Source organism: Pseudocolwellia antarctica (assembly GCF_049933045.1).
Classification (GTDB): domain Bacteria; phylum Pseudomonadota; class Gammaproteobacteria; order Enterobacterales; family Alteromonadaceae; genus Pseudocolwellia.
Genome location: NZ_CP187926.1, coordinates 576,714 through 692,056, shown reverse-complemented (window position 1 = coordinate 692,056; position 115,343 = coordinate 576,714). Strand labels below are relative to the sequence as shown.

General features: G+C 35.9%; 98 protein-coding genes, 1 tRNA gene and 1 other RNA gene (1 of these 100 only partly in view). 44 read left to right on the top strand and 56 right to left on the bottom strand.

Annotated elements, in window-relative coordinates; genetic code table 11:
- The 8 genes from ACPUVN_RS03040 to ACPUVN_RS03005 form a co-directional block, all read left to right on the top strand.
- Nucleotides 1-780 carry the 3' portion of an MFS transporter gene (locus ACPUVN_RS03040; RefSeq protein WP_426358073.1) on the top strand. 747 nt of this gene lie to the left of the window's left edge, so only the last 780 of its 1,527 coding nucleotides appear in the window; its start codon lies beyond the left edge, outside the window; its stop codon occupies nt 778-780.
- A 76-nt stretch (nt 781-856) separates the two neighbouring features.
- Nucleotides 857-1,861: a LacI family DNA-binding transcriptional regulator gene (locus tag ACPUVN_RS03035; protein WP_426358074.1), complete on the top strand. Its 1,005-nt coding sequence runs from the start codon at nt 857-859 to the stop codon at nt 1,859-1,861.
- Between the two features lie 237 nt (nt 1,862-2,098).
- Nucleotides 2,099-2,386, top strand: coding sequence for a SemiSWEET family sugar transporter (locus tag ACPUVN_RS03030; protein ID WP_426358075.1), 288 nt, complete (start codon nt 2,099-2,101; stop codon nt 2,384-2,386).
- 345 nt (nt 2,387-2,731) lie between these two features.
- Complete coding sequence (locus ACPUVN_RS03025) at nt 2,732-3,895, top strand: serine hydrolase domain-containing protein (protein WP_426369942.1); 1,164 nt, start codon at nt 2,732-2,734, stop codon at nt 3,893-3,895.
- Between the two features lie 292 nt (nt 3,896-4,187).
- The gene (locus ACPUVN_RS03020) at nt 4,188-4,673 is read left to right on the top strand and encodes a hotdog fold domain-containing protein (RefSeq protein WP_426358077.1); all 486 of its coding nucleotides are present in this window, start codon (nt 4,188-4,190) and stop codon (nt 4,671-4,673) included.
- Nucleotides 4,674-4,904: 231 nt separating this feature from the next.
- The gene (locus ACPUVN_RS03015; RefSeq protein ID WP_426369941.1) at nt 4,905-5,324 is read left to right on the top strand and encodes a hypothetical protein; all 420 of its coding nucleotides are present in this window, start codon (nt 4,905-4,907) and stop codon (nt 5,322-5,324) included.
- 314 nt (nt 5,325-5,638) lie between these two features.
- A complete protein-coding gene (gene zigA / locus ACPUVN_RS03010) occupies nt 5,639-6,814 on the top strand; it encodes a zinc metallochaperone GTPase ZigA (protein ID WP_426370545.1) in 1,176 nt (391 codons plus the stop codon).
- Nucleotides 6,811-7,491 (top strand): DUF1826 domain-containing protein, encoded by a 681-nt coding sequence (locus ACPUVN_RS03005; protein ID WP_426369940.1) that lies wholly within the window; start codon nt 6,811-6,813, stop codon nt 7,489-7,491. Before zigA ends, ACPUVN_RS03005 begins: the two co-directional genes overlap by 4 nt.
- Nucleotides 7,492-7,607: 116 nt before the next feature.
- Here the strand turns inward: ACPUVN_RS03005 and ACPUVN_RS03000 are convergent, their stop codons facing one another.
- Nucleotides 7,608-8,300 carry a glutathione S-transferase gene (locus ACPUVN_RS03000; RefSeq protein WP_426358081.1) on the bottom strand — a complete coding sequence of 231 codons (693 nt, stop codon included), beginning with the start codon at nt 8,298-8,300 and terminating at the stop codon, nt 7,608-7,610.
- Between the two features lie 203 nt (nt 8,301-8,503).
- On the opposite strand from ACPUVN_RS03000, the gene ACPUVN_RS02995 reads away from it, so the two are divergent.
- Complete coding sequence (locus tag ACPUVN_RS02995) at nt 8,504-10,810, top strand: peptidase U32 family protein (protein WP_426369939.1); 2,307 nt, start codon at nt 8,504-8,506, stop codon at nt 10,808-10,810.
- Nucleotides 10,811-10,888: 78 nt separating this feature from the next.
- On the opposite strand, the gene ACPUVN_RS02990 is transcribed toward ACPUVN_RS02995, so the two are convergent.
- Complete coding sequence (locus tag ACPUVN_RS02990; protein ID WP_426369938.1) at nt 10,889-12,094, bottom strand: SMP-30/gluconolactonase/LRE family protein; 1,206 nt, start codon at nt 12,092-12,094, stop codon at nt 10,889-10,891.
- A gap of 500 nt (nt 12,095-12,594) precedes the next feature.
- Between ACPUVN_RS02990 and ACPUVN_RS02985 the strand changes: the two genes are divergently transcribed.
- Together ACPUVN_RS02985 and ACPUVN_RS02980 are read left to right on the top strand one after the other, a co-directional pair.
- Nucleotides 12,595-13,323 (top strand): cupin domain-containing protein, encoded by a 729-nt coding sequence (locus ACPUVN_RS02985; protein ID WP_426369937.1) that lies wholly within the window; start codon nt 12,595-12,597, stop codon nt 13,321-13,323.
- A gap of 367 nt (nt 13,324-13,690) precedes the next feature.
- Entirely contained in the window at nt 13,691-16,171 is a 2,481-nt protein-coding gene (locus ACPUVN_RS02980; RefSeq protein WP_426369936.1) for an SIR2 family protein, read from the top strand.
- A 432-nt stretch (nt 16,172-16,603) separates the two neighbouring features.
- Here the strand turns inward: ACPUVN_RS02980 and ACPUVN_RS02975 are convergent, their stop codons facing one another.
- From ACPUVN_RS02975 to ACPUVN_RS02960, 4 genes are all read right to left on the bottom strand, one after another.
- The gene (locus ACPUVN_RS02975; protein ID WP_426369935.1) at nt 16,604-17,935 is read right to left on the bottom strand and encodes a metallophosphoesterase; all 1,332 of its coding nucleotides are present in this window, start codon (nt 17,933-17,935) and stop codon (nt 16,604-16,606) included.
- 80 nt (nt 17,936-18,015) lie between these two features.
- Complete coding sequence (locus ACPUVN_RS02970) at nt 18,016-20,811, bottom strand: TonB-dependent receptor (protein WP_426369934.1); 2,796 nt, start codon at nt 20,809-20,811, stop codon at nt 18,016-18,018.
- A 496-nt stretch (nt 20,812-21,307) separates the two neighbouring features.
- Nucleotides 21,308-23,017 (bottom strand): nitrilase-related carbon-nitrogen hydrolase, encoded by a 1,710-nt coding sequence (locus ACPUVN_RS02965; RefSeq protein ID WP_426358090.1) that lies wholly within the window; start codon nt 23,015-23,017, stop codon nt 21,308-21,310.
- Nucleotides 23,018-23,237: 220 nt separating this feature from the next.
- Nucleotides 23,238-24,518 carry a hypothetical protein gene (locus ACPUVN_RS02960; RefSeq protein ID WP_426358091.1) on the bottom strand — a complete coding sequence of 427 codons (1,281 nt, stop codon included), beginning with the start codon at nt 24,516-24,518 and terminating at the stop codon, nt 23,238-23,240.
- 498 nt (nt 24,519-25,016) lie between these two features.
- On the opposite strand from ACPUVN_RS02960, the gene ACPUVN_RS02955 reads away from it, so the two are divergent.
- Both ACPUVN_RS02955 and ACPUVN_RS02950 read left to right on the top strand, forming a co-directional pair.
- Nucleotides 25,017-25,991, top strand: coding sequence for a hypothetical protein (locus tag ACPUVN_RS02955; protein ID WP_426358092.1), 975 nt, complete (start codon nt 25,017-25,019; stop codon nt 25,989-25,991).
- Nucleotides 25,992-26,078: 87 nt separating this feature from the next.
- Entirely contained in the window at nt 26,079-27,005 is a 927-nt protein-coding gene (locus tag ACPUVN_RS02950) for a hypothetical protein (RefSeq protein WP_426369933.1), read from the top strand.
- Nucleotides 27,006-27,224: 219 nt separating this feature from the next.
- On the opposite strand, the gene ACPUVN_RS02945 is transcribed toward ACPUVN_RS02950, so the two are convergent.
- Together ACPUVN_RS02945 and ACPUVN_RS02940 are read right to left on the bottom strand one after the other, a co-directional pair.
- A complete protein-coding gene (locus ACPUVN_RS02945; protein ID WP_426358094.1) occupies nt 27,225-27,620 on the bottom strand; it encodes an ACT domain-containing protein in 396 nt (131 codons plus the stop codon).
- Nucleotides 27,621-27,951: 331 nt separating this feature from the next.
- Nucleotides 27,952-29,400, bottom strand: coding sequence for a S8 family serine peptidase (locus ACPUVN_RS02940; RefSeq protein WP_426369932.1), 1,449 nt, complete (start codon nt 29,398-29,400; stop codon nt 27,952-27,954).
- Between the two features lie 120 nt (nt 29,401-29,520).
- Between ACPUVN_RS02940 and ACPUVN_RS02935 the strand changes: the two genes are divergently transcribed.
- The 3 genes from ACPUVN_RS02935 to ACPUVN_RS02925 are packed head-to-tail and all read left to right on the top strand — an operon-like array spanning nt 29,521 to nt 31,404.
- Entirely contained in the window at nt 29,521-30,009 is a 489-nt protein-coding gene (locus ACPUVN_RS02935; RefSeq protein WP_426358096.1) for an RNA polymerase sigma factor, read from the top strand.
- Nucleotides 30,006-30,839, top strand: a complete 834-nt coding sequence (locus ACPUVN_RS02930) for an anti-sigma factor family protein (RefSeq protein WP_426358097.1) — start codon at nt 30,006-30,008, stop codon at nt 30,837-30,839. The genes ACPUVN_RS02935 and ACPUVN_RS02930 overlap by 4 nt, the downstream gene beginning before the upstream one ends.
- Nucleotides 30,840-30,882: 43 nt before the next feature.
- Nucleotides 30,883-31,404 carry a CC0125/CC1285 family lipoprotein gene (locus ACPUVN_RS02925; protein ID WP_426358098.1) on the top strand — a complete coding sequence of 174 codons (522 nt, stop codon included), beginning with the start codon at nt 30,883-30,885 and terminating at the stop codon, nt 31,402-31,404.
- A gap of 193 nt (nt 31,405-31,597) precedes the next feature.
- Here ACPUVN_RS02925 and ACPUVN_RS02920 read toward each other — a convergent pair whose 3' ends face one another.
- Both ACPUVN_RS02920 and ACPUVN_RS02915 read right to left on the bottom strand, forming a co-directional pair.
- A complete protein-coding gene (locus tag ACPUVN_RS02920; RefSeq protein WP_426369931.1) occupies nt 31,598-33,208 on the bottom strand; it encodes an FAD-dependent oxidoreductase in 1,611 nt (536 codons plus the stop codon).
- Nucleotides 33,209-33,549: 341 nt separating this feature from the next.
- Nucleotides 33,550-37,095, bottom strand: a complete 3,546-nt coding sequence (locus tag ACPUVN_RS02915; RefSeq protein ID WP_426369930.1) for an acyl-[ACP]--phospholipid O-acyltransferase — start codon at nt 37,093-37,095, stop codon at nt 33,550-33,552.
- 201 nt (nt 37,096-37,296) lie between these two features.
- Between ACPUVN_RS02915 and ACPUVN_RS02910 the strand changes: the two genes are divergently transcribed.
- Nucleotides 37,297-38,037 carry a helix-turn-helix domain-containing protein gene (locus ACPUVN_RS02910; protein ID WP_426369929.1) on the top strand — a complete coding sequence of 247 codons (741 nt, stop codon included), beginning with the start codon at nt 37,297-37,299 and terminating at the stop codon, nt 38,035-38,037.
- Between the two features lie 303 nt (nt 38,038-38,340).
- On the opposite strand, the gene ACPUVN_RS02905 is transcribed toward ACPUVN_RS02910, so the two are convergent.
- The 12 genes from ACPUVN_RS02905 to trmJ form a co-directional block, all read right to left on the bottom strand.
- Nucleotides 38,341-38,883 (bottom strand): hypothetical protein, encoded by a 543-nt coding sequence (locus ACPUVN_RS02905; RefSeq protein WP_426369928.1) that lies wholly within the window; start codon nt 38,881-38,883, stop codon nt 38,341-38,343.
- 749 nt (nt 38,884-39,632) lie between these two features.
- Nucleotides 39,633-40,184, bottom strand: coding sequence for a hypothetical protein (locus ACPUVN_RS02900; RefSeq protein ID WP_426369927.1), 552 nt, complete (start codon nt 40,182-40,184; stop codon nt 39,633-39,635).
- The gene (locus ACPUVN_RS02895; RefSeq protein WP_426369926.1) at nt 40,177-40,728 is read right to left on the bottom strand and encodes a hypothetical protein; all 552 of its coding nucleotides are present in this window, start codon (nt 40,726-40,728) and stop codon (nt 40,177-40,179) included. Before ACPUVN_RS02895 ends, ACPUVN_RS02900 begins: the two co-directional genes overlap by 8 nt.
- 123 nt (nt 40,729-40,851) lie before the next feature.
- The gene (gene fdx, locus ACPUVN_RS02890; RefSeq protein ID WP_426358103.1) at nt 40,852-41,190 is read right to left on the bottom strand and encodes an ISC system 2Fe-2S type ferredoxin; all 339 of its coding nucleotides are present in this window, start codon (nt 41,188-41,190) and stop codon (nt 40,852-40,854) included.
- 6 nt (nt 41,191-41,196) lie between these two features.
- Nucleotides 41,197-43,071, bottom strand: coding sequence for a Fe-S protein assembly chaperone HscA (gene hscA, locus ACPUVN_RS02885; protein ID WP_426358104.1), 1,875 nt, complete (start codon nt 43,069-43,071; stop codon nt 41,197-41,199).
- A gap of 14 nt (nt 43,072-43,085) precedes the next feature.
- Nucleotides 43,086-43,613, bottom strand: coding sequence for a co-chaperone HscB (hscB, locus tag ACPUVN_RS02880; RefSeq protein WP_426369925.1), 528 nt, complete (start codon nt 43,611-43,613; stop codon nt 43,086-43,088).
- Nucleotides 43,614-43,640: 27 nt separating this feature from the next.
- Nucleotides 43,641-43,964 (bottom strand): iron-sulfur cluster assembly protein IscA, encoded by a 324-nt coding sequence (iscA, locus tag ACPUVN_RS02875; RefSeq protein ID WP_426358106.1) that lies wholly within the window; start codon nt 43,962-43,964, stop codon nt 43,641-43,643.
- Nucleotides 43,965-43,980: 16 nt separating this feature from the next.
- Nucleotides 43,981-44,361 carry a Fe-S cluster assembly scaffold IscU gene (iscU, locus tag ACPUVN_RS02870; RefSeq protein WP_426358107.1) on the bottom strand — a complete coding sequence of 127 codons (381 nt, stop codon included), beginning with the start codon at nt 44,359-44,361 and terminating at the stop codon, nt 43,981-43,983.
- Nucleotides 44,362-44,460: 99 nt separating this feature from the next.
- Nucleotides 44,461-45,675: an IscS subfamily cysteine desulfurase gene (locus ACPUVN_RS02865; RefSeq protein ID WP_426358108.1), complete on the bottom strand. Its 1,215-nt coding sequence runs from the start codon at nt 45,673-45,675 to the stop codon at nt 44,461-44,463.
- Nucleotides 45,676-45,711: 36 nt separating this feature from the next.
- Entirely contained in the window at nt 45,712-46,224 is a 513-nt protein-coding gene (gene iscR, locus ACPUVN_RS02860; RefSeq protein WP_426358109.1) for a Fe-S cluster assembly transcriptional regulator IscR, read from the bottom strand.
- Nucleotides 46,225-46,403: 179 nt separating this feature from the next.
- Nucleotides 46,404-47,213: a serine O-acetyltransferase gene (cysE, locus tag ACPUVN_RS02855; RefSeq protein ID WP_426358110.1), complete on the bottom strand. Its 810-nt coding sequence runs from the start codon at nt 47,211-47,213 to the stop codon at nt 46,404-46,406.
- A gap of 35 nt (nt 47,214-47,248) precedes the next feature.
- Entirely contained in the window at nt 47,249-48,004 is a 756-nt protein-coding gene (trmJ, locus tag ACPUVN_RS02850) for a tRNA (cytosine(32)/uridine(32)-2'-O)-methyltransferase TrmJ (protein WP_426360582.1), read from the bottom strand.
- A gap of 489 nt (nt 48,005-48,493) precedes the next feature.
- Here trmJ and suhB point away from each other — a divergent pair, with 489 nt between their 5' ends.
- On the top strand, nt 48,494-49,297 hold the full coding sequence (gene suhB / locus ACPUVN_RS02845) for an inositol-1-monophosphatase (RefSeq protein WP_426358111.1): 804 nt from the start codon (nt 48,494-48,496) through the stop codon (nt 49,295-49,297).
- A gap of 125 nt (nt 49,298-49,422) precedes the next feature.
- Here the strand turns inward: suhB and ACPUVN_RS02840 are convergent, their stop codons facing one another.
- The 6 genes from ACPUVN_RS02840 to ACPUVN_RS02815 form a co-directional block, all read right to left on the bottom strand.
- Nucleotides 49,423-50,736 carry a tetratricopeptide repeat protein gene (locus ACPUVN_RS02840; protein WP_426358112.1) on the bottom strand — a complete coding sequence of 438 codons (1,314 nt, stop codon included), beginning with the start codon at nt 50,734-50,736 and terminating at the stop codon, nt 49,423-49,425.
- A 9-nt stretch (nt 50,737-50,745) separates the two neighbouring features.
- The gene (locus ACPUVN_RS02835; RefSeq protein WP_426360583.1) at nt 50,746-51,363 is read right to left on the bottom strand and encodes an energy transducer TonB; all 618 of its coding nucleotides are present in this window, start codon (nt 51,361-51,363) and stop codon (nt 50,746-50,748) included.
- Between the two features lie 5 nt (nt 51,364-51,368).
- Nucleotides 51,369-51,782: an ExbD/TolR family protein gene (locus tag ACPUVN_RS02830; RefSeq protein WP_426358113.1), complete on the bottom strand. Its 414-nt coding sequence runs from the start codon at nt 51,780-51,782 to the stop codon at nt 51,369-51,371.
- A gap of 126 nt (nt 51,783-51,908) precedes the next feature.
- Nucleotides 51,909-52,436: a MotA/TolQ/ExbB proton channel family protein gene (locus tag ACPUVN_RS02825; protein ID WP_426358114.1), complete on the bottom strand. Its 528-nt coding sequence runs from the start codon at nt 52,434-52,436 to the stop codon at nt 51,909-51,911.
- A gap of 3 nt (nt 52,437-52,439) precedes the next feature.
- Nucleotides 52,440-53,825, bottom strand: a complete 1,386-nt coding sequence (locus ACPUVN_RS02820) for a MotA/TolQ/ExbB proton channel family protein (RefSeq protein WP_426369924.1) — start codon at nt 53,823-53,825, stop codon at nt 52,440-52,442.
- Nucleotides 53,826-53,848: 23 nt separating this feature from the next.
- Nucleotides 53,849-54,637, bottom strand: coding sequence for a DUF3450 domain-containing protein (locus ACPUVN_RS02815; RefSeq protein WP_426358116.1), 789 nt, complete (start codon nt 54,635-54,637; stop codon nt 53,849-53,851).
- Nucleotides 54,638-54,939: 302 nt separating this feature from the next.
- On the opposite strand from ACPUVN_RS02815, the gene ACPUVN_RS02810 reads away from it, so the two are divergent.
- The 4 genes from ACPUVN_RS02810 (at nt 54,940) to ACPUVN_RS02795 (ending at nt 58,422) form a co-directional block, all read left to right on the top strand.
- The gene (locus ACPUVN_RS02810; RefSeq protein ID WP_426369923.1) at nt 54,940-55,590 is read left to right on the top strand and encodes a sulfotransferase; all 651 of its coding nucleotides are present in this window, start codon (nt 54,940-54,942) and stop codon (nt 55,588-55,590) included.
- 35 nt (nt 55,591-55,625) lie between these two features.
- Nucleotides 55,626-56,363 carry a dienelactone hydrolase family protein gene (locus ACPUVN_RS02805; protein WP_426369922.1) on the top strand — a complete coding sequence of 246 codons (738 nt, stop codon included), beginning with the start codon at nt 55,626-55,628 and terminating at the stop codon, nt 56,361-56,363.
- A gap of 144 nt (nt 56,364-56,507) precedes the next feature.
- Entirely contained in the window at nt 56,508-57,548 is a 1,041-nt protein-coding gene (locus tag ACPUVN_RS02800; RefSeq protein WP_426358119.1) for a LysM peptidoglycan-binding domain-containing protein, read from the top strand.
- Nucleotides 57,549-57,558: 10 nt separating this feature from the next.
- Entirely contained in the window at nt 57,559-58,422 is an 864-nt protein-coding gene (locus ACPUVN_RS02795) for a hypothetical protein (RefSeq protein ID WP_426369921.1), read from the top strand.
- A gap of 89 nt (nt 58,423-58,511) precedes the next feature.
- On the opposite strand, the gene ACPUVN_RS02790 is transcribed toward ACPUVN_RS02795, so the two are convergent.
- From ACPUVN_RS02790 to ACPUVN_RS02765, 6 genes are all read right to left on the bottom strand, one after another.
- Nucleotides 58,512-59,432: a patatin-like phospholipase family protein gene (locus tag ACPUVN_RS02790; protein ID WP_426369920.1), complete on the bottom strand. Its 921-nt coding sequence runs from the start codon at nt 59,430-59,432 to the stop codon at nt 58,512-58,514.
- Between the two features lie 495 nt (nt 59,433-59,927).
- Nucleotides 59,928-63,896 (bottom strand): EAL domain-containing protein, encoded by a 3,969-nt coding sequence (locus ACPUVN_RS02785; protein WP_426358122.1) that lies wholly within the window; start codon nt 63,894-63,896, stop codon nt 59,928-59,930.
- 375 nt (nt 63,897-64,271) lie between these two features.
- Nucleotides 64,272-66,977, bottom strand: coding sequence for a TonB-dependent receptor plug domain-containing protein (locus ACPUVN_RS02780; RefSeq protein WP_426358123.1), 2,706 nt, complete (start codon nt 66,975-66,977; stop codon nt 64,272-64,274).
- Between the two features lie 73 nt (nt 66,978-67,050).
- Nucleotides 67,051-68,718: a hypothetical protein gene (locus ACPUVN_RS02775; protein ID WP_426358124.1), complete on the bottom strand. Its 1,668-nt coding sequence runs from the start codon at nt 68,716-68,718 to the stop codon at nt 67,051-67,053.
- Nucleotides 68,719-68,947: 229 nt separating this feature from the next.
- Nucleotides 68,948-70,639, bottom strand: coding sequence for a tetratricopeptide repeat-containing sulfotransferase family protein (locus ACPUVN_RS02770; RefSeq protein WP_426369919.1), 1,692 nt, complete (start codon nt 70,637-70,639; stop codon nt 68,948-68,950).
- A gap of 141 nt (nt 70,640-70,780) precedes the next feature.
- Complete coding sequence (locus ACPUVN_RS02765; protein WP_426369918.1) at nt 70,781-73,222, bottom strand: TonB-dependent receptor; 2,442 nt, start codon at nt 73,220-73,222, stop codon at nt 70,781-70,783.
- 258 nt (nt 73,223-73,480) lie between these two features.
- On the opposite strand from ACPUVN_RS02765, the gene ACPUVN_RS02760 reads away from it, so the two are divergent.
- A complete protein-coding gene (locus ACPUVN_RS02760) occupies nt 73,481-74,713 on the top strand; it encodes an HD-GYP domain-containing protein (RefSeq protein WP_426369917.1) in 1,233 nt (410 codons plus the stop codon).
- Nucleotides 74,714-74,846: 133 nt separating this feature from the next.
- Here ACPUVN_RS02760 and secF read toward each other — a convergent pair whose 3' ends face one another.
- The 5 genes from secF to queA all read right to left on the bottom strand — a co-directional run bounded on the left by secF (nt 74,847) and on the right by queA (nt 80,445).
- Nucleotides 74,847-75,794 carry a protein translocase subunit SecF gene (gene secF / locus ACPUVN_RS02755; protein WP_426358128.1) on the bottom strand — a complete coding sequence of 316 codons (948 nt, stop codon included), beginning with the start codon at nt 75,792-75,794 and terminating at the stop codon, nt 74,847-74,849.
- A 19-nt stretch (nt 75,795-75,813) separates the two neighbouring features.
- Nucleotides 75,814-77,661, bottom strand: a complete 1,848-nt coding sequence (secD, locus tag ACPUVN_RS02750; RefSeq protein ID WP_426360584.1) for a protein translocase subunit SecD — start codon at nt 77,659-77,661, stop codon at nt 75,814-75,816.
- A 123-nt stretch (nt 77,662-77,784) separates the two neighbouring features.
- Entirely contained in the window at nt 77,785-78,120 is a 336-nt protein-coding gene (yajC, locus tag ACPUVN_RS02745) for a preprotein translocase subunit YajC (protein ID WP_426358129.1), read from the bottom strand.
- A 67-nt stretch (nt 78,121-78,187) separates the two neighbouring features.
- Nucleotides 78,188-79,333, bottom strand: coding sequence for a tRNA guanosine(34) transglycosylase Tgt (gene tgt, locus ACPUVN_RS02740; protein WP_426358130.1), 1,146 nt, complete (start codon nt 79,331-79,333; stop codon nt 78,188-78,190).
- A gap of 65 nt (nt 79,334-79,398) precedes the next feature.
- Complete coding sequence (gene queA / locus ACPUVN_RS02735) at nt 79,399-80,445, bottom strand: tRNA preQ1(34) S-adenosylmethionine ribosyltransferase-isomerase QueA (RefSeq protein WP_426369916.1); 1,047 nt, start codon at nt 80,443-80,445, stop codon at nt 79,399-79,401.
- 453 nt (nt 80,446-80,898) lie between these two features.
- Between queA and ACPUVN_RS02730 the strand changes: the two genes are divergently transcribed.
- From ACPUVN_RS02730 to rimI, 3 genes are all read left to right on the top strand, one after another.
- Nucleotides 80,899-80,975 (top strand) — tRNA-Trp (locus ACPUVN_RS02730).
- Between the two features lie 136 nt (nt 80,976-81,111).
- Nucleotides 81,112-81,498, top strand: coding sequence for a DNA polymerase III subunit psi (locus ACPUVN_RS02725; RefSeq protein WP_426369915.1), 387 nt, complete (start codon nt 81,112-81,114; stop codon nt 81,496-81,498).
- Nucleotides 81,498-81,944 carry a ribosomal protein S18-alanine N-acetyltransferase gene (rimI, locus tag ACPUVN_RS02720; RefSeq protein WP_426358133.1) on the top strand — a complete coding sequence of 149 codons (447 nt, stop codon included), beginning with the start codon at nt 81,498-81,500 and terminating at the stop codon, nt 81,942-81,944. Before ACPUVN_RS02725 ends, rimI begins: the two co-directional genes overlap by 1 nt.
- A 144-nt stretch (nt 81,945-82,088) precedes the next feature.
- On the opposite strand, the gene ACPUVN_RS02715 is transcribed toward rimI, so the two are convergent.
- From ACPUVN_RS02715 to ACPUVN_RS02695, 5 genes are all read right to left on the bottom strand, one after another.
- Complete coding sequence (locus tag ACPUVN_RS02715; protein WP_426369914.1) at nt 82,089-82,664, bottom strand: hypothetical protein; 576 nt, start codon at nt 82,662-82,664, stop codon at nt 82,089-82,091.
- A 313-nt stretch (nt 82,665-82,977) separates the two neighbouring features.
- Nucleotides 82,978-84,225, bottom strand: coding sequence for a UbiH/UbiF/VisC/COQ6 family ubiquinone biosynthesis hydroxylase (locus ACPUVN_RS02710; RefSeq protein WP_426369913.1), 1,248 nt, complete (start codon nt 84,223-84,225; stop codon nt 82,978-82,980).
- 102 nt (nt 84,226-84,327) lie between these two features.
- Nucleotides 84,328-85,707, bottom strand: a complete 1,380-nt coding sequence (gene ubiH / locus ACPUVN_RS02705; RefSeq protein ID WP_426369912.1) for a 2-octaprenyl-6-methoxyphenyl hydroxylase — start codon at nt 85,705-85,707, stop codon at nt 84,328-84,330.
- Between the two features lie 68 nt (nt 85,708-85,775).
- Entirely contained in the window at nt 85,776-87,140 is a 1,365-nt protein-coding gene (locus ACPUVN_RS02700; protein ID WP_426369911.1) for an aminopeptidase P N-terminal domain-containing protein, read from the bottom strand.
- An 8-nt stretch (nt 87,141-87,148) separates the two neighbouring features.
- Nucleotides 87,149-87,718: a UPF0149 family protein gene (locus ACPUVN_RS02695; protein WP_426358140.1), complete on the bottom strand. Its 570-nt coding sequence runs from the start codon at nt 87,716-87,718 to the stop codon at nt 87,149-87,151.
- A 242-nt stretch (nt 87,719-87,960) separates the two neighbouring features.
- On the opposite strand from ACPUVN_RS02695, the gene ACPUVN_RS02690 reads away from it, so the two are divergent.
- From ACPUVN_RS02690 to ruvX, 9 genes are all read left to right on the top strand, one after another.
- The gene (locus ACPUVN_RS02690) at nt 87,961-88,272 is read left to right on the top strand and encodes a cell division protein ZapA (protein ID WP_426358141.1); all 312 of its coding nucleotides are present in this window, start codon (nt 87,961-87,963) and stop codon (nt 88,270-88,272) included.
- Between the two features lie 124 nt (nt 88,273-88,396).
- Nucleotides 88,397-88,579, top strand: a non-coding RNA gene (gene ssrS / locus ACPUVN_RS02685) — 6S RNA.
- 189 nt (nt 88,580-88,768) lie between these two features.
- Nucleotides 88,769-89,542 carry a glutamate racemase gene (gene murI / locus ACPUVN_RS02680; RefSeq protein WP_426369910.1) on the top strand — a complete coding sequence of 258 codons (774 nt, stop codon included), beginning with the start codon at nt 88,769-88,771 and terminating at the stop codon, nt 89,540-89,542.
- A 506-nt stretch (nt 89,543-90,048) separates the two neighbouring features.
- Nucleotides 90,049-91,163 (top strand): IS3 family transposase gene (locus tag ACPUVN_RS02675; RefSeq protein WP_426369909.1). Its coding sequence is split into 2 segments (ribosomal slippage): nt 90,049-90,301 and nt 90,301-91,163, totalling 1,116 coding nucleotides; the frame shifts between segments, so codons are not numbered across the junction.
- Nucleotides 91,164-91,443: 280 nt separating this feature from the next.
- The gene (gene metK, locus ACPUVN_RS02670) at nt 91,444-92,631 is read left to right on the top strand and encodes a methionine adenosyltransferase (RefSeq protein WP_426358143.1); all 1,188 of its coding nucleotides are present in this window, start codon (nt 91,444-91,446) and stop codon (nt 92,629-92,631) included.
- A 549-nt stretch (nt 92,632-93,180) separates the two neighbouring features.
- Nucleotides 93,181-93,942, top strand: a complete 762-nt coding sequence (rsmE, locus tag ACPUVN_RS02665) for a 16S rRNA (uracil(1498)-N(3))-methyltransferase (RefSeq protein ID WP_426358144.1) — start codon at nt 93,181-93,183, stop codon at nt 93,940-93,942.
- 33 nt (nt 93,943-93,975) lie between these two features.
- Nucleotides 93,976-94,929, top strand: a complete 954-nt coding sequence (gshB, locus tag ACPUVN_RS02660; protein ID WP_426358145.1) for a glutathione synthase — start codon at nt 93,976-93,978, stop codon at nt 94,927-94,929.
- A gap of 60 nt (nt 94,930-94,989) precedes the next feature.
- Complete coding sequence (locus tag ACPUVN_RS02655; protein WP_426358146.1) at nt 94,990-95,544, top strand: YqgE/AlgH family protein; 555 nt, start codon at nt 94,990-94,992, stop codon at nt 95,542-95,544.
- Between the two features lie 68 nt (nt 95,545-95,612).
- Complete coding sequence (ruvX, locus tag ACPUVN_RS02650) at nt 95,613-96,053, top strand: Holliday junction resolvase RuvX (RefSeq protein WP_426369908.1); 441 nt, start codon at nt 95,613-95,615, stop codon at nt 96,051-96,053.
- A gap of 144 nt (nt 96,054-96,197) precedes the next feature.
- Here the strand turns inward: ruvX and ACPUVN_RS02645 are convergent, their stop codons facing one another.
- Both ACPUVN_RS02645 and ACPUVN_RS02640 read right to left on the bottom strand, forming a co-directional pair.
- Complete coding sequence (locus ACPUVN_RS02645; protein WP_426358148.1) at nt 96,198-97,331, bottom strand: PilT/PilU family type 4a pilus ATPase; 1,134 nt, start codon at nt 97,329-97,331, stop codon at nt 96,198-96,200.
- A gap of 25 nt (nt 97,332-97,356) precedes the next feature.
- Nucleotides 97,357-98,403, bottom strand: a complete 1,047-nt coding sequence (locus tag ACPUVN_RS02640) for a type IV pilus twitching motility protein PilT (RefSeq protein ID WP_426358149.1) — start codon at nt 98,401-98,403, stop codon at nt 97,357-97,359.
- 84 nt (nt 98,404-98,487) lie between these two features.
- On the opposite strand from ACPUVN_RS02640, the gene ACPUVN_RS02635 reads away from it, so the two are divergent.
- The 4 genes from ACPUVN_RS02635 to ACPUVN_RS02620 all read left to right on the top strand — a co-directional run bounded on the left by ACPUVN_RS02635 (nt 98,488) and on the right by ACPUVN_RS02620 (nt 101,208).
- On the top strand, nt 98,488-99,162 hold the full coding sequence (locus ACPUVN_RS02635; RefSeq protein WP_426358150.1) for a YggS family pyridoxal phosphate-dependent enzyme: 675 nt from the start codon (nt 98,488-98,490) through the stop codon (nt 99,160-99,162).
- A 101-nt stretch (nt 99,163-99,263) separates the two neighbouring features.
- Complete coding sequence (gene proC / locus ACPUVN_RS02630) at nt 99,264-100,076, top strand: pyrroline-5-carboxylate reductase (RefSeq protein ID WP_426369907.1); 813 nt, start codon at nt 99,264-99,266, stop codon at nt 100,074-100,076.
- An 81-nt stretch (nt 100,077-100,157) separates the two neighbouring features.
- Nucleotides 100,158-100,706 (top strand): YggT family protein, encoded by a 549-nt coding sequence (locus ACPUVN_RS02625; protein WP_426358152.1) that lies wholly within the window; start codon nt 100,158-100,160, stop codon nt 100,704-100,706.
- Between the two features lie 64 nt (nt 100,707-100,770).
- Nucleotides 100,771-101,208 (top strand): DUF4426 domain-containing protein, encoded by a 438-nt coding sequence (locus ACPUVN_RS02620; protein ID WP_426358153.1) that lies wholly within the window; start codon nt 100,771-100,773, stop codon nt 101,206-101,208.
- 112 nt (nt 101,209-101,320) lie between these two features.
- On the opposite strand, the gene ACPUVN_RS02615 is transcribed toward ACPUVN_RS02620, so the two are convergent.
- Nucleotides 101,321-102,232 (bottom strand): EamA family transporter, encoded by a 912-nt coding sequence (locus tag ACPUVN_RS02615; protein WP_426358154.1) that lies wholly within the window; start codon nt 102,230-102,232, stop codon nt 101,321-101,323.
- 274 nt (nt 102,233-102,506) lie between these two features.
- Between ACPUVN_RS02615 and ACPUVN_RS02610 the strand changes: the two genes are divergently transcribed.
- From ACPUVN_RS02610 to ACPUVN_RS02590, 5 genes are all read left to right on the top strand, one after another.
- Nucleotides 102,507-103,103, top strand: coding sequence for an XTP/dITP diphosphatase (locus ACPUVN_RS02610; protein ID WP_426358155.1), 597 nt, complete (start codon nt 102,507-102,509; stop codon nt 103,101-103,103).
- 61 nt (nt 103,104-103,164) lie between these two features.
- Nucleotides 103,165-104,337 (top strand): radical SAM family heme chaperone HemW, encoded by a 1,173-nt coding sequence (gene hemW / locus ACPUVN_RS02605; RefSeq protein WP_426369906.1) that lies wholly within the window; start codon nt 103,165-103,167, stop codon nt 104,335-104,337.
- A 116-nt stretch (nt 104,338-104,453) separates the two neighbouring features.
- On the top strand, nt 104,454-104,927 hold the full coding sequence (gene tadA / locus ACPUVN_RS02600) for a tRNA adenosine(34) deaminase TadA (protein WP_426360585.1): 474 nt from the start codon (nt 104,454-104,456) through the stop codon (nt 104,925-104,927).
- A gap of 343 nt (nt 104,928-105,270) precedes the next feature.
- Complete coding sequence (locus tag ACPUVN_RS02595; protein WP_426369905.1) at nt 105,271-106,821, top strand: methyl-accepting chemotaxis protein; 1,551 nt, start codon at nt 105,271-105,273, stop codon at nt 106,819-106,821.
- Nucleotides 106,822-107,017: 196 nt separating this feature from the next.
- Entirely contained in the window at nt 107,018-107,506 is a 489-nt protein-coding gene (locus tag ACPUVN_RS02590) for a DUF2569 domain-containing protein (protein WP_426358158.1), read from the top strand.
- 83 nt (nt 107,507-107,589) lie between these two features.
- Here ACPUVN_RS02590 and ACPUVN_RS02585 read toward each other — a convergent pair whose 3' ends face one another.
- From ACPUVN_RS02585 to ACPUVN_RS02545, 9 genes are all read right to left on the bottom strand, one after another.
- On the bottom strand, nt 107,590-108,096 hold the full coding sequence (locus ACPUVN_RS02585) for a PepSY domain-containing protein (RefSeq protein WP_426358159.1): 507 nt from the start codon (nt 108,094-108,096) through the stop codon (nt 107,590-107,592).
- Between the two features lie 94 nt (nt 108,097-108,190).
- Nucleotides 108,191-110,332: a TonB-dependent receptor gene (locus ACPUVN_RS02580; RefSeq protein ID WP_426358160.1), complete on the bottom strand. Its 2,142-nt coding sequence runs from the start codon at nt 110,330-110,332 to the stop codon at nt 108,191-108,193.
- Nucleotides 110,333-110,371: 39 nt separating this feature from the next.
- Nucleotides 110,372-110,809, bottom strand: a complete 438-nt coding sequence (locus tag ACPUVN_RS02575) for a ubiquinol-cytochrome c reductase iron-sulfur subunit (protein WP_426358161.1) — start codon at nt 110,807-110,809, stop codon at nt 110,372-110,374.
- Nucleotides 110,802-111,311, bottom strand: a complete 510-nt coding sequence (locus ACPUVN_RS02570; protein ID WP_426369904.1) for a hypothetical protein — start codon at nt 111,309-111,311, stop codon at nt 110,802-110,804. Before ACPUVN_RS02570 ends, ACPUVN_RS02575 begins: the two co-directional genes overlap by 8 nt.
- A gap of 51 nt (nt 111,312-111,362) precedes the next feature.
- Nucleotides 111,363-112,256 carry an FAD:protein FMN transferase gene (locus ACPUVN_RS02565; RefSeq protein WP_426358163.1) on the bottom strand — a complete coding sequence of 298 codons (894 nt, stop codon included), beginning with the start codon at nt 112,254-112,256 and terminating at the stop codon, nt 111,363-111,365.
- Nucleotides 112,253-112,792, bottom strand: coding sequence for an FMN-binding protein (locus ACPUVN_RS02560; protein WP_426358164.1), 540 nt, complete (start codon nt 112,790-112,792; stop codon nt 112,253-112,255). The genes ACPUVN_RS02565 and ACPUVN_RS02560 overlap by 4 nt, the downstream gene beginning before the upstream one ends.
- 116 nt (nt 112,793-112,908) lie before the next feature.
- Entirely contained in the window at nt 112,909-113,910 is a 1,002-nt protein-coding gene (locus ACPUVN_RS02555) for a DUF6662 family protein (RefSeq protein ID WP_426358165.1), read from the bottom strand.
- A gap of 320 nt (nt 113,911-114,230) precedes the next feature.
- Complete coding sequence (locus ACPUVN_RS02550; RefSeq protein ID WP_426358166.1) at nt 114,231-114,530, bottom strand: S24 family peptidase; 300 nt, start codon at nt 114,528-114,530, stop codon at nt 114,231-114,233.
- 224 nt (nt 114,531-114,754) lie between these two features.
- The gene (locus tag ACPUVN_RS02545) at nt 114,755-115,225 is read right to left on the bottom strand and encodes a hypothetical protein (protein WP_426358167.1); all 471 of its coding nucleotides are present in this window, start codon (nt 115,223-115,225) and stop codon (nt 114,755-114,757) included.
- Between the last annotated feature and the right edge of the window lie 118 nt (nt 115,226-115,343).

Below are 115,343 nucleotides of genomic sequence, written 5' to 3'. Positions count from 1 at the left end.
TTATTCTTTGTTTTTGTTATGTTGGTTATGGGTATATTTATTAAAAAACTCGTCAAAAAATCACCTGACGATATGACAGGCACGCAACGTGACATGGTTGATTTATTAACCAATAAACCTTGGTTGATCCTGTTAGGTATGGGCTTTTTAACAATGATGTTTAATGGTATTAAATATGGCGTTATCGCTTATTACTTTAAATACCATGTGGGTAACGAACTTATGGCTGGTCAGTACTTTGTTGCCTTGTTGGTTGTTTCTATTCTTGGTGCTTTAGCTACAGAACACCTATCTAAATGGCTCGGTAAAAAGAAGTTATTCATTATTTCTCTTTTACTTAGCGGTATCTTAACCTCAGCATTTTATTGGGTTCCTCAAGGTAATATTACCGCCATTTTTGTATTAGGTTGTTCTGCTGAATTTTTTGCTGCCATTATGCCAACCTTATTTTTTACTATGTTAGGCGATTCAGCTGATTATTCTGAATGGAAAAACAAACGTAGAGCAACAGGTTTAATATATTCTGCGGGTACTTTTGTGCAAAAAACAGGCGGCGGTTTTGCAGGAGCTTTAGTATTAGTTGTATTAGGAAGTTATGGCTACAACGGTATGGATGTATCAACCATAGATCAATCATTGCCAGGCATGCAATTATTAATGAGTTGGATACCTGCTGCTTTTGCTTTTATTGCCGCTGCGCTTATGTGTTTCTATCCTTTATCAAGTGAACATAATAAATTGATTTGCGCTGATTTAATTAATAGAAGAACTAATACCTAAATATAATATACAATAATGACTTCAATCAAAATAATGATAAAATTAACCATTATTAATTAGAAGACTATGGAATAACATGGCGACGATTTACCAAGTTTCTGACCTTGCAGGCGTATCGCTAGCAACGGTATCACGCGTACTTAACAAAAATGCACGCGTTAGCGACAAAACACGCGACAAAGTTTTAGCCGCTATGGAAGAGCTTGGCTATCGACCTAATTCAATAGCGCAATCACTCGCGTCAAATCGCTCAAATAGTGTAGGAATACTTGTATCTGAACTCGACGGACCTATTTATGGTCAAATGATGGCAGGCATAGAATCTGAGTTAAGAACAGCTGGTAAACACGCCATCATCACTACAGGTTACAGTGAAGAAGAAAAAGAAAAAGATGGTATCGAATTCTTATTAAGTAGAAATTGCGATGCCTTAATTCTTCATGCAGAAGCTGTTTCCGATGAATACTTAATCGAGTTAAGCAAAGGCAAAGTGCCTATTTACTTAGTAAGTCGCTATGTTAAAGAACTTAAAAGTAACTGTATAAGTATCGACAACCGTCTTGGTGGTTACTTAGCAACTAAGATTGTTTTAGAGCAAGGACATAAAGATGTTGCCTACATATCCGGTCGCCTGAACAAACCAGATACAGTTAACCGTTTAATAGGCCATAAAAAAGCACTTGCTGAAGAAAATATCGAATTTGATGAACAACTCTCTTTTGTGGGTGACTACAGTGAAACAGGCGGAATGGCTGGCTTAAAATATTTCATTGATAATAAACTCAACTTTTCAGCTTTAGTTTGTGCAAATGATGAAATGGCATCTGGTGCCATGAAATATGCTCGAGAGCATGGATATAACTTACCTGAAGACCTATCAATCGTTGGTTTCGATAACGTGAGTTTCGCAAATTATCTCTACCCTAAATTAACCACTATTGATAACCCAACTAATGAGATGGGAAAAATGGCGGCTAAATTAGTGTTAAAAACAGTTTATAAGCAAAAAACTTTAAAGACTCATAATATCTTTGAGCCTAAAGTTATTATGCGAAAGTCTGTTATTAAGCATGAGGCTTAAATCTTAACAATTAACTATAAAAGTTAATCATACAATTTTACCATCACAGTAAATATTGAGCGTCTTTAGTTCAGATACTTCTGTTCAATCAACAAGTCGCTCAGCCTATCTATATCATCATCTAAAACCATAGAATTGAATAAATTTAAGAGAGAAAAAACATAAAAAAGCATTAAATTTTAGCGTAGAATGCAGCCAATTTAATTAACCCTCATCCGAAATCATTCGGAGGACACCATGACAAGCATTGAAACTTTAGGATTCGTATCCGCATTTTTAACCACTATTTCATTTTTACCTCAAACAATTCAGGTAATTAAAACACGCGATACTTCATCTCTCTCACTTGCTATGTATAGTATTTTTACTGTTGGTGTGGCTTTTTGGTTGGTTTACGGAATAATCATAGGCGATAAAGCGGTAATCATTGCTAATTTGATCACCTTTGTTTTATCAGCGGTTATTCTATCAATGAAAATATATAACGATGTGAAGTTGAAGCGCAAGAAAGAAGTTTCTAGTTAACCCCTTTTACTCTAAAGAAGATAATAAGATTAAATGACCATATTCTTTAGAGTTAGGCTTAGCATTTCGTCTCTATTTATCTGTATTAATAAAAACCAACACTCAACACCTCTATAGAAAACCACAAAAACAATATACAATATTCAACTTGTACTGATATTTTCTTTAATTATTAAGTAATACCGTTACCATTAATAAATCGACTTATTTTATAGCAAGTAGATATTGCTATAAAAATCCCTTATAAGTATTCGGTTGAAATCTTTAGTTATGATCATCTAGCTAATGGTTTGTTTTGGTATAAAAGTATTTACTTAATAGCTGTTTACTTGAAAGGTTCTTTGTATGTTTTATCGATTAATCATCGTTTTACTTTGTTTTCTTCCTCTTATTTCTACTGCGCAAAGCATTACAGAAATAACGAAAACCTTTGCTAAAAAAGCCACATACGAACTAAAAAAACACAATATTCCTGGGGCTGCTTTTGTTGTTATTAAAGATGACAAGATCATTGCATTAAAAACCATTGGCTATACCGACAAAAATAAAACTCAAAAAATTAATAAAGATACCGTTTTCCGATTAGCTTCAGTGTCTAAACCTTTTGCAGCAACCATTACCACCATGTTAGCGCAAGAAAAAGTATTAAACTTGTCTGAACCTATCACCAAATACATACCTAATTTTGAGTTGGCTCAAAAAGGATCTGCAGCGAAAATACAACTAAAACATATTCTTAGTCACTCAAGTGGTTTAATGCCAAATGCTTACGATAACCTACTCCATGAAAATTGGAGTATGGAAAAAATCATAAGTCGATTTGACCGTGTAACGCCTATTTGTAAACCTGACGTATGTTACGGCTATCAAAATATCGCTTACGGTTTTTTGCAGTTTGCCATCGAGAAAAGCCAACCAAAAGATTATGTAACCTTAATGAGAGAGCGAGTTTTTCTGCCATTAAAAATGGATAATGCTTCAGTAGGTTACAATGCGTTTATCAACAACAAAAATACCGCTAAACCTCACGTACTAATCAAAAGTAGACGTACCAATAAAAAAGACAGCAAAGGAAAGTACATAAAAGAAAATGTTTGGTACCCGGTAAAAGTCGAGCCAGACTACTACAAAGTAGCGCCAGCAGCCGGCATAAACGCTAGTATTACTGATTTAGCCAAATGGGTTAGCGCTAATATGGGTAATAACCCTGATGTATTATCTCCGCATTTACTTGAAGAATTAACAACCCCAAGAATTAGAACTAAAAAAGATATTAAGCGTAGGTACTGGAAAGAAAGTTTAAAAGACGCTCATTACGGCTACGGTTGGCGCATATATCAATTTGAAGACAGCCCTATTATTTATCATTCAGGCTGGGTTAAAGGCTTTCGTGCTGACATAGGTTACTCGCCAGAGCATAAAGTCGGTTTTGCAATGTTAATGAATGCCGAATCAAACTTAATTAATAAATTGTCTCACGATTTTTGGAAGGCTGTTCATAAAGGTTAAGTCAGAACCAATATAAATAATGCGCTTTATTTAATTCAAGTATTAATCTAAGTCGCATTTACCTTAATTAGCTTATCAGCCGGTAAGCTAATTAAGTTTTACGTTCGCCATTACTAGCCTACACCTCAAGCTTGGTCGTCATCTCCCCCTTTTTAAACAGGCTGATAACTTACCTTCCTAAGTTAACAATTCAACTATACTTAAGTTTTTGACTTATCTTTAATATCAGTCCAAACTGACACTAACAATAACTCATTAGACCAGTTAACCTTAGTGAATATTAGGAAAAGAAATGTCGTATAAACCTTCAAAAAGTCTCATGTTAAAACTTTGGAAAATATTTGGTAATTTCGCCTTAGGTCGATGGTTCGTAGGTAAAGCTTTATGTTTTACAGTCCCTTACTTTGGCACTATAAAACCGAAACTTATTATCGTTAAGCCAGGTCATATTGAACTCACTATAAAGAAACGTCGTGCTGTTCATAATCATCTAAAATCAGTACATGCTATCGCGATGTGTAATGCAGCAGAGCTTTCTGCGGGTGTTCTTATAGACATTTCGTTAACCAGTGATTTCCGCTGGATCCCGATAGGTATGACAGTGCAATACTTAAAAATAGCTAAAACCGATCTGCGCATAATATGTAAAGTGGGTGATTACCATTGGAATGAAGCACAAGATGTTATTCTCCCTGTGGATGTTTACGACACAAATCACAATAAGGTTTTTCATGCAGACATTACGATGCGAATTACTCCTAGGCTTACAGCAGAATAAAAAACACAAAAGGTAGACGCATTAAGCTTCTGCCTTTTTCCTTTAAATTTCATCACAATACTTCGTTAACGTTAAACGATTTCAAATACCCTCAGCAATAATTCTTCCTAACAATTATATAAATATTGAGACATAATAAGTGCTTAACCGTAATTAAGTCTGAGTTATGTAAACCAGACTCATTATTAACTAACTATTCAACGTGGCTAATTAAGTAATAAGGATTTTTATATGAAAGGTGCTGGTGGTACTTCAGGTGGTTTAGGTCATTTTTTTATTGGCTTAGTAATGATGTGTGGTGGCTTTTATATGTTATTAAACGCGATTAAAGTCACTTCAAGTTTTGGAATGGGAATGGGGTTATACAGGTTCTCAGCAGGTGGCAGTGGTTTTAGCATAACTAGCGGCATGATCATGATACCTTTCATTTTTGGTGTTGGGCTTATCTTTTATAACAGCAGAAATATTTTAGGTTGGATCTTAAGCATAGGTTCTATCAGCGGACTTATTTTTGGCGTTATCTCTTCAATTCGCTTCTCTTTTAGAAGCATGAGTTCATTTGATTTGATAGTTATATTGGTTTTAGCGGTTGGTGGCTTAGGTTTATTCTTACGATCTTTAAAAGCACTCGACCAAAAGTACCCTGAATAACACTTGGTCATACTCAATAACCTCTATTTAAATTCCAACAGCCCTATTCTTTATCTATGTTGAATACGGCTGTCATCCCTCTTCTTTTGTATACCCACTAAAACTTAGCTACAACTCTATCTTCTAGCTTTATCCTTCAGCTTTACTCTTTAGCTTTTCTCTTCAAATAAGAATCAAATAAACAGGTAACATTTCTAAGCTTTTATCTTCCAGAGTTAAATTTTAAATGATGGACTAGCACACCAAAGTGTTATGTTATAACATAACACTTATAATAAAATAGAGATGTTGTAACATGCTTCAAAAGAAATTACCTGTCAGGCTTCCTAGGTGCAGGAAAAACAACCGTATTAAGTCACATTTTAAACAACCGTCAAGGTAAGAAAGTTGCGGTTATTGTTAATGATATGAGTGAAATAAACATTGACGCAGCAACCATTAAAAATGATGTTTCATTAAACCGTAGTGATGAAAAACTGGTAGAAATGAGTAACGGTTGCATATGTTGTACGCTGCGTGAAGATCTTCTAATCGAAGTTAACAAACTCGCAAAAGATGGTCGTTTTGATTATCTCGTTATTGAATCTACTGGGATTTCTGAACCACTACCTGTAGCAGAAACCTTTACCTTTGCCGATGAAGATGGCATTTCATTATCAGATATCGCCTCGTTAGACACCATGGTGACTGTTGTAGATGCAGTAAACTTTTTAAAAGACTATGACGAAGCTCAGTATTTACAAGACACTAAAGAGTCTCTAGGTGAAGAAGAAGAGCGCAGCGTAGCCGACTTATTAGTTGATCAAGTAGAGTTTGCAGACGTTATTCTGATTAGCAAAACCGATCTGGTTAAGCCTGCTGATACAGAAAGACTTGCAGCCATTCTAAAAGTACTTAACACTCATGCTAAAATTATTCCAATATCTTCAGGTGAAGTAGATGTTAACGCTGTACTCAACACAGGTTTTTTTAATTTTGAACGCGCCGAGCAAGCACCTGGCTGGTTAAAAGAAATGCGTGGCGAGCACGTTCCTGAAACAGAAGAATACGGAATTAGCAGCTTCAACTACATAGAGCGTAAACCTTTTGATCCTGAAAAGTTTTATCACTTCCTTCATAACACAGAGCAATTCGGCAAACTCATCCGTTCAAAAGGATATTTCTGGTTGGCAACACGACCTCAATTTTGTGGTCAATGGAGCCAAGCTGGAGGAATAGCACGTTATGGTTTCTCTGGTATGTTTTGGAAAGCTGTACCAAAAAACAGTTGGCCTACCGACGAAGAATCTCTTAATGAAATCAACAAACAATGGGTTGAACCCTTTGGTGATATGCGACAAGAGCTCGTTTTTATCGGACAGAATTTAGATAAAAATAAATTAATCTCAGCCCTAGATAACTGCTTACTGTCAGAAGGTGAGTTATTACAAGGCAATAAATATTGGGCAACGTTAAACGACCCTTTTCCTGAATGGGAGGAAAATGTATGAATGCAGTAGTAAATATTAATGAAAATGAAATAACAGACGTGATATCTCGTCAATCAAGTGCAGCTAAAGATGCCAATGTGTTTACCAATATTTATCGAGAAGACACTAATATTGTTGTTTGGCAGCGCGACGTTTCTAGCGAACTAAACACCGCTGTTAATCATTTTTTAAAAAATCATTCAAAAAAAACAGCCATACTTGCTGTAACACCTGAAAGTACTCGTAAAGTTCTTTGTGATACTTTTGGTGAATCAAATATGATGACAGCTTTAAGTGATGACATTACGTTATTAGTTGATATGTTTTGTTGTTTATTTGATCTTGAATGCGCAGGCTTAAGATTAACAGTTCTTGATCGTGCTATGTGCCCTCGCTTCCATGTTGACCGTATTCCTTGTCGTTTAGTCACTACCTACCAAGGTATCGCAACTGAGTGGTTGAATCATAACGTGATAGACCGAAGTAAATTAGGCGCAGGTAACGGAGGAAAAAGCGACGAAGAGTCAGGGCTTTTTAAAAATGTTAAAGATATCAATCGACTCTCTGAAGGAGATGTTGCATTACTTAAAGGTGAAAACTGGGATGACACTCAAGGTGCAGGTTTAGTTCATCGCTCACCTGCAGTAACAGCAGGTGAATGTCGATTATTATTAACTCTCGACTTTATCTCTGATTAAACTACCGATTTACCAAAACTATGCCTTGTACTAATTTATATAACCTTAGCTCGATTTATATAGGTCGAGGCATAACTTAATCAATCTCTTACCCACAAACATACCAAGCATTCAAACTATTTAACTTGAGTTGGCAAACCTAATAAAATCTCTTCTTTTGTTTCTAACCACAACGGATGTTTAGCCATTACTTTAGTAAACATAGGGCTTTGCAGATATTTATTTAGCCATTGTTTTACTTTCGGATAAGGCGATTGCAAATACCATTGGCGCTCAACTCGCGCAAACTGTCGAATAAAAGGCAGTAAAGCAATATCAGCTAAACTTTCCTTTGCGCCAAATAAAAAACCTTCTGATAAATGCTCACTTACAGCCAAACGTTGCTCTAACATTTGAATATACTTTTCACACTCTTCTCGGCATTCAGCTACATTGTTTTCTTTGTAACGCTTGGCACATTTGTAAGCTTCTAAAGCCACTTTAAACTCATGATCAAATACATGAATAAGATTCAGCATATCCGTTAAGCCATCATCACTTTTACTTTGCAGTAAATCATCAGGATCTGTTTCATTTAATGCCCACAGCATTACATCTAAACTTTCATCTATTACTTCTTTGTTAGGTAATACTAAAACAGGAACCGTTGCCTTAGCTGACGCCGCTATCATCTCATCAGGTTTATTACTTAACACAAGATCACGCAGTAATACGGGCTGCTTAGCTTTATAAATGGCGATACGAGCTCGCATCGCATAAGGACAATTTCTTAACGAATAAAGAATCGGATAGGTTTTTTTCTGAGTCATATAATGGCAGGCACTTAAGATAAATAAATGGGATTAATCAATACCTAGCTATATTGACACACTTATTTAAATAACTACATTTGTAATGAAATTCAATGTTTACACATTTTGCGCACTTTAACGGTATTCATCTGTCGAATAAGTGCGTAAAATCCCACCTTTAAAAATTTAACTGCCTTATACATGGCTAAAGTTGTAGAGAAATGAGTCCAAAAATTGAATTATTAGCGCCAGGTGGCGACATAGATGCAATAAAAGCCGCGATTATTGCGGGTGCAGATGCCGTTTACTGTGGTTTAGATACCTTTAATGCGCGAAACCGTGCTGCTAATATTTCGTTTGATGAACTTGTTGGCTGTATTCGACTGGCTCATCAGTACGAATGCCAAATATTTCTTACGTTAAATATCATCATTCTAGAACGTGAATTTAAATCGCTAGCTAAATTATTAACCAAGCTTGCAAACACCACACTCGATGGCGTTATCGTGCAAGATTTAGGTTTACTGTACGTGTTAAATAAGCACTTCCCTACTCTTGATATTCACGCTTCTACACAGTTAACAACTCATAATATTGGTCAAATCCCTTTCCTTAAAAAGTTAGGTTCTTCACGAGTTAATTTATCAAGAGAATTAAACTTAAGAGAAATTACCGCCATTACTGAAGTAAGTCGTGAAGAAGAAGTACTGACCGAAGTATTTGTGCACGGTTCTTTATGTGTCGCTTTCTCAGGTTTATGTTACTCAACATCAGCAAGTGTGGGCAATTCAGGTAACCGTGGCAGATGTAGTCAAGCATGTCGCGAAGAATACAAACCGACTGAATCAGGTAATAAATTCCCGTTAAATATAAAAGACAACTCAGCCTTCTTCGACTTACCTGCGTTAATAGATGCAGGTGTGCATTCGTTTAAAGTTGAAGGGCGTATTAAAGGCGCAAGTTACGTACACACAGTTATCGATAGTTTCCGTAAACAAATTGATGGTTTTGTAGAAACAGGTGAATTACTAGAAGACGGCGAACGTCTTTATAAAGTATTTAACCGCGACTTTTCAAACGCCTTTTTACGAGGTGATCTAAATCAGTCGATGTTTATCGAAAACCCGCGTGATAACTCTAAATATCATGCTATTGATAAAAGTAACGCTATTTCAGTTGTTCAAATACATGAAGTTGAGCAGAACTTAAGTAATGAAAAAGAAGAAATAAATACGTCTGTTTTCGACAAAATCAAACACCTAAGTATTGATAAACAACCGCTATCGTTAACCTTTAGTGGTAGCGCTGGTAGCCCATTAACCCTTAGTGTTAAAACTCAAGGTTATGGTGAAGGTAAAGCCATAACTGAAGATCAAAGCTTTGAACTTACATCAAATAACAGCTTAGTTGCTAGCGATAAAAACTGCATTGACGCTGATGCCATTGAAAAGCGTTTCAAAGGTTTTAACAACGCACACTTTAATTTAATTGAGTTAAATTGTGACGCGGTTGAAAACAACTTAAGTATTCCGTTTAAAGATTTAACAGCCCTTAAAAACGAATTATCGTTAATACTTAATGACAACTCTCCAGTTCATCCTGAAGTTATTTTACCTAAATTAACCCGTCATCCTAAACAAGAAGATCCTGCCGTTAAAGCTAAGCTATCACTTCTTATTTCAGATGAAACAGATATTAATTTAAGTAACGTAACCGATGCTGATATTTACTTTAAATTACCTGATGCTTACAAACGTGGTTGTACAAAATACGTAGGATTTTTCAAAGAGAATCCAACCTTAATACCATGGTTCCCGTCAGTATTAATTGGTAAAGATTACGATGCGGCGCTTAACATTTTAGAGCAAGTAAAACCTAAGCTTATCGTAACCAACAATACCGGTATTGCTAACCGAGCTTTTGAGTTAGGTATTAGATGGATCGCGGGTCCTTTCTTAAATACCACTAACTCTTATGCGCTATTAGCCATGAAAGAGTCGTTTGATTGTGAAGGTGCATTTATTTCTAACGAGATTAATCATCAGCAAATGAAAACCATTGCTCGCCCTGAAAACTTCAAATTGTTTTACAGTATTTATCACCCTATTTTGTTAATGACTAGTCGTCAGTGTTTCTTCCAACAAAGTGTAGGTTGTGAAAAGCCACGTATAGATAACGGTTGTATGCTGTCGTGCGACAAGTCGACTAGCATCACCAATCTTAAAGGTGTTTCATTTGCTATTGATAAACAATTAGCGGGTTACCCAAGTATTTATAACAACGACCAGTTTTTGAATATTGATATTATTAACGACTTAGCACCGTTATTTGATGGCTTTATGATCGACCTAACAAACATAGGCGCAGGCGATAAAGAGTCGCCTGATAAAGCCGTACTTATTGAACAATTTGAGCAATTGCTGAAGAAAGACCAAAGTAATGATCCTGAGCAACAAATAAAAATCAAAACCGTACTTGATAAATTAGTACCAGAACAAACTAACGTGCAGTACTACAACGGACTTTAATTCGTGATTAACGCATAAAGGGGCTTAAAGTTTAACTTTTAAGCCCCTTTTTATATCTAAAGATAAGTGAAATATAACTTAAAAAGGAAAGCCTTTTACATTTAGCTCTGCTGAGTAAATTCCAGCTTGTAAACAAACCTCTTCACCACATAAACGAGGTTTTTCTCCGTCCATAGGCGCTGTAAGCCCAGTTACAAATAAAGTTTTCCCGTCACTGCCACCAAAAGCAATGTTAGTAACAATATGAATACTGTCTACGTTTAACGTTCCCACTTCTTTTTGAGCATTATCAAGTATCACAACCACTTGCCCATCTTTTCTGTCAGCCAGTTCTCGCGTAGTTGTAACATATATATTGCCGCTACAATCTTTACCTAGCCCATCAATAGGTGTGTTTAACAATTGCTTAGGCTGAGACACTTCCCCCTTGTTTAAGCTAAATACCCACAAGCCTTGCAAACCACCAACAATCAGCTTTTGTTGATCAAGAGACAACATAATACCATTGGGCTTATCAGCCAGAGCTGGAACAAGTTCAGTAACCGCAATCGCATTAACTTTGCCGTCTGCTGTCACTCGATAAATTCGTTGCCCTGCTTCAGTAGATCCTGCTTTTCCACCACCCTGCACCGTCGCTAGGTCAACATTTGACGGTATATTCCAATTTGGATCAGTAAAATAAATCGTGTCATCGTCAGCAAGTGTTAAATCATTTGGCGAGTTAAAACGTTTATTTTGATAACCACTAACAATCGGCGTTATCTGCTTAGTTTTCCAATCAATCTTTGAAATAGAACCGTCAAGATGACGTGTCGCGATTAATTCCCCTTTGCTATTTAGGGCTAAACCATTGGTACCTGCAATCGTGTCATCCAGCCAAACTTCAGGTTTACTACCCGGAACCCAGTGCCAAATAGTGGTTTGGTTTGTTAATTTAAAACCTTTTTCATCAGGTTGGTGTGCGCCCATATTTGTGTAATACAAAGCGCCATCATGCCAAACTGGACCTTCAACATTATTAGCACCTTGATACATTAATGGAATATTATCTACACGAGTTAAGTTTACATCGGTTAAATCTAGCTGTTCATTTTCAGAACCAGCAGGACAATATAATTCATTTAACTTTGTAGTCGCTAGTGACTTTGTCTTACTTGAACTAGCTGAACTACTTGAGTTAGCTGAATTTTCAATAACACCATCTGCACACGATGCCAAAAACAAACTCGTACTTAAAGCCGCAATAAGTGTGAATTTTTTAGATTTACTTTGTTTAATTAACATTAAAAAACCTTGAGGTTTGTTCATAATAAAATTAGTGATTAACTTAATAGCTATCATAGCTTAAATTATAAAAGACTAAAAAGCCGATCACTCAAGTATTTATGCCAACGACCAGTTTTTGAATATTGATACGGTTAATGATTTAGCAAGATTGTTTAATGGCTTTATGATTGACCCAACAAACATTGGCGCAGGAGACAAAGAGTCACCTGATAAACTTGCATAATTAAGCCATTTGAATAACAACTTAAGAAAGACGAAAATAAGAATCCAGAGCAACAAATACAAACTAAAATGGTAGTTAAACAGTTAGTTCAACAACAAATTAACGTTTAGTATTACAATGGACTTTAATAACCTTGTATATATTTTTCCTAGTAGGCTTATCCCCAGCTTCATAAAATAGTATTAGGCATTTTTTAACATGTATAAACTAGCTGAATATTAATTCATTAAACTAGATTTACAGCATTTATTCATAACACTATTAAGTACAAGCTATGCCAAACATAAAGATAGTCAAATTAAGTCAAACTTCAACAGCCATTGATGATATGACTGATGAACTTAAAGTAGCTAAATCGAACGTATCAAAAGCACATAAGAATACACATTGCTACTATGAAGATGATTCAATAGGACTTTATGTGGGGGTTTCTGGAGCTAACAGCTTAATAGAATGTGATACAACTCATACCTTTAATGAATTTATAAGCATCATCGAAGGTGTTGCTGAAATAAAAAATAATAAAACTGGTTTAGTAGAAACGGTTACGGCGGGCGAAAGCTTTGTTATACCTAAAGGCTACGATTACCAATGGCATCAAAGCGATAACTTACGTAAGTTTCATCTCATTTATAAGCCACAAAATGAGCCTGAAAACTCAAACTACACAAGTCTTGTTTATTTCAATGAACATAACATAAATGAGAATAGCTCAGTTCCTTGGCAAGCGACGTCTGATGGCCATAATAAAAAAGTACTTTATCAAAACCCCAGTCAAACCTTTACGTCAGGTATATGGCAAAGCAAAGGCTTTGATACAGGTTTTATCACCTTTCCATACAATGAATTTATGACCATCAAGCAAGGCAATCTGACTTGTACTGACACTTCGGGTATTGAACATAAAGTCAGTTCAGGCGAAGCCCTCTTTATCCCGAAAGGCACTCGTTGCTCATGGTTGGCAACAGAAGATATAACTATTTATTTTGCGCAAATAAAATAGCTGTTAAGTAACCATAAAAAGCCTGCGCTAGAGTTAAGTACTTAACTTTATCTGTAGTAGATGAAACTTAAACAGACATTTTGGGCTGTCAGATTTTAATCTAAACTGACAGTCGTAAAAGCCACCAAAGCGGTCATTCATCATTTAATTTTTAATATTCACTTTGTGCGCTAAGCGGAAGCTAGTAGTGATGTTCACAAATACTCTAATCATAGCTATAGAGCGTAAATAACCTCAGCAAACCATCAGGTCAAATCTAAATGTGTGGTCAAAATGACATTACTCCTGCAATAGATATATATGTATTGATATTAACTCTATTATATAGGAGACTATTTTACATATATTATTGATAATTGGTGTAAATATGGACTTAGGTAATGGAGTTTCAGTTGGTTCGTTATCTTTACCTGAAGTTGATTTAATAAAACTTCAAAGTAGATTACAGACAGGAAATGCGATCCTTTTTACTGGCGCAGGTTTTTCGTTAGGAACAGAAAACACATTAGGTAAAGAACCACCACTAGCTAAAGGTTTATCAAAGAAAATATCTAAACTTGCAGGTATCGATGAAGATGAAGATTTAAAATATACTGCAAATGTATACCTTAAATATAATTCAAACCCTTCACCTTTATTGAGCTTACTAAAAGATAACTTTATATTAAAAAGTGTTTCTGATTATCATAAAACGATCGTATCAAACGGTTGGAAACGTTTCTATACAACTAATTATGATAATTCAATTGAGTTAGCTGGCCATCAAAGTGGCATAAGGGTTGAGTCAGTAGACTTAACTTACACTACAAGTGACTTTGTGAAAAATGATAATTTATGTATCCATTTAAATGGCTTTATAGATAAAGCTGTGGTGGATGATTTAAAAGATAAAATTAAATTATCTAATTCTTCTTACTTATCACCTGACTCTTTTCTTGATTCAAATTGGCGTACTATATTCAAACGCGACTTGGAAACAAGTAGTGCAATAATATTTGCAGGGTATTCTTTATATGATTTTGATGTACAAAAATTATTATTTGAATTACCTCATTTAAAGGATAAAACATACTTTATTACGCATGAAGGTGCTTCACATAAAGATACATTTGAAATATCTCAATTTGGACACGTGTTACCAATAGGTATTGATAAATTTGCAGATATTATATCTAAAATCGAGAGGGACAGTACAGAATTAACTTTAATGCCAGAACCTGAAGCATTTATATTGAAAACTATATCCAGTGTAGATGATTTAGTTGAAGCGGATACAACAAAGTTGCTTTTATATGGTGATTATAAGCAAGCTCAAATAGATACTGCAATTAGTAAGAATTTTACGATCCCATATATCTTTAATAGAAAGGCCATTGATGAAGCTTCATCCTTACTGTTTAAAAATAAAAATGTATTTATTCATAGTGACCTTGGGAATGGAAAAACTGTATTTTTAGACATACTCGCATCATATTTAACTACAAACGGGACTAAAACTTATATTCTTGAAAATGATGAGGCTGATTACTTACAAGATATAGATATTATTTCAAAAATGAGGGGGGATTTTGTTTTAATTATCGATAATTATACGAAATACGAAAATATTTTAAACTATTATTCATCAATTAAGCCAGATAATATCACCCTGTTATTATCTGATAGAAATGCTGAAAGTTTAAGGTTAACTTCTGATCTTGAAAAGTTAGAAATAAAGATTCATGCGATAGGTCTAGATTTATTAAATGACACCGAAATTGATGACTTAATCAATATTATTAACGATCAAGGTTCTTGGAGTGAGTTTACGGGATTATCTCATTCTAAGAAACACTTGAAAATTAAAAACAGTTACAATAGCCAGTTATCAGGTGTTTTACTGGGACTATTAAAAAGCCCTCAAATATCACAAAAAATTACTGAATTGACTGTTAGTATATTTGAGAATCCTCCTTTTAAAAGGACTCTTTTTTCTATAGCAATATGCGATATTTTAGGAGTTAACAAAAAATCAGACATCATTTCTGATATGGCAGGAAATGATGCTATATATGATATTGATTTTAGAACAGATACTTCTTTTAAAAGTTTTTACCGATTTTCCTCAAACGATAGCCAAATTGAAACACGATCTAGTTTACTTTCATTATTTCTTATAAATTATTGCTTTAGTGAAACATATGTGAAAAATGAATGTTTACGAATCGTATCAGATTTTATAGACACACATGGTTCTGATATTGTTAAGATTAAAATATATAAATCACTTTTAAGATACCATGTAATTGAAAAATTAATGCCACACAAAAAGGCCACGATTAATAATTATTATATGGAGATTAAGAGGGAAGTCAGTAGATTAACAGAACACCCACATTATTGGGTTCAATATGCAATGTGCAAACTAGAATATAATGATGAGGTTTTATCACAGCGTTTTTTAGATAATGCTTACGAACTCGCAGCAAAAAGAAAAAGTTATCACACTGATAATATTGATACTCAGCAAGCTCGATTGTTCATTATCATGTGTTTAAAAACTAAAGACGCTTTAGAAGCGTATAATTATTTTTCTAAGACAAATACGTTGTTATCATCTTTACCAAATGATGGATTTAAATTTAGACAAGTGATCTCATATGGGGAGATTTATGATAAAAAATATAATTACTTCTCTAAAAGACAAAAAGTAGAATTTGAATATGCTTGTAATGCATTATCTGAAATAATATTCAAAATGAATGAAGAAGATATTCATATAATCAAAAGAGGGGATTATGTCGTAAAAGCTGAAGAAATCCTTATAAAGATAACTACAGAAATCAAAGATGCTCGCATAAAAAAATAAGACTAATTTTTATTTTTAAATTAAATAGTGCCCCGTTTGTATAATAAGCTAATGTTTTACACGATGATTTTAGTCCATAAACTTAGGCTTCTTTGTGGCGATAGTGACGGTTAGTTCCTATCTAGTTATGGGGCGAAAGCGAGATATAAAATAGTGTTTGTTAAGCTAATTATTATAGGTCGGCTTTGTGACCTCAGTTAATGTTCTGAGATGAAACTCCACTGGTTGCAATGAGCTTAAACCCGACTTTCAGTCGATGATAAATTCTTGGCTAATATCCTTCTAAATATGATCAAGGATTCACAAAAGCCAATGTCAGCTTTCGATTGAAAGCTGACATTAGTAATTGAAAAAAACCAGTTTATGACCGTCTGACACACTTAGTTAAACTCTGATATTTCAATATGTCAGATTAAGTTTTAACTGTCACACTTAATCTGTTCGCTTTTTAAAACTAAAGCTTTCTTCATTTACGACTTTACCTGATTGATCTCTTGGCGTTGTAAAGTAATCAACATTTAAGCTATCGTTTTCATTATCTAAAGTGATATGAGCAAATCCCCATACAAAACTTTTAGACCATACTAAATCGTATTCTGGGTAGCGCTTTTCTTGCCACTGAGAAAACGGCGTGTGTTTACCACGCATTTTAGATGCTGCACCACTTATAATTAATGGTAATGGTGGCTTATCAGCGTGTCCGTAAACAGAACAATCATCAGTAAGTAGTTCTAAGTCATGTTCATGCCCTGCAATATAGGCATCAGCATTTTCACATAATGTCGGCATAATGAGTTCACGTAATACATGACCTTCGCTGTATTTAGTACCACCAATAGACCAAAGAATATGATGGCCATAAACCACTTTCCATTTAGCTGTTGAATTTTCTAAGCCGTGTTTCAACCATGCTAATTGTGTAAGGTTTTCACCTTTTACTGGGTTTTCGTGAGGTTCTGCATATTCAAGCTCACCTTTCTTTTGTAGTTTTGCTTGTTCAAGCTCCATTTCACTACCATCAGCATTTAACGGTACTTCGTAAATTGGCTGAGCTGAAAGTAACATGTTGGTGTCGAGTACAAAAAACTCAACATCGTTGCCCTGCTCTCCTACTTTATATTGGTAGTAACCTTTTTCACCTAAGTAAAAATTAGGTTGGTTTTTCATCCATTCGGTTTGTAACGCTACGCCTTTACGTGATGATTTCCAGTCATGATTACCTAAAGCTGAATAAATCATAATGTCGTTATTGTTATCAATAAGCGGTTGTAACGGTTTTAAAATAAGATCGTCCATACGCTTTTGATCGTCTTTACCGTCATTAGCGTCAGCGCCGTCAGGGTAAATGTTATCGCCAAGCTGAATAGCAAACTCACAAGGGCGTAGCATACATACTTCAGCCATAGCTAAACCAACAACGCCAGCACCTGTGTCTTCTGTTGCTGTTTCGGTGTTTGGGTAAATGTAGATAGGTGCGTGATCAAACTCTTCAATTGGACGAAAATCTTCAAGCCAATCTTCGCGTTCTTTTTCAATAAACTCTTCTTTGTTTCTCGGCTTTTTAATGTGTTTGATTTTTGGGTAGTCAGGATGATAACCGCCATCGCCAAAAGCTAAAAACGAGATGTTTACAGACTTACCTGATGATGATTTATCGCTTAAGTCAGCTTGAGTTGTTTGCTTATCAGTTGTTGATAACTGACTACAAGCCATAGCACCACAAGCCATTAAAATTGAAGTATATAAAGTAAAGTTATGTTTCATATTATTTATCCGAAAAAACGTACTGCAATAAAATTATTACAGTACGTTTGATTTAAGTATTTAATTTAAATGAGTTATATCTAGAATGATGTGATAGATACACCTAACTCAAATGTTCTACCGTATTGTTCATACTGATAGTTATATTGTTTATTACCGTGATATAAGTAAAGCGCTTCATCGGTAAGGTTACTCGCATTAAAGTAAAACTGTATATTATCTGAATAATGATATTTACTGCTGAAATCGATTTGTGTGTGGTCGCCTTCATAAACCGCAATGTCATTGTCTTCAAATTGGAAAGTTTTACTCTTATAACTCGCACTTAATCGTGTGCTAAAGCTATTATTTTCAAAACCAATCATTAAGTTACCAATAGTGTCTGACTGATTAGGTAGTTTGTCATCTGCATCAACAAATGTTCCGTTAGCACCTAATAATAAACCTGAATCAAAAGTTTTATTCCAAGCTAATTCTACGCCTGTTAATGAAGCACTTCCGCCATTTACCGATTGAATAACTTCTTCAAACCCGTCCCACTGACCATTGTCTTGCACTTCGCTTTCAATAATAAAGTTGTCGATATCTTTATAAAATAAGCCAGCTGATAAAACACCGATATGTCCAGGGTAGTATTCAACTGAAAAATCTAAGTTTTGTGATTCGTAAGGGTCTAAATCTGGGTTTCCTACTTCAGCTTTACGTTCTATTTCAACGACACCGTCATCAAGGCTAGACTCAGTTTCAATTAATTGAAATGCTGCTGAATCACCAAAAGTTGGTCGTGCAATGGTTTGCGTGTATGCAAAGCGCATTAATAGTTTTTCGCTAGCGTTATATTTAACGTTTAAGCTAGGCAGTAAGTAATCGTAGTCTTTTGAAACGTTCCAAGTAGAAATGTCTACAATTTCAGTATCTGTTACTTCGTCAGCAATTAGCTCAACCTTGTTGCCTGATGTTTCAAAACTTGTATCTTCGTAGCGTAAACCAGCAACAATTTGCCATTTTTCAATGTCTAACGTTACCATGGCATAAAGGGCTAAAACATCTTCTTTACTCTTGTATGTATTGCCTTGGCTTTCAATGTCAGACTCTAATGAATTTAATTCAAAGTTTGATTTATTGGCATTAACATAATCAGCTAAACCATCGCGTGACAAACCTTCGCCAAAGTTACCTAAACTGTAATCCACTTCGCCTGTGCTAAATGCGTCAGCGGTTACATCGTCAAATCCACCATCATAAATACTCGTATTTACATCATTGAATTTTTCACGGCTACGGTATTTTCCACCAAACTTAAATGCGCCATTGTAATTATTCCAAACAAAGTCTTTGGTAATATCAAGTTTAAAGCTGGTTTCTTCGTCTTCAGTTAGGTTGTTTGCATAAAGCACTTCATCTAGTTCGAAGTTAGCTAAATTTTGAGCATCTGCTGATTGTGTTAATTGCGGAATTTCGCCTGACGATAAGTAACCTAAAGCAAAGTCTTCGCCTGCAAAAGTAATATCAAGACGATCAGGCTCTTCTTCTGTCGATTTTGAATACCCTAGTTGATACTCAACAAACAAGTCGCCTAATTGATTTTCACCACCGGTAACAACCGAAAGTATTTCTTGGCTTTCGTATCTGTCTTTTGTATCGCGTTCCATCTCTGCATCAATATATTGTGCAGAATTATCCGTTAATGAGGTTAAATCAACTGCGCCTTTATCAAACTTATATTGATTACGTAAACGGTATTCATCATCAGAGAACTTGCTGTAGAAGCTGCGTAAGTAGTATTTGTCTGTTGGCGTTACGTGTAAATCTAAGTTTAAAGCGGCACCAAATCTTTCACGCTCAATTTTGTATGAGCGTTGTTCAATTTCTTCAGCGCCAAATATTTCTACGTCGCCACCCGTTGCTGCATCTTCAACTTCGATATCACTCCAGCCACCATCGGTTTCAGAGTTTTCTGAACCGAATTCACGCTTGAACCAAGACAATGCACCCGCAACACCTAATTGACTACCACCATCAAGAACAAATACATCTGAAAAGCTACCTGAAACTTTAGGGCTTGCTTCACTTACTTGCTCATTATATGAACCTTGAACATTCAAGCTGTACGAGCGCCCTTCTCGGTCAAATGCACTTAAGCTTTTTACTTCAATTGAACCACCAACGGCATTAGCGTCCATGTCTGAAGTTACGGTTTTGCTCACTTCTAAACTTGAAATCAGTTCACTAGGAATAACATCCATTGCTACACTTCGTACACCAGCTTCAGGCGATGGAACGTTAAGACCGTTAATGGTTACGTTGTTTAAGTTAGGATCGATACCGCGAATCGCTACAAAGCGTCCTTCGCCTTGGTCACGTTGAATCGATAAACCCGGTAAACGTTGTAACGCTTCAGCAGCATTTTGATCAGGTAATTGTCCAATAGAGTCAGCACTAACAACAGAAACTAAACGGTTAGCATTTTTCTGTTGGTTTAACGCACCTGCTTGACCTGCTCGTTGACCATAAACAATCACGTTAGCCATGCTTCGAGTGTCAGCACCAATTACATAATTTTTTGTTTGTTGTGATTCAGCAGTTACTACCAAAGTTTTACGTACTTCAGGTACGCCAATATAGCGAATAACTAGCGTGTATTTACCTTCGGGAAGGTTATCAAAATGAAACGAACCATCTCGCTTACTTACCGTAGTTAAATTTAATTCTTCAATTTTGATTTGAGCGCCTTCAAAGTAAACGCTATTTTGTGAGTCTGTTATACGACCTGAAACATCGGTTTCTGCTAGTGAATCAAGTGACGTGAAAGCTAATGCACTGATTAAAGCGGTATTGAGTAATGTTAACTTACCTAGTGAGGACTGCTTTTTCATGTTTTCTCTCGTTATTTTATGTTTTTTATAAAAGTGCATAGTTAACTTTTTAGCTATATGCATTTAATTTATTATTTTAATGGCGCTACCATAAACGAGAAAAATGACATTAATATTTCAGAGATAAGACAATGTAATAAAATGTTTTTAAATGATGAAAAAACCAGATAATACAAGTTGGAGAGTTTTAGGGAGCTTATAAAGGTATTTAGGATGGTGTTGGAAATTAACATTAGAAGTTTCTAAAGCCACCAACAAGTAAGGATAAGCAGCTGAAATATAATTATAAATAATTATTCTCATAAAAAACGTAGTTCAATATTTATGTTCTTTAATCATTTAAAAAACTAAAACTCGTTTTTAATGTAGTTGATGAACTTATAAAAATACTAACAATGAATGAGCTGTTTAAGCATTAAAATGAGAGATTTAGATTATTCATAAATTTAGCTTCTGTTATAAATTTATGAATAAAATAAGTAAGAAGCTTTACCGTCTATTTTTCGCAAGCCGCTCTAGGATGAATAAGAGATTTAGTGATTTTACCATGCTGATGCTTAACCAAAGGTTGATTAATATAACCAGAAAATTTACGCGAATTATGAGCTGTACTAAGATGAGAATTTAAAGCTTCACGACTGAGTAAATCAGCGACCAAACCTGTCGACTTTTGTGGCTTAACTTTCTTTTTATTTTGATTCTGGTTTTTAGTATTTGTGTTGACGGTAGCAACTTCTTTACTGGCAAAGTCTTTCTCGCGACTAGACGCCACAATACAAATCCTATGCTCTGCAGCTCTCGACAACAAACTAAACTCAACTTCACTCGGCTCTTGAATATCAAAAGGCACTAACAATAGATGCACTTTATTTAGAACGGCAACATTTACTATTTCAGCTATGTTTGCATCGTCTGCCGTTAATATTGCCAGTGTTATATTACCTTGCTCTAACGATAATTCTATTATGTTTAATTTGTTACCTAATGGCGTCCATTTATAACGTTCACAAAAATGTAATTGCTGCTGAGTGGCAAATGCACCTTGTTCGCTAATAATCACACCTTGGTGAGAACCATCAATAATTAAGCTTGTGCATACATATTGATGCGGTCTTAGTTCTGCACTCACACGTTCTATAATTTGCTGACTTATCACTTCAAGTTCAGCTAACTGTTTAGGATCATGAGTAATAATTTTATCTTCAATAAAGAACAATTCAGGTAATTGAATAATATCACTTAGGTTATTTTCAATATAAAAACATACATCTTCGATCGCTTGCTCAGTCGTTTTATAAGTAGCAAACAAAGCGACATTAACAGTTTCTGGCACTGTGTTTTCAGGTTCAGTGACGCTTACTGAGTTATCAGTAAAACCAGTAGAAATAGACTGTTGATAAAGTTCAGGACGACGTTGTTTGAAGATGTCGCTACCATCTGGACGAAGTTTGTTATTACCTTTGTCTTCTTCTATTTGAACAGTATTAAAAAGGATATCAGCAAAGGTAAAACCTTCTTCATTGTGATCTAACTTAGCCAGTATTTTACCGTTTGGTGAGATTATTTGACTTTGACCTACGCCATTAAAATGTTGTTCTGGAATAGAGTTTTCAGCTTGTAGACCCTCATCAACAAGCGGTCCTATTTGATTAGACAACGCTAAAAACACTTTATTTTCACAAGCTCTAGTAGGAGCGTGAATATTACTTTGATCTAACGAAAATGAACGATGGGAATAACATAATAATTCAGCACCCGCTAAAGCTAAACTTCGAGCTGGTTCAAACGTTAGAATATCGTCATTAGCTAAAAGCCCAAGCTTTGCTTGCGGTGTAGTTAAAATTTCAGTTCCCTGTTCAATAAGCTCTCCAGATGGTGAGATTAAACAAGAAGTACCGCTGTGCTTAAGTTTGTCAACTGTATCAGCTAAGTTTACATCATCAACTTGGCTTGGCTGTAAGTTAAGGTGAGCAACTAAATAACATTCATGCTGCTTAGCTTGCTCAGATAAAGCTTGAACAAAGGCACTTTCGTGCTCGCTCAGTTGTTTATCATTTTGGTCAATCACTTGCTGAGTATTACAAAAGGCAGGAAGTACAATAACATCAGGTTTACAGCTTGCAGCTTGAGTGATTATTCGAATACAAGTCGCTAGATTTTCTTCGATATTTAACGACGTGGCATACTGCGTAACGGCTACTCGCATGATTTATTTTTTCCGTGCTACAAGTGATTTGAAAGTAATAATTTAAAAACAGAGTGTTTTATTCGTCGATTATAATAGTAAAAAGCGACTTAGCGGAGATTTTTATTTGTAACGGAGCAGAAGTTTATTGTGAATTTTTGAACGCATATAAGCGCATGTAAAAAATGGAACCTTTGTTATGTGCTTAATCGACATAACAAAGGTAATAACCAGTTTAAAACTAACCGAAAATAGCGCGCATCAAGCCAATAGCTTGCTCAACACTTTTGCCGGCTTTAACTTGATTGATCAAAGTATCACGTTTGCCTTGCATGTATTCAGGAAGATCTTCAGCGACAAGTGCTTTGTCTACCAACATTTCAGCCGTTTCTTTACCGCGTCTTTTAGGTGCAGCTTTAGATTTTGTAGAAGCATTGTTAGCTTTATCTTTTGCACGAACATAGTTTGAGTTTGCAGCTAGATCGACATCTGCAAATAGAAATAAATCGATTAATACTGCACGATTTTTCCATATGGCATGTTTACGACTGCCTTCACTTTTCTCTTCACTAACGCCTGCTTCGGCACTAACTTCATCACTTTCTGATGCCGTTGTTTCCACCTCAACTTTAGAAGAAGTCTCAACAATCGCTGGCTCTTCTTGATTCCACCAAGCAAAAGTACGTAATGTACCAATAGCGTCATTCCAGTATGAAGTAAAGTCAGTATTCTTAAATTTGGCAATAGATAAACCCTGACACATAATATCAATTTTATTGTTGTTTAATGCAATAAATTGATCAGGTCTGCGCATAGCCAACAAACGTGTTGCAGCAGCTAATGGTGGGGTATTGCTCTGTGGTTTGTCAGGTGTGTATTCAGCAAAAATCGCTTTATATGCTTCAACAAACTTTTGGTATTGGTCGTCGTTCACATCACCCGTTAATGGGATATGAGCTAATGCCGCATCAAACTTCTCAGGTGATTGCTCTAGTAATATATGAAAAACTTTTGCACCTTTCGTGCTAGCAAACCATTCAACATCGAAGTTATAAACACTGTAGTCGTGATCACTAGTGTGTTTACCAGCAAAGACTAAGCGGTCTTCAATCGGTAATTCAGCTAACGGTTGTTCACGAAGCGTATCAACATAGTTTAACAAACGTAAACGTTCATCTAATGCATGTAGAGTATTTTGTTGTTCAACAAAGCCTAAAAATATTGGCCATGGCGCTATACGAGCCATTTTGAATTGGCTAGTGGTAAAGCCTGTTTCTAATACACCTTGAAGTTTTTTTAATGGTACAAGCTGTTCATCTTCCATTAAGTCCATATTCAGGTCATCGCGGCATAAGCGAATTAACTCGCCACACCAACCTAAAAAGTCATCGGGTCTATTTTCAACTTTAACCGCCATTAAGTTTAAACTTAGCGGTGGAACATATTTGAGAAAGTTTTGATAAATCTGATTTTCAGCTTCAGACAAAGACATATTTACAGGTAAAGACAGCAGTTTTTTCATTAAATTTTATAAACTCTAATTTGTGAATATCGCCAGCATTTATTAACTCATAAAAACCGAAAACGGCGCGGAAAACCGCGCATGATACGCTGTTATTAAAGCATTGCAATCAATAGTCGGTAATATAAGGTTTTTAAATTAAGCATGAAGTTTTTTTATACAATAGTAACAGTATAGTCCTTCTAGCTACTTTAATGTCGATTTAACTAAAACAAATTTAAGATATAAATAAAGTAAAAGTGCTCATCACTTCACAAGCAAACACGTTAACAGGTAGCTATTAAGGTAAAAACGTTGATATAAACTCAATTATTTCTAAAGTATTCCGTTATTCCTTATAAAACCTAAAAATAAAAACAATTAAATTTCCCTTTATAAACAACAAATTAAAAAAATATAAATAAAACGTGAAATTAATCAAAATAATTTGGAATAAACCGCCTTCATCAATCGTTACCTTAGTGAACTTACTAAAAAATACTCTTTAAGGAAATAATTATGATGAACTTAACTAAAACGGCTTTATACATTTCATGTGCATTAGCAACATCAGCATTCGCAAACACAGAAGCAAACATCGCTTTTTCTACAAATTCGAATGCTCAAGTTGAATATGAAGCTGAGCAAGCAAGTGTAGAAACATCATCAAATACACAAACAACGGCAAGTGCATCATCAGGGCAAGAAGCATCAACACAAGCTGAACAATCGGCTGAAACAGAAAGTGATGCGACAGTCGCTTCAAACGCTAATACTTCAAACACCGAAGCTTCAAATGCTAGCGATTCAGAAACAAGTACAGAATCAAATGCTGAAGAAGTAGAACCTGAGTCAGAAGAAAACACAAACACAGCAAGTACGGATACTGAAAGTAGCAGCGAAACGAATAGCGATACAAGCAGCGAAGCTTCAATGTCGGTTGATACAGCACTGTTTACTGACACGCTAACTAAAACAGGTGAGCAGCTACAAACTAAGTTAGATGAAAGCCAAACAATGATACAAGAAACATTGGTTTCTGGCGTAACTACGGGCATAGCAACAGGCCAAAATTTAGTCACCAGTAGCGGCGAACAAATCAACCTTGCAGTAACCAATAGTACCCAGCAAGCATTAGCGGTAAGTAATGATTTATCATCAAGTGTGGAACAAACCACTAGCGTTATTGTTGAACAAGCGATTGATAATACGGTGAACGCGAATCTTGCTGGAGAGTTATTAAGTAGCACTGAGGCTATTACAAATGCTGAAGTAGGTAATGTAATAACTGAAACAATTAGCTCGACAATTGGCTCAACTATCAGTTCTGCAATCAATACCACTGCTGAGCAAAGTGTAAATAGCAGCATTAACCAAACTGTTGAACAAAGTGTTACTAACAACGTATCTGAGCAAATAAATACTGCGGTAGCTCTAACGGTTGATAATTCGATAGACAACGCGATTAACGCAAGTTCTGGCTTAGGTATTTAATCTCTCAAATTAAAGTAAGGCGAGTCCCCTCTCGCCCTTTCTTTACCTTTCTTATTCTAATTAATGCAACATTTGTGGATCATCAAGATGAAAAAACTTAATCAACCTTTAATCATTAGTACATTACTCGTATCAGCCATAGCAAGTGCAGTACATGCCGATGCAGTTGATGTTACATGGGAAGTTAATACGGGTATTAAGCATGACGATACCTTAACCATTGCCGAGCTTGATCAAGTAAGCGAGCAATCGGATGTTGCATTAACTTTACAAGGCGAAGCTAAAGTAAAGTGGCAAATTTCAGATAAGTTAACCTTAAAATCTAACTTGAGTTACCAAATAAATGATTATCAAACTTATGATACTTATGACCTGAACTTAGCAAAAGTCGCGTTTGATTTAGATTATCGTTTAGCAGATTCAACCATAGGCACAAGTTACTATTTTGTAGATGCTAAACTCAATAAAGAAGATTTTTTACAGTTTAGTCAAAACAGTGTTTATTGGTCGAAGTTATATGACCAACGTTATTTGTTACGTTTTTCAACTGATTACAAAAGAAAGGAATTTGCTAACTTATCGGACCGCGATGCGACAAGCTTTGGTGTGAGTAATCAGCACTTTTTCTTTTTCAATCAAGCTAAAAGCTTTGTCTCGCTAAACTTAAATATCGATAATGAAAACGCTAACGACAACCAGTTTGATTATAGAGGCTTAGGTGTTCGTGCTTTATATTCACATAGTTTTGTTGGTTGGGATCATGATCAACAAATACAGTTTGGTTGGCAGTTTAATAAACGAGATTATGAAACAACAATCAACGACGATTCTGAAACTAACCTAGGATTACAACGTAAAGATAAAAGCCAAGTGGTAGACGCACAATGGATATTTGAAATAACACCAAGCTGGTCGTTAAATACAAAAATAGAACATGGTAATTATCAATCAACAATTGAATCATTAAATTATGACGAAACCATTACCTCTTTATCGATAAAAGGCACTTTCTAAGACTCATCGATGATTTGCTGACTTAAATAAAAAAGCCCAAATAGAGAACTCTTAATCTATTTGGGTTAGTTCGTTATTCAACCATAATTTATCATTACTGTTTCTATTTTCAATGTTCAAAAGAAAGCACTAAACGGTTAATTATCTTTTAGTTATTTCGAACAATAAATTATTCCTAACAACAGATCATCTCTAGCAATCGGTTATTCTGCACAAACCTTAACGAGCAAACTCACCTAAGGCTTTAATAGCTAATTCAGCTTTTTCTGCTTGAACAAAAATATGGTCATGGTAATACGCAGCAATAACATTCGCGCTGATACCTTTTTCCGCTAGCTTAGTAGACACAGCAGCAGTTAAACCCACAGCATCTAAGCTTGAGTGAATAGTTAACGTAATACCCTTAAATACAGATTCAAAAGGTAGTTGATGCGCAACAGCAGCTTCTTTAGTTACAACAAGCGTTAAGCCTTCTGTTTCACGAAACGTTGCTAAAGGAGACAATGCTTGATAGTCGTTATATTCGCCTTTTACAGTGCAAAATACATATTCACCGGGAATAAGTGCTGGTGACATTGATTCTAGTAGTTTGTCTAAATTAGTTTCACCGATCATTGATGTGTCCTTTTAAGTTCTCGTTATAAGCTTGTATTTAAGTCAAATATTACTTGAGGGATTATAATAAGCATTAAAATTAGAAATAGTAAGTAAAGTAATGATTTTATTAAAGGAAAATCATTAAGTGTAATTTGATTAATCCCTTTATTTTTAGCAGAATTTATACAGTCATATAAGAAAGTTATTACCGAATAAAAAAGATAGATAACTCCAACAAGCCAAAAACATAAAACTAGATAATACAAAGCGATCGAATATTGTTCTTCTTTCAACTTATTCCCTCTTAAATAAAAATAACATAGTAATAATAAACCTATCTCCTATTTCACTAACTACCAATACGACCGTTGCCAAATAGCGTATCGTAGCCTTTATCACCTAGATCTAAGGCTTGAGTATTAAGTAAATCTAAATAGTTTGCTGATATTTTTTCTGCCTGGTATTTTGCGCAAGCTGTGTAAGCTGTTATCACTGGAGCTGCCATTGATGTTCCACTCTCAAAACCAAAGTCACCTGATAAACGTGCGGTTTTCACTGAAACACCACGTGCAGAAAAATCGACATAATCGCCACGATTAGCCCACCGATATAATCTATTTTTGTCATCTACCGCAGTAACACCAATCACGTTTTTATAAGCCGCTGGATACAATGGTGGTGAATGCGGTCCATCATTTCCAACTGCCGCAACAATCGCAATGTTTTTAGTTAAAGCGATATTAATAACATTCGCTAAAATTGTATTGTCTGGTCCTGCTAAGCTCATATTAATGACGCTAACTTCTTGGCTTAATAACCAGTTTATACCTGATACTAAGTTAAATAAATTTGCGCCTTGGCTAAAATCGTTTTGTCCATAAAACACTTCTGCGGCAAATAATTTAGCATGAGGTAATAATGCGGGCACTTCAGCTGAGTTACTGACTAACAAAGCCGAAACAGCTGTACCGTGAGCTTTAGGCGCTGCTAAGTTTTCATCAATAAAACGTTGACGAGTTATGGTTTTATTCTTAAATACGGGATGCTGAATATCAATCACTGTGTCTACTATGCCAATAGAAAGTGGCGCTAAACATGCTGCGTTATCAAGTATTTCATCAACCCTACTTTCGTCATTAAGGTTTTCAATTTTATCTGCTTCTCTATCGGCAAGTGATGCTGAAGTTGCTTGGCTTATGTTTGCATCTTGAGACTTACTTTGCGTTTGATAAACATAATCACGAGCTAATTTTTTATGTAACGACTTAGGTAATATCGAGGCTAGTTGCTCTGTATTATCGAATGATGGTTTAACTTTAAATTGCACTAAAGTTAATGTTAAAGCATTGAAGTTTTTGGTGCTAATTAGCTCAATAGCATTATTATTGACAAGTTGTTGTAGCTGCTTCAATTCATCTTCGGAAGTCATCACCAGCCATTGATGCTCTATCGCGCGCCAGCCATTTTCTACTTCAACTTCTCTAAATAATGTATTGCCTGCAGTATCTAAAATATTAATAGATTCAGTTAAACTACCCACAGGAGCGATTAACGAGCTGACCTCTCCTTCAGGTAAATGTGTTAATAATTGTTCAAGATCGACTAATGACTGTGTTTTATTTTTTATTCTATCAACTCGGTTATTGATGATATCGGTTTGGCGATTGATAATACTGTCGTTCAAGATTGAATTTTCTATAGTTGACAGTTGTTTACCCAATAAGCCATTCGCCATAAGCGAGGTAGAAAATGTTATACTGAGTAAAAATCCCCATGCGGCTTTGGTGAAACTTTTCATTATTTTTCCTATAAAAAACGAGGGCTGTACTAATTAAACGTATTAGAATAAAAATAATTCCAAAAACTTGGGAATAAACTTCATTGTCATTCGTCTACTCAGTATAACAGGAGAGATTAAATGAAAAATCAGATAATAGCTTTAGTACCAATGATACGACGATTCGCGTATTCGTTAACAGGTAATCAACATGATGCAGACGATTTACTGCAAAATACAATTGAACGCATATTAACAAAAGGCGTGCCTGCAAATGTAGAATTAAATAAATGGATGTTTCGAGTATGCCGTAACTTATGGATTGATGAATACAGATCACGCAAGGTTAAACAAACGGCAGCAGAGTCTCCAGAGTTAACAGAAAACCAAATAGTGAATGAAGAAAAACAACAAAATGATAAAATTAGTTTACAGCAAGTGAATAATGCGATGGATGTATTACCTCACGAGCAACGTTCAATTTTGTCGTTAGTCGCTATTCAGGGCATGTCGTATAAAGAAGTATCTGAAACACTAGAAATTCCCATAGGTACGGTAATGAGTCGATTATCTAGAGCACGAATTAGTTTAAGCCAATGTTTAAATAACAGTACAGGAGTAATGGCATGAATAACCCAACAATAAGCGATGAGGTTTTATCTGCCTTTTTAGATGCCGAATTACCTGAGCAACAAATGGAGCAGATCCGAGAAGCATTACTTGAGGATGACAACTTAGCGAACCGTTTAGCTGACTTGGCTATGGTTGATGAAGTTATAGCGACTAAATATGATGAAATTAATCAGCAACCTTTACCTGCTGCTATTAACGAATTATTAGCAGCGATACCAGAAGAAAAAGCTTCGGTAACCGCGATACAAGCTGCTGAGAATTTTTCAGAAAATACTGCAAGCCAACCAGATTTAAATACTACGCATAGCTCAGAAAGTAAAAGTAATGTCGTTAGCCTTTGGCAACGTACCAAAAACTCAACCAATAAGCCTTTTGCTTTAGCGGCGAGTATAGCTGTTGCAGCAGGACTGTTTGCTACTATTTTTAGTCAAACAAACAATTTATCAGGCGATAACTGGCAAGAAGTTGCTCAAATATTAGAGCAGAAAACTAGTGGCAATGAACAAACATTAGCGAATGGTAAAACCATAAAAACTCAACTTACTTTTAATAATCAGCAAGGCAACTTTTGTCGCCAATATGATGTGAGTAGTGAAAAAGATATTGAACGTAATATCGCCTGTCGTGTTAATCAGGAATGGGAATTAGCTTTAACAGTTATCGAACAAAAAGCCGTCCAAAAAGCAGAGCAAGAACAAGCGAAACAAAACTATCAAACCGCTACCTCAAATAGCATGTTGCGAGATCAAATTGACAACATGGCTGCAGGTGACTTTTTAGATAAACAACAAGAACAGCAAGTAATTAATAATCGTTGGGCAAAGTAACGATAAAGGCTTACTCTAACCTAGGTTAAATGAGGAAAATATTATGAAAAAAATAATTATATTAGCAACACTTATCGGTTTTTTAGCGGCTTGTTCATCAAGCCCAGAATATCGAGCAGCCAAAAATAATGGTTACGGTTATCAAGAAAGTATTCTAAACCAAGACAAGATACGTGTGCACTTTAAAACCCGCGACGACAACAAGCTAAAAGCCATTGATTACACCTTTTTACGTGCAGCTGAATTAACCATACGTGAAGGCTACGATTGGTTTGTAGTAACCAATCGCGATGTGTTAATTGACGGCAAAAACCAACCACGCACTACAGTTCATACAGGTATAGGTACAAGTCGCGATTGTGGTTTATACGGCTGTAGAAACGAACCAAGCACTCAATTAGGTATAGGCATTAACTTAAGTGATCGGGGTCAAGACATCGAAAGTATTTTAGAAATAAAGCTAGGAAAAGGTGTTCGACCTGAAGCACAAGATAGCTACGAAGCGCGTGAACTTATTACCAACATGGAAGCTAAGTATCAACTAAACGCAGAAACGAAAAAGTAAGTCTATTTTAAATTGAGTTAATCATCAGTAACATAAATGGCTGATGAATCTTATAAATGAATAAAGGGTAATAACGTTATGGTGAGTTTAGATCATAAGGTTACTACCCTTTTTTGTACTAAGCTTTTTAGCCTTACACTTTTTAGTACAGGCTTTTTAATATTAGACTTTTAACTTTTCAAATCTTATTTTTTTATTCTTTTGTTATTAAACAACGACCTCTTGGCTCATTACCCTCGTGAAGTACTGTGTCAGAATGTAAAAACTTTGCCGCCTCAGCTGAGTCTTTAACTTTAATAGTACTGCGTTCTAGCATTTCTGATTCAAAACCGTTGAGCATACTTTCTCTTATACCAACCTCTCGCCATTGAGATAAAGGTCGACATTCTTTTGTTACGCCTCTAGCTAATGCTAGTGCATCGAGTAAAGCTTGGTTTGCTCCTTGTCCTTTAAAGGGGCTCATGGGATGTGCGGCATCGCCAATAAGAGTAACTTGGTCATTTTTTTGTAGTAATTCGGGAGTAAGTAGTTTTCGATCATACACAGGGTAACCAGAAACCTGTTCCGCTAATGTATCTGTTAATATTTGAGGAATGGGGTAATGCCACTGACATCGACTAATCGCTTCATCTTTAAGTGCCTGAGGACCTTTAGCACTCAACACTTTGGCTTCTTCTTCATTCATAGGGAAACTAAGTTGCCACATAACCGAGTCAGACGAATAAGGCATAACGTAAATGCGTTCATTACCATTAGCTGTTTGAAAAACCGTAGCGGAGTCGAGTAATGAACCGTTACTACCTTCAGAGCATACTTTATCTATAGCTTCTAAAGGACAAATACCTAAAATAACAATGCAGCCTAAATAACATAAAGGAGCAGCTTCCTCTCCTATCAATAATTTACGCACCGAACTACGAATACCGTCGGCACCTACAATAAGATCTGCAGTCGCATGTTTTATCTCATTACCTACTTGAAAGCTCAAACCTATGCTTTCATTTTTGTTACCGTTTACATTTCCACTTTTATCTACATTCTTACCTACACTCTTATCTACACTCTTATCTACACTCTTATCTACATTATCAGTTCGATTAAAGTCTATTAACTGATGTTCCCACTTGATAGAACTATGTAAGACTTCGCTACGTAGTGGATCAGCTAATTGATTAACTAACTGATCGCCTAATGGATCACCTAACTGATCGCCTAACTGCTCAAGCAGCGCCAAACGCAACGACTGCCTAGCTATATGTATATTAGTGCGTTTTGCTAGAGACTTATCTCCCGACGATAGCCATTTTCTACTGCCCCACTCACCTATTACTTTTCCGTCAGTGGTATGTACTAAATGGCGAGTTGAAATAATCCCTTCTTTTAACGAAAATATTCCTAAACCTTCAATCGCTCTACTCGCCTGTTGCAGAGTAAGTCCGTAACCCTGAGAACGTGCTTCAAAGTTACTATCACGTTCATAAAGCGTAAACGGAATGCCACGATGTAAACAAGCTACTGCCAGAGCAACTCCGCCTATACCTCCACCAATAATAGCAACATGGGGATATCTTTCATCTACCAACACTTTTTCAGCACAAGCATCCAAGCCAGAGCCTTTGCAAATAACACAATTGTCTAAGTGACCTTTAGGGCGAACAGGAGGTATACCTTCAGCGTTGTTTTTTTCAAATTCTTCTAACTCTCGTTGGTAACGAAGTTTAGCTTTTTTACGAATTCTTTTACTTTTTTTGCCGCTGCCTTGGCAGTTAGAACAAGTAGTCCAATGATCTTCTTCTTTTTTCATATTTGTTACTTGCTCATTTTATGGCTTATTGATGGTTGCTTATTTATGGTCGATTATTACTTGGTTAGCTTTGATTCCTCTTCATAAGAAAAATATAAGGAGGAAATAAATAGGTGATGATTATATCGTGTATTACTTATGATAAGAATACTATTAGAACAAGGTAAAACTGTTCCTACTACTTTACTAAATTTATACTTTATTACGCCCTTTCTCCTTTATCATTTTCTCTTAACGAAATAAAAAGGGTAATAACATCGCTGTTATTACCCTTACTTTAAAACACTGTTTAACTAAATAAAAAACTAAGTCATCAACACCTGACTTTTAACTACTTTTGTTTAAGCGTTATTTTCTGTTGATGATGCAAGTTTTACAGCTAACTTTTTAGCACCTGCGAAATCACTTTTACCGCTGCCAAGTTTAGGTAACTCATCAACTTGGTAAATATCAGAAGGCAACATAAGTGCGTTGACTTGTTGGCTAATGAGCATATCTTTTAGCGCTTTTAGATCTATAGCGATGTTAGATAACAGCACAATACGTTCACCTTTTTTAGCATCAGGCAAATTTACAGCTAAAATTTCTACGGCTTCATTTGTGTCAGGGTTCTCGTTATCTGAGTTAGCTTTACTTGAACCCGCTATATCTAAATTATTAAGATTTAAAGCGGTTAATGAAGTGCATACAGCATCTTCAACCGCCGTTAAACTCACCATTTCACCGCCTACTTTGGCAAAACGCGAATAACGATCAACAATTGATAAAAAACCATCGCAATCTAAATAACCTTTATCACCCGTTTTGTACCAACGGCGTCCATCAAGCTCAACAATCACTTCTTTCGTTTTAGCTTCATCTTTCAAATACCCTGACATTACTTGATTACCTGATATTAAAATTAATCCACTTTCACCAGCAGGTAAACTTTCTAAGCTAATAGGGTCAACAATACGAAATGCACAACCTGGTAATGGCATACCTACCGTACCGGGTTTATTACCCTGCTGAACACGCCAATCATTTTGATCAAGCTGATCAGGCATATTTACACTAGCAACAGGAGTCGTTTCAGTTGCGCCATAACCTTCATAAATATCTACATTAAACTTCGCTTTAAACTCACTACGAACCGTTTCAGGTAGTTTTTCAGCACCCGCAACAACGGTACGTAAGCTCTCTAACATTAAGGGCTGTACTTTTTTATTGCGCGTATAAAGTCTTAAAAATGTAGCTGTTGCACACAGTAAAGTTGCTTTATATTTTGAAACTGCTTTTGAGATATTTAATACATCTGTAGGGTCTGGATGACATACAACAGGTACGCCTTCAATAAGTGGTAAGAAGGTAGTTACGGTTAAGCCAAATGAATGAAATGGCGGTAACGAGCCCATAACAACTTCATCTTCACGTGTTCTTAGTACATCACTAATTTGTTTGATATTAGCTATGAAATTATGATGACTTAACATCACGCCTTTAGGAGTGCCCTCACTACCGCTTGAAAATAAAATAGCGGCATTGTCGTTCAGTGAAACTTTTTTACCGAATAAAAAATGAAATACAGTTACTGGCAATAAATAAGTCGCAAACAGTACAGAAACAAAGCGAACTTTAGATATTTGTGTTTTCAATTCTTCTAAATACACTACATTTACATTTTTCAGCATCGCTTCAACATCAATGTTTTTTGATGTTAGTTTTTGTACAAATTTCTTCGATGTAAAAACAGTTTTAATTTCTGCATTTTCAATACCTTTTTGTACTGAACTTACGCTCGTGGTGTAGTTTAAATTAACCGTTGTTTTACCTTTTAATAATACCGCCATATTGGTGATAACCGCAGCTGAACTAGCGGGTAGCATAAGACCGATATTCTGACTCTTATCCATAGCCGCTATTTTGCTCGCGAATAAAGTAGTAGCTACAACTAACTTACGATTTGAGAACACTTGACTGTTACTATCAATAACCGAAACATCGCTTTTATGTTTAAATGCCGTGCGTAACCAAGTTAGCGCTAAAGGATCAGCTTTTGACGTTTGTAGATCCCATGCGTCATACGACAATTCAAATACTTCATGCTTTAAAACATTCGCAGGTGTGTTCATCGGTAAAGGGTTACCAAAAGTTATTGATATGTTTCTGCGAAAACCATTACCTGTATTCTTTTGTAATTTTTTACTATTAGCTCGTGATAAACGACTGCCCCATAACCCATGTAAATAGAAAGGTACAATAACGCCATCAACATCATCAACCACACGCTCAAAGCCTGTTCTAAATACACCTAACGAACCTGTTCTGCTAATAGCGCCTTCTGGAAACAAGCAAACCACATCACCATTCTTTAAGGCTTGATTTACTGCATCTAATGAACCTTTACTGTTTCCTGAGCTGATTGGAATACAGCCAAAAAACTTCATTAATGGTTTTAAATACCATAGGTTATAAATACTACGTAGCATGACAAAGCGCACTTTTCGTGGGCAAACCATTTGTAATAAGATGCCATCAATCCAACTAATATGATTACCTAATAGTAGTAAACCTTTACTTTCAGGTAAGTTATCGAAACCTAATACATCAATTCTATATTTACGATTTAATACCAGCGCCGCTAAAATGGTGATTAAAGAATGAGGTAATTGATAAACTGTATATACCGCACCAGCAAGCGAAATCATCATCAGTAAATAGAAAATATTAACGCTACTAAGTCCCAAACTAACCAGCACAATGGTGCCAATTAAAAAGCTTAACATCGTCACGTTTTGTACTAAGTTATTACCCGCTAAAACAGTACCTAATTCATTTTCATTTGCGTGATATTGCATTAGGGAATTTAGTGGCACAATTAACAATCCACCTGCAACACCTAATCCCAAAAACATTGCAGCCATTGTGTAAGCTGAGGTTAATCCAGCAACACCACCTAAAAGCAATGCAAAGCCAATCGCGGCAATAGGGATAAGCCCTAATTCGATATGATTTTTAGAAATACGTGCTGCCCACAAAGAACCAATAACAATACCAATGCCTGTAGAGCCTAAAATGGCTTGAATGATAAGTGTATTTTCAATCGCTAAGGTTTCTTTTGCGAACGCAGGAAGCGTCGCTAGCATGACTTGTGAAACAGCCCAAAATAGTGATAAACCGACAATAGATAACCAAACCTCACGCTTTTCAAAAATAGTTTTAAAGTTCGCCTTAAGGTAGATACCTTTTAGGTAATCGTCTTTTACAAATACTTTATTATCGTCACGTTCTTTAGTGTTTTCTAACTGACGAGAGAACAACCATTCAACGATAGATAACGCAACAAATACCCAACCTAATACAACAACACTCTGCATAATGGTGGAGGTACTATCTAGCTCAGCATCTATTAATAAGTATTCGAAAAAGGCTGAAAAAACAAAAGTACTGGCAAGAATAGAAACAATAGTGATGGCCTGTACAAGCGCATTACCTTCCGCTAATTTTTTCACGCCAATCAGCTCTTTTAAATAACCATATTTAGCAGGTGAATAAATAGCAGATTGAATACCCATAACAAACGTTAAAGCAAAAGCCGCGATAAACCAGCCTTGCGAATAACATAGGGTAATTAATAACGTAGCGATAATTGCAAAAATCGCACTATTACGCATTATTTGTGGTTTAGGATATTTATCGGCAAGAAAGCCAGCAGGAGTAAACAGGAGAATAAAAGGTAATAAAATTAATCCATTAACTACAGCAGTTAGTATTATTTGTATGTCACCGTCGTACATTTTAAACACGGTGTTTTGAATAATAATTTTATGCCCTAAATCTACAAATGCGTTTATAAATACCATCGCTAAATAAGCGAAAAAGCCTTTATAACTAAATAATTGCTTCATTTTCTTCCCTAAAAGTTTGTAATAAGTAACGCTAGCATGCAGATGATTACTTTATTTTGCTACCACTACATTAATTGTCGCGTTATATTAGCTAAAGGGTATCGTTAAGTAATACCAAACACGAGTTTTATGTGATTATTATTAAAAACATCATGAAAGATTAACACGCGAATCGCTTATTAAAGAAGAAGTAAAACGGTTATGGCTCAAACAAGCGCACTACTTAAAGCACTAAAAAAAGAATTAAAAGCCAATGGCTTAACTTATGGTGATGTTGCAAAACATTTAGATTTAGCTCAAGCGAGTATTAAACGATTATTCTCAGAAGAAAATATTTCTTTAGCTCGCCTTGATCAAATATGCCAGATGATGAATTTAGAGATATCAGACTTGGTAAAAACCATGAGTGAACGGCAAGGACACTTACAACAATTAAGCGTTGAACAAGAGCAAGAAATTACCAAAGACATTAATTTATTGCTGATCACTATTTGCGTACTTAACAAATGGACAATGTCAGAGATAATGGATCATTACCAAATGCTTGAAACGGAATGTATTCAAAAACTAGCACTGTTAGATAAACTGAAAATTATCGACTTATTACCAGGTAATCGCATTAAGTTATTAGTAGATAGCAACTTTGGTTGGCGTGAAAATGGACCTATTCAACGGTTCTTTCAACAAACGATTGGTAATGAATATTTTAATAGCCAGTTTGAGCATAATGATGAAATATTATTAGTGCTAAACGGTATGTTATCAAACCAAAGTAATGGTGAATTTCAACGAAAAATTAAGCGCTTAGCGCGTGAATTCGAATTGTTAAACCAAGAAGATACTAACCTGAACCTTAAAGACCGACACGGTGTAACCGCTGTATTAGCTATTAGAGGTTGGCGTTATGGATTATTTGAGCATTTACGAAGTCAAGAAAAGTAAAAAAGACTCAATAATATGCACACAAGATAATTAACTTTTAAGTCTTTGAGCTTCATTATAAAAGAGTAAATATATGAAAATAAGTATCAAAGTATTTACGCGCTAGAAAGCTTAACAACACTAATCATGCTGAAGTTATCTTGTATATCAAAGCACATTTTAAAAAGGGTAATAACATTGCTGTTATTACCCTTTTACTTATTCAATAGGCTTGAAATCAGTTAGTGATTTTCAGACACCGTATTGAGAGATTACTCACTTTAGGACAAATAATGATGTTAACTACTACATTCTCATTTTGACCTATTTATTTAGTTTTTCATTATTTTGAAAAACATATACTTGTAACCAACGACCTTGCTTACTAACTTTGCACTGATAACCTAAGTCTGAACATAGATTAAAGTCAAGATCATGATCTCCATGTTTTAAATCAAAAATATAATAGCTAAACGCATATTCAGGTTTTCTTACTTTTGATATTACAAAAGTAACCATATTAGAATTGCCCTGTTGATTGATACCAACGTCAATGATGCCGAGAGAATATGCTAATTTTTCTAATTGAAATTGAGGCTCATTTTCAGCGGCTCTCCCCTCATTAGCTTCTGCCTCTGATATGTTGTTTTTCATATACAGATAAGCTTGATAATCTTCAGCACTAATGAGTGATTGCTGAGACTGGATTAAAAACTCACTAAATTGATTAAGTTCCGCTTCATGCTCTGTAATTAATGATGTGGCATCACTTTTAGCTTTAGAGATAAGTTCTTGCTTTTCTTCAGTATAATTATTACTACATGCACTTAAAAAAAGGCTAATACAAAAAACAAATAGTTTATTCATTAACAGCCTTAATAGATGACCATCGTGTATAAGGTTTGGGATATGTTGTTTTAATAATAAAACCATCTTTAGATAATATGTACAGAGGTATCGAAGTATTGCCAAAACTGTATCTGCCATACATATGACTTTGACTATTCCATTTTTTCATTCTTAATATTACTTCACTCGATCTCAACATAGTAGCAATAACCTTAGAAGTTAAGTATTTTTTGATTGCCAATTTTTGTAATAATCGAGCGATAATTTCCCATAGAGCCATCACTTGGATAACTCATAGGTGCTTGACCATTTAAAAGTGCTTGGCTATGTTTGGAAATAAAAAGTGTGTTTTAATGTCATCACTAAAAAATATATAAGCATCTATTTGATAGACATAACTAGCCACATCAGTCTGAAGTTGATCTACATTTACTCTTTGATATAAGGATAAGACAAGTTATTTCTTTGTAGTACGCTGTAAATTTCCCACTGCGCTAAGACGTTAGAAATAAATAGTATCCCTATAATAGACAGCAAGCGTTTTTTTTATTACTAAGGAATTTTATTTCTTTAATATACTTGTTTACTCTAAAGTATGAAATTATACCTTTTCTTGTACTTTACAAAAAAGGGTAAAAACATCACTGTTATTACCCTTTTACTTATTCAATATGCTAGAAATCGATTAGTGATTTTCAGACACCGTATTGAGAGCTTATTCACTTTAGGACAAATAATAATGTTAACTACTACATTCTCATTTTGACCTATTTATCTAGTTTTTCATTATTTTGAAAAACATATACTTGTAACCAACGACCTTGCTTACTAACTTTGCAATGTTTACCTAAATCTGAACAAAGGTTAAAATCCATACCATAATTACCATTGTCGCCATGCTTTAAATCAATAAGAAAGTAGCTAAATGCAAATTCAGGGTTTCTTACTTTAGATATTTCGAAAGTAACCAAGTTAGAATCTCCCCATTTATTGATGCTGGCGTAAATTATATCGAGAGAATATGCTAATTTTTCTAATTGAAATTGAGGCTCATTTTCAGCGGTTCTTCCCTCATTAGCTTCTGCTTCAGATATGTTATTTTTCATATACAGATAAGCTTGATAATCTTCAATACTAATGAATGATTGCTGAGATTGGATTAAAAACTCACTAAATTGATTAAGTTCCGCTTCATGCTCTGTAATTAATGATGTGGCATCACTTTTAGCTTTAGAGATAAGTTCTTGCTTTTCCTCAGCATAATCATTGCTACATGCACTTAAAAAAAGGCTAATACAAAAAATAAATAATTTATTCATTAACAGCCTCAATAGATGACCATCGTGTATAAGATTTGGCATATGTTGTTTTAATAATAAAACCATCTTTAGATAATATATACAGAGGTACCGAGATGTTGCCAATACTATATCTGCCGTACATATGACTTTGGCTATTCCAACGTTTCATTTTAAATATTACTTCGCTCAATCTCAACGTTGTTGCAATTACTTTCGAGGTTAAATACTTTTGATCTCCAACAGTTGTTATAAACGAGCGATGATTTCCCATAGAGCCATCGCCAGGATCACTCATAGGTGCTTGACCATTTAAAAATGCTTGTTCTGGATCTGGAAATAAAAAGTGTGTTTTAATTTCATCACTAAAAAATGTATGATCATCTATTTGATAAACATAACTAGCGACATCAGTTTGCTTATGACCTACATTTGCTCCTTGATGCAAAGATAAGGTAAGTTGTTTTTTTGCGGCACGTAGTAAATCTCTCACTGCGCCAAGACGTTCGAGATAAATAGTATCTTTGTAATAGATACCAATCGTTTTTGTTTTTTCTTCAGACATTTTATTCCTTTAATATGCTTGTTTACTCTAAAGTATAAAATTATACCTTGCTTTTACTTTACAAAAAAGGGTAATAACATTTCTGTTATTACCCTTTTATTTATTCAATATGTTCGAAATCAGTTAGTGATTTTCAGACACCATATTTACTGTGTATTTTGGAATTTCAACAACAAGGTCGATATCACCAACAATAGCCTGACAACCAAGGCGTGAATCTGGTTCTAAGCCCCATGCTCTATCAAGCATATCTTCTTCAAGCTCGTCGCTTTCTTCGATTGAGTCGAAACCTTCACGAATGATGATATGACAAGTTGTACACGCACATACTTTTTCACACGCGTGTTCAATTCCAATATCGTTTTTTAAAGCGACGTTAAGTACGCTTTCGCCTGGTTCAGCTTCTAATACTGCGCCTTCTGGGCATAGATCTTCGTTAGGTAAAAATATAATTTTTGGCATGTGACACTAAACCTCGTCTACTGAATGACCTGCTAATGCTGTTTTGATGGATGAATCCATACGTCTTTCAGCGAAAATAGCAGTGCTTTCGTTTAATTTTTCAATAGCTGATTCAATATCGTCAGCTACATCTGATTGTATAATTTTGTTTAAAGCAGTGATGGCTTCATTAATAACATTAGCTTCATCTTCGCTTAATAGATTACCATCTGCAGCAACTGCTGACTGAACTGATTCTATTACGCGAGCAGCTTCAACTTGTTGTTCTTTCACCATACGAGCTTCTATGTCTTGTTGAGCATTACTCATAGAGGCTTTTAGCATAGAAGCTATTTGATGCTCTTCTAGTCCAAATGAAGGCTTAACTTCGATGCTTGATTCTACACCTGTAGATTTTTCCATTGCTGATACTTGTAACAAGCCATCGGCATCAACTTTGAAGGTTACACGAATATGTGCAGCGCCTGCTGTCATTGCTGGAATACCACGTAGTTCAAAACGTGCTAACGATCTACAGTCTTCTACTAATTCACGCTCACCTTGTAAAACATGAACAGCCATTGCTGTTTGTCCATCTTTAAAGGTGGTAAATTCTTGTGCTTTTGCTACAGGAATTGTGGTGTTTCTTGGGATAACTTTTTCAACCAATCCGCCCATGGTTTCTAAACCAAGTGACAGTGGAATTACATCAAGTAACAGCATATCACTATCAGGTTTATTACCTGCAAGAATATCTGCTTGAATAGCTGCGCCTATAGCAACAACCTTATCAGGGTCGATTGACGTAAGTGGTGTTTTCTTGAAGTACTTTTCTACTTCTTCACGCACTAAAGGTACTCTTGTTGAACCACCAACCATAACAACTTCAAGTACTTCTTCTGTTGTTATTTCAGCATCTTTCAAAGTTCTTTTACAAGCACGAAGTGTTTTATTCACTAAGCTTGAGATTAAACCATTAAAAGTTTCTTTAGTTAAAGTGCCTTGCCATTGCTCACCGTTTTCTAACACTAGGTTGATATCGGTTGAATCACTTTGACTTAATTGTTCTTTAGCATTACATGCTTGTTGAGACAGCTGACGCTCTAATTTACGTGATAAAGGTCGGCTAAGCTGTGCTTGCTCAATAAGGTGGTCTACTAAAGTCACGTCGAAATCATCGCCGCCCAAAGCTGCATCACCACCCGTAGCTAATACTTCAAATACGCCTTTATTTAAACGTAATACTGAAATATCAAACGTACCGCCACCAAGGTCATATACTGCGATAACACCTTGTTGTTTGCCTTCATGCTTAGTATCTAAACCATAAGCAACCGCTGCTGCTGTAGGTTCGTTTAATAAGCGTAATACTTTTACGTCTGCTAATTTAGCAGCGTCTTTAGTACTTTGACGTTGTGCATCATCAAAATGAGCAGGTACTGTAATTACAACACCTTTAAGCTCTCCGCCTAATGCACTTTCAGCACGAGCTACTAATGTTTTAAGTATTTCGGCTGAGGCTTGAACTGGGTTGATTTGTCCAAGACGTGTTTTTATTTCTGGATGATTATCATCACCACAAAAGTCATAAGGTAATGACGGATATTTTGATTGAATGTCACTTAACGAACGGCCAATTAAACGCTTTGCAGAAACAATGGTATTTTCAGGATCGTTCACTGAAAATGCTTTTGCGCTATTACCTACTAATATACCGTCAGCTTGGTAGCTAACGATTGAAGGAAGAATATCAACACCTTGTTCGTCTTGTAAGGTTTCAGCCACACCACTTTTAACGCTGGCAACAAGTGAGTTGGTTGTACCCAAATCAATACCTGCTGCTAGGTTGTGTTCGTGTGGAACTGTACTTTGTCCTGGTTCTGCAATTTGTAATAAAGCCATAGGGGATCTTTTAATTAATCATCTAATAGAGTGTCTTCGAGACGATCTAACTCTATTTGAAGTTTTTGATAGAATTTAAGTTTGCGTAGATTGTCGCTCGCTAGCAAGTTGCTTTCATGGGTATTCTCGTTTATCTGAGCTTGCATGATATTAAATAGCTGTTGGTATTCTTCATCTAACGTTTGAGCTGCATTAAATATTGCGGCTTCGATATCATCTGATTCTTTTATCTCAGACAACATTTCACGTAATTCCATTTGATGCATTAAAAAAGCGGTATCTCCAAACGACGCTTGTTCGTTAGGCATTTCTGTACCGCGCAACGTTACAAGATAAGTTGCTCGAGTTAGTGGTTTTTTTAATGTTTGATATGCGTCGTTGATCATTGACGACTTTTGAACAGCAAGTAATTGCTCTTGAGAAGAAGCATGGGCAAAACGGTCTGGATGAACCGTTTTTTGCAAAGATTGATAAACTTCAGCTAAATTTGTTGTATCGAGATCAAATTGGTCGTTTAAACCAAATAATTGAAAATAATTCACTATAAATCCAGTTCTATATACAAAAAATTAAACGTTGAAGCTCTCACCACAACCACACTCGCCCTTTGCGTTAGGGTTTGTGAATTTGAAACCTTCGTTTAAGCCTTCTTTAATAAAGTCTAATTCGATACCATCAAGGTATACTAAACTTTTAGCATCAATGATTATGTTCACATCATTAATGCTAAAAAGTTCATCATCTTCATTAAGGTCGTCTACAAACTCAAGTACATATGCTAAACCAGAACAACCTGTAGTTTTTATACCTAAGCGCAAACCAAGGCCCTTGCCTCGGTTAACCATGAACGATTGTACTCGTTCAGTAGCTGCAGGAGTCATTGTAACACTCATACTAGTACCTCTTTAACTATGCTTTTTTAGTGCGGTAATCTGCAATCGCTGCTTTGATAGCATCTTCAGCTAAAATAGAACAGTGAATTTTTACTGGTGGTAATGCTAACTCTTCAGCAATCGCAGTGTTTTTAATTTCTGCAGCTTCGTCGATAGACTTACCTTTAACCCATTCTGTAACTAATGAGCTAGAAGCGATAGCTGAACCACAACCGTAAGTTTTGAATTTAGCATCTTCAATAATGCCATCAGCAGAGATTTTAAGTTGTAACTTCATTACGTCACCACATGCTGGTGCGCCAACCATACCCGTTGCTACACTTGGATCATTCTTATCCATAGAGCCAACGTTACGAGGATTTTCATAATGATCGATTACTTTTTCGCTATAAGCCATGATATTTCTCCTAAGTTGTTTAAGTGACTTATTATTAAGCGTTTAAGCCTGTGAAGATAAATAATAAGTCTGTAAACAATACTTGTTTATAGGTGCTAACTAGTGAGCAGCCCATTCGATTGAATCTAAATCAATACCATCTTGGAACATTTCCCAAAGTGGAGACATGTCACGTAAATGACCGATTGATTGTTGAATGATGTTAATTGCGTGATCAATTTCTTCTTCAGTTGTAAAACGACCGAAGCTGAAACGGATTGAGCTATGCGCCATCTCATCGTTCAAACCTAATGCACGTAGTACATATGAAGGCTCTAAACTTGCTGATGTACATGCTGAACCAGACGATACCGCTAAATCTTTAAGGGCCATAATTAATGATTCGCCTTCAACAAAGTTGAAACTCACATTTAAGTTGCCTGGGTAACGCTGTTCTTCATCACCATTAATGAAAACCTGTTCCATTGTGCTGATACCAGCCCAAAGACGATCTCTCATTTTAGTTACATGAACGCAATCTTGCTCTAATTCTTCTTTAGCGATTCTAAAAGCTTCACCCATACCAACGATTTGGTGAGTAGGAAGTGTACCTGAACGCATACCACGCTCATGTCCGCCACCGTGAGTTTGTGCTTCTAAACGTACACGAGGTTTACGACTTACATATAATGCGCCGATACCTTTAGGACCGTAAATTTTGTGTGCTGAAAATGACATAAGGTCAACTTTCAGATGTTCCATATCGATAGATATTTTACCCGCACTTTGTGCAGCATCTACGTGGAATATAATTTTTCTAGCACGACACATCTCACCAATTGCAGCGATGTCTTGTATTACACCAATTTCATTGTTTATGTGCATGATGCTTACAACGATAGTATCTTCACGAATCGCGTCGTTTAATTTTTTTAAGTCAATTAAACCATTCGATTCAGGATCTAAATAAGTAACTTCAAAACCTTGACGCTCTAATTCTCTACATGTATCTAAAACAGCTTTGTGTTCAGTTTTACATGTAATGATGTGCTTACCTTTTTTAGAATAAAAGTTAGCTGCGCCTTTAATAGCAAGGTTGTTAGATTCAGTAGCACCAGACGTAAATACAATTTCACGTGGATCGGCGTTAATTAAATCTGCAATTTGGTTACGAGCAACATCTACTGCTTCTTCTGCTTGCCAACCAAACTTGTGTGAACGAGATGCTGGATTACCGTAAAAACCATCGGTAGTCATATACTGCATCATTTTTTCAGCTACACGCTTGTCTACAGGTGTAGTTGCTGAATAATCAAAATAAATAGGAAGCTTCATGAGCTAACACTCTCCAACTTAATAGATCGGCAAATATTATTGCAAATCAGGTAAAATACTTTGGGTCGAAATTAAAATATTGTTCGAATTATTACTGTCACGTTTTTGCTTGTGAATATTGTCTTGGCGTTGAGAAATAGCTTTAACACTTCTTTGTTCAACTAATTCAGACAATGAAATATTTTGTAAAAATTCTTCTATACGAAAGCTTAAATCTTCCCACAATGAATGAGTTAAGCATTGATCACCGCCTTGGCAGTTATCTTGTCCTGAACACTTTGTTGCATTGATACTTTCATCAACGGCACAAATAACATCGGCTACAGCAATTTGCGCTGAACATCTACCTAAACGGTATCCGCCACCAGGACCGCGAACACTATTTACTAAACCATGTTTACGTAAACGTGAGAACAATTGTTCTAGATACGATAATGAGATGCCTTGACGTTCAGATATATCTGCTAATGATACAGGTCCAGTTACAGCATGAATGGCAACATCAAGCATTGCAGTAACCGCATAACGCCCTTTTGAAGTCAATTTCATTCTATTCTCCTGTAATTTTGCTGCGCATTTTACAATACCTTGTAAAATAGTCAACTTAATAACCAAGTAATCTAGTCAAGTATTTTACGCGAGATAAAATGAGAGTCAACATAAATACCTGACTAATTTACTCAGGTATTTATGTTTATGATATATAGGAGAATTTTACAAATAGAATGTTAAATTTGTGGATCAAAGGCTTTAACGACAGATTCTCTTCGTTTAGCTGCATTGAGCTCGTCTTCAACAAATTCACCAACGCGTAGCTCAGGTAAAGATCGCTGACAAACGTTACCACCCAGTTGATTAACTTCTTTACACAAGTCTTCCACTTTAGTGTCCATTAAATGAATATGATCGAGTAAACGACCAATAGCTTTTGCAACAGGATCTGGATTATCACCAGAAATAGCATAAGCGTCGAAGCCGAATTTTCTCGCAGCTTTTTCTCGTTCAGACTGTTCTGTTTCAGCTTTGTTAAGATTTACAATACGAGCAGGTATGCCAACAGCGGTAGCATTATCAGGTAAGCTTTTCACAACGACTGAGTTAGAACCTACTTTGCCGCCATTACCAATAGTAATAGGGCCTAAAACTTGAGCGCCAGCACCAATAACCACATTATTACCTAACGTAGGATGACGTTTGCCTGCATTCCAACTTGTGCCACCTAAGGTAACACCGTGATATAGAGTACAGTCGTCGCCAATCTCAGCGGTTTCACCAATCACAACACCCATGCCATGATCGATAAAGAAGCGTCTACCTAAGGTAGCGCCTGGATGAATTTCTACACCTGTTAACCAACGCGAAAAAGTTGAAAGCAAACGCGCCAACAATTTCCATTCAGCTTTCCATAGCTTATGACTTAGCCTGTGTATCCATATTGCATGCATACCAGGGTAATTTGTTAATACTTCAAATGAAGTACGTGCTGCTGGATCTCTATCAAAGACACTGTTGATATCTTCTTTGATGCGGCTGAACATAATTTATCCTTTACTTATCATTCTGTAATTAGGCTTTATTTTTTTGCTGCGCGCTCTACTGACGCTAACATGCCACGTAACATCTTAACTTCTTTATTGTCTGGTCTTGCACGGTTCAATAAACGCCTTAACTTAGTCATTACTAAACCAGGGTGACTCGGCACAATAAAACCAGTGGCTTTTAAAGCATCTTCAAAATGTTGATATAAACGCTCAGTTTCTTCTATTACTGGGTATTCTTCATCTTCAGCATTTTCAGCTTTTGCTACAGGTGCTTCAGCTTTCTCATATTTAGCATTTTCAGCAATTAAAAAGCTCGTGCGTACTTCATAACTTAATGTTTGAACCGCCATCGCTAAGTTTAACGAGCTGTATTCTGGGTTAGCTGGTATTTGTACATGGAAATGACAAAGTTGTAGTTCATCATTAGTTAAACCACTACTTTCACGACCAAAAACTAAAGCAACTGGAAAGTTATTTGCTTCTTCAATAAGCTTTGCACCACATCCTCTTGGCTCTAACATTGGCCAAGGTAAAGTACGTGAACGAGCACTTGTGCCAACAACTAAACCGCAATCGCTTATGGCTTCTTCTAATGTACTTACTACTTTAGCGCCCGCTAAAACATCAGTTGCACCAGCAGCTAATGCTTGCGCTTGACCATTTGGCATTTCAATAGGGTCTACCAATACTAGTTGGCTAAGACCCATTGTTTTCATTGCTCTTGCTGCAGAACCAATATTACGACAATCAGATGTGTTTACTAAGACAATGCGTACATTATCTAACAAAGAACTTGGCATTATTTATTACTCTCAATATTTAGGTAATTTAATTTTTACATTAGGGCTTGTTTAAACTTTTACAGAAAGTTATTGAAGAAACCTGAATGGAATTACCTATTAATACTCGATCTGCTTGATGATGCAGGATCCAGTGGATAGTTACGTATACAATTATGAAATAATGTTATCACAGAAGATCTCCCTTGTACTGACAAAAATCATCTTCTTTATTGCGTTTAGTACTTGTTTAGTCGAAGTTAGTTTATGAAAAAACAACTAGTAACAATAAAACGATAAAACTAAAAACATGATTTGTATCGTTTAATTAAAACTTATTCCTTATTAGGCTAAACTTATATTTTACTGTTGGGCTGTTTAAATTAATTTTGTCGCTATAGATTATTTATTTTGCTATACTTTGCGCCGCTTGATTTTCGCTCTGCGTTCAAGTTTCTCGTTCTTTTAAAATGCTGTTTATAAAATAAGGTAGTTGTTATGCATCCTATGCTTAATATCGCTATACGTGCTTCGCGTGTCGCTGGAAAAGTAATTGTTCGTGCGTTTGAGCAAGTTGATAAAATTGAAGTTCAATCAAAAGGCACAAATGATTTTGTAACTAACGTAGACATAAGCGCTGAAGAAGCGATTATTGAAACGATTCGTAAATCATACCCAGATCACACAATTATCTGTGAAGAAAGTGGTGTTTTGAAAGGTAAAGACGACGATTACCAATGGATCATCGACCCGCTTGATGGCACAACCAATTTTGTAAAAGGCATTCCTCACTTTGCAGTTTCGATTGCATTAAAAGTTAAAGGTAAGTTAGACCAAGCTGTAATTTATGATCCAATTCGTGGTGAACTATTTACTGCAAGCCGTGGTAAAGGCGCTCAATTAAATAACTTTAAATTGAGAGTTAAACCTCTTAAAGAATTAAGCGGTACTGTTTTAGCTACTGGTTTCCCATTCAAATGTAAGCAACACACTGATGCTTATTTAAATATATTCAAATCTTTATTCACAAAAACTGCTGACATGCGTCGTAGTGGTTCTGCTGCATTAGACTTAGCTTATGTTGCTGCAGGTCGTGTAGACGGTTTCTTCGAAATAGGTTTAAAACCTTGGGATACTGCTGCAGGTGAATTATTAGTGATTGAAGCTGGCGGACTAGTAACAGATTTTACTGGTGGTCATAATCACACTGCGTCTGGCAACATTGTTGCTGCAGGCCCAAGATTAGCTAAAGAAATTCTAAAAGATATTCGTCCTCACTTAGGTGAAGCATTAAGTAAGTAACTTGCACGTGGAATAACGTATTGAGTTATTCCAAAACAAGACTCATTTCTGGACGAGAAATAGATATAAAAAAAGGCCAAAGAGGGAAACTTCTTTGGCCTTTTTTATTGGTTAGCTTTATTTATCTAGCTTGCTTTATTCAACATAGCTAACTGCATGTGTGCATTCTGTTCACGCTTAACATACTGATACCACTGTTCAGCTGTTTTACTGGTTTCTTTTAACTTCTGTGCATCTTCAAAAGCCATTAAAGATTCATCAAACTTTTTTAAATTAAAGTTAGACATACCAATCACTAAATGCATATTACCTAAACGATCAACTCCACCACGTTTAATGGCTTTCTTTGCTGATGTTATCGCTAGATCCCAATTTTCAAGATTAAGGTATGACTGAGCTAAGTAAGCGTCAAACTTACCCGTTTCAGCAATTTCTGCGGCTTTAACAAGTACAGGTATGGCTTTCTCGTCATTTTTAGCGGCAATGTAAGATTGCGCCAACATATCTAAATACTTTTCTTCAGCTGCCACGCTTCCATCTTCAATAGCTTTAGCTAATAGCTTAGCGGCTTTGTAAGGTACACCATGAAAACGATAAAGCTGTATGAGTGTAATAATGTCTTGTGAAGTTGTTACATAACCCGCTTGATAAGCGCTTTCCATAACGGCGAGCTGTTTCTCTTCTTCACCAACTTCACCATACATGCCACTGAGCTGTATCCAGTATTTTGGTTTATCGTGAAAACGTATCAAATCTTCTATAACTTTAACCACATTTTCAGGCTGCTTTAATTCGTAATAGTTTGCACGTTGTAAGATAAACCAGTTTTCTTTTGGTGTTTCATCTTTTGTTAAGGCAAGTTCTATCGCTTCATTTACATACTTAAGTGACGCTTTGTAGTCTTTATTTTGATAATTGATTTGAGCAAATAACATCTGCTGGGTACTGGTTAATGGTTTAGTATTAACTTTTTGCCATTGCTCTAAATAGTTTAGCGATTGATCATAGTTTTGTTGTTGCATTGATAATTGCGCTAACGAAAATAATGTCGATGTTCGTAACGAAAGAGGAATAGCTTTTTCAGCAACGACTCTTTCAAAGTTTTCTATCGCTAATGGTAAGTTGTCGCTACCGTAATACATGAAACCATAAAAATTCCAAAGCATTGCTTGCTCATAGCTATTCAAACTACTGATACGATCTTTTACTTCGTCTAATACCGCTAAGCCTTCTTGCTTATTACCTTCATCAGCTAACTTTTGTGCACGTGCTAATTGAGTGTAAACACGATTACGCATAGCTGGTACTTTCACTGTGTCATTGGTTGCCGCATTTTCTTGTGCTTGCGCTATTGTTCCACCAAGTTCGTTGGATATCACGCTTGAGGCACTAAAAAGTAAAGCTGCTGATAATAGTGGTAATGATAATTTTTTAATCATAACTCTCTCCTACTCTCCAATTTGGAACGATATTTTATTTTGTACACCTGCAACTTCCATTGCGACACCATCTACAACTCGTGGTTTGTACTTAAACTTAAGTGCAGCGTCCATAGCTGCTCGGTCGAATATACTTGCAGGTTCAGCGGCAATCACTACAGGGTCACGAACTGCACCTGTTTTAGTTACAATAAACTCTACAATTACGTAACCTTCTATACCTCTTGATTGCGCTCTGCGTGGATATATTGGAGCTACTTTCACAATAGGTAAGTAATCGCCATCGCCTGTATCTAAACTTAAACCACCTGCTAAAGACGCATCGGCTTGAATATCAGCAGCAAAGCTTGAGCTTACTGCATCAGCATTTGGATTAGCTTGTTGCATTTGTGGTTGCACCATAGGTGGTGGCGGTGTTTTTGGTTTAGCTGGCTTTTGTGGTTTTCGCTCTTTCTTAGTTACATCTTGCTCTTTCTTTAAGCGAATAAAATCAAGCACATTACCACGCGGAGCTTCAGTTAAAGCATTGTTTCCACCAGTAATAAGTGCCTGCATTCCCCACAATAAAGCAAAGGTAACAACAACAGCGAAAGTTAAGCCAAATAAATAACGACCACTTTTATTCATCATGGTTATGCCTCTTGCGCCGCAATTGAAACATCGTAAACACCCGCAGCACGAGCTGAATCCATGACTTTAATTAATACGTCGGTTGTGGCTTTTTTGTCTGCTTGAATAACCACAGTACCTTGCGGGTTTTCAGCTTTTAAACGTTCAATGTTTGCTTGAACTGCACGTACATCAACACGACGTTTGTTGATCCAAATTTCGCCTGTTTCGCTAATAGCGACTAAAATATTAGCACGCTCTTTTTTAACGGCTGTTGCGGCTTCAGGTCGATTAACTTCAATACCTGCTTCTTTAACAAATGAAGCGGTTACAATGAAGAATATTAATAGAATGAAAACAACATCTAACATAGGTGTCATATTAATTTCTTCTGCTTCTTCCTGTTCTTGCAATACTTGTGATAATTGAGAACGCATGTTTTTCTACCCTACTGTGAACTTTTATGTAAATCCCCTGCTCTTTCAATGTTATGAATAAGAGCAAGGTTGCAATTTATTATGTTTTTTCCTGGTGTAGCGACTTATTTAGCTTGTTAATAAAGCTTAATGAGCCAATGGCAAACTATCTTCAAGCTGTTGAGTTCTACGCTTTATTTTGCGCTGTAACCAGGTCACAACAAATACACCCGATAATGAACCTACCATGCCAGCCATTGTTGGAATGGTTGCTCTTGAAACACCCGATGCCATGGATCTTGCGTTACCGCTACCTGAAATCGCCATTACATCAAATACTTCAATCATGCCGGTTACTGTGCCTAATAAACCTAATAACGGACATAAAACAACTAAACTTTGAATAAGCGGTACATTTTGCTTTAGCATTTCAGTTGCTCTTGAAACGTTTGCTATTCTAATTTGCTCAGCACTCCAAGAGCGCTTGTCTGCTCTACTTTCCCAACGTTGAACCATGTCAGCTTTTACGAATTTATAACTACGTAAAAAGAAGTACATACGTTCAAATATTAAGAGCCACATCAAACAAATAACAAAGGCGATAACGGTGAGAACTTGCCCACCCGTATCAAGAAACTCACGAATGCTATTCATCATCTCGATGAATAAAATCATGATTTACGCTCCTTTACCTGTTTTTTCAGCTTCAAAACGCTCAGCTAAAATACCTGCACTTTGGTGCTGTAGAATGTTAATAATGCCGCGACTACGTGTATTTAAAATGGTAGAGATAAATACCATTGGAATAGCTACAACTAAGCCTAATACGGTAGTAACAAGAGCTTGTGAAATACCACCAGCCATCAGTTTAGGGTCACCTGTTCCGAATAAAGTAATCGCTTGGAAGGTGTTAATCATACCGACAACCGTACCAAGTAAACCGATAAGCGGGGCCACTACTGAAATAATTTTGATAAAGGTTAAGCGAGTAGTAAGAACCGGTACTTCTTTTAAGATACGTTCAGACAATTTAAGCTCTAAGGTTTCAGCATCAGCACTGTCGTTCTCGTCTTTTACTAACATCACTCGACCTAAAGGATTGTTTTTAGACGCTGTGGTGTTTTTAAGTTGGCTGTTAACTTTGCCACCAATAATGGTTAATGAGATAAAACGCTCAACACCAATTAATAAACCAATTAAACCTATCGCTAAAATCACATAACCTACAGAGCCACCTTGATCTATACGTTCTTGTAAGTTAGGCGCTTGAACTAGAAGACCTAAGATTGAACCGCCTGTTGGGTCTAATGCGAAAGGTACGACATTAGACGCACTTGACGTTAATTCTGCAGCGCTTGATAGGTATCGATCTGATGGTTGTCTAATTAATTCAGCAACACTGCCGGTTTCATCTACGTATTCTAAATATTTACCGTCAGACACTAAGTTAAAGCCACCAACACGCACTACGTCAGTTTTAACTTTTTCGCCGTTAACTTTTACAACTTCACGGCTAAACTTATGTACTTTGCCGCTTTCAGTCATTTCGCGTTGTAGTTCAAACCATAAACGTTCAATTTCTTCAATTGAGGCAAGTTTTGATGATGAACCCATGCTTTGCGCAAAGTCATCTAAAAACACACCACGGTCAGCAATTTGAGCTGAAACCACTGAAGTTTGAAATTTACTTCTGGTATCGCCAGCTACCTGTTGAAGTACACCAAATAACTCTTTTAATTCACCCATACGTTTAGTTAACGCGTCAGATTTATTGGCTAATTCGATTTCGTTATCTTGGAACGTCGCTTCTAACTCTGTACTTAGTTGTACTTCGTTATCACGTGTATTTTTAGCTTGCTTAAGTAAACGATCTTGTTCAGATTTTTTAGCATTAAACTCGGCTTCACGTGCTGTATTTTGTTCAGTTTGTGCAATGTTACCTTGCTCAAGTTGCTTTAATAAATCATCAAGAGATGAAGCATTTTGAGCAGTTGCACCCGTTGTTACACTTAGCGCTGTTGCAGCTAATACAACCAGTGAAAAAAATTGGCTTAATTTTTTCATTTTCATAATTCCTATTACCGTATTTATTCGGCTGAGTTTTGCGCTACAGGCACAATGATTAAATCTGGGGCAAGTTGTTTACGAGCAATACGTAAACCTTTATTAATGTCTGAACGATATTCAGCAGGAAGTTCATCCCAAGACTTAGTCTCGTTATTCCACAAGCCTAGCTTTTGTCCGTCACGTGTTTGATAGACCAAACTCACACGGCCAATACGTAAAAAGTCGACATCGCGTTCGCTACCATCAACCGTTAATAAACCGTTGTACGCTTCAATGGTGCGTCCGTATTCAACTTCAACTTGGTAAGCTTCTAGTACTCGGCGAAATTTCTCAGATACTGAAACGTCGGCACGCTCCATCATTTTCTGTAAACCCGCTATACGTTTGGTACGTTCTTCTGGCAAAAACTGCACATCTAAATCAACAAAAGCTTCTAATGTATCAATCATGCGCGCCATTAATGGTGAAACCTGACGTTCAATAATGCTGACTTGCTCCATTGAAACCGCTAACTGATCTAACTCTGTTAATTGATTGTCGATTTGAGTATTCATTTGCTTGTTGTAAACACGTAAACCATCAACTTCTTTATTAACTGTTTTGAATTGTTGAAGTTTGGTTTGAATTTGTTCGCTGATGTTATCTACACGACGTTGAGATTTATTTGCTGATTCATTAATTGTTTTTCCAGCATCTACAACTTGTGATAATGGTTCTTCATTTGCTGAAGCAGCGTTTACAAATGTTGAGAGGCTTAGTGCGCTTGCACTTAAAAGCAAACTTGCTTTGGCCAAAGTAGACAATTTCATAGTAAAAACCTTATGTTGAAATTCAATATAACTCTATAATTGGGCGTATATTAAAGGTCGAATATGACAACTAGGTTTCATCAATGTTGCAGATTTATTAAATGACAATTACGTGACATTTTTTTTACAGGGAGTCCCGTATTTACAGGAAGTTAACGAGGCATGAGGGAAATAAGCAGAATACGTTAAGGAATAATAAAGTGTATTTCAGATAGTGTTAGTTGTAACTTTGCCCTAAAATACGGGCTTATTGCTAAGATTTTCCCTCTTGAAAGATATAAGACAGGTATGAATAAATTAATATGAATCAACTCACCAAAGTTTTCGTTTTGGGACTGCCTAGAACAGGCACTACCAGTATTTGTTCAACCTTACTTTCTCTTAACTATCATGTGGCTCATACCGCTTATACTCAAACCACATTCGAAAAAGCCAATGCGCTAGCCGATACACCAATCTTTAATGACTACAAAGAGCTTTTTCATTACTACCCTAACAGTCAGTTTATTTATTTAACGCGAGAGTCTGAAAAATGGGTACCTTCCATAAAACAGTTATTGCTACGTATGTATAATAATGTTGTACGTGATGACGGTGGCTTCAACCCAATAATTAAACGTTGTTACGGTGAGATATTTTCACCTTTTACCTTAGAAAACATTAACGATGATGAATTTCTTATCGCCTGTTACAACAAACATAAGGCAGCGGTAACCGAGTTTTTTGAGCAACAAGCTTATTCGGTGTTATTTATCGATATTTCAAAACCTGATGATTATCAAAAGTTGTTAAGCTTTTTAGATAAAGAAAGTTATCAAGATGAACACACAGGGTCAGGTTTCCCTGTACTTAATCAGGGTGGAAAAGTTACCGCTTGGAAAGATTTAAAACATCCACATAAAATTGATTCAACTAAAAATGGACGTAGCTCAACCTTAAACCATATTTCATAAACTTATTTAATAGAGCATTAAAGGATTAACATACGATGATTATCACCAACAGCCAGCAAGATTTATCTACTCCTACAGGTGTAATGCGCACCACAATCTATCAACCTGAAGAACAAGGTAATTATCCGTGCATTATTTTCTATTCTGAAATATTTCAACAAACGGCTCCTATTGCGAGAAGTGCAGCGATTATGGCTAGTCATGGTTTTATTGTATTGGTGCCCGAAGTATTTCATGAGCTGAATCCTATTGGCACCGTTTTAGGTTACGACGATGCAGGCAAAGACAAAGGTAATGCAGATAAATGGGCAAAGCCTCTAGAGGATCACGATTCAGATACGCAAACATTAATCGACTTTGCTCGCACTTTAGATAATTGCTCAGGCAAAGTCGGTGCTATGGGTGTTTGTATTGGTGGACATTTAGCTTATCGCGCTGCATTAAATGAAAACATATCAGCAGCATCATGTTTATACGCGACCGATATACATTCTAATACGTTACCTTGTAATGAAAATAATGATTCATTTACTCGTACACCCGATATTAAAGGTGAATTATTAATGATTTGGGGCAAGCAAGATCCACATGTGCCAGATGAAGGCAGAATGAAGATCCATAAGAAGTTACTTGAAAGTAAGAACACCTTCACTTGGCACGAGTTTAATGCGCAACATGCATTTATGCGAGACGAAGGCGAACGTTACGATGCCGCATTAGCGATCCAAGTGTACTTAATGTCGGTTGAGTTATTTAAACGTAAACTAAGTTAAAATGAGAGTTATTAAAGTCATAACTTGGGCTTTTGGGTATGAGTCATATATTGAAAACATGTTGCTAGACTTTAATAACCATTCTCTATATAATTTTTCGCGTTAAAAAGGATTTAACTTAACTATTATAGGGATATAAAATTAATGACAACGAATACTTATATTGTAAAAAGCGGTGATACACTTTGGGATATATCGGCAAAGTACTTAGGTTCTCCACACGAATGGCCACGCTTATGGAAATACAATAATCGAAAATCTGTTATTGCTAGCACTGGTCGAGGAATAACTAACCCTGATCTTATTTATCCTGGGCAAAAAATAGCACTACCGATCACTGGTTTTCAAGAAACAAAAAGTAAAAAAACGCTTCCCAAATCAAATGTACCAAAACCCTTAAAGCAACAATTAGAAGATATAAAAACCCCTTTTGCTATACAATATAATTTAAAAGAACTTGTCTTGCCACCAATAGTTAATCCTGCAGCAATTATTGAAGTTAAAATGACAGGTAATGTCGTATTAACAAGTAAAGAAAGCCTACCTATTACCTATGTAACAAATAATGGTGAGCTTGAGGCTAAAGCGACACATGCAGCTAATACAGCATTTGGTACCTTATTAGCTGACATGACAGTTAATTACGATGACAACACTCGTAAAGTAAAATTAGACATGAGCTTAATAGCCAAAAGTAATACACCTAATATTCCAACTACCTCAGTTGGTATTGTGGCTGACTCAAACTCGCCTATCCCTAAAATCAAATACGAAATAAAACTACCTGAATTAAAAGGTAATATTGGCGATTTTAATTATATCGGAGCTAACGTCAGTATTAGCATTGAGGTAACACCTAAATCAGGATCTCGTCGTGATAATTCACCAAGTTCAAATGAACCAATTCCTGAATCAACAATCAATTTTTCTAATGAAGAAATTGCAACGGGTTTAGTTGTAGCAGCTTCCCTTTTAATTGTAGGCACTATAGTTGAAGATTTTTTAACTTTGGGAGTCGGGGTTGCAGATGATCCCGTGTCTTTTGCAGCAGCAGCAACTATGTATGCACGTGCTGCTACGTTATGGCGAGGAGCAACAATCATTGCACCAAGAGCATTATTACCTGTTACAACAAGGTTGAGTATAACGGTTGTTCCTGCTGGTAAGGTAATATATGCACACTAAACGATACCCCATGCATAAATATTTTATGTTTTTGTTATCGGTATTGTTGATAACCGCATGTACGCCTAGCGAAAGCATTGAAGATAAACGGGAACGATTGGCTAAAACTCATAATATAGTTATTGGTACAGGTGATCCAGCAACCTTTTTTGTACCTCCTTATACGCAATTAAATGCGAAAATGTCTGATGGTGAAATATTTTCTGCAGAACAAAGCAGTTTAGATGAGTCGCTAAGAGGTGTTGAAGATGCATTAATAGCTTATCCTGATGATTTTGTTTCATCACAAATTGACGCTATATTTATCGCTGGAAACATGTTTTTTGATGGTATGCAAGCTGGTGGAACATATCAGTATTCGTGGATTATTGTTGCTTCTACGATAGACTCTTCGGGTGAGTCAAATTACAACTCGGCATTATATGGTGTACATCATGAATTAAGTTCGTTTATTTATCATAAAAGCTTTGTTATTACTCGCTTTTGGGGAGATTTAATGCCTAAAAATTGGGAAGCTAAGGTTACAGATAAAGAAGCGCTTGCTGATAACTACGAACCAATAGATTATGAAAATGGTTTTTTAAATAATTATGCTACAACCTCAGTAGAAAATGATTTTAATACCTACGCTGAATTTGTTTTTGCTAGGACCGATGAACTTATAGAATTAGCTAAACAATACCCTTTGGTGGCAAAGAAGTTACGATTATTTATTAATGCTTATTCTAGACAGTCACCAGACATGAAAAACTTATTCAGTGGTTCAGCACTTGAACAGGTAGCTGCACCCAATGAATTTAAAACAATAACAGATGTCATTCATGTAGATACCTCTAAAATGAAACCGACTATTATTTACCCTAAAGAACAATAAACTTATGCTCTAAATAAAAAAACAGCCTATCAATGGCTGTTTTTTTATTTTAGGTACAATTAAAGTGTCTGTAGTTATAGTTAAATATTTTAACTATTAAGCAGTTCACAACTGAAGTTCTTTAAAAATTCATGCCCCACCATTAATCCCATTTCATAATCAGCTTGTAAAGCTTCATAGCTACTCCCAACTAACTTACTTAACAATGGTCTTGGTGGTGATATTTCAATAACCTTTAAGCCTTTGGGTGGTGTTTTTATAAAGCTAACAGCATTTTCATACGAGTTTTCATGCTCGGTAATAATGTCTAATATTTTAGGACATTTATTGGTTTTACATACCCATGACTTTTTAAGTTTATGCGCCCACTGTGTTTTAGCCGAATAATCTGTTGGAACGGTTCTAATGGTTACAACCGTTCTAGCGCCTTGAGAATAAGCCTCTTGAATAGGTATAGGTGACGCTACTCCGCCATCTACGTAAAAGTCTTCACCTACTTTAACGCCCTTTTTGTATAAATAAGGTAAAGCACTAGATGCTTTTAATGGTGTTAGCCAATCATCATTTTCTGGTTCGAAAAATGACGGACTTAAATCTTTAGCATTAGTTGCAGAAAATAATATTCGACGGTTTTTCATTTGAGCTTTAGCTTCTTCAATATCTAATTTATGAGAAGCACTATTCACTTGATTGAAGTACCAATCTAAGTTGACTGAACTGCCACCAATAAAAGAGCGTTTAAGATTAAAGAATTGTGGATGACTTGATAGCTCCATAATAGATTTTTTAGCATAACCCACTTGCTTAGCCATGTAGCTCGATAAGTTTTGCGCGCCAGCAGATGTCCCTATTAACAAATCAAAAGGGTTAAAATCTTTAACTAACCAGCTATCTAAAATACCTGCCGTGAAAATACCTCTTTGTCCGCCACCTTCAGCAACCAATGCTAACCCCTTTGTTGGGTCAGACGTTGTACATTTGTTCTCATAGTAAAAGTCGACGGCGTTCATAATATTCTCAATAAGTAAGGGGTAAATGCCTTAGATAGCTAAACTAGCCAATAACATTTGTTGGGATATAAATTGAAGTAAAACTCGCATTCTTGATGCTTGCTACTTTTGTGTATCTATTATTACGTAACAGTCACATTCAGTAAAAACATAAAAATAGATAACAACATTCCATAAAATAGAATTACCACGCACATTTTAAAAATTGAGAAATACAAACATGTTAGCTTCAGATAAATGAATTATTATGAAAAGAAAAGAAAGGAATGACATGATCACTAGATAATAAAAGATCGGGAACTTAAAGGTTGAAGTATGGAAATATTAGACAATAGGACTTAAGGTAATATGTATTAAATCCAAATGTGACAAAACGATAAAAATTAGATAAATTCGAATTAAAAACAAAGCCTTGAAACAAAACTTTCAAGAAGCTATTTCCTTGACCGAATGTAAAAACATCCATTTTACATTCTCAAAAAACAAGCCACTTAATTATTTTTCAGAACGAGAAATATATTCATTAACATATTCTTCTTTAGGGATATTAACACCGCCGTCAGCTATGTTTTTTTTAGATTGAATCACTTTAGTCGCATCTTCTGCCGATAAAGGTTTTGACATAAAATACCCTTGAGCAAAATCACAACCGTGTTCTATAAGTGCAGACAACTGAGTTTTGGTTTCAATACCTTCTGCGACCACCTGCTTACGTAAACTTTGACCTAAAGATATAATAGCTTTTATCACTTCTAAAGCGTCTTGATTAATTTCGCTGTCAGAATTTTGATCGATAACTTCAACAAAGCCTTTATCTATTTTTAAAAACTGTACCGGAATTTCATTTAAATAAGCCAGAGATGAATACCCAGTACCAAAGTCGTCTATCGCTAAATCTATTTTACGATCGTGCAATGCTTCATAAAGTAAGCTTAAGGCATGATTGTTTTCTATAAGCACCGACTCTGTTAACTCTAGCTTCAAATACTTAGGATCAATGCCGGTATCTTCAATAGTTTCATCAAGCATTTTCAAAAAGTCTGCATTACGGATTTGGTTAGTGGATAAGTTAACTGAGATATTAGGATAAAACCCTAATTCCATATCGTGCCATTTTTTTGTTTGCTTACAAGCTTCTTTAAGTACCCATTTCCCTATATCCCAAATTAAGCCTGTTTCTTCTGCAATAGGAATAAAAGTAAGGGGTGAAATTAACCCTTTTTCTGGATGTTGCCATCTGATTAAGGCTTCAAAACCTTGAATTAAGCCAGTTTCTAAATTTATAATCGGTTGATAAACTAAATGAAAATTACATTCTTCAACGGCTACACGTAATCGGGCTTCCAGCTCGGCTATTTCAAGTGTTTTCTTTTGAATTTGTTTATCGAATAATTGGTAAGTTCCACGACCTAGATCTTTTGCTCTGTACATAGCAATGTCTGCATTACGAAGTACTTCAGGAACATCTTTATAATGCGAATCACACTTAACAATACCAATACTGACATTGAAATATAGTGTGTGATTATCAAATAAAAATGGTTTCTTAAATTCATCAATAATCTCTTGAGCTAAAGTTTCGAAAGCAAGCTCTTGGCTAGATTCAGCAATAACAGTAAACTCATCTCCACCTAAACGACCTACATATTGATTTTCTTTCAATAAATCAGATAAACGTTTAGCTGATGCTTTTAATAATTGGTCTCCAATAACATGACCTAATGTATCGTTTATTTGTTTAAATCGGTCACCATCTAAAAACATTACACCAAAACTTAAATCAGGCTCTTCTTGGCAACGCGTTAGTAATCTATCAATATATTGAATGATCCACTCTCGGTTAGGTAAGCCAGTTAATGAATCGTGGAATGCCATATAAAAGAGCTTCGCTTCAGCTGTTTTTCGTTCATTAATCTCTGATCTAAGTTCGACAGTTCTTTTCTCTACACGATTCTCTAGTTCACTGTTCAGGTTAACTAGGCTCTGACTCGTTCTTTTTAATTCAGTCGCATAAGATTGCAGCTGATTGGTTTTGTCTTCAACCATGCGTTGTAGGTCTTTCTCCCTTTTTCGATTAAGAGAAAATCGCCACTTATAAATCAGAAAAACAGACATCAAAAATAAAATAGAGAACAATAGCTTAGCCCACCAGGTTGTCCACCAGGCAGGTAAAATAGTAAATGAAAAGCTATCGCCATCATTATCCCAAACGCCAGTACCATTAGCACCGTATACTTCAAAGGTATAATCACCTGCGGGTAAGTTTGTAAAACGAGCAAAGCGTTCGTTGGATTTAGTTTGCACAAAGTCACTTTGCAAACCAATTAATCTATATTTGTATTGATTATATTCAGGAAAAATAAAGTTTAAGGCGACAAATTCAAACTTGATGCTGTTAGCACTAATCGGAATTTTTATTTTATTTTCTGTGGAACGGTCTGTAATAAAAGTATCAGGATTAATAAACGCTATATCACTGATAATAGTTTTAGGTCTGTGATGATTATTGGGCATTTCGTCAGGGTTAATAATAGTTATGCCTGATTTACTTGGGACATATAATAAGTTTTCAACTTCAATAAATTCACCATGAGTGCTCATTTGATTACCAACCATACCTTCTTTTTTTGTATAATTAGTAAACTCATTTGTGCTTAAATCTAGCACACTTAAACCATTACTCGTTGCAACCCATACTCGATTATTATCACTCATTCTAAGATAAGATATTTCATTACTCGGCAAACCATCTTCCGTTGTGTAAACTTTTTTCGCTTTTGTAATTGCGTTGAAACGGATAAGACCATTAAAAGTTCCTATCCATATTTCTTCCAATGATTTTACCCAAACAAAAGTAAAACCGAAGTCATCGGTGTCTAAAAGTATTTTAAAGGTTTGAGTTTTTATATCTAAAACTTCAAGCCCTTCTTTACCTGTTATCCATAACTGTTCATTGAAAAGTTGTAAGTGAGATATTTCTGTATTCTGTATTGTGTGTTCTCCTTTATCTTCACCATAGATAAAGTTAGTAAACAGACCATCTTCTACATTAAGATACTGCAATCCCCAACCCCAAACACTTATCCAAATACCGCCCTTTTGATCAGACTCAACAACAAAAACATTATTGCCCGCTATCGTTTGATCTTTAAGAGCATCAGGGTAATTAATAAAGCGTTCAACCATCATAGTTTCAGGGTCAACTTTAGAAACTCCTCCAGCCCAGGTACCAGCCCAAATAAAACCATTTTCATCTTCGGTAAGGGATATAACTGAATTAGAGGAAAGCGAATTAGGGTTTTTGGGATCATGTTTAATCGATTTATAAATACCCGTTTGATAGTTAAATATATTTATTCCGCCACCATCAGTTGCTATCCATATATCTTTATTTTCTCTGACAATTCCATCAAAGGAATTTTTAAAATAACCTTTATCTGAATTCGTTATGCTATCTCGCATTTTATTAAATTTTTCAAGGTCTGGTGTAAGACGAAACAGACCATATTGATTCATAGATAACCAAAGAGAACCATTACTATCTTCGCTAATATCTTCGACTGTCGCTACGGGTAATTTGTATTCTCCATCTAAAGAAGCTTCTATACACATGAAGGTTTCAGACAAATGTTTAAAAACACAAAGACCTGCTTTTTCTAAACCTAACCATACATTATTGGCTGAATCAACGAAGGTAACACTTACATCAGAAATAGGTAAACTGCCGTAAGAATCTTCAGCTGTATAAAGCTTCACCTCAAGTGACATGGTGTTTATACGCAAAGCACCTTTAGGTGTTCCAACCCATAAGGTATTTCGCTTTGCATCCAAGGTCATATCACGAATTAAAAAGTTCAAAAAGTATTTATCAATAAGGGTAGTTACTTTAATTAATTTTTCATTTAGAAGATCAAATCCATAAACCCCTTGTTCTGACGTAAACCAAATAGTGTGATTAGCTTTGTCGTAAACACTACTTTTAACTATTTTAAAACTATCAATGGTTTCATTATAAAATGGGGTGCTGATGAGTTTATTTAAGGTGATATCAAATTTGAATACATCTGAATTTGAATTAAAAAGCCACAAATTACCTTCTGCATCTTCAGTCATGGTCGTAATTCGATATTGTTTACCTAAAGAAAAGGCTTCAAACTTTTCAGTTTTATCATCGAAGCGATACAAATAAGTATTTGCGATCCATAAGCTCCCCCTACTATCAGTGAATATATAAGGAACGCCTCCATCTGTTTCATTTGTAGACTCTTGAAAATCAAACTTTTTGTTTTTATATCCGTCGTATCTTAATAACCCAGCGCTACCTGCTGACCATAAATAGCCATGGCTATCTTCATGAGAATGACGAGTATATGCTTGTACTTTATTTTCAGATAAATAGATAGGAATTGCGCGGAAGTTGCTAATAGTTTCAGCTTTTTCAGCTTGAAAAAATATAGCTGCCAATGAAGGAAACGAGGAAAGCGCTAAAAAAAACAGGAATACCCACACAAAGTAATGAGTATGAGACTTTCTATCCTTAGAAATATTCTGGCTGATAACATCACCTAAACGAAAATAGTGTAAATAAATTAGTGGATTAACTAATCATAGTCTTTTTTAATTTATACACCAACTTTATCCTTAGTGATAATTATTTTTAGATATTAAGTCACCTAAACTAGGGATAAGTAGTAAAAAAGATAAGTATAAACAGCAATGAATGGAGGTTTCAAATGAAAACTGCTGAAAAGCACACAATAAAAAAGGTCACTTCAAATAAATGAAGCGACCTTTTATTAATTTTTAAAGTAAATTAAAGTTTGAATTTAGAATACCTAATTATTCAAACTCGTAGGTATAACTTAAACTTACATTGACACCAATAGCTTTTGAGCGAACCACGATATCAGACTGTGTGACTTCTTGATCTTCATCGAATAAATTTTTAACCTTCAGCTTAATTTTAGAATTAAAGTCTGGATAGTAGGTATAAACTAAATCTAATGAATGAAACGGTTGCTCGTAAGCATCGTCTGAACCACTAACACCTGAAGCAAGAATACGCTCACCAAATACGTTATACACTAATGAACTACTGTGCAGACCATTAGCTGAATCGTAGCTCATTTGTAAGTTAGCGACGTACTGTGAATGCCCGCTCATACGTTTAGTTGCATTGGTTAAGTTACCTGCTAAAGCAGGGTCAATTTCAACTTCAGAATCACTTAACGTAATGTTACCTGAAGTAAAGAACCCATCACTCATCCAAGAAAGATCATACAACCATTCAGCTTCAATGCCATATACTTTAGCTGTTTCACCATTCACAAAACCTAAACTATAATCTTGGTCACCTACGGATAATATTGATTCGATAGGTTTTTCGATGTCTTTATAAAAAAGCCCTATTGAATAGTTATCACCATTTTGACCGTAAGATTCATAACGAGCATCGTAATGAGTAATTGGGCTACTTTCTAAATCGACACGCCCTACCGTACGAATATCGGTTAATGGATCAAAATACGCTACAGGTACTACTTCTCTTAAGTCTGGGCGTATAACTGTTTCACCATAACTTAAGCGTAATTGATAATCTTCACTGCCCATATAAGTAAGCGCGAGTGATGAAAAGTAATCATCTTCTTGAATAGTTCCTTCTGCAATTTTATCTTCTGAGAAGAAAATATTTAGGTCATCACCATTAAAGATTAAGCTTGAGGTGGCAATTGAGACCTGCTTAAAACCTTCCCATCTTATGCCACCACTTACACGCCAAATGTTTTTATAAAAAATATCAAAAGCACCATAACCCGCATCAATTTTCTGACCCGCAAGATAATCGTCAGCATCTGGAGCTGAAGGCTCATTAAAATCAATGAAAATACTATTATTATCAATAAGGTCATCAGTTAAATAACCGGTTGCTGACAGTATATTATCTTCACCAGTACTTACAGGGATAGTAACGCCAGTATCGTTATTTACACCAAAGCTAGATGTGGTGTAATAACGACCTTTATCAGCAAAGTCGTAACCGAGTTTAAATTCCAACTCAAGGTCGGTTAAGTAAATAGGTAAAGTTAAGTTACCGCTATATGATGTTACGTTGTCTTGTAAGTCTAAATATGACGCTACAATACGGTTGTCATCACCTGTTATTGAAGAGCTAACATACTCACTATCAACATAACGATCGATAAACTTGTATTCAATATCTGTAGGTACTTCAGTGGTTGCTTCCGAATCTGTGTATTGCCAATCAAACCCTAAGCCCCCGTAATCAAGAAAAGTATGTTCACCAATAAATTGCATGATTTCAAGCTCACGCTCTTCATAGGTAAATTGATGTTCGCGTTGAGCGACACCGTTACTTGCAATGGTATTAATCGTACTTCCGTTCGGGCTTTCAATAACACTAACAGAGGTTTCATCTTCGGCATCTTTTAAGTAGATGTTAGACCATAATAATTTATGCTTTCCTAGCTGACTATCTAACTCGTAACCTAGATTAAATACACCACTTAAACGTTTGTTATCTGTCATCACATCTGAAGATGTTGTTGTGTTGTAACAAGAGTTTGTTACGTCTTCTTGTGTAAGTAACACCGAGCTACAGTTTTCAACTAAATTTTCGCTGATCACCGATGAGGTTTTTTGCGTGTTGATTTGGGTTTTGTCATAAGTTAACGCGGCTAAAAATCCAACTCTACCGCCAAAGTAGTTTTCATCAAATGAATTACCTAAACTCGCTTTAATGTTATAAGTCGGATCAAGAGATTCATCTTTCATCACTAAGTTTCTAGGTAAGCTCTTTAATAAATCACCATTAATTACCGCTGCTTGTTCAGCTCTTGTGCTGGTATCTGTGTCAGCTAAATTATCGGTAAGAATGATGTTACGTAAACTAAAGTCTCCTTTGTAATGAACAATCGCTTCATTTAAAGCTTGTGGAACTCCGCTACCATTACGATCGTATGTGTAACCTGAACTTGATTCACTATCGTAGCCAACACCTAGTTCAATACTACCTGTAAAACTTTGAGGAACTGTTTTCGTTCGAATATCAATAGCACCACCACCAAAAGAAGCTGGCATTGATGGAGAAAAGGCTTTTTGAACCGATAAGCTTTCAATGATACTTGAAGGGAAAATATCAAGAGGAATAACGTTACGTGTTAAGTCTGGGCTAGGAATACTGGCTCCGTTCAAACGAGCACTTGAATAACGCTCACCTAAACCACGTACATAAATAAATTTACCGTCAACTAATGTTAAACCTGTTACGCGTCGTAATGCTGATGCAGCATCGCTATCACCCGTTTTAGACATTTGTTCAGAGCCTAAAATATCTGCCACAAAGGCTTGATTTCTTCTTTCTTCAACAACTGCTGCAGCGCTACCTTGTAAACGACTTGCTTTAACAACAACTTCTTCCATTTCATTATTTTGCTCTTCTGCAAATAACGATGTTGGTATTACTGCTAAACCTAATCCTAAGCTTACCGCTAAACTAATTGTTTTTAGTTTATATTGAATATTCATTTTATTTCATCCTAATTAATCATCTAAAAAATAGGCGCCGTTAAGCGCCTATTTGCTATTGAAAAGATAATGATTAATCTTGGTCAGCAGCCGTTACAGCAGCATCAACCCACTTGTACCAGTTAGATGTTGTATCAGCATCTGAAACAGCACCTATGTATGTTGCTTCTTCGAAGAAGCTATCTATTGTTGTTACATCTGTTGCTGTTACTGTGATATCAGCAGAATCAACATCTGTAGCAAAGTCATTAGATAACACTGATGAAGTTGAAGCGATACGCTCACTTGAAACAGAACCTGAACTTAAGTTATCAAACCAATCAGCTTTAGCAGTACCTGTTAATGCTGCAGGCTCTTTACCAGAGATAAAAGTTTGCTCGCCTTTAAATTCATTTACACATGCCATTACTGAAGAAGTAAATATAATTGAATCAGCATTTTGCTCACCGTCTGATGAATGCTCGATACATGTAGTACCATTTGTGCCATCAGTTTTTACGAATAACGTGTTGTAGTAGTTAGACATAATTGCATCGTCAAACTTAATGGCCTGAGAAGCACTTTGGTCACGTACAGATTTTTCATCGGTAGTAATAACCGTTACGTTAGCAATGATTGGATTAGAAGCAGGAGCTTCATCATAGTCAGCGCCGCCATTCTTCTCGCCGTCAGTTTCAAAACCGTTGTTGCCCATGTAGATCTCTGAACCTGCAGCAATCACTCTTTCTGGGTCAGTACCGTCAGATGGAATAACAACTTCTGATTTAGTTTCTACAGAGCCATGTTTAACAAAGATAAACTGACCTTTACCTTGCCAACCACCATCAATATCAATCGCATCATCTTGAGTATCTGTTACAGCGATGTGACTAATAGTTGCAGCACCACCGAAAAATTCGATACCGTCATCATAACCTTGGTGAATGTGTAAGAAGTCAAAAGATGAACCTGAACCTACGGCATTTAATGTTAGTGAGTTTAAATCATCACCGTCACCACCTACTTTAGGACCTGAACCTGCATACCAAATTTTGGCATATTGGATAGAACCACTATCGTCAGCATTGTCGTTACCACCGAAGTAGCTAGTAACACCTTCAGTTACAACGTTACATGTTTCTGCTGCGCGTTGAGCGTTAGTACATTGGTTAGTTAACCCAAAACCGTTAATGATAATTCCGCCCCAATCAGCAAATTGAGCCCCATTACCAACAGCATCATGACGAGCAATAGCGTTTGCTGAAGTAAAGATGATTGGATCTTCAAACGTACCTATGGCATCAATCTTAGCGCCGCGAGCTATACGAATAATCGCTTCACCTGAAGTAAATGCTAAAGTAGCACCTGCTTCTACCGTTAATGTAGGACCGTCATTTTCAATAGTACAAGACGTTGTCGTATCGCAATCGTTACCAATCAATAGCGCACCATTTAATACATGTACGCCGTCGTTATCTAGTTTTGAAAATTCAATATCGTTTTCAACTTCAACATTTTTACTTGCAAATGAAACGCTGTATTCACAATCAGTACCGTTATACGCACCTTGTAAATCACCACGACTTGCACAAGGGTTAGTTGTTGTATCTGTACCAGTGTCTGTGTCAGTAGTATTTGTTGTGGTGGTTGTAGTAACACTGTTGTCGTTTACAGTTGGTTGAATGTTAATGTCTCCACCACAACCAGCTAGCATTAACGCACCTGTTAGTGCACTTACTTGAAATAATGTTTTCATTTGCATGTTTTCTGCTCCGCAGTATTTATTGTTTTAATTAACGTTTAAATAAGGTTTAAACTAAAGTTGCGGAGATACTACGGGGGGAAAATGACAGAAATGTTTTAGAAATATGTATTTTTTATTTAGGAAAGATGACAGCCAGATTACACAGACGTAAATATCCAATAATTACATAGAGTTATAATTAGGCACTCAAGGTGTCAAATATTACAAATGAATAAACTTTTAAGGTTTAAGGTTTATTAATAATACTTTTTACTTCACTGAGATATTGTTCGTATTTTTTCCAATTATCGATAGATTTATTATTTATAGGTTGCCTTACTTGAATGGCACTGGCTGTTGCTACAGGTGCAGCATTACTATTGATATGTAAGCATGCCTCTTGCCAATCTAATTCACAGAATTCAACCAGTTTCTTAGCATGTAATTTAGGGTTATTAACAAGGTCTTGATAGTTAATTTGATAAAAATTATCAGGATATTTTTCTAACCAAAAATCAGCAAGCTTTTTAAAATAAGTATAGTATTTAGCCGTCGTTTCTAAATTGTAGGCATAATTATAGTTATATGAATTAGCTGAAAATAACTGCCTAAAATTACTCATGATGGTATCGAGTGGACTTCTATCTAAACAGATAATCTTGGCGTTAGGCAGTGCTTGTAAGATAAAGCCAGCATATAAAATATTTAATGGCATTTTATCAATAAATTTTGCGGTACTACCTGTGAGAACTCGCGTTTTATCTATATATGCTTTTCCTAACTCTTCAAAATTTATCTGTTGAGCAGCTTCAATAGTTTCTTTATCAAGAATTCTTTGAGTGGTTGTTTGGCTCATTTTCTTCATTAATAATGAAAAATACTCAAGCTCACCTGCGGTTGTAACTTCTGAATGCTGAGACAAGATACGCTCAACTAAAGTAGTACCCGATCTTGGCATACCAACAATAAATATGGCTTCTGAATTGCTCGACTGTTTATCTGTTGATTGGTGTGTTGCTAAGGTACCTGAATGAGAAAAACTCTCAAATAAACTCTCAAACATAGCTTGATCATCAGCAAAGTTATAATCGATAGATTCAAGTTTGGCTTGCTTAGCTAAAGACAGGTATTTAAATGCGTTGTCATAGTCGTTAAGCGCTTCATATTCTCGCGCTATCGCATGACCAAGATGTAATTTTTCATCAGCCTCACTTACCTTATCAAACAATAACTTCATGGACGGTAAATTATAAGCGCCTGTGTTTACTTTACCTAAAGCACTTAATGCTGTGTACGATTTAGTAAATGATGGAGCGAGCTGGATCACTTTTTCATGAGACTGTTGTGCGCCCTTAAAGTCACCGATAAAGACTTGTGAAGTCCCTAAATTAAAATAGTAGTTAGGGTTATTTCCATCAAGCTCTATTGCTCGTTCAAATAGTGGAACGGCTTGGTTATGTAAACCTACTTTACTATAAGCAACACCTAAAGTGTCTAACGTTAATGCAGAGGCTTTGTGATATTGATTAGTATTATCTTGGCTACTAGCACTACTATGTTTATTAATCTCTTTATAAGTTAAATCGGCATAGTGCTTAGCTTTAATCGGTTCTATGATCAGTGAATAAGCTTTAGCTAGATGGGCTAAGTATTCTGTTTTATTTATTACCGTTTGATTGCGCTCTTTATTTGTCTGTGTAGCTTCACTTTTATCTATAGATTCAAAATGTTCGGCAATTTTTAAAGCTTGTTCAAATAATTGAATGCCCTTCTCATTATTTCCATGTTCACACGCAATAATGCCTAGCAGAAAATAGGCATCCGCAAAGCATTTGTCTTGCTGTAATATAGTTATAAGCAAACCATGGGCTTGCTGATAGTGTTTATTATTTAGCGCTTGTAATGCTTGCTTATGAAGATGTGAAATACGTTGGGTCATGTTAAATCATCAATAGTTTAGGAAATTACTGTTAATAGTAAGAGTACTGTTAATCATGAATTTATAGTATGTATTAAAATAAAAAAGCATTCTATTTAAACAAATAGAATGCTTTAAAAAATACTATTTCAAAAAAGTAAATTACATATCAAACGCGTAATTAACTTTAATACCTATCGTACGTGGTGGTACAACATAGTGCGAAAATGAACGATATTGATTAATAGTACCAGGGTTATTTATTTGACTTGGGAATTCAGCAAAACCAGCATCACGACCTGAACTACGCGAAGCAGAATATGCATATCTATCAAATAAGTTATCAATGTATAAGGTTGCAGACCATGCATCATCAGAGATAGTCGCTGACAAATTACTTATCGCATAACCCGGTAATTTTTCACCTTCAGAGCGTAAACCCGCTGAAGAATAAATATCACTTTGTGCTGTAACACCATAAATAACATCTAACATTTTATCGTTGAATACTTCTTGCGAATAATTCAAACCAAGTGAGAATTGGTGCTCAGCACTACCTGGAAGACGATCTCCGTCTAATACTGAATACTCAAGATAAGCAGGGTCGCTAGGATCTAGCTGTGTAAAGAAACCTAATACATCTGATTTCAATTCTGCTTTAGCATAAGCATAACTAGCAAAAGCTGAGAAGTTATCTGAGAAAATAGCTCTAGACGAAATTTCAACACCTTTACTGTTCGCTTCACCAGCGTTTGAAGTGTATGGTAACCCACCATTTTCAGTAGCAGCACCACTTACTTGCGCTTTGTCCCAATCAATATTAAAGATTGCTGCATTGAAATGGAATTTATTTTCAAGCCATGTACTCTTGAAACCTAACTCATAGTTAGTTGTAGTATCTGGTTCATAAGAAAATTCATAAGGTAATGCACATAATTTGGGATCATCGCCAGAACAAGCAGCAATACCGTTAGAACCACCTAGACGAAAACCCTCACTGATGGTTGCATACCACATAACATCTGGCGTAAGTTGATAGCTAGCATTAATTTTAAATAAACTTCCGTCGCCGTCACTTGATCCTGCTTGAATACTATCGGATTTAAATGTTAAAGAATCAAATGCAACACGTTCATCTCCATGTATAAAAGGAATAGTTGAAGCTGATGCTATTTTAATATCATACTCATAAAAACGAGCACCTAAAGTCACATTAAACTGCTCTGTAAATTGGTAACTTAGCTCACCAAAGATTGCTTTTTCAACTGACTCATCGTCTGTTAGCTCTAAATATTCTAGATCATCAGCACGATTTGAAAAAGGATAATTAGGAGTGTATTCTTCACTTAAAGCAAATTCATTCGTCTTGTTGTAGTAACCACCTACAATCCACGATAAGTCTGAATCTGACTGTGATACCAATCTAATTTCTTGTGTAAAGCTGTCGAAGTCTTCTGTTTCACGTGTGAAGGCAGAAAACGTTGGAAACGTTTCGTAGCTATAATTTAAGGTATATAACAGGTCAGTTTGATCTCGTTGACCTTCATTTTCATGCTCTGAATAACCTGTTGCAGAAACTAATTCAGCAAAACCTAAATCAGCAGTTATTTCTAAGCTGATTAATGAGTCTTTGTTTTCTTCAGGTGTTAAATATCTTTCAGCTGACTCGTACTTACCCACAACATCTCTTAATGGGTTATCAAGAGCTAATGATTGATAATTAGTAACACTACGACCTTCAACATCACTTTTTTGATAAAGGTACGTTAATGTCCCATCTAACCAATCTGTTGGTGTCCAACGTAATGCAATGCGGCTTGTTAATATTTCTTCGCCATTCGCATCTTTTACAGAACGAATATTATCGCTAACATCTTGAGGGTCATTCCAATCTGGATCAGGGTTAGAAACACCACCTTCTATTACTGTGTAGCCATAATCAATGAAGCCTGGGTCATTGTAATAATTAAATGATGCACGTAGCGCTAAAACATCTTCAATTAATGGAGTATTTATAACAAAGCTAGTTTCACCACCAAGGTTGTCAGACTCTGCACCTTGAAATAAGTCACCAGAAAGTTCAACACTTGTTACATCAAGTTCAGCTTTTTTAGGGATGTAACGGATTGCTCCGCCTAATGTACCTGCACCGTATAACGTACCTTGAGGACCAATTAATACTTCTACACGTTCAACATCAATTAAACGAACATCAACGTCTAAAGGTTGTTCACCAAAATAAGTCGCTACTGTTCCGCCATCCGATAAAGCACCTGTTGAGTTAGTACTCAAACCACGAACAATAATATTATTTTGACCACGGCCACCTTGATCAGGAATAGATAAACCTGGAACCCAGCGAGCAACTTCACTTAAATCGCTGATATTTTGATCTTTCATAATATCGCTATCTAAAGCAGTAATGTTCAAAGGTGCTTCTTGTATGCTTAAAGAGCGACGTGACGCCGTTACTTGAATACGCTCAATACCTTGAACTTTAGCTTCACTTGCTTCTTCGGCAAATGCAAAACTCGGAGCAGCAATAGTTGAACTTAACGCTATAAAAATAGCTGATTTTTTAAATAAGTTAATGTTGTTAATCATGTTTTCCCTTGAGATGGATTGTTTACAGCCAGTAATAAAACAATTTTTATAACGAAGCGACTAAATATTATTATTTTTATGTAAATTTAGTTATAACAGCTCAGAATAAAAGTCATTTGTTACAATTTTTGTGTATATAAACACAGATTTACTTCCTAAATCTAAAAGACAAACTATTATTGTCTTATGTTGGGGGTATTATATCGACTTCTGACGAACGTTAAAATACATACAGCAATTAAATATTGAAGGATTATTATGCAAAACACATTGTCGAAATTAATTCCTGTTAAAGAGTTAAAACTTGGCATGTATGTTTTAGAGGTGAAATCTGAAAATCGCTTTATTAAAATAAAAACCAAAGGCTTAGTAAAGTCCGATAGCATAATTAAACAATTAAAAGAACAAGGTGTAACTGATGTTTTTGTCAGAAATGATAAAGCTGCAGATATGGTTCAAGAAAGTACAATAGATGAAACACCAGAAGAAGAAATAACACCTACAAGTATCGATGCAGATAGTCCTGAAAAAATACCCCAGCCAACTCCTAAAAAAGTAACTGTTGCCGAAGAATTCCATCAATCTTGCAAAGTTTATGACAATGCTACCAATACCATTAAAGCAATATTCGATGATATTAGTGCCGACCAAAAAATAAATATTACCGCGATTAACGAATTAGCCAATGATATTACCGACTCAATTCTAAGAAATGAATATGCAATTTCGATACTAACGAGAATCCGAGAGAAAGATACTTACCAATGGGAACATGCCATTAATACCGCTATTTTAGTGTGTGGGTTTTCATTATTTATTGGCATGAAAAAAGAAACTGCAACACAAATAGCGATTGGCGCACTACTACATGATGTAGGTGTAGCTAAACTACCTAAAGCCATATTAAACAAGAAAGAAAAGCTAACCACTAATGAGCAAACGCTAGTTGAAAAGCATGTTTTATGGGGTCATCAAATATGTAGTAACGATGGTTTAAGTAATAAAATTACTACTGATATGTTGGTTAATCATCATGAACGTTTAGATGGTTCTGGCTACCCTAGAGGGTTAAAAGGAGCTAAGTTATCTAAACTTGCGAGAATTACAGCTATTGTTGATGTGTATGATGCGATGACAGGAAACAAGCATTATAAAAAAGGTGAACAGCCTATTAATGCTCTACGCTATTTAATTTCTAAAAATGAAAAATTTGATCGCAGTTTAGTACAGCAGTTTATTAAATATATTGGCGTACATCCGGTTGGCTCACTTGTAAAACTTTCTAATGAAACCTTGGCTATTGTTACTGAGGGTAATAGAAACGACCCATTAAACCCAACAGCTATTGCTTTTTATAATACTAAAGTTGGTGCAAATATAACGTCTAAAAAATATATTCTAGATGAAGAAGCTCTAAGTATTACAACGGCGGCACGACCTGAAGATTATCAAATTAATATCGCTAAAGTGATTAGAAAAATTCTTACCTGATTGCACTCATCTAGACATGAAATAAGTGTCAGCTAGTTAATCAATAGCGTGATCTACTTCAAATTTTAAACAATAAAAAACCAGCATAGTTGCTGGTTTTTTATTAGTGGCGTTAACCTTTTTCAAACAATACCTAAGGCATCATTTGCTCTTGGTCAGCACCTTCTTTTTCAATCACTTCTGGTATTAAATCTTCTTTCGAAATACCTAAAGCTAATGCGACTGAACTCGCTACATAAATTGATGAATATGTACCAACAAATACACCAAATAATAATGCAGTTGCGAAGCCATGAATTAGCTCTCCGCCTCTAAAGAATAAAGCAGCCAATACTAACAAGGTAGTAATTGACGTGATGAATGTACGGCTTAACGTTTGCGTTAATGAAATATCAATAATGTCAGACGCTGTACTTCCACGTACTTTTCTAAAGTTTTCTCGAATTCGATCTGAAACAACAATCGTATCATTGAGGGAGTAACCGATCACCGCCAAAATCGCAGCTAATACCGTTAAATCAAATTCTATTTTTAAGAATGAGAATAAACCTAACGTTAGCAATACATCATGGAATAAAGCGATAACAGAACCTAAAGCGAAACGCCATTCAAAGCGGAATGCAACGTAAACTAAAATACAAATTAAGGCTGTTAGCATCGCTAATCCACCTTGCTCTGCAAGTTCATCACCTACACTACCACCAACAAATTCGATACGTCTCATGTCGAGTTCAACACCTGTCCCCTCTTTGATTGTACTTAAAACTTGGTCACCTAATAACTCAACTTTAACACCTTCACGTTCAGCAAGACGTATTACTACATCTCTACTTGAACCATAAAGCTGAACCACAGCGTCGCTGTAGCCATTGTTATCAAGTACGTCACGTACTTTAGTTAAATTTGCAGGTTCTTTAAAACCTATTTCAATTAATGTACCGCCAGTAAAATCTAATCCTAACGTTAACTTGTTAGTATAAAGTGAAAATACGGCTGCGCTCATTAATAGTAAACTGAAGATCATTGCTGGTCTTCTGAAACGCATAAAAGCGAGTGTTTCTTTTAAATTTAAAATTTGCATAATAGACTCTTCGCTCTCACTATATTGATAATTTATCGAGACGTTTACCGCCCCAAACTGCATTTACAACAGTACGTGTACCAATAACTGCTGTGAACATTGAAGTAAGAATACCGATAGATAGAGTTACCGCGAAACCTTTGATTGGACCCGTACCTACAGCGAAAAGAATTAACGCAGCAATTAGAGTTGTAATGTTTGCATCTATGATTGTTGAGAATGCAGCATCATAACCTTGGTGAATTGCTTGCTGAACAGATTTACCTGCTCTAATTTCTTCACGAATACGCTCGAATATAAGCACGTTAGCATCAACAGCCATACCTACGGTTAGAACAATACCTGCCATACCAGGAAGAGTTAATGTTGCGCCTGGAATTAATGACATAACACCAATAATTAAAATAAGGTTAGCGCCTAATGCTAAGTTAGCCACAACACCAAAAGCGCGGTAATAGATCATCATAAAGATAAAAACTAAACCAAAGCCCATTAAGATTGCTTGAAAACCTAATTTAACATTTTCAGCACCTAACGTTGGTCCAACCGTTCTTTCTTCAACAATTTGGATAGGAGCGATTAACGCACCAGCTCTTAATAATAACGCTAAACTATGTGCTTCAGCTTGGCTACCTGCACCAGTAATTCTAAAGCTGTTACCTAAACGAGATTGAATCGTTGCAACACTGATAACTTCTTCCACTTTTTCGAAAATGGTGTTGCCTTCAGCATCTTTATTTTTAGTTGGTTTGTATTCAATGAATACCGTAGCCATTGGCTTACCAATGTTACTTTTGGTGAAGTTTGAAATCTTGCTACCACCAGCAGCATCTAAATCGATGTTAACTTGTGGACGGCTATATTCATCAAAGCCTGATTTAGCATCAACAATGTGACTACCTTCAAGCATTACACGCTTTTTAAGTAGAACAGGTTGACCATCTTGTTCATATAATATTTCTGAACTTGCTGGTGGACGACCATTTAATGCACTCGATAAATCGCCTTCAGTATCTACCATTCTGAAATCGATAGTTGCTGTTGCACTTAAAATTGCTTTTGCTACGGCTGTATCTTGTACGCCAGGTAATTCAATAACAATGTGTTTTTTACCTTGGCGTTGTACTAGAGGTTCAGCAACACCGAGTTCATTTACACGATTACGAATAATAGTAATGTTTTGTTGAAGCGCGTAATCACGTACTTCTTTAATTTTAGCATCAGTCATTGTTGCCGTTAGCGTTAACTTGTCGCTATCGGTTGAAATCAATAAATCTGCAAATTGTCTTTTAATGTAAGTTTCAGCTTGGTCTAAGTCAGCTTCTTTACGGAAAATAACTTGAATACCTTTATCAGTTTCTTTTACTGAACGGTAACGAATTTTTTCTGTTCTTAAGTCAGCTCTGAAGCTATCAACAATGTTTGTATTAGCCTTGTTAATGGCCACTTTCATGTTAACTTCCATTAAGAAGCTTACACCACCACTTAAATCTAAACCTAGCTTCATTGGCGTTCCGCCTAATTGAGCTAACCAGCTTGGAGTTGCTGGGGTTAGATTTAAAGCAACTGAATAATTATCGCCTAAATCATCTATTAACAAATCACGGGCTTTCAATTGTTCTTCTGTATTTAAAAAACGGGCTAATATTTGTCCGTTATCAAGAACAATCTTTGAAAATGGGATCTTTTCGGCTGCGAGTCTATCTTTAACGGTATCAAGTGTAGAGGTTGTGATCTCAACACCACGTAATCCTGATATTTGTACTGCAGGATCTTCACCGTATAAGTTGGGCAAAGCATATAAAGCACCGATGGCAACTATAAAAAGTACCATGAGTGATTTCCATAATGGATATTTGTTTAACACCATATCGTCCTATTTTTTGTTAATAAATAATAATGCCCGTATCACGTTTAATACGTAATACAGGCATTAATATAACGTATACCAAGTCGCTAATTTTAAACAACTGGGTATAACATTAAATGATTACAATGACTTCATTGTACCTTTTGGAAGTACTGTATTGATTGCACCTTTTTGTACTGTTACTTCAGTACCTTCTGCAATACTTACAACGATAAAGTCTTTTTCGTCAGATACTTTAACGATTTTACCAACAATTCCGCCTTGCGTTAATACTTCGTCACCTTTAGAAAGTGCAGACATTAAGCTTTTATGCTCTTTAACACGTTTTGCTTGTGGACGATAAATCATGAAATAAAACACTGCACCAAATACAGCTAACATGATGATCATTTCCATACCACCACCAGCCGATGCTGGAGCTGCTGCTGCGTGTGCCTGACTAATAAATAAACTCATAAATACCTCTTATATTTTTTAAAATTGAAAACGGGTTAATAACTAAAACACGACCTAAAGGTGCGCTTTATTTTGCATCACTTTCGCTAGATTCTACTCCAGCTAACGGTGGTACAGGTAAATCTCTTAATGCATAAAATTCTGCAACATATTCTTCAAGCTTATTGTTCTCAATAGCATGACGTAATGCTTTCATAATACGTTGATAAAAATGTAGATTATGCAGTGTATTTAACTGAGAACCTAAAATTTCTTTACACTTGTCTAAATGATGAAGATAAGCGCGTGAGTAATTTTTACATGTGTAACAATCACATTCAGGATCTAGTGGGCCTGTATCTGTTTTATGACGTGCATTTCTTATTTTAATTACGCCGTCAGTAACAAACAAATGACCATTTCGTGCATTACGTGTTGGCATCACACAATCGAACATATCAATACCACGACGTACACCTTCAACTAAGTCTTCAGGTTTACCTACACCCATCAGATATCGGGGCTTATTATCAGGTATCAAGGGTGCAGTATGATCTAATATGCGGATCATATCTTCTTTAGGTTCACCTACGGATAAACCACCAATAGCGTAACCGTCAAAATCAATCGCTTTTAAGCCATTAACAGACACTTCACGTAAATCTTCGTACATGCCGCCTTGCACAATACCAAATAACGCTGATGGATTATCTCCATGAGCATCTTTAGAACGTTGAGCCCAGCGTAATGACAACTCCATAGAAACTTGAGATTCTTGATGAGTCGCAGGATACGGCGTACATTCGTCAAATATCATTACAACATCTGAACCTAAACTTTTTTGTACTTCCATTGAACGTTCAGGCGTTAGCATAATTTTTTCACCATTTACTGGTGAGCTAAACTTAACACCCTCTTCCGTAATTTTACGCATAGCACCTAAGCTAAATACTTGGAATCCACCTGAATCGGTAAGAATAGGTTTATCCCAGTTAATAAAATTGTGAAGTCCGCCGTGCTGTTCAATAATTTCAGTGCCTGGACGCAGCATTAAATGGAAAGTATTGCCTAAAATAATTTCAGCACCTGTGTCAGCTACTTCTTCAGTTTTCATACCTTTAACAGTACCGTAAGTACCTACAGGCATGAACGCTGGAGTTTCAACAGTACCGCGTGAAAAGGTTAATCGACCTCTTCTTGCTTTACCATCAGTATTAATTAAATCGTATTTCATTGGTTTTCCTTAGCCCACTAGCGAAACAGGCTAGTAGCAATATATTGTTAATTAAAAAGTCAGTTCTAATTAACTTTTTTGGTGAGAAACATAGCATCACCATAACTAAAAAATCGGTATTCGTTTTTAACAGCATGCTTATAAGCTGCCATTATATTTTCATAGCCTGAAAATGCACTTACTAACATAAGTAAAGTAGATTCAGACAGATGGAAATTAGTAATAAGGGCATCAATGACTTGAAATTCGTAACCTGGCGTAATAAAAATATCAGTATCGCCATAAAACTCAGTTAATGATTCACCTTTATCTTTTGCCGCTTTTGCTGCACTTTCTAATGATCTTACCGATGTAGTACCTACACCAATAATTCTGCCACCTGCAGCTTTAGTTTGCTTAATTTGTTCAACAACCTCAGCAGGTACTTCTACATATTCAGAATGCATTATATGATCTGCAATCTCATCTACACGTACGGGCTGAAAAGTTCCTGCGCCTACATGTAAGGTAACAAACGCTAAATTCACGCCTTTGTTTTTTAACTGTTCTAGTAAAGCATCATCAAAATGTAAACCTGCCGTGGGTGCTGCAACAGCGCCTGGCTTTTCATTGTAAACCGTTTGATACCTTTCGCGATCGCTCTCTTCATCTGGGCGATCAATATAAGGAGGTAATGGCATATGACCAATTTCATCTAATACTGATAAAACTGATTGCTCACCATGCACTTCAAACTCGAATAAAGCGTCATGACGGGCTACCATAGTTGCCGTTACTTTATCTTCCAATATGACTTCAGACCCAACTTTAGGTGATTTACTTGCACGAACATGAGCTAAAAATCGTCTATCATCAAGTAAACGTTCAACTAACACTTCTACTTGTCCGCCAGTGGCTTTTTTACCAAACATGCGGGCAGGGATAACACGTGTATTGTTAAATACCAGCAAATCGCCAGCTTGTACTTTATCAATAATATTTAAAAAATTAAGATCGTCAATTTGACCGCTATTACCATCTAACGACATTAATCGACTAGAGGTTCTATCAGCTTTAGGATAACGAGCTATAAGCTCTTCAGGTAAATCAAATGAAAAATCGGCTACACGCATGTTAAAAACTATTACTTTTGAATAAAAAAAACGCGTAATTTTAGTGTTACAAGCCTTGAATAGCAAGAGAAACTCGTAATAGCTCGTCTATTTAGATAAGAATTATGTAGTTAAAAGCAGTACAAGTTAAAACAAATCAAATTAGCATTACTTACAGATTAACCAGTTTTTTAAATAACCTGTCTAAAATTAAAAATCATTATGAATAAAAGGTATCGACTATTGATATTATTTTCGCTTTTTTACTCTTTTTTCTGACCTCGAGAACAATAAAATAACGAAATAAGCTTAATCTACAATTGAAGCCATTCCTTTTGTGCATACTTATCAAGCAAAACAAAGATACTTTATAATCAACAACGCTAATTGTGTAGATTAATTGAGCGAACGGTAAGTTTTTAGTATTTTATGCTTTACCTTTAGTAATCCTTGGGTATAATTCTTCTCCGTTGCAGGGGTGTAGTTCCAATTGGTAGAACAGCGGTCTCCAAAACCGACGGTTGGGAGTTCGAATCTCTCCACCCCTGCCAATTCTTCTTTGTAGATCTTCGTACCAATTTCTTAATATTTATATCTATTAATTTATTCTGTTTGTCTTTCTGTTATTTGTGATTTCTGTCATGATATTACTCACTTTATTTTTGGCTTAAATCTCGATTTATCTTTATGGCAATAACTCAGCGACAATTTAATCATCTGAACGAAATGGGCATAAACGTATGGCAACAGCGCGATACTGATAACTCAGCTGTAGCTTTAGAGTCCAAAAATACCAACATTCCTGTATCAACCTCATTAGCATTTGATTTAGACCAGTTATCTCAACAGCAATTATTTTCTGATATTTTACTATGTATCGATATTTCAATTGGTGAAGTAACCACTGAAAACAACATAATGAATCTGGGTTTATTCAACTGGCAATTTAAAGAAACAGATACGATTACTTTTTCTAAAAGTATTTTAACCACTCCATTGCTCACAGCCTTTGAAAACAGTACTCAGCTGAAAAAAGATTTGTGGCAGATTATCCAACAAAAAGTATTAGCTTAATGACAACATTTAAAAAAATCAGCCCTGCTGATGTAGAACACTTGATGCCGATTGAAATGGCTTGTCATTCTCACCCTTGGACTGAAAAAACATTTAAAAGCTGCATTGATGGACGCTACTTCGGATTTTATCTTATTGAAGATAACGAAACGGTAGGCTTTTATATTGGTGAGCATGTAGTTGGTGAAGTAACACTGATGGATATTTGTGTAAAGCCTTCATTGCAAGGCAAAGGTTACGGCAAACAGCTATTAACTCATTTTCTTGCTGAAACTAAAGCCTTGGCAGCTAGTAAAGTGTTTTTAGAAGTTAGAGCGAAAAACATCAGTGCTCAAATGATGTATATCAATCAAGGGTTTACTGAAACCAGCAGACGTACAGGTTACTACCCAAGCGCCAGTGGATTTGGCTATGAAGACGCTATTGTAATGAGTTTAAAGCTTTAGGTTTATTAACTGTTAACCAATCATTTATATGAACTTAAATTAGGTTAATATTATGGTGCAGACGCTATTATAAAAAACAACTCCACAAATAATGATAAATGGTAATAAACACTTAAAATAATAAGTTATTTTAAGTGTAAAAATTTATTTAATTGAACAGACATCTGAAAAACGATCTATCATCTTCTTAGCTTTTTGAATTGTTGATTCCATTTGTGTTACATGATTCACATGAAGCTCAGAAAAATAAATTTTATGCGCCTTTGTTGCAACCCGCACAACAAAGATTTCCTCATTTTTATTTATATCTGGATGTAATTTAATAAAGTTAGCGATAAGAACGAATTCTAAACCATTAAGGTCAGACAACATAATAGGACTAGTTTCTAGAACTACATTATCGAAAATAACTTCCTCATTAAGTCTATAGCTATAATTCTTTAAAAACTGTTCATTTATACTTTGAGGTTCTTCTAAATCTTCAATATCCTTTAAAAGGTATGTATTTTCCATCTTATCAAGTTCATAAAAAGAAAAAGACCAGTAACTATCATCTAACATAAAGTTAGCAGCTGCCCTTTTACCTTCCTGACGGAGTTCTTTTGATATATCGACATTAGGAATTGTGAAGTTTTCGATATTACATATTAATGAGTGAGCAGCAAAAGCTGTATGACTATTAAATAATATTAAAAAGAATAACACACTACTCTTTTTCATTTAACTTAGCCTCCAGCTTAATTATTTTGACTGTAAAGTATATAAATTGAACAACGGCGAGAATGAAAACAAAATAAAATGTGTATTCTTTACTTTGAATACTCGAACTGTTGAAAAAAGTAATAACTCCCACAACAGTTACAATCAAATAAATGGCAGCAAATATTCTATTGAACAACATAAAACCTACTTTTAATAAATTGGAAAGCCTTTAATTAGTTTCTGTTTTTAATTTCTTCGTCAGTATTGTCAAATATTCGTATTATTGTTTTAGCACCTGCGTCTCAAGCAGTTATTCAAATAAAATTAATCATTATTCCTGAATAGTCGCCAAATTCGGTAAATGATCTTTCATGCCTAACGCTTGTTTAGCCATTAATTGTTTAACGGGTTTTACATTATCAAACAAGTTCATGCCTAAACCTCTTACTAGCTGAGTTACAGGGTTTTGCGGTGTAAAAACCTGTTTAATCGACTCCATCGCTGTTGCCATTTCAGCCGCTTCAGACTTTCTCCATCGCGAATATTTATTTAATACTGTAGATGAGGCCCATAGCGCTTGGTCGGCTTTCGCTGTATTTTCTTGTTGGCTATAAGCCTCGCTTATAACTTGTGCTAAGGATGCCGCATCCAGTAAACCTAAGTTAACGCCCTGTCCTGCTAATGGGTGAATAGTGTGAGCTGCATCGCCAACAAGTACAACACGATCTTGGGTAAAGCTTTGTGACATTCTCATAGATAATGGATATGACGGTGTTTGACTTTTTAATGTGATATTACCAAGTCGTCCATCACTTGCTGCAGTTAACTCTTTAGAAAATTCTTCAGGTGATAGTGCTTTCAAACGTTCAGCATCTTCTGGTGAAGTAGACCAAACAATTGAGCATAAGTTTTTCTCATACAAGGGTAAAAAAGCCAAAGGACCTGTAGGTAAAAACACTTGCCATGCTGTGTTTTGATGTCCTTGTTCACATTCTACTGTCGCAACTATGGCATGGTGATCATAGTCTCTAAAAGTAATAGGCATATCCATTTGCTTTCTAACCCAAGAGTTAGCACCATCGGCACCTACAACTAGCTTAGCCGTGATAGGCATTTGAGAGGTAAAGCTTGCAAAAACTTCTGATTCTCCCATGCCTATATTGGTAATATTTTCTTCAGTGAAAAAAGTAATACCATTGTCTTGTTGAGCTTTATTCCATAAGGCTGTACGAATTATTGGGTTTTCAATAATCCAACCTAATTGTTTAATATTTACCGTATCAGAAATATCTTCAGTAGAAAAAGATAACTTACCGTAACCTGCTTTATCCCAAACATGCATATGTTGATAAGGCTGAACTCGTTGCTCCATTAAGTCTGACCAAACACCAAGCTGAGAAAAAATTTGTTGGCTCGCCATATTAATCGCACTAACACGAACACTAGGCTCATCAGTTATTGGAGATAAAGGTGTTTTGTCAGCGATAGCGACTGTTAATCCTGTTGTTTTTCTAATCGCAAGAGCAAGGGTTAGCCCTACCATTCCTGCACCAACAATCAAAATATCAAATTTTTGCATGTTATTTTTCACTTAAATAAAGTCATTCGAGTTACCAAGAATGAATATAAAATAATAGCTAATATCTTAAGCCTACTAAACCATCACCTACTAAACCATCGCCTAATAGCCCATAGCTTTATTTACAAAGGTGTTTTTAATAGCAGGAATATAATTTAGTACTTTCAAACCTATGTTTCTGCCTGCCACTAGAGGAAAGTGTTCATTCGAAAATAAGGTGACTAGCGAATCAGTGAGGTTAATAATATGTTTGTGATCAGTTTTACGTGAAATAGCATATTCTGTTAAGCGATTGAACGCGCCTATATCACCTTTGTCAGCTAAGGTTTGCTCTAACGTTTTAGCCAAGCTTTGTACATCACGTAAGCCTAAGTTAAAGCCTTGTCCTGCAATAGGATGAATAGTGTGTGATGCATTGCCAATAAGTACCATTCGATGAAATATTTGCTCTTGCGCTTGTACTAGCGACAAAGGGTAAATGTGTCGTTTGCCTACTTTTACGATACCACCTAACCAACTGCCAAAGTCTTGCTCTAGTTTTACTTTAAATTCGTCATCGGTTAAGGCGTTTATTTCTTCTGCTTGTTCAGGCGTTAACGTCCAAACAAGCGATGAACGTGAACCCTCATTAGCTACTTTCACCATAGGTAACATCGCAATAGGTCCACTTTCGGTAAAACGTTCGTACGCCACACCTTGATGCGCGAGCTTAGTTGACACATTAGTGATTAATGCCGATTGACCATAATCTGATTTATCGCACGCTATGCTTGCTGCTTGTCGGCAAATAGAATTAACACCGTCACAGCCTATAAGTAATGAGGCTGACAGTTGAGTGTTTGATTTTAATGTAATATCGACCGAAGCTGACTGCCATTTTATTTGATCAATCGCATCAGGCGTAAACCACGTTACATTACTCAGCGCAGAAGCTTTAGTCTTTTCATTATTTTGACTTTTTTCAGCTAGAGTTTGTTGTATAGCTAAGCTTTTCTGTATAGCTAGGCCAAGCTTAGACATTTCAATCACATAACCAACAGCATTTACCTTACCGTGATTAGCTGTAAGATGGTCTTCAGCTTTAATGCGCGCTTTGCCATAATGGCCACGATCTGAAATATGAATGTCTGTGATCGGTTGTGCGTGATCTTGAATATAAGTCCAAGTACCAAGCTCTTTTAAATATTGAGCAGAAGCATGGGATAAAGCTAATACTCTATCGTCGAATACTGATTCACTCGGTTTTTGATTTAAAGAAGTAGATTGAGAAAGTGGCTTTGCATTAACAGCTTCAATAATAGCAATAGATAAAGGCTTACCTTGGTGTGCTTTAACAGACAATAAGCTTAATGCCATTAAGGATCCAGATAAGCCACCACCTGAGATCACGACATCAAAGTGTTGTTTATTGGTTGTAAGATTTTCTGATACGTCCATTTTTTCAACTATTTCAAATGTATAAAGGGTTATTAAAAAAGACAAAAGCTTAAGTATTTTTCCTTAAGCCTATTATGTAGCCTTTCTTTTTAAGCTTTATATGTAAATCTTTTTTAAGTTAAAGACTTAGCCATCAAAGCTTCAATTTCAGCAACTTCTTTAGGCGCATTAATCGTTAGATTTTCATAACCTGTGGCAGTAACTAAAATATTATCTTCAATTCTAACCGCTATACCGCGCCACTTTTCTTCCACTGATAAATCATCAAGCGGAATATATAACCCCGGCTCTATCGTCATTACTATACCTGGTTCAAAAGCACGTAACTGCTCACGTTTATCATTACTTTGGTAATCACCGACATCATGCACATCAAGCCCTAACCAATGACCTAAACCATGAATAAAATACTTTTTACAGGCTTTTTCTTCGAGTAAGGTATTTAAATCACCTTTCAATATTCCTAAGTTGTACAAACCTTCAGTAAGGAAATCACAAGTTAATTTATTCAAATGAGCTAAAGTATTTTGTGGTTTTATGTCTTGAATAGCAATAGCTTGAGAATCTAAAACTAACTGATAAATAGCTTTTTGTTCCGCATTAAATACACCATTAATTGGGAATGTGCGTGTAATATCTGCGGCATAGCCTGCAAGTTCACCGCCTGCATCTATCAATAACATCTCGTTATCTTTTAAGCAGTCTGAATTCTCGGTGTAATGTAAAATATTACCGTTATCGCCACCCGCAACAATACTTGTATAAGCCGGCGCTTTAGCACCGTTAGAAGAAAATTCATGTGAAATTTCAGCTTCTATCTGATATTCATATTTACCAACAGCAGACTTTTGCATAGCACGTTGATGAGCAACACCACTAATTTGATTAACTTTGCGCATAACTTCAAGTTCAGCTTCGCTTTTGATTAATCTCATTTCATGAATAATAGCGCTGCAATCAACCAATTCTGTTGGTGCTTTTTTACCTAAACGCGCTTTAGCTTTTACTGCTTTAAGCCAATCAAATACTTTAGCTTCGAATGATTCACTAACAGGTTCATTTTCGCCCATACAGTATAATAAGCTGGTTTTATCAGTAATATAGTCAGGTATTAATGACTCTTGTTTATCTAAAGTAAAACATTCATCTAAACCGTAAGCAGATACCGCAAGCTCTTGCCCAATTCTTCTGCCTTGCCATACTTCTTTAAAAGCATCTTTTTCGCGCGAGAATAAAACTACACGATTAACTTCAGCTTTAATTAAAAGCAATACGGCATCAGGCTCAGGAAAGCCTGTTAAGTAATAAAAGTTTTTGTTTTGGCAAAAAGGAAATTCAGTATCATTACTTCGCGTTAATTCTATGGCAGCAGGAAATAGTGCAATGCTATTTGCAGGCATGCTGGCAAAAAAACGTTCTCTGCGCGCAGTAAACTCTGTTAACGGTAATTCAGTATTCGCTAGATAATTTTGAGTCATAAATAGTCTTAGTGCAGTGTTTCTTCTTTGTTATTACTTTCTGGTGGAACACCTAGCTCAGTAAAACAAAGTAAAGCGGAAATTCGAACATACTCAGCAATTTCATAAAAAGCTTGTTCGGTATCTTCATCTTCTTCCATTTCGTCAGAAAGATTAGCTATATCAACAAAGTCGTTTAGTACTTCTTGAACATCTTCAGATAATTTAGCTTTGTTTTTTTGTTGTAAACCAAAACCTAAATTAAAGCCTTGTACCCAATGCCCTAAGCCATTAGCTCTTTCCATAATAGTTTCATCATCATCAGGGATCATAATTTGAAAACTATAAGAATCGTCTAAAATATTTTTCCAAAGATCATTAAACATCTCTTTAAGACAATTTTTAACGGCAGTTGGAAAACCTTCACTGTTATTCAGCATATCGTTAATAACAATCATGTAGTCTGAGTCTTCAAAAATATAACCAGCGGATACTAAGCCAGTCATAACGCCATGAACTTCCGCGGCGTGCATTTCAACACTTTCACTCGTTAAAACAGCTTGTACAGTAGCAAAATCTAAGGTTGTTTGATCAGTCATAAAATTCATTTAATTTGGTTAATTTTCTGCTGTATATCGTAACATTCGCGCTATCTCGATGCTAGCGACAAGCTGTAAATGTTAGTTACATTTGAACAAACCATACCTTGCATCGAAGCTGTAGCATGATTATAGTTGCACGCTATGATTTAAAATAACTTTTTTAGCAATACAATAGAGTAAATGCGGTTATACTCCCTATAACGGATAACCCCGCATTATGGATAAACGAGAATAAAACAATGAGCCAAAACACAGTAACGATAAACGTTGCAAACAAATCACTCAAAATTGCGTGTCCTGTAGGGGAAGAAAGTGCTTTATTGGCTGCGGCTCAAGAATTGACTGTACGCTTTAATAAAATTAATGAAAATACTTCTGGAAGCTATTCTTCTGAACAATCTATGATGATGACGGCATTAAACTTATCTTATGATTTATTAATTGCTAGAAATACCGCAGAAAAAGAAAAACAAGCCTTACAAAGTAAAATAGAACTTCTTCAATCAACTATTGAACAAGCTTTATCTACTGCAGATATAGAAAAATCTTAAGCTAATTATCGACCAACACCATAAATATTGGCTAAAAAACACCTAAAAAGTCCAAATAAACAACACTTAACACTCACTTACAATAAATTACTTAATACCTTCATAAACTTTAGCTATACTAAAGGTGTTTCTGGGGTGTTTGTATGTTGACTATGTCCCTGAGCCGATAAGTTTTAATTCAGGAAATTGATTAAACTCTATTGTGCAAGCCCGGCTCGTATCGGGAAGCCTACGGTTTTTATGATATTTCCGCCCTGAGCACCCGGTGTTCATGGGCTGAAGTTAGCTGCGGCACCTTGGAAACACTTATTTTTCTTCTCCCAAGTTTTCTCTGTACTTATTCTCTTCTTTTTAATTTACAATATTCGTTAATTATTCATAAACCTGCATGCAATAACTCTGTTCTCTATGGCTGTCACTCAAAAACCTTTACATACACATATGCAAAATCAAGCGCAATCAACTCAAGCGATTGGGATATTTGATTCTGGCGTGGGTGGTTTGTCTATTTTCAATTGTATTAAAGAGCAGTTACCAGAAGAGACTTCTCATCTATGTTGCCGACTCTTTATATGCACCTTATGGTGATAAGTCAGATGAAGAAATTATTGCGCGTGTAAATATTATTGCAGACCAGCTTATTAGCCAAAATTGTAAAGCCTTGGTTATTGCCTGTAATACCGCAACCGTTATCGCGATAGATCAGTTAAGAAAACGTCTTAGCATTCCAATCATTGGTGTTGAACCCGCAATAAAACCCGCAGTAATTAAAAGTAAAAATAAACGTATTGGTATTTTAACCACACAAGCAACGGCAAAAAATCAGCGTTTTTTAGCTTTAGTAGATAAATATAAAGGTAACTCTGAGGTTTACATTCAGCCCTGCCCTGGTTTAGTTGAGCTGATAGAAAGCAATCAACTACATTCAACAACCTTTGATAACTTACTTAATAGCTACCTTGAACTTATTACAGATAAACAAATAGATACTTTGGTTTTAGGCTGTACTCATTACCCGTTTTTTTCAGACAAACTTAAAGATTTTCTTAGTAGTGATATTGCGATTATGGAAACCGCCTTACCTGTTACTGAACAATTAAAGCGCCAACTGATTCAACATGAATTAATTAACCAAACAGTAGAGTTAGTTAAAGCTTCTAAAAGCCAACCTCAATATCAATTTTTTAGCTCGCAAGCGAATAACGATTTATCCGCATTAATGTCTGCCTTATTAAAAACAGCAATCAATTTATTACCGCTAGATCAGTAATCTAAAGTTCAAATAAGTAAAAGCCTTCAGGTTTCAATCAAAATAGATAAAAGCCTCACAACCTCTATTAACACAATGATAAATAGAGCGTTACGTTAATCGCCAGCTAAATAAAAAACGAATTATTATACCAAACGGATTAATTTATTGCTCACTTAGCGAGAATTTAAAGGCTTAGAGGCACAGGTTCATAGTTCCAGACTGAACCTAAGCACCTACATCCATGTAGGCGAGGCATTGATTGAAGAGAATGGTTATTCTCGGTAACTGCTCCTGCGTTACCCTAATGTCCTACATCCATGTACGAACCTTGTCAAAATCAATAACGCGGCATATGAGCCTTTAAATTCTTGCCCTTCGGGAGCTCATTAGCAAACTGATAACATCACAAAATTAAAAAAATATAGAATAACTATGTTTAATCAATTTTGCTTGGTAATCCCCCCGAAAAATAATCGAAGTCAAAAGTAGAATTTTCTCGTATGCTTAACCGCAGGAGATCATTCATGAAAAAAGCACATTTTAGTGACAGTCAAATTTTAGCCATTTTAAAGCAAGCCGAAAATGGCGTACCTATTCCCGAACTATGTCGTGAACACGGCATGAGTAACTCATCGTTTTATAAATGGCGCTCTAAGTATGGCGGCATGGATGCCTCACTTATGGCAAGAATGAAAGAGCTAGAAGATGAAAATCGGCGCTTAAAAAAGATGTATGCCGAAGAGCGTTTAAAGGCTGAAATCATTACGGAGGCCATGGCAAAAAAGTGGTAAAGGCTTCTGAGCGCAAAGCGATGGCTAAAGTAGCAATTCAAAGCCATGACGTCAGTATTAGCCAAGCATGCCGTGCATTCTTAATCAGCGAAACCTGTTATCGTTATCAGCCTAAACTTAATGACGATAATGAGCTTATCGCCGACTTGCTGTTAGGTTTAGTGCAGAATCAACGAAACTGGGGGTTTGGCTTATGCTTTTTATATTTGAGAAACGTAAAAGGCTATCACTGGAATCATAAGCGCGTTTATCGTATCTATCGTGAACTCGAACTGAATATGCGAATAAAGCCTCATAAACGGCTGAAACGTGAAGTTCCTGAGCCATTAGCAGTGCCCGAAGCGATGAATGAATGTTGGTCGATGGACTTCATGCATGACCAATTATCAGATGGAAGGAGTTGTCGCTTGTTTAATGTGATTGATGACTTTAACCGGGAAGGTTTGGCAATAGATGCTGATATATCATTGCCCGCAGAGCGTGTGATCCAATCACTTGATAGGATCATCGAATGGCGTGGTAAACCTAAACGTATACGTTCTGATAACGGACCCGAATATATTAGTCATAAACTTGCAGCTTGGGCATCAAAACACGATATTGAATTATGTTTCATTCAGCCAGGCAACCCACAGCAAAATGCTTACATTGAACGTTTTAATCGAACGGTGAGATATGATTGGCTAAGCCATTATATTTATCGTGATATTGAAGAATTACAGAACAGGGTCACACAATGGTTATGGACTTATAACCATGAGCGACCTAACATGGGAATTGGTGGTATAACACCAATTCAAAAACGCAAACTAACACAGAGAAAAACGTCTACTTTTGAATTCCATTAAAAATGGGGGGATTACCGCTTGTTCTAAGCTTGCTAATGTAGTTCTAAGTTGCTCAATAAATTAATCCGTTTGGTATTACATAAGCTATTACTAAATAATTTAAGACGTTTAGCCGTCTAGGCGTAAATAATTCTATGAAGTTAAACTGTAAACAGGTAAACTTGTCGAAAATTTTTACCAAATTAATACGCTATTTTTCTATAGTTCGACTAAATTAAACGTAATTAATTGTAAGTCTATTTAATAGAATATACGTCACCGAATAAATTATTGAGGTTTTATGTCTAAACACTTTTTCACTTCAGAGTCTGTATCTGAAGGCCATCCTGATAAAATTGCAGATCAAATATCTGATGCTGTACTTGATGCAATAATCACACAAGATAAACACGCACGTGTTGCCTGTGAAACTATGGTTAAAACAGGTGTTGCTATCATCTCTGGTGAAGTTTCAACAACAGCATGGGTTGATCTAGAAAGAATCACTCGTGACGTTATTAGTAATATTGGTTACACCTCGTCAGACGTTGGTTTTGATGGTGAAACTTGTGGCATTATGAATTTAATTGGCCAACAGTCTCCAGAAATTGCTCAAGGTGTAGACCGTGCAAAACCTGAAGATCAAGGTGCTGGTGACCAAGGTTTAATGTTTGGTTACGCAACTAACGAAACTGAAACATTAATGCCTGCTGCATTATACTATTCTCACCGTTTAGTTGAGCGTCAAGCTGAAGCACGTAAATCAGGTATTTTACCTTGGTTGCGTCCAGATGCTAAATCTCAGGTAACTTTTATCTATGAAGATGATAAGCCAGTAGCGATTGATACTATCGTTTTATCAACTCAGCATAACCCTGAAATTAAACAGGAAGATTTACACGAAGCGGTAATGGAAAACATTATCAAGCACGTAATTCCTGAAGAGTTATTAACAAAAGACACTAAATACCATATTAACCCAACGGGTAAATTTGTTATTGGTGGTCCAGTTGGCGATTGTGGTTTAACAGGTCGTAAAATTATTGTTGATACTTATGGCGGCATGGCTCGTCACGGTGGTGGTGCATTCTCAGGTAAAGATCCATCGAAAGTAGACAGAAGTGCAGCTTACGCTGGCCGTTATGTTGCTAAAAATATTGTAGCTGCAGGTTTAGCTGATCGTTGTGAAATTCAAATTTCATACGCAATTGGTGTTGCTGAGCCTACTTCAATCTCTATCGATAGTTTCGGTACAGGTAAAGTAAGTGAAGAGAAACTTGTAGAGTTAGTAAGAGAGCATTTCGATTTACGCCCTTACGGCATCACAAAAATGCTAGATTTGTTACACCCAATGTACCAACAAACAGCGGCTTACGGTCACTTTGGTAGAGAACCTTATGAAATGACAGTAGGTGATGACACCTTTACTGCATTCAGTTGGGAAAAAACAGACAAAGCTGAAGACTTGCGTCGTTCTGCTGGTTTGTAATATCAAAACTTAGCTCGCTTAATATCAAGTTAAGTACCGAGCTACATAAAAAAGCTTTCTTCGTGAAAGCTTTTTTTATGCCTGCCGTTCTATATAGGTAGTTAGCTAATACCAAACGGATTAATTTATTCCTCACTTAGCGAGAATTTAAAGGCTTAGAGGCAAGGCATTGATTGAAGAGAATGGTTATTCCCTTGTCAAAATCAATAACGCGGCATATGAGCCTTTAAATTCTCGCCCTTCGGGAGCTCATTAGCAAACTGATAACATCACAAAATTGAAGAAATATAGAATAACTATGTTTAATCAATTTTGCTTGTTCTAAGTTTGCTAATGTAGCTCTAAGTTGCTCAATAAATTAATCCGTTTGGTATAACAACGATTATTATAAATAGAGTCAAGATTACTCATTGAAAAAACACTCTTTTGCCCCTATCTTGGTTACATCAGTTATTTTTAATTAACGCCTGTGATGTATAAAGCTTATTTATCTTATATCAGCATAAATAATACGTTTTTAAATACAGAGCGCTTGAGTACAAAGCAAACATGAGAAACCCAAGGATTTATCAAAACACGCCTCTTAGTATTGGCGAAATAGTCGACCTAAATGACGACGCTTTTGGTCACACAGTGCGTGTTTTACGTTTACAAAATGGTGATAGCGTTACTCTTTTTAATGGTGAAAACCTGAGTGATAATAGCAGTTCGGCTAGCTATGGTGATTTTGAAGGTGAGTTAGTCAATGTCAGTAAAAAAAGTGCTCAAGTACTTATAAAAAGCTTTATTGAAAATTCGGTTGAATCACCTCTAAATATTCATCTTGGTCAAGGTGTTTCACGAGGCGACCGTATGGACTTTACCTTACAGAAGTCAGTTGAATTAGGTGTAAATACCATCACACCTCTTTTTACAGAACGTTGTGGCGTAAAGCTTTCAGGTGAAAGATTACAAAAGAAAATAGACCAATGGCAAAAAATAGTGGTTAGCGCATGCGAGCAAAGTGGTCGTTGCGTTGTACCTATAGTGAAGCCCGCTATTCAATTAAACGAATGGTTAGCTCAAGAAACATCAGCATTAAAGCTAAACTTACATCCTAAAGCTCAGCATTCTATTATGAATCTACCGAACGATAATGACCGTGTTAGGTTATTGATTGGTCCTGAAGGTGGTTTGAATGATGAAGAAATCTCGCAAGCAAATAATGCGGGCTTTATAGATGTATTATTAGGACCTCGTGTTCTGCGTACTGAAACTGCAGCTTTAACAGCTATTACTGCTTTACAATGTCGTTATGGCGATATCAAATAAAGCGATACATAACGAATTAAATTAGGAAATAAAATGACAATTAAACTTGGCGTAGTAATGGATCCAATTTCACAAGTTAATGTGAAAAAAGACTCATCAATGGCAATGATGTTTGAAGCACAAAGACGCGGTTACGAAATTTATTACATTGAAATGGACGATTTATATTTAGATCGTGGTGTATGTCGTGCTTCAGCAAGCATAGTTAAAGTATATGATAACCCTGACCATTGGTATGATTTAGAAGAAGCTAAAGATATCGCGGTAAGTGAATTAGACGCTGTATTGATGCGCAAAGATCCTCCTTTTGATACCGAGTTTATTTACGCTACTTACATGCTTGAACGTGCTGAAGTTGAAGGCACGTTAATTGTTAACAAACCACAAAGCTTACGTGATTGTAACGAAAAACTATTTACCGCTTGGTTTGCTGATTTAACGCCAAGAACACTAGTAACTCGTAGCAACAAACTTATTCGTGATTTCCATAAAGAAGAAAAAGATATCATCATCAAACCATTAGATGGCATGGGTGGTTCATCAATCTTTAGAATTGGTCCTAATGATCCTAATGTAGGTGTTATACTTGAAACGCTCACCAACCATGGTAGCCAATATGCAATGGTACAAGAATATATGCCGCAAATCACTGATGGCGACAAACGTATTCTTATCGTTAACGGCGAACCTATGCCTTATTGTTTAGCGCGTATTCCTGCAAAAGGTGAAACACGTGGTAACTTAGCTGCAGGTGGCAGAGGTGAAGCTAGACCGTTAAGCCCATCAGATAAATTGATTGCCGATACCATTGGTCCTGAATTGAAAAAACGTGGCTTATATTTTGTTGGTTTAGACGTTATTGGCGACAAAGTAACAGAAATAAACGTTACTAGCCCAACCTGTATTCGTGAAATAGAAGCCGCCTACCCTATTAATATTTGTGGTAAGTTAATGGACGCTATTGAAGAAAACATTCGCAAAAAGTAATAACAGACTCTAAATTGATAAGTAGTCCCTAACGTAAATAATATTAAATAAGTTAACAATATGACTAATTTTGAAAATCAATTGCTTATTGCAATGCCTTCATTAAACGACTCTTATTTTGACCGAAGCGTTATTTATGTGTGCGAGCACAATAATGAAGGTGCGATGGGACTCATTATTAATTTACCTATTGATATGACCTTAAATGAGCTCTTAGCTCATATTGAGGCTGATGTAGAAGAAAACCCAGTAATGCATCAAAAAGTGCTTACGGGCGGTCCTGTGTCAACTCAACGTGGCTTTGTATTGCATAGCCCACAAAAGGGTTGGCAGAGTTCATTATCGCTGAGTAGCGATGTTATGATCACAACATCTAAAGACATTTTAATGGCATTAGGTACAGAAAGTGCGCCTGAACAATTTTTAGTGACTTTAGGTTACGCTGGTTGGAGTCCTGGACAGTTAGAAGAAGAGATAAAAGAAAACTCTTGGTTAACCATAGATGCCGACAACGACATTTTGTTTAATACACCTATTGAACAACGTTGGAAAAAAGCTACAGAAAAACTGGGTATCGATATCGCTCACCTTTCTAATGATGTAGGCCACGCTTAGTGTTTATTATTACTAAGCTCTCCTCTCATTTTTTCAAAAACAAAACCTCTTAAGCGACAACATAATTTATGGCAAAAAATACTCCCATCGGTCAACGTACTGTTATCGGTTTTGACTTCGGTAAAAAATATATTGGTGTTGCTGTTGGTCAAGAAATCACTGGTAGTGCCACGCCATTAGGCAGCGTAAGAGCCAACGATGGTATTCCTCATTGGGATAACGTTAATCAATATCTTAAAGAATGGCAGCCTGATTATATAGTGGTGGGCTTACCTTTAAATATGGATGGCACCGAGCAGCAACTCACCTTAGATGCTAAAAAGTTTGGGAAACGCTTATTTGGTAAATTCGGTATAACCGTTGAGTATCAAGATGAACGCTTAACAACGGCTGACGCGAAAGAACAGCTATTTTCTCGAGGTGGTTATAAAAACCTTAAGAAAGACAATATAGATGCAGAATCAGCCAAGCTTATTATCGAAAGCTTTTTTGAATCAATGTACGGATAACTTAACCTTCTTAACTTTGTCTAATTCAGCTTAACTTTGTTCATTGAGCCTGACTGGCTCTTGTCTGAATATTAAAGAACAGAAATAACGAACACAAAAAAGGGATCTTAACGATCCCTTTTTTATTATTTATTATACGTTTTGTTAGTATCCGTCTTCTTCTGGTTCTAATCCAGCTAAAGTAACACCAGACAAAGCACCTGAACCGCCTTGATCATTACTACGTAATTTAATCATTAAGCGTAAATCATTTGGTGAATCCGCATGATGAAGCGCATCAGCATAATTAATTTGACCTGATTGGTATAAATCAAACAATGCCTGATCGAAAGTCTGCATACCTAATTCTTTAGATTTATGCATAACTTCTTTAACGCCACCTATATCACCTTTCTTAATTAGCTCGGCGATAAATGGTGAATTTAATAATATTTCAATCGCAGCAACACGACCGTTACCATCAGTAGTCGGAATAAGCTGTTGAGCTATAATACCCCGTAGATTTAACGCTAAATCAAATAATAATTTACCATGCTGGTCTGCTGGTACTAAATGCATAATACGGTCAATCGCTTGGTTAGCGTTGTTAGCATGCAGTGTTGCGATACATAAATGACCTGTTTCAGCAAAACTTAACGCATGTTCCATGGTTTCTCTGTTACGGATTTCACCAATAAGAATAACGTCTGGCGCTTGTCGTAATGAACTCTTCAAAGCTGCATCAAAACTTACGGTATCCAAACCCACTTCACGCTGAGTTACCATACATTTTCTGTGTTCATGAACAAATTCCACAGGATCTTCTATGGTAAGAATATGCCCATGAGAGTTTTGGTTACGGTAACCAATCAATGCTGCCATTGATGTAGATTTACCTGTACCTGTACCACCCACAAATAATACTAAACCACGTTTAGACATCACTACATCTTTTAAAACAGATGGTAAACCTAAATCATCAGCTTCTGGTATGTCGGTAACAATTCGACGAATAACCATACCTGCCATATCACGCTGCCAAAATGCAGATACACGGAAACGACCAATATCATCAATAGAAATAGCAAAGTTACACTCTTTCTCTTCTTCAAATATTCGTTTGTTTTTATCAGTCATAGCGTCGTGAACCAAACTTAATGATTCTTCTGCTGTTAAATAATGTTCATCAATAGGCGTTAAATCACCATTAATTTTTGCACTAACGGGTAATTTAGCTGTAACAAACATATCAGACGCATCTGCAGCAACCATTTTGGATAGTAATTCATTAAAATTCATTTAAACGCCTTAATGATTGTTTGGATTAATAACCCGATGAGAATTGATTCTTATCAGCCGCTTTTTCTCTTGCAGCTTCACGTGTGATTAAACCTCGACTAACCAAGTTTTGTAAACATTGATCCATGGTTTGCATACCGTGCGACATACCCGTTTGAATAGCTGAGTACATTTGTGCAATTTTATCTTCACGTATCAAGTTACGAATAGCAGGAACACCTATCATAATTTCGTGCGCAGCTACTCGACCACCGCCAACCTTTTTAATAAGGGTTTGTGAAATTACAGCACGTAAAGACTCTGATAACATTGAACGTACCATAGATTTTTCTTCACCTGGGAATACATCAATAATACGGTCAATAGTTTTAGGAGCAGAAGTTGTATGTAGCGTACCAAAAACTAAATGACCTGTTTCTGCCGCTGTCATTGCTAATCGAATAGTTTCTAAATCACGCATCTCACCAACAAGAATAACATCTGGATCTTCACGAAGCGCTGAACGTAATGCAGCTTCAAAGCTTAATGTATCGCGATGAACTTCACGTTGGTTAATCAAACACATTTTATTTTCGTGCACAAATTCTATTGGATCTTCGATAGTAAGAATATGATCGTGTTTGCTACTGTTAATGTAATCAACCATAGCCGCTAGCGTTGTTGATTTACCAGAACCCGTAGGACCCGTCACTAACACTAAGCCACGTGGCGTATCAGAAATTTCACGGAAAATATCAGGACAACCTAAATCATCTAACGAAAGAATTTTACTTGGGATAGTACGAAATACAGCTGCAGGACCACGGTTCTGGTTAAAAGCGTTAACCCTGAAACGAGCTAAATTAGGAACTTCGAATGAAAAATCCACTTCTAGCTTTTCTTCGTAGTCTTTGCGTTGTTTGTCGTTCATAATATCATAAACTAACGCGTTAACGTCTGCGGCATCAAATGCCGGTATGTTTAACTTTCTAACATCACCATCAACACGAATAGAAGGTGGAGTACCCGTTGATAAATGTAAATCTGACGCATTATTTTCAACACTAAATGCAAGTAATTCGGTAATATCCATACAGACCTCTTAGCTATGAACAATTCGAGAGGTAACTCGAATAATAGTTCGAATAATTAAAATTAACAGTTTGAAACAATTTATATGACACTCATTAAAGATAATCTCGCGGCTATTGAAGCGCAAATTTCTCAAGCATGTAAACTGTCTAATCGTGAATCTAACGAAGTGACATTACTTGCTGTAAGTAAAACTAAACCTAATGAACTCATTGAACAAGCTTACGCAGCAGGTCAACGAGATTTTGGTGAAAGCTATGTACAAGAATCTATTGAAAAGGTAGCACAACTTTCACATTTGTCTGATATTTGTTGGCATTTCATCGGGCCTATTCAATCAAATAAAACCCGACAAATTGCAGAAAACTTCTCATGGGTTCATGGTGTTGACCGAATAAAAATTGCGACTCGATTAAACGAACAAAGAGGTCTTAAAGATACCCCACTAAACGTTTGTTTACAAATCAATATTAGTAACGAAAACAATAAGTCGGGAGTATTAACAAACGATTTACCTGAGTTAGCTCATTATGTTAACAATTGTGATAATTTAGTTTTACGTGGCCTGATGGCGATACCTGAAAAAAACGCTTCTGCTGAACGTTTTGATGAAATGCAGCGCCTATTTTTAGACTTAAAAAAAACGTATCCTCAAGTAGATACTTTATCTATGGGGATGTCGGGAGATATGAAACAAGCTATCATGTCAGGCTCAACTATGGTGCGTGTTGGAACAGCAATATTTGGTGCAAGAGCATAATCATTAGGCTGAGTACAATTAACCAAAGCACCTAAGCCCTATAATCAAAAAGAATACAAGGCATCTAAGCCCTACAATCAAACAGAATAACAGGAAAAATAATGACCAAAATAGCATTTATCGGTGCAGGTAACATGAACGGCGCCATTATTGGCGGACTAATTAAAAACGGTGTTGACCCTAAAAGCATCATAGTAACAAACCCTTCACCTGAGAAACGCGAAGCGCTTTCAGCAAAATATGGCATTTTAAATACGGCTGATAACTTAGAAGCTGTAGCTTTTGCTGATACGGTTATTTTAGGCGTAAAACCACACTTAATTGTAGAAGTATGTAAAAACATTACCGCTAACATTACCATTGAAAACAAGTGTTTTGTATCGGTTGCTGCAGGTTGTTTACTTAAAACCATACAAGAAGCTTTACACGAAAATACGGCAATTATCCGTACTATGCCGAATACGCCAGCGCAAGTTGGATTGGGTATGACAGGTATTTTCGCCAACGAATTTGTTACTGACGCACAAAAAGCAGCAGTAGAAAAAGTTATCGCTTGTACTGGTGAGCTTATTTGGCTTGAAAGCGAAGCAGGTATTGATGATGTAACTTGTGTGTCTGGTTCTGGTCCTGCTTACTTCTTCTTATTTATGGAAGCTATGGAACAACATGCAAAAACCTTAGGTTTTACTCCTGAGCAAAGTCGCTTGCTAGTTCAACAAACTGCATTGGGTGCTGCAACTATGGTTGTAGACAATCCAGAGGTTGAAATAGGAAAACTTCGCACCAATGTTACTTCTAAAGGTGGCACTACACAGGCAGCTCTTCTACAATTTACTGATGGCGGATTACCTGAACTTGTAGCAACAGCAATGACTGCGGCACATACTAGAGCCAAAGAACTAGCAAATAGCTAACATACTTTCTCAAAAGAATGGCTTCAAAACCTGATAGCTACATTTTGAGAAAGCTAGATATTAAATTTACCGGAGAAATAAATGCAAGCAATTAACTTTTTGCTCGACTTTGCATTCGACACAGTACTGATGATCTTAATCTTGCGTTTATGGCTACAGCTTGTACGCGCAGATTTTTATAATCCACTGAGCCAATTTATCGTAAAAGTAAGTAACCCATTAGTGGTTCCTTTTCGTAAAATCATACCCGGCTTTGGCGGTATTGATGTTGCAACGGTAGTTTTAGCCTACATAGTAGCAACCCTTAAGTTCATTCTTATTCCAATGTTAAATGGTGGTGGGGCTGATGTAGTAACGGCACTATTTTTAGGTGGTTTATATGTGATTAAAGAAACGGGCTTCTTGCTGTTTATCATCATGTTAGTTATGGCATTAATGAGCTGGGTTGTTCAAGGCTATAATCCTACACAAGCTATTTTCCAACAATTAACAGATCCTGTATTACGACCTATTCGTAATATAATTCCTGCAATTGGTGGCTTAGACTTATCAATATTAGCGGCATTTTTAATATTAAATGTAAGCAATATATTGCTATCAGGTTGGATCCCTTACTGGTCGATTCTATAAGTTAGCCTGTACATTCAATTAAAAAAGTCACTCTGTTTTTCCATTAGTGACTTAGGAGCAAGCCATGAAAAAACTATTACAAAACCTTAGTTTACTAATTATCTCATCAGTATTTATGTTCAGTGCTCATGCTGAAAACATGAAAACGCTCGACCATTTAGACGTACATTACATTGCCTTTGGTGCGACATTTTTAACACCGAAAATAGCAAAGGCATACGATATTGAACGTAGCCGCTACAATGGCGTGATTAATATTGCGGTACTCGACAACACAGTTAAAGGCAAACCGGCTAAAAATGTGAGTATTTCAGGCAAAGCGCGTAATGATTTAGGACAAATCAAAAGCCTAGAATTTGATGAAGTAACCGAAGGTGATGCTATTTATTACCTAGCGCAAGTAACCTACTCCCATGAAGAAACTTATTATTTCGACATTACAGTAAACGATGGCACAGGTAATAAATCGTTTAAATTCAAACAGAAGTTTTATGTGGATTAAGCTGTACCATTAAGAGTTAATGGGTGGTTAACTTACAAAAAAGGTGAAATATACATTGTATACTTCACCTTTTTTTTCGAACTAAATTTACGTTATAAAATGTTTATCAAGCTTACATCGGTTTAACAACTGCCTTTTTAAAGCCTAGTTTTACCGTTAATCTAGCCCAAAAAGCGTTAATAATTAAACCTAAAAGCACTAAGCTTCCACCTATCCATTGCATGTCAGTTATGGTTTCATTTAAAAAATAAGCCGATACTGAAATACCCACAATAGGCACACCTAAACTTAACGGCGCTACGGTGCCAGCAGGGTAACGACTTAATAAATAACTCCATAAACCATAACCACTGATAGAGGCAGCAACAGCCAAATAGGTTAACGCTAAAAATGACACCCAACTAAAACCTTGTAAGCTTGCGATGATCAAGTCAGAACCTTCAAAAATGAAGCTTGATAACATAAAAGGAATAATAGGTATCCAAGCCGACCAAATCACTAAATCTATACCTGGTTTAAAGCCTTTATTGCTAATAATTCGGTTAACTACATTACCTAATGCCCATGACGCTGCACCAATAATAGTTAATACAAAGCCGATAAGGGTCATTGCTGAATCTTCACCTGTACCTGCAATAATGTATAACCCTGCGCCAGCGACGATCATAGATAACAACTGCGCGAACTTAATTCTTTCGTTCAGCAGTAAGGCAGCAAAAATCAAGGTAAATAAGGCTTGAGATTGTAAAATTAAAGAAGCTAAGCCAGCTGGCATTCCCATCGACATAGCACTAAATAAAAAGGCGAATTGGCCAAAGCTAATGGCTAAAGCGTAAGCTACCATCCACTTAAGGGGAATATTCGGTTTTTTAACAAACAAAAAGCCAATAGAAAATACTAAAGCGAAACGTAAAGCACCCATTAATAAGGGAGGTAAACCATCAAGCCCCCATGCAATTGCAAGGAAGTTAACGCCCCAAATAATAACAATGAGCAAACCAAGAAGTGAATCTTTAAACGACATAATGATCCTTAATCAATAACCCCTGCTTGGGATTAAATTGTAAAACCTAAAAAAACACACTGCTTGATGAGGAGTCAGTGGAGTGGTGATCTTTCTAAAAAACATTTTGCCTAATTAGGCATTTTCTGTATTTGGGTATACATACTCTAGGGAAAGTAAAAATGCTCGTCTCATACTTTAAATTATCCTTGAGAGGGAAATAACTTAATAGACTAACGATAATATTGTATTATCCCCCCAATTAAAAAACACTATACAATTTAAAGGTAAAATCATGTCTACAGTTGTTTTAGCAACAGGTAATCAAGGCAAAGTAAAAGAGCTGTCTGTTTTATTAGCACAGCACGCTATTGAAGTAGTACCACAAAGCAACTTTAATGTACCTGAAGTACCTGAAACAGGAACAACTTTTGTTGAAAATGCGATAATTAAAGCGCGCCATGCAGCTAAAATTACAGGCTTACCAGCAATAGCAGACGATTCAGGTTTAGAAGTTGACGCTTTAAACGGTGCTCCTGGCGTATATTCAGCTCGTTATGCCGGTGAAAATGCTACCGATACGGATAACACAGATAAACTATTAAACGCTTTATCTAACGTACCAACAGCTGAACGTACAGCGCGATTCCATTGTGTTTTGGTTTACATGAAACATGCCGAAGATCCTACTCCAATCATTTGTCATGGTGTTTGGGAAGGCAGTATAATCACCGAAAAGTTAGGTGAACAAGGTTTTGGCTACGATCCTGTATTTTGGCAAGAAGATCATCAAATGACTTCAGCTCAGCTGCCTCGCGATTTAAAAAATGCTTTAAGCCATCGTGGTCAAGCCCTCGCTTTATTAGTGAAAGAATTAGCAAAAAACGCATAATCAAGCTCAGTTAATATAAAGTCTGAATCCGCGTTATCAATCAATATCAGGAATATCTATAGTGCTTCAAGCTCCGCCGTTATCGTTATACATACATATTCCTTGGTGTGTACAAAAATGTCCGTACTGTGATTTCAACTCGCACGCCTTAAAACACGACATGCCAGAAGCAGAATATGTTGAGCAATTAATACAAGATTTAGATGCCGACATTCAACGTTTCAAGCTAAGTGACAGACCATTACACACCATATTTATTGGTGGTGGTACGCCAAGCTTATTTTCAGCAGGCGCTATTAAATCAATGTTAGACCAAGTACTTGCAAGGTTTACTCACAATGCTGATATAGAAATAACCTTAGAAGCTAACCCAGGCACAGTTGAAGCCGATAAATTTATAGGCTTTTTTAATGCAGGCGTTTCACGTTTATCTATTGGTGTACAAAGTTTTGAATCAGACAAGCTGATCAAGCTCGGTAGAATACATGATAGCCAACAAGCTAAAAGTGCCGCAGAACTTGCCACTCAATGTGGCGTAAGTAGCTTTAATTTAGACTTAATGCATGGTTTACCTAATCAATCTTTAGATAACGCACTCGATGATTTGCAAACAGCCATAGCATTAAACCCTACGCACTTATCTTGGTATCAATTAACTATTGAACCTAATACACCGTTTCATTCAAAGCCACCAACTTTGCCTGCAGATGAAACCTTGTGGGATATTCAAGACCAAGGCGTAAAGCTGCTTGAAGATGCGGGTTATAAACAATACGAAATATCAGCCTACAGCAAGCCAGAATATCAATGTAAGCATAACCTTAACTACTGGCGCTTTGGAGACTACTTAGGTATTGGCTGTGGTTCACACGGTAAAATTACCGACGTAGAGCAACAAAAAATATACCGAACCATTAAAGTAAAACATCCTAAAGGTTATTTAGATAAAACACGCGAGCATTTAGATCATTTAAATGAAGTAGATACAAACGAGCTACCTTTCGAATACATGATGAATCTACTTAGACTGTGTGATGAATTTAACCTAGATGATTTTGAAGCTCATACAGGATTAAGCCGTAACATCATTCTACCAACACTTAAAAATGCACAACAAAAAGGCTTGTTAAAAGCCATTGATGCAACCGAAAACAGCATAGACGATGCTAATACATGGCAAGTTACGCTACTCGGACACCGATTTTTAAACGATCTACTTGAGATGTTTTTATGAGCATCAACATAAGTAAAGTAACAGACGGTACAGACAATGTTGATGAGTTCAATGAAGTTAATAAAGTCGATGACATTAATGAAACTGATGTGTTTGATCCAACTGATATAAAGTTTATGCAACGTGCTTACGAGTTAGCACAGCAAGCCGAGCAGATTGACGAAATTCCTGTTGGAGCCGTTGTCGTTGCTAACGGAGAAATTATTGGCGAAGGCTTTAATCAGTCCATCACCTTAAACGATCCATCAGCACACGCCGAAATGCTCGCAATCAAACAAGCAGGACAAAGCTTACAAAACTACCGCATGCTCGACTGCACGCTTTATGTAACGTTAGAGCCCTGCCCTATGTGTGCAGGCTTACTTGTTCATAGCAGAATTAAACGTTTAGTCTTCGCTGCAAACGATCTAAAAACAGGCGCAGCAGGTAGTGCCTTCAACTTAGTTAATCACGAAAAACATAACCATAAAATAGAAACTACCAAAGGCGTTTTAGCTGAACAATGTAGCAGCTTACTTTCAGCATTTTTCAAACGTAGACGTTCAGAAATTAAAGCGAAGAAGAAAGAGAAAAAAGCCTCTCAAAATTAATATTAACTCCCCTATATTCCCTACCAAATTAAAAAACATGATGACAAGCCTCAATAGTATTGGTGGGTTTTAATGAGAAGCAACAGTGCGTAATATAAATTTACGGTCCAAATAATTTATTCAAAAGCACAACTCGGCTAATACTTATTCAAAACCTATAGCTTTTCCTAAAATAAAAACAATTTAATTTACCTTAACTACTGAAATATTTAGATTTTGTGCAATAATAAAAGCATTATAAAAATTTTCGGATAAATATTAGTGAACGTAACATTAAGTAAGCTCAGAAGTTAAATCTAAACTATTAATACTCATCATTTCTTCATTCATAGCGTTAACTGCCATGATGCTATTATCTCTGAGTACATTACATGAGAACTTGTTAAAAGATAGATATACAAAAACAGTCCATTTAGCAGAAGCAGCAACCGATGTTGTTAAGTATTTTTACCAACAATCTCAAGATGGAAGTTTAACTGAAGAAGACGCAAAATCTCATGCGTTAGCATCTCTAAGAACAATGCATTATGGCGATAAAGATTACTTTTGGGTTAACTCTCTTGATTATCTTATGCTGACCCACCCGACTAAAAACTTGATTGGTCAAAATATACAAAACATTAGTGATCCCAATGGCTTTCGTTTCTTTGAAGAAATGGTACGTATTGTAAAAGCTCAAGAAGAGGGCTTTGTAAGTTATCAATGGAACCGAGCAGGCAGTACTGAAAATATAGATAAAATCTCTTATGTTAAGTCCTTTAAACCTTGGGGTTGGGTCATAGGAACAGGCATATACATAGATGATGCCGATGATATTTTTTGGGAAAGTGCCTTAAACCTAACCATGAAAGTATCATTATTCTTCTTATTCATTATTTGGTTATCGTACAAAGTCAGTAGAAATATTTACAAACCTTTGAATGATATGCGAGATTTAATGATGGAGATAAATAAGACTAATAATCTAACATTAACCCTTAAAGTAGAAGGTAAAGATGAGCTTGCAGAAATTAGTAATGCATTTAATGAGATGCTTATAAATTTTAGGAATGTTTTATTAAAAATATCCGCTTCATCTTGCAGTTTAGCAACACAAGCAGAAGAGTTATCGGCAGTCACTTCACAAATCAATCACGGCATGCGCAGTCAACACGATGATATTGTATGCGCTGATTCCGCTTCTAATGACATGGTTATAGCCATTAGAGAAGTTGCTGAGAATACACACACAACATTAGACGCTACAAAACAAGCGACAGAAAACACTAATAATTGTGCTGTTATTATTGATAAAAACATTACGTCTAGTTATGAGCTTAACCTCAGTATTCAAGAGTCTTTCAAAGAAGTATCACAGTTAAAAGACGCTAGTTTGAATATAGGTGAAATTGTATCGACCATTCAAGGCATTGCTGAGCAAACAAATTTACTCGCATTAAATGCTGCAATAGAAGCTGCACGAGCTGGCGAACAAGGTAGAGGTTTTGCAGTGGTTGCTGATGAAGTAAGAACTTTAGCAAGTAGAACACAAGAGTCGACAGCTAATATCACATCAGTGATAGAAGTTTTACAATTAGGCGTAGAAAAAGTTGTGAACAACATGGAGCACTTTCAAGAGCAAACAAAAATCAGCGTTGTATTAACAAAAGAGGCAGGTAGTTTAGTACAAAATATGCAAACCAAAATGCTTGAAGTAACCGATTTAAATATCATGGTGAGTGCCGCTACTGAAGAACAAAGTGCAACAACTCAACAAGTAAAAGACATTATTAATAAAATTAGTATTATGACAGAGCAAACAACCACTAGCGCATCCCATACCGCTGAAACAAGTGAGAATCTGGCAAAGTTTGCCGTTGAACTTAATGACTTAGTTTCCTCTTTTAAAATATAACATTTGAGTATATAAATAAGTTAAGCAGCCATATAAAAAGATCTTATATGGCTGCTTAACCTCAATCCTGTTCGAAAAACCTAACCTATTGATTCATAATTTCAATTCAATTAGTCTTTCACTCTTACTGCTAGTTCTCACAATAATAAAAGTAACGTAATATGAGTTATACCAAACGGATTAATTAGGAAATCAAATGGACGTTAACGAAATTGAGCAAGATGTTATAAAAAAAGAACCTTGGGAATTTGGTGGTTGGCTTTTTTTACTTGGTTTTGGCATTACTATTTCACCTTTTAGATTACTCTCCGATCTTTTAAATATTTATCCTGTTATGTTTTCAGATGGAACAATGGAAGACATAATAGAAAGCGCATCTTTAGCATTTATTTCGTTAGTCGCTGGAGAGCTTATAGCAAATATTATTTTTGTAATCTTATCTATTACCTTAATTATTTTATTTTTCAAAAAGAAATCAATATTTCCTAAATGGTATTTAATTACCGCGATAGCGACATTTTTTTTCATTTGTATTGATAACTTAATAATCAGCTTTTTGTTTCCAGAAATTGAATTCATAACAATAGATACAATCCAAGCTATAGCCAGTGGCGCTATCGCATTATGTTTATGGGCTCCTTATCTATTTATATCTGAAAGATCAAAGAATACCTTTATTCTTTAGCACTTAAACAGTTAACGCTAAACATAAATAAAAGTTAGACTTTCAGTTAAAACCTTCAAGTCAGGTTTTAACGTTAGCACCGACTAATCTCTTTTTTGAAAACGTTTGTAATACGGATAAAAGAATAGAAACAGTCCCGTTAACGAGATCAACAACAACGTGATAGCTACAGGTAAACTTAGCCATAAATTCGCATTCTTTTGCCAATAAGTACCATCGTGTATTTGTTCAATGGTGTCTGATCTACGATAAGCTACGTGAAGTATTTCTGCAGTTTCAGAGTCGAGTTGAATTTCCCATTGCGAGTTTGTACGTATTTTTATAATGCCTTTTGACGGTCTAACATCTAAACGATCGATAGAATCCCACGACTCTACCTGTGCCTCTTCAACACTTTTAGCTTGCTGTAAAATAACATCAAACGGAATACTTGGTACATTACTCACGCCACTCTGACTCGCTGGTTGCAGGTAGCTGAATTCTTTTTTAATCAACAACAAAATACCCGTCACTATAATGATAAGTACAGGTATGGCAACAATGATGCTTGCCCATTTGTGTGTGCTTCTATTTACTTTTCTAAAAGACATATTGGATTAACTTACTCTTTTTATTTTCACTTCTAACATGTAGTACTAACTGTCGATATAACTAACGAGTAACAGGAAAAATATTACTTTGGCTTTAATAAAACCATGTAAACGTTAAATCGATACTACGTTTAGGTTGAAATGGTGCATCTTCATCGGAAGAGGCTTTATAGTTTTCGTTCATTAAATTTAATACCGACAAAGCCACTTCACTCTGCTTATTAAATTTAAAACTCGCTGTGGTATTCCATATTAATCGTTTCGATAATTCTATTTCTGACGGACCAAAGCTATTACGTGTAAAGCGGTAGCTCATATTATTAATGATCGAAAAATCGTTTAAACCTTTAACTTCAGGAGACCACTGAAATAGCCATTTAATTGCTGCGGGTAGTCCGTCATCCACAGTCTCGTTATTTTGATTTTTACCTTGCTGCCATTGTAAGCCTAATGATGAATTAAACTGTTGCGAAGCTTGCCATGTAGCTAAAAGCTCTACGCCTTTTATGGTAACGTTTTCTGAATTTTTATAGCCCGTTATATCTTCATTATTACCAGTTCCATCATCAACACTTAACGTTAAACGCTCGATATAATTTTCAATATCATATAGGTAAGTATTAATTTTACCTTCGATAGTTGGTGAAAATTGATGGGTTAACGACAACTGATAACCCATACTTTTTTCTGACAACAAATCTGGATTACCTTGGGTATTCCCTCTTGGCGTTTCGCCTGAAAATAATAACTCACTTACAGTAGGAAACCTAAAAGACGAAGCTATTTCAGCTGAAAGTTGTGTGTTGTTTTCAAAAGCATATTGCGCATTCAAAGACGCTGAAAAAGCATCCTTATTAACAGATAAGTTACTTAACGATACTCGACTTGCTGGTGTAGCCGACTGTTCATCTAAATTATTATCATTGTTTTGTTTTACCGATACAGTGTCGTAACGAGCTCCCACATTAAGTGTTAACGCATTAATATACCAATGATGGTTGATGTATACACCGATATTACGCTCATCGGCATTAACCGAAGTGTTAGCCCACAAAAAGGTGTTATCCGCGTCAAACTCTTGCTCAGTAATATTAATGTTTTGTCGCTCATTCCACTCAACACCCAATAGGGTTTGATCTAAAGCATAAGTCGCTAACGCACCAAAGGTATGTGATGAATAATCAGTGAAGTTTCGTCGACTAATATCGCCATCACTTAAGCGTACAATATCCGTTTGCCAATATTGTTTATGCTGAAAAAATTGCAGCTTCCACGTATCGTTTTGATCTGAAAATTGAATTTGGCTCAGTAAGTGATCATCTTCTGGATAGTCACTTATTCTGTTGTCTGGAAAGGTTGATGAACTTTTGCCAATATTTACGCCATGGCTATAAATAAGTGAGGCATTAATATCGATATTATTCCAAATAAAATCAGTATTCACGCTAAGACTTGTTTGCTCAAACTGGCTAAATAAAGGTGTGTTGTCAGCTGAATAAGTTGCTTTAGCTTTACGGTGTACACCACCAATATTTATGCTGCTATCATTGTTGGTTGTGTTGGTGTATTGACCAAAAACACTTTGGCTAGTTAAGCCATCAAAATCATCTGTTGGCTCAAGCTTAACGCCAATAAGATTGTCGTTACCAAGCGTTGATAAACTGACAACACCGCCCATAGCGCCTGAACCATATAAAGATGAGCTAGGACCTTTTTGTATATAAACACTGTTGATTAATTTGGTAGGAATAAAGGAGATTGAGTTACCAGCCCTACGGTCGGTAATAATAGGAATGCCGTTAACTTCTGTTTTAATGCGGTCTCGACTAAAACCACGCATATTATAACTTTGTAATAATCCGCCTTGTCCGTTTAGCTCAACACCCACGGTTTGTGTTATTACATCAGCTATTGTGCGATCTAGGCTTACACTGTCTTGTAGAAAAATAAGCGTATTGTCTGAAGTAAACACATCGTCGATAGATGATAAACGGCTGTTGTTGTATATCGATAAAACTTCAACATTACTTGAAGAGTTTTTATCGTCGACGTTGTCTTCAGAGTCATTTAAAAGGTTTTCTGATTGGCTATTTTGGAATGCATAAACCGCAGGTGAAAAAAGCCACGTAAAGCTTACAACTAAAGTTAATAAACCTGATTTAATAAGGTTTGAATGAAACACGTTTATAGGAAGAAGTAATAACTTGCTAAACGATGAGAGTTTTACAGCATTCATAATTAAAGATGATCACACCTGGATAAAACGAGAAGAAAGTTACAAATGGATAACGACAAACTGATTGCCATCGCTTTCACTTGAACTTGATGTAGAAGTTAAAAATTGAGTTAAGTTCTTTTCAGCAGGACCTTTCAACACTTCACCGTCAGCAGCAAACTTAGCGCCATGACATGGGCATACAAAACCCGCTTGATCATCGCTAACCTTTTCACTCGCTACTGCACAGCCCATGTGTGTACATTTAAGTAACACAGCTACATATTTATTGTCTTCAAGCTGAGTAACACCTATGGCGCTTTTTTCATAAGCCACACTTACTGTTTTCTTTAGGTCGAATTCAGCTAAAGGTATGTAAATTTTGTTCTCTTTTCTTACGCCTTGAACCAATACCTGAGTAGATTTACAGCCTGCTAACATGCCTGTTCCTATGGCACTAGCAACACAAACGGTTTGAATGAATTTTCTTCTACGCATCAGGATGACTCTTTATATGACTATGGCGACGAACGCGTTCTTGTACATCTTTAGGCTTCTTTTTATAACGAGATACATAGGCTTTTTTAATATGAAGCAACAAAATAAGTGGCAGAGATATTCCCATAATCGCATGACCATTACCTAGCCATTCATGCCAATTTTCATTCACTAAATAATACAAAACATAAGCACTAAGAATTGAAAGGCTTGTTGCGATTAAAATAAATAACCCTGATTTCCTTGCTCTTTTAGATGCCCAAGTTTTAGGGATATGAGAGGCGAAAATAGCCCCTAAACTCATCAACATAACAAAGGCTGAAAAACCGTGTATTTGAAGCATGGGATATTGTAAGAAATGAGACTCGGGACCAAAGTCCCCTTCTACCATACCAAATCGTCGAAACAACCAAAAAGCAACGCCTGTAACTAAGCTGAGTCCTAAAACGCAGTAGAAAAAATAACGGTAACGCTGACTAATGGTGAGTGAAATGTTTGACATAAAAGGTACTTATTTATTGTTATAAATACTAAAACTTAACGTGATACGGTTTTAGTAATAAAGCTTAACAAAACCTAAACGATTAATTTTTATCGCTTGGGCATTATAATATTTAGCTAACTGACGTCTTTGAGCGCGAGACGACAAAATCATGGCTTTAGTTAATGCATCTGACAGCATTAAATGAGAAGAAAACACCGACATACTGCCTTTAAATTTAATGTGTTTGCCTGTTGATGGATTCACAAAAGCTGATTTTTTATCACGAAGGTAATTACCTGAAGTCGCTAATGCTTTGTTTTGCATTTTAACTACTCTTAAAGCGCTACTGCGTTTCTTGTATTTAACGGCTACTTCTTCGTTTCGCCATTGATTGATCGCTAGATCACCACCTGCATTAATTCGACAATATATATTGTCAGGTACTTTCGTTAATGCACAATCAACAGCGTAACCTTTGGCAATACCACCTAAATCTATACATAACGGCTTTTCAATAATCACCACATTATCTTTACAGGTCATGTTACTGCTATTGCCTAAATTTAATGTGCAATGTCTATTAACAAGGGTTAACGCAAGATGATTAGGTAACTGTTCATTTAAAATTAAGCTAGGCGCTACAGATACATCGTATAAGCCTCGAGTAAACTGGTTCAGCTCTAAGGCTAAAGATAGAACTTTATTTAAATCATCAGAAACAGTTAGCGTTAATGGCGTATTGTCACCTTCCGCTCTGTTGGCTAAATCTAATGCTTGTCTATTTAACGTTGATATTTCACTGAGTTCGCTATGAAAACTAAACAAATTATGGATGCGTTCAATTTCATCAAAAAGCGTATTAGATAAAGCGATTAACTCATCGTCATCTACCGTTCCTTTTAATTCTATTTCAACAAAGGTTCCGAGTAAGGTTTTACAGCGTTCTAAGTTATTTATTTTCACAGTAGGCTAAGCACTTGCTTCCATGTTTCGTTTAAACGATTAATTCCATCCGTCACATGACGACACGACAGTGTAGCACCAGAGATATTTTTAATCTGCTTATCTAGTTTCAAAAACTCGCTGCTATTTTTTCCATGAAATTGTGCACGCCATTTAGGGTGCATAATTTGGCTACCGTAGCTTTCTCTATAAGTAAGCACTTCAATGCCCGTAACATTACCTTCTTTAGAAATTGAAACAGCAAGATCGATGTTTTCATGCTTACCAATAACTTGATCAACAATAAACCAATCGTGTTCATCGGTGCGCCAAGCGTTTACCGAATCGTGACGTACTCTAATATCAATAGCATCTTCAATACTGTCCATTTGATCTTCAGTTAACGTGATCGGGAATGCAGTTAACTTTTGTTCTGGATACAAGATTTTTTGTGCTTGTTCAATCGTTAAAAAAGTTTTAGAAAATGCTATTTTAGGCACTAAAACTAAACCAGAAAGACCTAACAATGTGTTTTTAATAAAGTTTCTACGTTTCATAATTCTTATAGTTTTCCTGATTTTTTAAAGCTTTAAGGCTCGTGATTTCTCACAAGCCTTAAGTATTCTGCATCATTATTTAATTAACGATATTACATGTTATTAATGGTTAACCATTAAAACTCGTAACCGTACGTTAAACCAATGTGTAGTTTTTCGTGCTCATCCCAGTTTCTGCCATTACGTACGTCAGCATGTTCTGAACCACCACCACTAATTTGCCATAATGCACCACCAGTAACCCACCATTTTTGCTCAGCAAAATGAACAGATGGACCAAAGTAGTTACCGTTTTGATGTTGGCTACCAATTCTAAAATCAGTTAAGTCAAAGTTGCTTTTTTGTAAGCCAATAGTGTAACCATCTTCATCAAAACCATCTTCAATGTTACCTGCTTCAGCTTTATCTTGTGGGTTTAAGTAATCAGACTGATGTCTAAATTCTAAACCAACAAACCATTTAGGCGCAACGCGGTAAGAAATACCTGCAGAAATATCAATCGCTAGCTCGTCTTCAACAACGCTGCCCGCTTTTCTGCGTTCAAATTCAGTTTTTATGTTTAACACTGTAATTAACGTGTTATCTAAGTAATCTTTCTGAAGAAATACAAAACCAACAAATGAATCTTGGTCAATATCGCCGCCGTCTAAACGGTATTTGTCACGACGTTCATAACTTGCACCTACAGATAAACCAATAACATCTTTGTATGGGCTTAAAATATTGTATTTCATTGAAAGTTCATAACCAGCAAACTGAGTTTTTTTGAATTTACCCGTTCCGTCGCCAGCTTCACACATTGGGCAAGGACCGCCTTCTGCTTCAGAACCCACATCATAATCGTGTCTAAAAATAATCGCTTCAGCTGCGATTGTAAATTTGTCTGTTACACCGTATTCGATTTCAGGGTGAATATCATGGAATGTGTAATGATCACCTGCATTCTTATCTAAGCGAATAGTGTCTTGTAATTTAAATTCAAAACTTCCTTCAGGGCGTGTATCTGTACCTTTTGCGTAAACCCACAAGTTTTCACCTGCAATAGCAGTAGTAGCAAAAATGCTAAATACCGCACCTAAAATTGCTTTAGAAGCAAAATTTGATACTTTGTTTTTCATGTTTTAATTAACCTTGTTTTTATTTTGAATTTAAAATAATTTATACAACTTTATTTTTATGGCGATATTGTAACAATATATTCACGGAGTACAAGTGAGAATCATTCTTATTATACTTACTGTTAAGTATAATTTGGTCTAAGCTAATGCCTTAAATAAAATTTTACGCATTCACTTATGTCTTATTGTTAGATTTTTGATGGCTTTATAAACGTTGAATTCGAATTTACAGTCAATGCTTTAGTTTATATTTTAGTTCAAACTAAAGTTCACGCCGAGTTAATTGAAGAACAGTAGAGCTAACCCCAGTTAGAGTCAGGCTACTGTTTAAAAATCATAAGCACAGGGCCTATGATTTGATGCTTATCGATTGGGCCTATTCTTTCCACTGATAAACTTGATGGGTTTTCACCTTTACTCCAAATAAAACCATAGCGATCGATTAACGCGACAGTTTTAATTATCAGCCCAAGGGTTTGATGTTTTATTAAAATGGTTTGATCTGGCTTTATTCGCCAAAAATTTAGCCATTGATTAACAAGAACATAGCTGTTCTGAGGTATTTTAGGGAACATACTATGCCCCTTCACTTTTAATATTTTGAATCCTAAAAAGGTCATCGCATTAATCCTCAAGATCTTTATCATTATTCGCATGATTTTCATAAAGATCTTTCTGCTTAGCTGCTACAGTGACAAAATTTAATTTCTCATCTAATATTTTCAATAACTTATAAAACATAACAGACCTCCATTTAAACACTTAAAAATAAACCTATGTAATACCCTTTTTGAGAATTAGTGATTTTTCACTCTTTATTTGATTTAACTAATAGTTTTAATAATTAATGCACCATTTTTATATGGTTTTCTAAATCATCACCAAAGTCACCTTTAAGTGAATCGATAACCTGCTGACAATCTTCACAAATAGGGTTTCTTTGTGTATAAGCCACTATAGGCGTATACGTAAGACTTAATGCATTAATAGCAATAAGCTTCAAATCTTCTGATGTACCAAGCTCTTTGGTTAAGCTTAACAATCGGTAATGTGGAATTAGTAAATACTGCAACCCAGCATGACCATCACCTACCGATTCACATAAGTAAGCTAAATTATGTAAGGCAGTTATCCATGCCATTAATAAGTTGCTATTGGTTTCATCTAACGACCATAAATACTCTAAATGTGACTCCGCTTCTTTATAGTAATATTCAGCTTGCTGCCAGTTTTGGTTGTGGTAACACTGGTTGCCAAAGGTTAATAATCGTTGCCAAAGTACAGGTTCTGAACTGGCTTTAATATTTGCTAACATCACTTTTCCTTTTTATAGACTTATCATTATTAAATGCTTCAAGGTTATTAATTTTCACTCAGGTAATTCGCTTTTCTTCTTAGCTTTTATCTGAGGTACCCTTAACCACACCTAAATG

Coding starts and splice junctions, on each gene's coding strand:
- ACPUVN_RS03035 (WP_426358074.1), top strand. CDS start 857: ATGGCGACGATTTACCAAGTTTCTGACCTTGCAGGCGTATCGCTAGCA.
- ACPUVN_RS03030 (WP_426358075.1), top strand. CDS start 2,099: ATGACAAGCATTGAAACTTTAGGATTCGTATCCGCATTTTTAACCACT.
- ACPUVN_RS03025 (WP_426369942.1), top strand. CDS start 2,732: ATGTTTTATCGATTAATCATCGTTTTACTTTGTTTTCTTCCTCTTATT.
- ACPUVN_RS03020 (WP_426358077.1), top strand. CDS start 4,188: ATGTCGTATAAACCTTCAAAAAGTCTCATGTTAAAACTTTGGAAAATA.
- ACPUVN_RS03015 (WP_426369941.1), top strand. CDS start 4,905: ATGAAAGGTGCTGGTGGTACTTCAGGTGGTTTAGGTCATTTTTTTATT.
- ACPUVN_RS03005 (WP_426369940.1), top strand. CDS start 6,811: ATGAATGCAGTAGTAAATATTAATGAAAATGAAATAACAGACGTGATA.
- ACPUVN_RS03000 (WP_426358081.1), bottom strand. CDS start 8,300: ATGACTCAGAAAAAAACCTATCCGATTCTTTATTCGTTAAGAAATTGT.
- ACPUVN_RS02995 (WP_426369939.1), top strand. CDS start 8,504: ATGAGTCCAAAAATTGAATTATTAGCGCCAGGTGGCGACATAGATGCA.
- ACPUVN_RS02990 (WP_426369938.1), bottom strand. CDS start 12,094: ATGTTAATTAAACAAAGTAAATCTAAAAAATTCACACTTATTGCGGCT.
- ACPUVN_RS02985 (WP_426369937.1), top strand. CDS start 12,595: ATGCCAAACATAAAGATAGTCAAATTAAGTCAAACTTCAACAGCCATT.
- ACPUVN_RS02980 (WP_426369936.1), top strand. CDS start 13,691: ATGGACTTAGGTAATGGAGTTTCAGTTGGTTCGTTATCTTTACCTGAA.
- ACPUVN_RS02975 (WP_426369935.1), bottom strand. CDS start 17,935: ATGAAACATAACTTTACTTTATATACTTCAATTTTAATGGCTTGTGGT.
- ACPUVN_RS02970 (WP_426369934.1), bottom strand. CDS start 20,811: ATGAAAAAGCAGTCCTCACTAGGTAAGTTAACATTACTCAATACCGCT.
- ACPUVN_RS02965 (WP_426358090.1), bottom strand. CDS start 23,017: ATGCGAGTAGCCGTTACGCAGTATGCCACGTCGTTAAATATCGAAGAA.
- ACPUVN_RS02960 (WP_426358091.1), bottom strand. CDS start 24,518: ATGAAAAAACTGCTGTCTTTACCTGTAAATATGTCTTTGTCTGAAGCT.
- ACPUVN_RS02955 (WP_426358092.1), top strand. CDS start 25,017: ATGATGAACTTAACTAAAACGGCTTTATACATTTCATGTGCATTAGCA.
- ACPUVN_RS02950 (WP_426369933.1), top strand. CDS start 26,079: ATGAAAAAACTTAATCAACCTTTAATCATTAGTACATTACTCGTATCA.
- ACPUVN_RS02945 (WP_426358094.1), bottom strand. CDS start 27,620: ATGATCGGTGAAACTAATTTAGACAAACTACTAGAATCAATGTCACCA.
- ACPUVN_RS02940 (WP_426369932.1), bottom strand. CDS start 29,400: ATGAAAAGTTTCACCAAAGCCGCATGGGGATTTTTACTCAGTATAACA.
- ACPUVN_RS02935 (WP_426358096.1), top strand. CDS start 29,521: ATGAAAAATCAGATAATAGCTTTAGTACCAATGATACGACGATTCGCG.
- ACPUVN_RS02930 (WP_426358097.1), top strand. CDS start 30,006: ATGAATAACCCAACAATAAGCGATGAGGTTTTATCTGCCTTTTTAGAT.
- ACPUVN_RS02925 (WP_426358098.1), top strand. CDS start 30,883: ATGAAAAAAATAATTATATTAGCAACACTTATCGGTTTTTTAGCGGCT.
- ACPUVN_RS02920 (WP_426369931.1), bottom strand. CDS start 33,208: ATGAAAAAAGAAGAAGATCATTGGACTACTTGTTCTAACTGCCAAGGC.
- ACPUVN_RS02915 (WP_426369930.1), bottom strand. CDS start 37,095: ATGAAGCAATTATTTAGTTATAAAGGCTTTTTCGCTTATTTAGCGATG.
- ACPUVN_RS02910 (WP_426369929.1), top strand. CDS start 37,297: ATGGCTCAAACAAGCGCACTACTTAAAGCACTAAAAAAAGAATTAAAA.
- ACPUVN_RS02905 (WP_426369928.1), bottom strand. CDS start 38,883: ATGAATAAACTATTTGTTTTTTGTATTAGCCTTTTTTTAAGTGCATGT.
- ACPUVN_RS02900 (WP_426369927.1), bottom strand. CDS start 40,184: ATGAATAAATTATTTATTTTTTGTATTAGCCTTTTTTTAAGTGCATGT.
- ACPUVN_RS02895 (WP_426369926.1), bottom strand. CDS start 40,728: ATGTCTGAAGAAAAAACAAAAACGATTGGTATCTATTACAAAGATACT.
- fdx (WP_426358103.1), bottom strand. CDS start 41,190: ATGCCAAAAATTATATTTTTACCTAACGAAGATCTATGCCCAGAAGGC.
- hscA (WP_426358104.1), bottom strand. CDS start 43,071: ATGGCTTTATTACAAATTGCAGAACCAGGACAAAGTACAGTTCCACAC.
- iscA (WP_426358106.1), bottom strand. CDS start 43,964: ATGAGTGTTACAATGACTCCTGCAGCTACTGAACGAGTACAATCGTTC.
- iscU (WP_426358107.1), bottom strand. CDS start 44,361: ATGGCTTATAGCGAAAAAGTAATCGATCATTATGAAAATCCTCGTAAC.
- ACPUVN_RS02865 (WP_426358108.1), bottom strand. CDS start 45,675: ATGAAGCTTCCTATTTATTTTGATTATTCAGCAACTACACCTGTAGAC.
- iscR (WP_426358109.1), bottom strand. CDS start 46,224: ATGAAATTGACTTCAAAAGGGCGTTATGCGGTTACTGCAATGCTTGAT.
- cysE (WP_426358110.1), bottom strand. CDS start 47,213: ATGTTCAGCCGCATCAAAGAAGATATCAACAGTGTCTTTGATAGAGAT.
- suhB (WP_426358111.1), top strand. CDS start 48,494: ATGCATCCTATGCTTAATATCGCTATACGTGCTTCGCGTGTCGCTGGA.
- ACPUVN_RS02840 (WP_426358112.1), bottom strand. CDS start 50,736: ATGATTAAAAAATTATCATTACCACTATTATCAGCAGCTTTACTTTTT.
- ACPUVN_RS02835 (WP_426360583.1), bottom strand. CDS start 51,363: ATGAATAAAAGTGGTCGTTATTTATTTGGCTTAACTTTCGCTGTTGTT.
- ACPUVN_RS02830 (WP_426358113.1), bottom strand. CDS start 51,782: ATGCGTTCTCAATTATCACAAGTATTGCAAGAACAGGAAGAAGCAGAA.
- ACPUVN_RS02825 (WP_426358114.1), bottom strand. CDS start 52,436: ATGATTTTATTCATCGAGATGATGAATAGCATTCGTGAGTTTCTTGAT.
- ACPUVN_RS02820 (WP_426369924.1), bottom strand. CDS start 53,825: ATGAAAAAATTAAGCCAATTTTTTTCACTGGTTGTATTAGCTGCAACA.
- ACPUVN_RS02815 (WP_426358116.1), bottom strand. CDS start 54,637: ATGAAATTGTCTACTTTGGCCAAAGCAAGTTTGCTTTTAAGTGCAAGC.
- ACPUVN_RS02810 (WP_426369923.1), top strand. CDS start 54,940: ATGAATCAACTCACCAAAGTTTTCGTTTTGGGACTGCCTAGAACAGGC.
- ACPUVN_RS02805 (WP_426369922.1), top strand. CDS start 55,626: ATGATTATCACCAACAGCCAGCAAGATTTATCTACTCCTACAGGTGTA.
- ACPUVN_RS02800 (WP_426358119.1), top strand. CDS start 56,508: ATGACAACGAATACTTATATTGTAAAAAGCGGTGATACACTTTGGGAT.
- ACPUVN_RS02795 (WP_426369921.1), top strand. CDS start 57,559: ATGCATAAATATTTTATGTTTTTGTTATCGGTATTGTTGATAACCGCA.
- ACPUVN_RS02790 (WP_426369920.1), bottom strand. CDS start 59,432: ATGAACGCCGTCGACTTTTACTATGAGAACAAATGTACAACGTCTGAC.
- ACPUVN_RS02780 (WP_426358123.1), bottom strand. CDS start 66,977: ATGAATATTCAATATAAACTAAAAACAATTAGTTTAGCGGTAAGCTTA.
- ACPUVN_RS02775 (WP_426358124.1), bottom strand. CDS start 68,718: ATGCAAATGAAAACATTATTTCAAGTAAGTGCACTAACAGGTGCGTTA.
- ACPUVN_RS02770 (WP_426369919.1), bottom strand. CDS start 70,639: ATGACCCAACGTATTTCACATCTTCATAAGCAAGCATTACAAGCGCTA.
- ACPUVN_RS02765 (WP_426369918.1), bottom strand. CDS start 73,222: ATGATTAACAACATTAACTTATTTAAAAAATCAGCTATTTTTATAGCG.
- ACPUVN_RS02760 (WP_426369917.1), top strand. CDS start 73,481: ATGCAAAACACATTGTCGAAATTAATTCCTGTTAAAGAGTTAAAACTT.
- secF (WP_426358128.1), bottom strand. CDS start 75,794: ATGCAAATTTTAAATTTAAAAGAAACACTCGCTTTTATGCGTTTCAGA.
- yajC (WP_426358129.1), bottom strand. CDS start 78,120: ATGAGTTTATTTATTAGTCAGGCACACGCAGCAGCAGCTCCAGCATCG.
- tgt (WP_426358130.1), bottom strand. CDS start 79,333: ATGAAATACGATTTAATTAATACTGATGGTAAAGCAAGAAGAGGTCGA.
- queA (WP_426369916.1), bottom strand. CDS start 80,445: ATGCGTGTAGCCGATTTTTCATTTGATTTACCTGAAGAGCTTATAGCT.
- ACPUVN_RS02725 (WP_426369915.1), top strand. CDS start 81,112: ATGGCAATAACTCAGCGACAATTTAATCATCTGAACGAAATGGGCATA.
- rimI (WP_426358133.1), top strand. CDS start 81,498: ATGACAACATTTAAAAAAATCAGCCCTGCTGATGTAGAACACTTGATG.
- ACPUVN_RS02715 (WP_426369914.1), bottom strand. CDS start 82,664: ATGAAAAAGAGTAGTGTGTTATTCTTTTTAATATTATTTAATAGTCAT.
- ACPUVN_RS02710 (WP_426369913.1), bottom strand. CDS start 84,225: ATGCAAAAATTTGATATTTTGATTGTTGGTGCAGGAATGGTAGGGCTA.
- ACPUVN_RS02700 (WP_426369911.1), bottom strand. CDS start 87,140: ATGACTCAAAATTATCTAGCGAATACTGAATTACCGTTAACAGAGTTT.
- ACPUVN_RS02695 (WP_426358140.1), bottom strand. CDS start 87,718: ATGACTGATCAAACAACCTTAGATTTTGCTACTGTACAAGCTGTTTTA.
- ACPUVN_RS02690 (WP_426358141.1), top strand. CDS start 87,961: ATGAGCCAAAACACAGTAACGATAAACGTTGCAAACAAATCACTCAAA.
- metK (WP_426358143.1), top strand. CDS start 91,444: ATGTCTAAACACTTTTTCACTTCAGAGTCTGTATCTGAAGGCCATCCT.
- rsmE (WP_426358144.1), top strand. CDS start 93,181: ATGAGAAACCCAAGGATTTATCAAAACACGCCTCTTAGTATTGGCGAA.
- gshB (WP_426358145.1), top strand. CDS start 93,976: ATGACAATTAAACTTGGCGTAGTAATGGATCCAATTTCACAAGTTAAT.
- ACPUVN_RS02655 (WP_426358146.1), top strand. CDS start 94,990: ATGACTAATTTTGAAAATCAATTGCTTATTGCAATGCCTTCATTAAAC.
- ruvX (WP_426369908.1), top strand. CDS start 95,613: ATGGCAAAAAATACTCCCATCGGTCAACGTACTGTTATCGGTTTTGAC.
- ACPUVN_RS02645 (WP_426358148.1), bottom strand. CDS start 97,331: ATGAATTTTAATGAATTACTATCCAAAATGGTTGCTGCAGATGCGTCT.
- ACPUVN_RS02640 (WP_426358149.1), bottom strand. CDS start 98,403: ATGGATATTACCGAATTACTTGCATTTAGTGTTGAAAATAATGCGTCA.
- ACPUVN_RS02635 (WP_426358150.1), top strand. CDS start 98,488: ATGACACTCATTAAAGATAATCTCGCGGCTATTGAAGCGCAAATTTCT.
- proC (WP_426369907.1), top strand. CDS start 99,264: ATGACCAAAATAGCATTTATCGGTGCAGGTAACATGAACGGCGCCATT.
- ACPUVN_RS02625 (WP_426358152.1), top strand. CDS start 100,158: ATGCAAGCAATTAACTTTTTGCTCGACTTTGCATTCGACACAGTACTG.
- ACPUVN_RS02620 (WP_426358153.1), top strand. CDS start 100,771: ATGAAAAAACTATTACAAAACCTTAGTTTACTAATTATCTCATCAGTA.
- ACPUVN_RS02615 (WP_426358154.1), bottom strand. CDS start 102,232: ATGTCGTTTAAAGATTCACTTCTTGGTTTGCTCATTGTTATTATTTGG.
- ACPUVN_RS02610 (WP_426358155.1), top strand. CDS start 102,507: ATGTCTACAGTTGTTTTAGCAACAGGTAATCAAGGCAAAGTAAAAGAG.
- tadA (WP_426360585.1), top strand. CDS start 104,454: ATGCAACGTGCTTACGAGTTAGCACAGCAAGCCGAGCAGATTGACGAA.
- ACPUVN_RS02595 (WP_426369905.1), top strand. CDS start 105,271: ATGATGCTATTATCTCTGAGTACATTACATGAGAACTTGTTAAAAGAT.
- ACPUVN_RS02590 (WP_426358158.1), top strand. CDS start 107,018: ATGGACGTTAACGAAATTGAGCAAGATGTTATAAAAAAAGAACCTTGG.
- ACPUVN_RS02585 (WP_426358159.1), bottom strand. CDS start 108,096: ATGTCTTTTAGAAAAGTAAATAGAAGCACACACAAATGGGCAAGCATC.
- ACPUVN_RS02580 (WP_426358160.1), bottom strand. CDS start 110,332: ATGAATGCTGTAAAACTCTCATCGTTTAGCAAGTTATTACTTCTTCCT.
- ACPUVN_RS02575 (WP_426358161.1), bottom strand. CDS start 110,809: ATGCGTAGAAGAAAATTCATTCAAACCGTTTGTGTTGCTAGTGCCATA.
- ACPUVN_RS02570 (WP_426369904.1), bottom strand. CDS start 111,311: ATGTCAAACATTTCACTCACCATTAGTCAGCGTTACCGTTATTTTTTC.
- ACPUVN_RS02560 (WP_426358164.1), bottom strand. CDS start 112,792: ATGAAACGTAGAAACTTTATTAAAAACACATTGTTAGGTCTTTCTGGT.
- ACPUVN_RS02555 (WP_426358165.1), bottom strand. CDS start 113,910: ATGAAAAACAAAGTATCAAATTTTGCTTCTAAAGCAATTTTAGGTGCG.
- ACPUVN_RS02550 (WP_426358166.1), bottom strand. CDS start 114,530: ATGACCTTTTTAGGATTCAAAATATTAAAAGTGAAGGGGCATAGTATG.
- ACPUVN_RS02545 (WP_426358167.1), bottom strand. CDS start 115,225: ATGTTAGCAAATATTAAAGCCAGTTCAGAACCTGTACTTTGGCAACGA.